This window comes from Snuella lapsa (assembly GCF_039539345.1).
GTDB classification, from domain to species: Bacteria; Bacteroidota; Bacteroidia; order Flavobacteriales; family Flavobacteriaceae; genus Snuella; species Snuella lapsa.
The window spans coordinates 1-115343 of sequence record NZ_BAABCY010000078.1; the positions used below are offsets into that span (position 1 = coordinate 1).

Below are 115343 nucleotides of genomic sequence, written 5' to 3' on the forward strand. Positions count from 1 at the left end.
AGAAAACTTAGACTTGGGAAAGATAATTATTATCTAAATCAATTCCCTAATTTTTTAAATGAAATTGCCCTGCCCGTTTTAAGGGCGTTTGTTATTCATTAGTTGTTACAATGTAAATTCAAACTGATTATTAGGGCTTACACCTTGATTTTTAAGGTTTTTATAGGTAGGCCGTACCTCTTATTGTCTTTGGTTTTCTTTGTCATGCCTGCGTAGGCAGGCATCCACTTTTGGCTATGTATATAATAAAACCAAGTTTAGTACAATGATTGGAATCGTTGGTCAGGACTATATTATGGTTTCTTACTTTTTCCCATTGCCGTAAAAAGTAAGCAAAAAGGTCTAGGCTTACGATAAAACCCAGATAAAATGCTACGGTATCCGCCCCCACGGATGAAAATGCCTCCCCCTCATCACTTCGGGATCAAACAGGATTTTCATTCTTATGCCACCCTGCTACCTTGATTTTTAAGGTTTTTATCGATAGGCCGAAAATATACTTTTTTAACGGGAAGAATTTGTAATCGATTTTGTTTGCTCGTTTGAAGCGTTGGGGTTTTAGGTGGATGCCTGCCTACGCAGGCATGACAGAGGAATGCAACATCTTACTTTTGGATGAGGGATGCTTCGCTTCACTGCGTTGCGCTCTGGAGGACAAGGGGTCTTGGAGTTAAAGGTTAAAAGTTGATGTGCGTTAATGGTTGTAGGTTTTTGCGTATATTTGATTGTGTTTGTGTGATAGCGCAAGGTATTGATAACATTTCCTAAGCGGTTGTATATATGTAAGCTGTTTGGGTATATTAAAACAATCGAATATGAGTTTCCTTAAAGCTGAATGGCGAAAACTTGCAATTGCTAATTATATTATTGAAAAGGATTTGCTTGCCGACTTCGTTCCCTTTGGCACCGAACTGGATTTATGGAATGGCAAGTGCTTTGTGAGTTTGGTTGGATTTATGTTTAAAAACACAAAGTTATTGGGGATTAAAGTTCCTTATCATGTGGATTTTGAAGAGGTGAACTTAAGGTTTTATGTTAAGCGGCTAGAAAATAATGCGTGGAAACGAGGTGTTGTTTTCATTAAAGAAATTGTGCCTAAAAGGGCATTAACTTTTGTCGCAAATACGGTTTATAACGAGAATTATGAAACTTTGCCAATGGCGCATAATTGGAGTGAAATAGGAAATTCAAAAAAGATTGAATACGGTTGGAAAAAGTCTAGTTTAGAACACACTTTTAAAGTAATAGCAAGTAAAGAAAGTTATGGGATAGTTCCAGAAAGCGAAACAGAATTCATTACGGAACATTACTGGGGATATGCTAAAGTGAATGATGTGAAGTCAAACGAATATGAGGTAATACACCCGAAATGGAGGGTTTACAAGGTAAAAGATTTTGAGATCGATGTCGATTTTGGGGCTGTTTATGGTAAACAATTTGAGATGCTTAATTCTATGTCCCCACATTCGGTTATGCTTGCCGAAGGTTCGGAAATAACTGTTGAGAATAAAAGAACAATAAGAACCGTAGCACAATATCACGTATAGTTTGTTATCGCTAGTTGTGTTGGTAAAATATATGTTTAAGCTGTATAAAACTAAGGTTTGTTTTCTGTCTATTTATATACCAACTTATTTTTCTATAAACTAGTGGGGTGTTAAATGTTTTTATGAAATGTCTATTAACAGAAAGTTGCAAATTCAACCGAAATCGAAGATTCACGAACTCCTATTTTCAAAAATAAAAACGCGTGAGTACATGATAATTGGGGCATCGCATCTAACCACTTAAATACAATAAATATTAACAGATGAAAAACTTGACATACATATTATTTGTTCTTCATGTCTTAAGTTCTTGTTCTCATTGGGGTGAAAGAAGAGAGTTGAAGCAATTTTATTCTCAAGATTTTACAAAATTTCAAGAGAGGGACGAATTGGTAGTTGTAGATTTGGATTCGATGGCAAACTTTTCAGAATTAAGAGAAAGCATGGGGCAAATGACTTGTGCGGGAAAAGTAGCAGGGTTGAGATTCGAATCAAATGACACACTATATCACGTTACTGGGTTTGCTGACTGTCCGACTTCAAGTGAAACTGGGTGCTACTTTAGACGGAATTTACTATTTGTTAGGAATGATTCTCTAATAATTGAATTTGGGAAAAACAAAGTAAAAAAGCCAATAGGTTATTTAAAAACTGAACTTGAAAATATAACAAGAAAAACTTATAACTTTCAATACAGGGAAAATAACGTTAAACCTGCTTTGATTCATTTCTATGCGGATGATAAATATCCAATTGCAACTACTAAAAAGGTTCTAAGAGAAATAGCATATCAGTTTTCTTTGTTAAACATAAAAGATAGCCCTGACTACTTTAAATATAATATCCTTTTTGAGGGCTTTGATATCACAAGTATTCCGCCACCGCCACCTGAGTTGAGTGCATTTGAGGACTGAAAAACTATTTAGAAATGGATTGTTAAGATGGATATTAAGATTAGTGAGATAAGTGCTCAGGAAACCCACAAGCTTAGACATGAGGTCATGTGGCCACATAAACCGCGAGCGTATGTTGTGTTGGGTAATGATGAGGAGGGAAAGCATTTTGGGCTATTTAAAGACTCAAATCTTATTTCTGTTGTGTCATTGTTTTTGGATGGCAAGGATGCCCAATTCAGAAAATTTGCAACTAAAACGTCGGAACAGGGCAATGGGTATGGAACACTTTTGCTTAATCATTTAATGACCGTTGTTTCTAATGATAAAAGAATTAAGAAATTATGGTGCAATGCCCGAGCTGATAAGATTGCATTTTATGAGAGATTTGGGATGATCCAAACAAATAAGCGGTTTGCTAAAGGTGGTGTTAAGTATATAATAATGGAAAGAACATTTTAATTTGGGTGTTTTAAATTGCAATTACTGAATGAAGCATAATAAAGAGATTGTGTTTTTTGCTTAGACTTGTATTTATTTGTAATTTGCTTTGTAAGGAATATTTTGGCGCAATAGTTGTGTCTTATGAAAAGAAATAAAAAAATAAAGATACTATGAGTAGTTTGGTTACGGTTAAAAGATCACACCTAGAGTCAGAGCTTTTGGCTCTTAAGGGGCGGTTGGAAGCAGAGGGAATTCAATGCTTTTTAAAGAATGAGTTTACAACGCAAGTAATGAATTACATGCCTACTTTTGAAGTCGAATTGCAAGTGTCCGATTCCGATCTGGAAAAAGTTAAGGAAGTAATGGGGGCATTGGAAACAGATTAGGGGTCTCTGCTACTGTTTTACAGGGAAAGTTAAAGTTCTCTGGTTTATATCCTGAAAGGATTACATTTTCGCGCTATTTTCTATAAAATAAAGAAGTTAAAGTTGTTAAATCTCAGACGACGCCCTATTTTTAGGGATCTGTTTTTATTAATAACTTCTAACCGTCAAATAATATGCGATCAAACGTATTAATTTATCTTTTTGTTATTGTATTTTTTATAAGTTGTAAACCATCAACACAAATTCAAACAGGGACAGCCGATATTATCCCGAATCCAGATCAGCTCGTAAAGGGGGAAGGGACTTTTGAGATTAATAAGCATACTACGGTGACCGTTGAGGATGAAGCTCAAGCGACTATTGCCAAACAGTTTTTTAAAAAATTCAAGACGGTTTCAGGGTGGGAGCCAGAAGTAGTGGTAGGCGACAAAGGGGATATTAAATTAATTACTGATGGTACTTTGCAGGAGGAAGCCTATACTTTGGAGGTCATGCCAAAAACCATAACCATTAAGGCTTCATCGGGTGCTGGTTTTTTCTATGCATTGCAGTCGTTAAAGCAACTGTTGCCAGTTTCGTTTTACGGCAATACATTACAACCAAATGTAGTTTGGGGCATTCCATCGGTACGCATCAAGGATCAGCCAGCCTTTGGGTGGCGAGGTTATATGTTGGATGTGTCCCGTCATTTTTTTGATAAAGAAAAAGTTAAAGAGGTACTTGATTTTATGGCTGAGTCTAAACTGAATCGTTTTCACTGGCACTTGGCCGATGACCAAGGGTGGCGGTTGGAGATTAAGAGTTATCCTAAGCTTACCGAGGTTGGAGCCTGGCGAGTAGATTACAATACTACCGACGAAAACATATCGTTCTGGTTTGGCAGGCCCAAACAAAAACCAGGAGAAAAAGCAACTTACGGCGGGTTTTATACGCAGGAAGATGTTAAGGAGATCATAGCTTATGCCAAAGAGCGTTTTATAGAGGTTATTCCCGAGATTGACATGCCGGGTCACGCACAGGCTACCATTGCTGCCTATCCTGAAATAGGCTGTGTTAATGCGGAGCCATTTGTAGCTACTGGAGGTGTCGTGAAAAATAACACCTATAATCCCGGGAAAGAGGAAACCTTTGTGTTTGCTCAAAAAATGCTAGATGAAGTTATGAACTTGTTTCCCTACAAATACGTTCATATAGGAGGTGATGAGTGTAATAAAGAACAATGGCGAAAGGATCCTGATGCTCAACGTCGCATGCGAGAGGAAGGGCTAAAAGATGAGCATGAGCTGCAAAGCTATTTTATAAAGCGCATTGAGAAAATTATAAATGCTAAAGGTAAGGTTATGATCGGTTGGGACGAGATCCTTGAAGGCGGATTGGCTCCTAATGCCACAGTCATGAGCTGGCGCGGAGAATCTGGAGGGATCCAGTCGGCAAAAATGGGACATGAGGTTATTATGACCCCAAACAAATACTGTTATATAGATCTTAAACAAGGGCAAGACGACTTGGAGCCTAATTTGGGGTATAGTCAATTGTTATTGTCTAAAGCGTATAGTTATAAGGTGGTGCCGGACGAACTCACTGAAGAGGAAGGAAAGCTTATTAAAGGCGTACAGGCCAATATGTGGACCGAATCCATTAGCGACTGGGGAAAGTTGACTTATATGACCTTTCCGCGATTGTATGCTGTGGCAGAAACCGGATGGACAGCTTATGAAAATAAGAATTGGGATGATTTTACCAGGCGTTTAACAACACAGTTTAAAAGACTGGACGTGCAAAAGGTGCGTTATGCAGTTAGTGCGTTTAGTCCTTGGATCGAGCATACTGCAAAGGACAAGGAGATAGCCATAAGCATGAAAACCGAAGTGAATGGTTTGGATATCCGCTATACATTGGATGGTTCCGAGCCTACTCTGGCTTCTAAGCTCTATGAAGGGCCTTTTAGTATTCATGAAACAAGGACAATAAACGCCAGAGCTTTTTTAAAAGATACGCCTGTGGGTTCCCGTTCCGAGTTAAGCTTTCCGGTGCATAAGGCTGTTGGTTTGCATGCTACAGTGACCGGGTTAGAGAAACTTACGGATCTTAATTATGCCAGACTTTCTAACAGCGATACTAATTGGGTAAGTTTTACCAACGGGTTGGATGCTACTTTAGAGTTCGGTAAGCCAACACAAGTAAAAGGGGTTAAGGTCAATGCGCTAAGGTGGACCATAAGTGGTGTTTATGGGCCGGAGACGATTGAAGTCTATGGCTCGGAGGATGGTAAAGCATTTATAAAATTGGGCGTGCAAGATCAAATGACCGAAAGCCATACACAAGGACGAAATAAACTACACTATACTATTGATTTTAATCCGGTTGAAGTAAGATTTCTTAAGATTAAAGGCAAGGAGGTTAATCCCATACCTGAAGGGCATCATGCAGCCGGACGTAGGGCGACCATTAAAATTGATGAAGTGCAGGTATATTGACTTCTATGTCCGCATACATTGACAAATAGTGGCAGAAATGCTATAATTTAAAACTCACTAAGGACTTTATTTTGTTTTTCTGATATAAACGATTAAGTTTGGTGATCTTATTTCCGAAAAGAATAGAGTTATTATCATCACTGAATACCAATCAAAACGATTAAAGTAACATGAAGAAGATCAAAATTCCGTTATTTGTTGTTTTCGGAGGTTTATTGCTTTTAAGCTTTCAGATCATCAACAACAAATTACATTTTTTACAATCGCCAGGAGCGGTTATTGAGGATTATGAAGAGCCTGATTATGAATTAGGTGCAGGTCATGTCGATTCCCTGATTCCTTATCCTGCCTTAAAGAAAGGGGAACGTACACCTTTCGACCTATGGCGTTATGGGGGTAAAGGCAAGAGTTCTTTCACCACGCCAGACTTACCTATGTCCTGGGACGAATGGGTAGCTTTCCATAAAAAACAAAAGCCAGAATTGATGGCTGATGTGAGAAAGTATATGAATTCGCGGTTCGACTTTAATGGTGAGGCTCACGAAGGTAAAGTCATGTCGGGAGGAAGAAAGCCTATTATGAAAGGCCCCATAACAAGATTGCCTAAAGGAATTGCTTCCTATGAAGCCTTGTCTAAATATTCTCCTGATGAGATTAGAAACAAGGATCTTTTTCCTTTCAAACCTCTCGCACATCCCTTACAAACAACAGCGCATATGCTTTTTCCAGATAGCTGGAATAAGGTACACCCAGAGCATGCAAGAATAGATGTAGACCACGATTTTCCAGATGAATACTTGCCAGAATTTCCACCGCCAATGTTTTTGTCCAATCATAAAGAATTGGGAGATGTTACTAAAGGAAGAGAAGTGACACTTGCCAATTACTATGAAATTTTTAATGGGTTATTAACGCCCGAACAAATGGAAGGCTTAAATGAACTATTAACGCCTACACCAACAACATGGTTTAACCATACCTCGCATAGAGTGACCTTAGAACCAAGTGTGGGGGTGTCGTGTTTTGCTTGTCACGTTAATGGACATACCAATGGTGCGATTGAGTTAGGGCCGGACAGCCGACCTAATTTAGCGCGTTTACGTATGGATACGCCAACCATGCGTGGTAATTTTAATGCAATGCAGTTAGGCTCCAAACGTTCTATTAGAAGTATGGATCACTTTGCAGAGGTAGAGGAATATTTTGATGGCGATCCGGGTATGCAACAACATATCGGGCAAAGAGGATTACAGAGAGCAATATCTAATCGTATGGGTGATTTTAATTCTATGCTCGATTTTCCACCTGCACCAAAGTTAGATGCTATGAGTAATCTAATTCCAAGTAAATCGACCAAGCAGGAATTAATGGGAGAACGTCTGTTTAAGGGGAAGGCCAAATGTGCGACCTGTCATTACGGACCTGCCTTTGTTGACGATTACTTACATGATTTGAAAGTAGAGCGTTTTTATAAGGGAAGACCAGAAGGCCCTATTAAAACATTTTCTTTACGTGGTATAAAGGATTCACCGCCGTATTTGCATGATGGTAGACTTCCAACACTGGATGACGCTGTAGAATTCTTTAATTTGATCTTGGAATTAAAATTAAGTAAAGAAGAAAAGGATGCCCTTACGGCATATATGATGTGTTTGTAAGAACCATGAAGAAACTAGATGTAAAGAGGTAGTCTATGTAGTCTTTATGTCACATTGAGCGCAGTCGAAATGTTTTTAAATCATTCGTTTAAATTATAGGTTTCGACTCCGTTCAACCTGACAACTAAGGAAAACTTTTTAGACTATCTCTTTAATTTTTTATAAAGATGGTAACATGTTTACGAGTTATTAAGCCCGGGCAGTTATCGATTTAAAGAATACATAACCAAAGCCTAGAAATAGCATTAAATGAAACGGGAACAGTCCAAAATCCCCTTCGTTACCAACAACAAAGGCGCTATACATGCCAAATCCAAAATAGAGCATTAAAAGGCCTTCAAAAATAACATTCGCCGACAGGTTTTTATTCAGGTATTTGTTTTGCTTCCAATTGTCTTTTATAGATTTGATGTTGAATTTTGGGGTGCGAATGAATTCACTTTTTTTGCCTAGGTGCCCTTCTAGAACGGCAATGGAATTGTGTAATGAAAAGCCCATAGCTATAGAGAAAAAAACAATGAACATTCCTATATAGTTTACAAAGTTCTTTACGCCGCCACCATATATCTTTTTATACATGATCCAATAGCAAACAAAGAAGATTAGGGTGCTTACCACAAAAAAGCTCATCACATAAAAATAAACTTTAAGATGTAGGTGCGTGTTTTTTATATACAACATGGGGATACTTAGTACGGCTACGATAAGTATGTTTAAAAACATGGTGCTATTTAATAAATGCAGGAGGCCATGTACTTTTGTTTTGGTTGGTATATGCTTGTTCTTTAAAATGCGCCAGAGCATTTTTCTAAAGTTTTCTGCGCCTCCTTTGTTCCATCTAAATTGCTGGGATCGGGCAGCACTTATAACTACCGGGAGCTCGGCGGGCGTTTCCACATCTTCTAGGTATTTAAATTTCCAGTTCTTGAGTTGGGCGCGATAGCTTAGATCCAGATCTTCGGTAAGGGTATCGCCTTCCCAGTTGCCAGCATCAATGATACAGGTTTTTCGCCATACACCAGCTGTTCCGTTAAAGTTAATAAAATGCCCTTTGCTGTTTCTGCCTACTTGCTCCAGAGTAAAATGTGCATCCAGGGCAAAGGCCTGGATTTTAGTAAGTAGGGAGTAGTCCCTGTTAAGGTGTCCCCAACGGGTTTGTACTACACCAATTTGCGGATCTTTAAAATAAGGGATGGTGCGCCTTAACCAATTTTCTTTAGGAAGGAAATCGGCATCGAAAATGGCAATAAATTCGCCTTTGGCCTTTTCTAGGCCTGCTTTAAGAGCACCTGCTTTAAACCCGATGCGATCTGTTCTGGTAACTTGTTTAATGTCCAGTCCGGTTTTTTGCAGGTTTTCAATATGCTTTCGTGTGGTTTCCAAGGTCTCGTCGGTAGAATCGTCCAACACCTGGATTTCTAGTTTATTTTTAGGATAGTCTATTTGGGCAATATTGTCCAACAGGCGTTCCATAACATACATTTCGTTATATACGGGTAATTGAATGGTAACATAAGGTGTTTCATCTGGATTGGACAGATCGTATAGCGGGGGAGTGTTTTTCTTTTTTTTAGAGGCTAAATAATTAAACAATAAGTTAAGTTGTGCCAAGGCATAAATAAAAATTAGCAAAAGTGCTATGGTGTAAATTACAATGGTAATGGTTTCCAGAATCATCTTTTAACACTGTATTTAAAGATCCAACCTAATATTTTAAAACCTGCAAGCACAGCACCTTTTACAGTTCCCGAAACTTTGGAAACACCTATGCGGTTTCTGTAATTGACCGGTATTTCGGTATATGTTAATTTTTGTCGCAAAACTTTGAGTTGCATTTCAATTGTCCACCCATAAGTTTTGTCTTCCATGTGTAATTGGAGTAGTTTTTTGTATTTGATAGCCCTAAAAGGCCCCAAATCTGTAAAGTTGGCGCCAAAAAATAGTTTCATTAGGGTTGTTGCTAGCCAGTTGCCAAAAATTTGAGGTAGGGTCATGGCGCCTTTTTCTCTTAAATGCTTTACACGTGCACCCACAACAAAGTCGGCATTGTTGTTGGTTATGGGAGCTACTATTTTGGTAAGTTCTTCGGGGTAATCGCTGTAGTCACCATCCAGAAAGACAACAATCTCTGGTTTTTCTTTTAGGGTAGCTATATATTCCATCCCTTTTAAACAGGCATAACCATAACCTTTACGGGTTTCGGTTAATACGGTCGCTCCCATTTTTTTTGCATTCGCTTCGGTATTGTCTGATGAGTTGTTATTTACTACAATAATTTCATCTACTATATCGGGGATATCGTTAATAACATGCGGGATGGAATCAGCTTCATTATAAGCTGGGATAATAACTTTTATGAGGGTCATTGTAGATTTAGTAAATTATTTTCTTTTCTAAAGGCTTTTAAATCTGTCCATTCTTTTATTTTTATGCCGTTTGCAAACTTATGTGCCATTATAAGTTTATTGTTTTTGTAATAAAAGCAAAAGCCTTCCTTTTTGTCGTTTTTAAATTGGCATTTACAGTCTGTTTTTCCTGTGTCTTTATAAAATATCCACCACTTTTCTTTTAGGCCTTCTGCGTAATGCCCTTCACTTGTTTTTGAGCCGTTTTGGGTGTAAAAGTACCAATATTTTACAGGTTTGTTAGAACGGAAGTGCCCTTCTTTTTTTAAATTTCCATTAGGATAATAAAATTTCCAATACCCCGTTTTTTGATCGTTCTCTATCCAGCCTTCTGCTTTTAAAGTTTTGTCTTCAAAGTAGGTTTTTAGGTAGCGTTTTTGTGCATGTGAGTGTAAGGCAATGCATAAGAATAGGCTGTATGTTAGGAGGGTCTGTTTCAATCTGGTTTTATTTCTTTAAAAGATCGATAAGGTCAACATTGTTGCCTAAAAGGATATCTGTAGGATTGATGCGTCCCTGCTCGGGGCCGTTTTCTAATTTTAATACCCCTCTGGGGCAAACGGCACTGCAGATACCGCAGCCCACACAGCTAGCCCTGATAATATTTTCGCCCTTTTGGGCATAAGCGCGTACATCGATACCCTGTTCGCAATAGGTTGAGCAATTACCACAAGAGATGCATTGTCCACCATTGGTTGTAATACGGAATCTGGATTTGAAGCGTTGTACTATACCCATATAGGCGGCTAGAGGACAGCCAAAGCGACACCAAACACGGTTGCCAAAAATAGGATAGAATCCAGTACCGATAACCCCTGCAAAGATAGCTCCTATTAAAAAGCCGTAAATGTCCTGAATGGTTTGTGTTTGTATACCAATAACTGCAGCAGTGCCTGAAAAGTAAGAGTATAGGGTAAAGCCAGTCATGACCAGTGCAAATACCAATACCCCGTAAACAAGATAACGTTCCAGTTGCCAAGCTTTAAGCGATTTGTCGGATAGTTGTCTGTAAGGGTCGCCCAGTGTTTCTGCCAGACCACCGCAGCCACATACCCAGGAACAGTACCAGCGTTTTCCAAAAAAGTATGTCATTATTGGTACAATGACCAAACTTAAAATAATGCCCCAGATTAAAATAAATAAACCAAGTCCGCCACTGGCAATCAAATCGTTTAAATTCCAACTAAAAAAGAAATCGTAGTCCAATGGGAAGGCGTTTTTAAAATCGTACCAGGGCTTTTCGAAGCGTACCAGTATTTCTGGGATTAAAAAGGCAAATACTATTTGAAAAAATAAAACGGATGTGGTGCGCAGTATTTGATAGTTGTTATGTCTGTACTTAATATACATTCTCACGGCCATAACAAGCATGACCACACAATATAAAAAGCCGTATAAAAACCATTGACTAGCGGGATGACCACTAAGGGCTTCACTTATAGGATCTACAATATAGGTCCAGTTTACTATGTAATCTGGTCTGAAGTAAAGAAGGATATAAAAGGCAACCAGAAAGATAAACACGCTCCAGCCAATCCATCCGCGATTGGTTGCGGGTTTATGATAAATGCCGTCATTTTTAATACCTGGGGCTCCCAAAGTTATAAGTTGGGGGATTATAAACAATAGTGCTCCAATAATACCGAGGCCAAAGGTAAGCCACCAGAACAGCCATTTATGTTCTTTAACCATGCTTATTCCGGCTTCTTTAGCAATGGTATAGGTAAGACTATGGGGCTTATCCCATATTACTTTATCCCATTGGTTGTTTTGTTTATGCGATGCATTAGCGGTTTTTATAGCTGTGGTAATGGCATTGGAAAACTTAAAAGGCGAAGTATATGTTTTATCTAGTACGTTATTTTTGATGTTGTTAATAAATAACTCACTTTTAATACCTTTATTGGTAACGACAGTATTAAATAATTCGGTCGACACTTTGTATTCTCCTAAGAAGATAAGCGCAATAAATAGGGTTAATCCGGTTAGAAAAATGCCTAGTCCTATATTTTGAATTACTTTCACTCGTTTAGGTTTTAATTGGTTATTAGATTATATATTGAAAATACGTTGCCAGTTTTTCTTTTTTAATTGGATATTGGTTTGGTTTTCTTTGTTAAAAGTTGCAACAATTTCTTTTTCATGGAGTTTGTAAAATTCGGGGTCAAAATTAGCGTCTGCCAGATGTTCTATGACATAATCGATTGATTTCTTTTTAGTTAAAACGCTTTCAAAAAAGTTGTGGCGCATTCTTATTCCTAATGTGTTAATGCCTATAAATTGCCGTGTATCTTTATCGAAATTGATATGGATGCATTTTTTGCCATCGCTGTGTTCCCAATAAAAACGGCTTTCGTTTTGTTTGGGATGCGCCCAAACCCATCCGTATGTTTGGTATTCGATGTTAAAAAACTTAGCGGAGTTAAACCAATGGCTTGGTTTGTAGGGTGTTTTTTTGTCACAAATGGTTTGTGCTACGGTTTCACCCATCATACGTCCGGTATACCAAACAGCCTCAATTGGTTTTCTTTCTTTTATAGGGACTTGTTGTTCGGCACAATCGCCTATGGCATAGATGTCTTGGATATTGGTTTCTAAAAATCGGTTTACAATAACGCCTCTGTTTATTTGAATCCCGGTGTCCTTTAAAAAATCAATATTTGGAGATACGCCTGCTGTAAGGCCCACAAGGTTGCATTGTATTTCTTCGCCTGTTTCGGCAATTACAACGGATGCTACATTACCATTTTTATCGGATTTAATTTCTTTTAAATTGACACCTAAACGCAGATCGATATTATGTTCTTTAATTTCCCGGTTTATCATATTGCTTTCTCCTTCTGGTAATACACTATTCCAAAAGCTGGATTCCCGAACTAAAAAAGTAACAGGAATGTGTCTGGAATGGAGCATTTCGGCCAGTTCTATACCTATTAATCCGCCACCAACAATAACTGCACGTTTACAAACCTTGTTATTGGGGGCGTACTTTTCCAAGTTGTCGAGATCTTGTTTATGGTATAGCCCCATAACGCCATTTAGATCCTGACCAGGCCATCCAAATTTGTTAGGTTTACTGCCGGTAGCTATAATAAGCTTATCGAAGTTAAAGGTGTTCCCATCTGAAAGGAGTAGTGTTTTAGAGGAGGTTTCAATAGTTTTTACACGTCCTTTTTTTAAGCTGATGTCGTTTTTTTTCCAAAACCAGTTTTCGTAAGGTTGTGTGTGTTCAAATGTCATATGCCCCATGTAAACATACATAAGCGCTGTACGTGAGAAGAAATAATCCGTTTCGTCAGATATAATGGTGATTTTCTTGTTAGAACGTTTCCTTATATGTCTAGCGGCAGTGACACCTGAAATACCATTTCCAATAATTACAATGTGCTCCATACTTTTGGCAGTTACGTTGTACTAGGTCGAAGTTAATGATAAAAACTTAACTTGATGTGGTTAATTTAGAACAACTATAAATTGGAATAAGGGTGTAAGGTTGTGCAAGTTATTTAGACATTGAAATTTATACTAAAAGTGTAAGTTAGCTTACATTTAATTAGGTTTAGGCGTCTTTATTTTGTAAAAAAATGAATAGTAATTATGGAAAAACAACTAATGTTTATACTTGTATTTTTGACGGCATTTTTTGGGATGTCCCAGAATGGGGATGCTTTTTTTACTGAAGCTGATGCCTTTTTTAAAGCTAATGTGGTAAACGGAAAAGTTGCTTATGCAGCTATAAAGGATAATAGTGGGCAATTAAATAGGCTATTGCGCTTGGCAGAGACCTTTACGGTTTCTGATAAAGATGAAAGCATCTGTAAAGCGTTTTGGGTCAATGCTTATAATATATCTGTTATAAAAGGTATTGTAGATAACTACCCGATAAAATCGCCTTTGGATAAGGCAGGATTCTTTGATAGGGATACTTATAAGCTGGCAGGTGAAGCGCTTACTTTAAATGCTGTAGAGCATGAAAATCTAATAGCAGTATATAAGGATGCGCGTTTTCATTTTGTGTTGGTATGTGGTGCTTTGGGATGCCCTCCGTTAATTAGTGAAGCTTATATGCCTGCTACGGTGGATGCTCAAATGGATCTACAGACCAAAAAGGCATTGAATGGTTCATTTTTAAAAGTTAATAGCAAAAGGAAACGTGTAGAGGTGTCTCAAATAATGGCATGGTATAAAAAAGATTTCACAGCTAATGGGGCTACCGAAATAGATTTTATTAATAGGTATAGAACGGAAGGGATACCTAATAATTATAAGCTAACTTATTTTACCTATAATTGGAATTTAAACGAACAATAACTCTAAATAATTAATAATGAAAAAGAAATTAATACTACTTGTTTTAATTGGTGTTGTACAGATGGGTATGTCGCAAGAAAACAATGAAGGCAACCAAAAAAGTAACATACAAACTTATACACCTTCCAAGTTGTTAAGTAAAGGACAGTGGGATATAAAATGGTTTAATAACTTGTATACGGAAACTAAAGGTGTTAACAATGGTGTTAAAAGTGACAAGGACAGGGAGAGCTATTTTACGTCTTCTTTTGATGTGTTTACAGGAGTTTCGCAATCTAAAACACTCAATGTAGGGCTCTTGTTTGATGTCAGGTCTAATGTGGTTGGAGACCGAAAGGCGCTTGATGTTTTTAAGTTTGACAGCGATACCATGACGGCACGATCGGGATTGACATCGGTGGCTCCGGCTGTTAAATTTAATCCGCTAAAAGGGGTAAGTAATTTTACGGTTCAAACGGCTTTTCATATTCCCTTGCTAGCTAATGAAAGTGAAAATGGCGTGTACTTGGATCAAACAGCTTATACGTTTCAGAATAGATTTTTTTATGACTATACGTTTGCCAGTGGTGATTGGCAGTTGTTTACGGAGTTGAATACGGAATATAATTTTGGGGACGATGCGAGTTTTGCAAATAATACCGTTGTATTGGTGCCTGGAATATTTGTTAGTTATTTTCCTTCTAATGTTTTTACGTTATTGGGCTTTGTCCAGCATCAACAACGCTTTGGTGATTTTACACAAGATTACACGGCTTTAGGTTTTGGGGGGAAATACCAGTTAACACGGGTTTTAAATTTGGAAGTGTTGTATAGTAATTTTATAAGGGGAGCCAACACGGGATTGGGCCAGTCATTTAATTTAGGCTTACGCGCGTTGTTTTAAAGATTAATAGTAAATTAGGAGTTTAAAAGAGATGTTATGAATGCTTTTAAGCTCTTGATTGTATTTTTATTGTTGTCCTTTCAGTCGTGCAAGGGACAAACCGAAAAGATTAAAGGCATTAGCTTTGTAGCTTCGCGAGAGTCTATAACCCATACTCATACCAATCCGCTTGTTGCCATTAATGCTAATTATGCAGCTATAATGCCCTTCGGATTTATACGTGACTTATCGCATCCAGAAATTTTGTTTAATACAAATCGACAGTGGTTTGGGGAAACAGAGGCGGGTGTTAAGCAATACAGTAAGGTTTTGTCGGATCAAAAAATAAAGGTCATGTTAAAGCCTCAAATTTGGGTTTGGCATGGTTTGTTTACTGGGAATATAGCAATGAAGGGTGAGGAGCATTGGAAACAATTGGAAGATTCCTATTCCAAATTCATTTTGAGTTATGCCGAACTTGCTAAGCAGATAAACGCAGATATTTTTTGTATAGGTACCGAACTGGAACAGTTTATAATGAACCGACCAGACTATTGGAAACATTTAATAGTAGAAATAAAGAAGCGCTATGATGGTAAGTTGACCTATGCAGCCAACTGGGATGAATTTAAGCGTGTGCCTTTTTGGGATGCTATGGATTATATAGGTGTTGATGCGTACTTTCCCGTAAGTGATAGTAGAACGCCATCATTGGAGGCTTGTTTGGAGGGGTGGAAACAGCATAAAAGTGAAATAAGTAACCTCTCGAGAAAATATGGGAAACTTGTGTTGTTCACGGAATTTGGTTATAGGAGTGTTGACTATGCCGCTAAAGAACCCTGGAATAGTGATAGGGGTATGACCCAGGTGAACCTTGTTGGACAACGCAATGCGACGCAAGCTTTGTTTGAAGCATTTTGGGAAGAAGATTGGTTTGCAGGTGGCTTTGTTTGGAAGTGGCACCATAATCACGAAACGGCAGGGGGAGACAATAACACGCAATTTACGCCTCAAAACAAACCGGTTGAAGCCTTAATAAAATCCTACTTTTCCAAGTCATGAGAATTGCACTGATCTTGCTTTTTACAGGTCTGTTTTTTGGGAGTGTGAGAGCCCAGAACAATATAATTTCTGAACTCCAGATTCGGGGTAATGGAAAATTAAAGACTGGATTTATAAGGAACATATCGGATACTAAGGCGGGAGTGGTTTTGGACTCGACGGTTATTGAAAAGGATATAAGGCGTCTCAAATTTTTACCAGCTGTTTCGCATGCTTACTTCGAGGTCTTTAAAGAAACGGATACGACTTATAAGGTTGTGTATCACATTATAGAGCATTTTACCCTTATTCCGTCGTTAAATGTATATACGACGAACGATGATGAATTTGCCTATCGTATCGGGCTGCACGAATTTAATTTGTTAGGTAGAAACATTGGTTTTGGCGGTTTTTACCAGAAAGACATTTACGGTTCGTTTGCTGTAAACTTAAGGGCACCTTATTTGTTCTCAAAATCGTTGGGGCTCACTGTTAATTATCAGGATCTAACAACCTTGGAACCCGTTTTTTTTGATGGCACAACAGCCGATTACAAATACAATAACGAATCCCTGGAAGTGTTGGGGCTCTACACCATTAATTTAAAGAATAGAATAGAAGGTGGAATCAATTACTTTATGGAGGATTACAAGTATGTGTCGGGCGCTACCAGCAGTCAGGTGCCTCAGACCTTAAACGTTCATAAATGGTTGTTGAAAATGATCTATGACTATAATGGGCTGGATTATTTCTATTACAGTATTTCTGGAGTCAGAAACTTGCTTACCTTTCAGTATGTAACATCAACGAATGATATGCTTCCTGATTTTTTTATTGCCTGGAATGATCTTTTTTATTTTAAACGTTTGGGTAAGCATGGTAATTGGGGTAACAGGTTACGTGTGGGCTTATCCAGTAATGATAAAACGCCTTTTGCGCCGTTTTCGGTGGATAATAATGTGAACATTAGGGGGGTAGGCAATACGATCGATAGGGGAACAGGCTCTATTGTGTTCAATACGGAATACAGGCATACCTTGTACGAAAAAGGTTGGTTTGTCCTTCAGGGAAATGCGTTTATAGACTCGGGAACCTGGCGTAACCCGGGAGGAAAGCTCAGCGATTTTACCGATTCGGATAACATAAAGGTGTATTCAGGCTTCGGGCTTCGCTTTATTCATAAAAAAATATACAACGCTATTTTTAGAATCGATTACGGACATGGACTGACTGAAGACGCTACCAACGGGTTGGTGTTTGGTATTGGGCAGTATTTTTAGGAGTAATAAAAAGAATATCCATCATTAATAATAGTTTTGTGTTCTTTCAGAACGTGGCGTAGTGGAGTGAAGAATCTTTCAGTTATTGAAGAGATTCCTCCAAAGACTGTGTTGAGTTTTATAGGAATGGTACGTTTACGCAGGTTGATTTATATTGAGGTGCGGCCAAAGGAATATGATTTCTTACTTTTTTCCATTGCCGAACCCTTCGTCTGGGCTCAGGATGGGTAACAAAAAGGTCTAGGCTTACGATAAAAACCTAAAAAATGCTACGGTATCCCCCTCCACGGATAAAAATACCTCCTCCTCATTGCTTCGGGGTCAAACAAGATTTTCATCCTCATCCCGCCCTGCTACCTTGATTTTTAAGGTTTTTATAGGTAGGCCGCTTGTTTGAGGTTCTTCGCTTCACTTCGCTACGCTCTGGAGGACAAGGGGTCTTGGAGTTAAAGGTTAAAAGCGAAAAGTTAAAAGTTGATGCGCGTTATTGGTTGTTGGGATGTTAAGGGTGGTATCGTAGCCTCTTACTTTTTTCCATTGCCGAAAAAAGTAACAAAAAGGTCTAGGCTTACGATAAAAATCTAATAAAATACTACGGTATCCCCACCCACGGATGAAAATACCTCCTCCTCATTGCTTCGGGGTCAAACAAGATTTTTGACGCAACGTTTCGAATAAAGAAGCATCTATAGAAAAAGTGAACTTATGAAATTGAAAATTTTTATTGGAATAGTATTTATGACTTTTGCTTGTGATAACAATCATGATAGCGTTCAGTCTGAAATTAATGGAGAATATGTTGGAACTTTTGAACGTGATGGAAATACTTCTAATGTTACATTAGATTTTAACAATGGAATTTACTCTGGCGAGAGCGAAGTTGTAAAATTTCCTGCAATTTGTAATGGAAATTATTCTATTTCAAACAACTCAATTCAGTTTCAAAATGAGTGTATTTGGACAGCCGAATTTGATTGGACTCTGATTTTAAGTGATGAATGGCGTTATGGTTTAAGTGGAAACACTCTGATTCTGTCCAAGACTAATGGAGGTAAGTATACGCTAACAAAACAATAAAAATGCACTACAACCATTAAATGTTGCACGAGCCCATAATTTTATTAAAATATGATATAAAAACGCCTTTGTAAGGGCGTTTGTTTTGTTGTTAGCTTTACGTATTTAAGTTTTTTGAGAAAGGTGACAATGTTAAATAATGATTTGAAAAGCAGATTAAGTGTTTGTAGGTTTTTACATGTGTTTTATTGTGTATATTGGCGTGTTTTTGTGGGGTAGATTTAACAGTGGGTTTATTAAGTAGTTATGGTTTATTTATGAAGCGAATAACGACAATATTAATATTTTTAATGAGCATCAATGTTGCCAATGCACAATTTGATGAAAATCATGCCATTTATTCCACCGGTGAATTGAATTTAGGCAATTATATTGGATTTGATCTAAACTTTAATTATATCCATAAGGAAAAATATGCTTTCAAAATTGGATATACAGGAAATATTAGAAAACCCAAATCACAACCAGAGGATTTTTCTTCTGGTTTGATTGGAGTATTGCTTTTAGGGTTAGCAAATCCTTATGACCAATTTGAAAGTTATCAATTGGGTTTAGGAAGGGTATACAATCTCAATACAAGTGGAACTATAAGGATAAACGTATCAATAGGCTTAGGATATACAACAATAAGAGAGCCAGAAAATTGGGAATTGATTGATAAAGCTTTTTTGACGGAAAATTATACCTGGAATTATAGGAAGCACAATACTGTAAGTCTAATAATAAATCCTAAAATTGAGTTTCCATTTACAAGGTTTTATGGGTTTACTATCTCACCTATGGTACAAATAAATAAAGATAGAACATATTTTGGAATTGGATTTGGACAAATGATGGGATTACTTAGAAAAAGAAAAACCAATCAGTTGTAGGTTTTTGCGTATATTTGGTTGTGTTTATACACCTATTTTAGGAGAGTAAATACAATATTGCGTTTATATTTAGTTGTAGAACATTTAAGAAAACAATGGTGACAAACCAATTTCTAACATTTGTGTTTCGGAAAAAGCCGATAGAAGATAAATATGACGAAATATCAAAACAGCTCGAAATTAAACACACTGAATGGGAAAAATATTGGGAAAACTACGATATGGAATTGAATGATGCATCTGAACCTGAATTTGATGATGTGATTTCTATTAAATGGTGGAAAAGAATTGATATTAACATCCTGAAAACATTAAAAACAACATTACTGATTTTGATTTTCACTGTTGTTGGCTGTGGTTACGAACAAAAATTGAATGGAAATTATTCAACTTGTCTTAACGGACTCTATGCTGAATTGTATATTGAAAATGATTCAATGCAATCAGCAACTAGTTTGAGTTGGATTTCGAATAAAAGAAAGTTTAAAATAAAAAATGACACTCTTTATCATTTATATTTTGGAGAGTTTTCAGATTCTGTAAAAGCAAAAATAAATTACATTGATATAGATGAATTCGAACTTTATTATCCAAAAGATAGTGTAACTCATACATTTAAAAGAATAAAAAAAGAAATTGACAAAAAAGCAACATACGATGAGTTTTGGAATGGATTTTATAAGCGAAGAATAAACGTTGACTGTTTTACTGAATCTGAAAAGTATACTAAACTCAAAAACTATTTTGGTGAGGAAAATATTCTAATAGACTATGGAGGTAAATTATTTAATGAAGTGCAAATTACTCATATTCCAACCGGAACAGTAAAGTTCGGAACCAAACATAAAACACAACTGAAAAACGCAATTTTTGCTTTAGAAAAATTAAAGTTAGAAATTAAACCTTCTGATTTAAAATAAAAAACGTTGTGTAATGGTTACACCCGTGTATAGCACATTGCAATTTGCTATTTTCGTTTTATAGATGAAAATACCTCCCCCTCATTGCTTCGGGGTCAAACAAGATTTTCATCCTTATGCCAACCCTGCTACCTTGATTTTTAAGGTTTTTATAGATAGACCGCTTGTTTGAGATTCTCCGTTTCACTGCGTTGCGCTCTGGAGGACAAGGGATCTTGGAGTTAAAGGTTAAAAGCGAAAAGTTAAAAGTTGATGCACGTTATTGGTTGTAGGTTGTTGGGATGTTAAGGGTGGTATCTTAGCCTCTTACTTTTTCCCATTGCCGAACCCTTCGTCTGGGCTCAGGATGGGTAACAAAAAGGTCTAGGCTTACGATAAAAATCTAAAAAATGCTACGGTATCCCCACCCACAGATGAAAATATCTCCCCTCATAGCTTTGGGGGCAAACAAGATTTTCATCCTTATGCCAACTCTGCTACCTTGATTTTTAAGATTTGTATCGGTAGGCCACTATACTTGGTAAGTTATTATAAATACAGAACAAAAAGTACTATATTTGAGAGAAAACACTTAAACTTATTTATGCTCGCTTACTAGTTACCACTTATTTGAGGAAAAATGAAAATAGGGATAATATAAACAATCTGTATTTTAGTTTCAATAGACATTCTAGTTCAGGAAACTGAAATGAATTCACAAGATTTGAAACATGCGGAACAATTACAAGAATAATGCAATGAAGAAAATTTTATTCTTTTTCGTTTTGGTATTGATCGTTAGTTGTGCTGAAAGAAAGAGTATGGCAGCAGAAAAAGTAGCAGCATATTACAAAGGTTTTAAAAAAGGAGATTATAAGCTGATAAGCGCAGTTATATCTGATACGCTTACAATTATCGAAGGCGATTACACTATGGTATTCACGCCCGAAACCTTCTACAGGCAATTTAAATGGGATTCTGTGTTTAAGCCTGTTTATAAATTAGTTTCATTGGAAAATAGGGATGAACATATTGTTGCGACGGTCTCGGTAAAATCTTTAAAATTTGAATTTTTGAAAAATAATCCATTGACTTGTATACATAAATTTAGTTTTAAATCGGGGAAAATAGTTAAGATAAAGAACCAGGAATGTATTGATGCGAATTGGGAAATATGGCAGAAGAAAAGGGATTCTCTAGTAGCCTGGATTAAGTTAAATCATCCAGAACTGGATGGGTTTGTTCATGATTTAAGTACTAAAGGTGCTATAGATTATTTAACCGCAATTGAATTGTATAAAAAGCAACAAGGTAATCGCGTGGAATAAATAACTGTGACTCATAAAAGCAACCATTGCATAAGACCTTAATACTATAGAAACAAAGTGGTAATGCACTTGGAGAATATTTTACTATTATTGTTAGCTATAAAGCGTAATCATTTTAATATGAAGTTAATAATTAGAATTGGTTTTATAGTGGTATTAATTTTTAACTGTGTATTGACCAATGCGCAAACAAAAATAATTGCACATCGTGGTTTTTCCGGCATTGCTCCAGAAAACACACTTGTTGCTTTTAAAAAGGCCATTGAATGTAAGGCCGATTACTTTGAGTTGGATGTTCATAAAACCAAGAACGATTCAATTGTTGTTATCCACGATTCGACTGTTGATAGAACGTGTTCCAATGGAGCAAAAGGTGAAATTGCTCAAATGAATTATAGTGAACTGGCGTATATTAATGTTGGGTATCCTAAGAAATTTGGTTATAAATATGAACATGAAAAGATTCCAACCTTAAGGGAAGCTCTTGCATTGGCCAAGGGGAAAATTAAGGTGTGTATTGAGATTAAGGATTATGGGATAGAGCAAAAGGTAATTGATGTTGTAAATGATCTTGGGATGAAAGATGAAGTAATATTATTTTCTTTTTATTACCCTGTATTGGCCAAGATAAGGCAGCTGGACAAGGATATTCCTATACTTTTTCTGATAAATAAAGCGGATAAAATGACCATAGATTATGCAAAGATTATTGACTCGAATGCTATTGGAGTTGGTTATGAAACCACTGTTACTGAAGCGTATCTCAATTTTGCTCATATGCACGGGATAGAGGTGTGGAAGTGGACAGTTAATGAAAAGGATGAGATGAAACAGTTAATTGATTTGGGATTGGATGGGTTAATCACTGATTTTCCGGATAAAGCATTAAAAAAAATGAAGCGGCACAAAAAATAGCACAGTTATAATAAATAAGTGTTTTTAAGTGATTGCAACCTATTAGAAACGAATTGTATAATTAAATTTTGGTTTTTAATATTGGAAGAAAAAGAATTAAAAATAGGTTATGTCAAAGAACGTTTGTTTCTTGATAATTTTAGGAAAGTAATGGGATAATGTTTAAATAAATGAGAATACTTCTAACAGGTGCTACAGGGTATATAGGTAAGCGGATGCTCCCTTTGTTGGTGAATAAGGGCTACCATGTGGTATGTTGTGTTAGGGATAGTTCTAGATTTAATCCGCCGCAGTCGTTACGCAAAAGTATTACGGTTATTGAGGTGGATATGTTAGATGCGCCTTCCTTGACGAAGATTCCAGACGATATTGATGTTGCTTATTACTTGATTCATTCCATGGCGTCGTCAAACGACTATAGGTCATTAGAACATGTGTCGGCTGTAAATTTTCGCGAAAGGTTATCGCAAACAGCGGTTAAACAGGTTATTTATTTGAGTGGTATTGTTAACGAATCGAATTTATCCAAGCATTTGCTGTCCAGGAAAACTGTTGAAGAGGAACTTGAAAAGGGAGCTTATAGTTTGACTTGCCTGAGGGCAGGGATTATTATTGGTTCTGGAAGTGCATCTTTTGAAATTATGAGGGATCTGGTAGAAAAGCTACCGGTTATGATCGCTCCTAAATGGTTGCAGACCAGGTGCCAACCCATAGGGATTGCCGATGTGCAGCGGTTTTTAATTGCTGTTATTCAGGATAAAAGAACCTATGGTCAAAACTTTGATATTGGTTGTAATGACGTGCTTTCGTATAAGGACATGCTGCTCGAACTGGCTGCAATTAGGCATTTAAAGCGTAGCATATATATTGTGCCAGTCATGACCCCAAGGTTGTCGTCTTATTGGCTTTATTTTGTAACATCAACATCGTATAAACTGGCCAGATCGCTCGTAGATAGTATGAAAGTAGAGGTGGTATGCCGAAATGCTACAATTAATAAAATACTTAATATAAATCCGATATCGTATCGCCAGGCTCTTCTTAATGCGTTCGATAAAATTGAGAATAATGAGATTGCCTCCAGCTGGAAAGACTCCTATTCCAGTAGTGGTTTGCAAATAAATATCTCCGAATTTATTAAGGTGCCCACTTTTGGTTGTTTTAAGGATCAAAGAAAAAGAACTTTTAATGATCGTGAATCGACTATTGAAAAAATATGGGCTTTGGGAGGCGAAACGGGTTGGTATTACGGAAATGCACTTTGGCGGTTTAGAGGGTTTTTAGATAAATTGTTTGGAGGTGTAGGGCTGAGGAGAGGGCGTACTAACCAACATGCAATTTCGGTAGGGGATGCGCTGGATTTTTGGCGGGTTATTTATGCCGATAAACAAGAGGGTAGGCTATTGCTATTTGCGGAAATGAAATTGCCTGGTGAAGCATGGCTTGAATTTAAGATAGTGCATAACGAATTAATTCAGACAGCGACCTTTAGGCCGTTAGGGTTGGCTGGAAGATTGTATTGGTATGCCGTGTATCCGTTCCATGGTTTGATATTTAGAGGGCTGATTAATAAACTAAGCACCTTAATTTAATCAAAAAGAATTCTTCAGCGCTCAGCGTCGGGGTTTCCGTTGAAATTGTCATTCGTTTTAACGGGAATCTAAATACAGAATTTCCGTTTTTGGCCTCGTGAGGTCAAAATGAAACGAGCGAAACCTGTACTTAGCATCTCTACAAGCTCGATACAGGCTCTGTCGAAGTATACCCCTATGGCTCTGCCTCGGGGGTAGTTTGTTTCAAGAAATTCTTTATTTTTATACAATGATTAATTTAAATGATTACTTGTCGAATATCCCATTTTATGAATATATTGGAAGGTATGGTGTTCCATGGGAAATAACAACCAGATTGAAAGATATTGTTATGGAAATTATACCAAAGTTGGAAGCGGATTTTGAAGTTAAAAATGGGGTGGCAATACATCGGTCGGCCAAGGTGGAAAGAGGTGTTACGTTCAAGGGGCCTGTTATCGTCATGGATAACTGTCACATTGGAGCTCATGCCTATTTTAGGGAAGGCGTAATTTTAGGAGCTTCTGTTAAGATTGGTCCCTCATCGGAAATTAAAAGTAGTTTAATATGTTCAAAATCGGCTATTGCACATTTAAACTATATTGGGAATAGTATGGTTGGTAGCTATGTGAATTTTGAAGCAGGTTCTATTGCAGCAAATCATTATAACGAGCGAGAGGACAAACAAATTAAACTGATGCTTGAAGGCAATATAATAGAAACTGGGGTTCGCAAATTTGGATCGTTGGTTGGGGATGGCTCAAAAATAGGAGCTAATGCGGTTTTGTCTCCTGGAACGGTCTTAAAAAAAGGAACAGTGGTAAGGAGGCTGGAACTTATTGAGCAATGTAAATAATTAAATAAATTAGGCAAATGAAAAGTAAGCAACTAGTGGAAGAATGGTTTGATAAATGGCGTTCGGGTGATTTTATTATGTTGCCAGTTTCAGAAAATTTTAAGCATACCAGCCCTTTTGGAGTCATTGAAGGTAAAACTGCATATCTTGATTTGGTTAAAGAAAATAAAGATAAGTTTTTGGGTTATACTTTTGAAATCCACGATGGTATTTATGGTGTTAATAAGGCATGTGTACGGTATACAGCGAGACAAGGGCATGAGTTTAGCCTTGATGTTAGTGAGTGGTATTATATAAATAACGACCTTATTGAAGCCATTGTTTCTTACTACCATATAGGGGACATACGTGAGGAACGTAAGCTTAAAGGTTCTTAAGATATCGATATTTGATATGGGGTTGTTGCGAACGAAGCAATTGTTTTAGTGAAATTAAATCGGTAAAGTTCTTTAAATCTGAGCAACTCTTGCGTTTCTATAAAAAAGTGTGCAACGAAGTGTTTACTTTATTCTAGCATTGCTACTACTCTTGCCGGTGCTGCCGATGCTCCCACAATTTTAAGTGGGAAGACGGCTATTTTAAAGCCCGTTAATGGGAGTGCGTCCAGATTGACAAGTTGTTCCATATGGCAGTATTCTTTGTTCCTGCCCACTAAGTGTGCTTCCCAAAATAATTCGGAATTACCTGTTTCCTTGGCCTTTTTTAGCATATAGGGGAGTGGAAGGTCCCAGCCCCAGGCATCGATACCCATCACCTTAATGCCTTGGTCGATAAGCCATTCGGTGGCCTCTGCACTCATACCTGTACCTGTTTTGTGGAAGTCTTTGGTTCCGTTAAACTTATCCCTTCCTGTTTTAATGAGTACGATCATACCAGGCCGTATGCTTAGTTTGTTTGTTTCCAAAAATTTAATGATGTCCGATACTGTAATTGGGTCGAAATCTGCTTTGTGGGTCATGTCTATCACGATACCATCACCAAAACACCAGTCCAATGGCACCTCGTCAATGGTTTTTGCCTTTTTCCCGTTACAAGTTGGGGCATAGTGCCAAGGGGCATCGATATGTGTGGTAGCATGAACGCCCATTTTTTGAATGGTATCATCTGCCCAGCCTACAAAACCTTCGGGAAACAATTTAAAAGGCAAGCCTAATGCACGTATTAACCACTTTGCTTTGTGGTGGGGCTTGTGCTTTATTTTCACTTTCATAAACCAAGGGTCGGTTTTGTTATATTGGATGGGTTTTGATAAATCGATAATCTGCATTGGTAAATTGTTATAGGGTTAAAGGCTAGTGAATGTTTTTTTGATTATACATTAATCGACTCCATGGACTTTCATTTTTAGGGTATAAACAGAAGTGCGAGCAGTAATGAAAAGGGTATTTCTTTTTTTGCCTCCAAAACATACATTTGAAGGGCTTTCGGGGACTTCGATAGTTTCTATTAGCTTTCCCTTTGGGTTGTATACCCATATTTTACCACTTGTTAAGTAAATATTACCTTGGTGGTCTATGGTCATACCATCGCTGCCGTGTGGAGCAAAAAGGGTTTTGTTGGTAAGGCGACCGTCGCTTTGAATGTTGTATTGCCATATTTTGCCAGCTTCAATGTCGGCGACATACAGTGTTTTTCCATCTGGTGTGCCAATAATGCCATTGGGTTTTTTGTAGTCGTCTATAACCCGGATGATGTTTCCTTCTCGATCTAAATAATAAACGCCTTGGGTATCCTGAACTTGTTTATGGTCGTTGCTCCAATATTTTCGATGGTAATAGGGATCGGTGAAATAAATGCCTTGATTAGGTGTGATCCAAAGGTCGTTAGGGGCATTTAGGTGTAAGCCGTTAAATCCTTCATGCAGTAGAGTGCGTTCCTTGTTCATGTTAAACGAAACCAATTGGTTGTTCTCATCGGCGCAGGCAATAAGTTGACCTTTTGCATTAAAGTACATACCGTTAGATCTGCCTGTTCCTTCTAAGAAAAGGGATGTTTTGTTGTTTTGGTCCCAGATATGTATGCGGTCGTTAGGTTGATCGGTAAAATATACACGGCCGTCTTTGGCTATAGCCGGTCCCTCGGTAAAAAGAAAACCTGTTGCTGCTTTTTCGACCGTAGCATTTTTTGCAATGATTTTGCTTTTTTCCTGTTTGGAAACAGAAATTATTGTTGTAGAAACTAAGATGAGAGCGGTTAATGTATATGTTTTCATAAAAAAGTATGAAAAAGTAAAGAGGAGTTAATTATGTTGGTGGAATTTATGATAGTGTTCCTTGATTAGGTCTTTGCCAAAATCGCCATTAAAATCACGCCATACCGTGTGGATGTGGTTGGCGCTATTTTGTGTGTTGTCAAATTCAATTAAAAAGGTTTTTCCTTGTATTCTATAATAATGGGGCTTCTCGAGTGCAGTGCCTCCAGCCCAACCAAACTTAATGGCATTTGTTTCTTCTAGTTTTAGGGTATTCATTCTTTTTATGGCCAATTCTGTAGGCATGCTTGCTATGTATTCATTAATAAGTTGTAACAATAGCAGTTGTTGTGAGTTGCTTAAATCATGCATGTTGATCCCTACAGGTTCTAATGGTGTAATTTTTGAGGTATTGGATGTGACAATGTCTGGAAGTGCTTCTTCTTTAAAAATGGCCTTTTGCAATTGTTCATCCGACATGGAGTTAATGAGTTCTAGTCCCAGGTCTTCTTCTTTATGCAGTGTGCGCTCTCCTTTTCTTTTGCCTTTTTTGATAGTGGCAGGATTTGCTCCAAAAAATCGTGGTGTAAATGATATTTTGTTATCAAAGCAGGTAAAGTTAAGGGACAGGTGGTGGCCTTCAAAAGACCAGGCCCAAATAGTATCTTTTAAGGGGTTGCCGTAAAAGGCAGTATAATATTTTTTGGCATCACGAAAGGCATAATCGCCACTTAATTCTGCTAATACATTTTCTAGATCGATAATCTTCATGGTTTTTTTGTAACCTATTTCGCTTAAGTAAGTCTGCAATAAAATAAGTAATAAAGTATTTTGTTCAGGAGTTAATTCACTAAGAGGAACACCTTCTCTGGGCCACATGCTGGGTGGGAAAAAATGCCAAGATGTTTTAGTAGGGGCGTTAAAGTCAAGGATGATTTTGTTTTGTTGTTCTTCGCTCAACGCATTTATAAAGTCTGCTGCGGGATTTGAATCGTTGGCTTGAAGGGCATAAAATGAAAAAGGGAGGGCAAGGACAAGGATAACAAGGTATAATCTTTGCATTTTGTTGAGTTTTAAATGGCATGTTAGTTACCATTTCCAACTTAATTATTTTGTTTAAGCAAAAAAAGCGCAGTGTTTTATTTACTTTTTTTAAATCAAAAATGGTGTAAAAGTGCATTAAAGATAGTGCTATTTTTTGTCAATGACTATAGTATAGCAAAAAGAAACCCCGCCAGAGAACCTGACGGGGTTAAAAAATTTATTATTCAAGACTACTATTCTCCTAAGAACGGATATCTGTAATCTGTTGGTGTTACAAAGGTTTCTTTTATCATACGAGGTGACACCCAACGTAATAAGTTTTGGGCACTCCCAGCTTTATCGTTTGTTCCAGATGCTCTGGCACCACCAAAAGGTTGTTGTCCTACAACAGCTCCGGTTGGTTTGTCGTTAATGTAAAAGTTACCTGCGCAATTTTGTAAGGCTTTAGTAGCCTCGGTAATCGCATATCTGTCGGTTGCCAAAATAGCTCCTGTTAATGCATATTCACTGGTTTCGTCAACTAGCTTTAAAGTTTCGGAATAGGCATCGTCTTCATATACGTATATGGTAATTACGGGTCCAAATAACTCTGTACACATAGTTGTGTATTTTGGGTTGCTTGTTAAGATAACGGTTGGTTCAATAAAGTACCCTTTGCTTTTGTCGTATCCGCCTCCAATAATAATTTCGGCATCGGCATCGGCTTTAGCTTGGTCTATATATTTAGCAAGTTTATCGAAAGAACCTTCATGGATTACAGCTGTAAAGAAGTTGCTCATGTCTTCTGGAGATCCCATTTTAATGGAATTAACATCTTCGATAACATAGTTTTTTACATCTTCCCATAAGCTGGTTGGAATGTAGGCTCTGGATGCTGCGCTACATTTTTGACCTTGGAATTCGAAAGCTCCACGAACAATGGCAGTGGCCACTTGCTTTGCATTGGCCGTTTTGTGTGCAACGATGAAATCTTTACCTCCTGTCTCACCTACGATTCTTGGGTAGGTTTTGTAGTTATGGATGTTGTTTCCAATTTGTTTCCAAAGTTCTTTAAATACAAAAGTAGATCCGGTAAAGTGTAATCCAGAGAAATCGGGACTGCTAAGAACGGTTTCAGAAATCATTACGGGATCTCCAAAAACAACATTAATAACGCCTGCAGGAACACCTGCTTCTTTAAATACGTCCATAATCACTTTGGCAGAATATATTTGACTGTCACTAGGTTTCCAAACCACAACGTTGCCCATTAGAGCCATACATGCAGGTAAGTTACCAGCAATGGCAGTAAAGTTAAAAGGGGTTACGGCATAGGTGAATCCCTCAAGAGGTCTATACTCTATGCGGTTCCAGGCATCGCTTGTGCTTTCAGGTTGTTCATGATAAATATCGGTCATGAACTGTACGTTAAAGCGTAGGAAGTCAACCAATTCGCAAGCTGAGTCGATTTCTGCCTGGTGGATGGTTTTTGACTGAGCGATCATGGTAGCTGCATTTATTTTTGCTCTGTATGGACCTGCAACTAGCTCGGCTGCCTTTAAAAAGATAGCGGCACGTTGCTCCCATGGTGTTTGTGCCCATGCCTTTCTGGCTTCGAGGGCTGTGCTAATAGCAGCTTCAACAAGCGATTTGTCTGCCAAATGGTAGGTACCTACAATATGTTTATGATCGTGAGGTGGAGACATGGTACGGGTGTTGCCAGTGGTTACATCTTCACCATTAATGTACATTGGGACGTCGACTGAGCTATTAAACATGGTTTTATATGCTTCAAGAACCGCTTCGCGTTCTGGAGATCCTGGTACATATCCTTTAACAGGTTCGTTAATAGCTACGGGTACATTAAAAAATCCTTTTCCCATTATTTTATGTTTTTATAGAGTTATTAGTAAATAGGCTGCAAATTTACAAATTTAATGAGGATCGAACCTGTAATGTTTTCTTAAAAAATAGGGGAGGATTTAGTCAAAATAGTATGATGTTTCTTTATTTTTTGTAAGTTGGCAGTCTATTTTTGGACTATAAAATATATGTGTACAGTAACAATAATACCCAAAGGCAGCCATGATTTTGTGTTAACATCTAACCGTGATGAGGCACCGGATAGAATATCACTAGCACCAGAGATTTATAATATTGGCAATGCAAAGGCATTGTACCCAAAGGATGTTGTGTCTAATGGTACCTGGATCGGTTTGAGTGAAAGAAACCGCCTCGTATGTGTACTTAATGGAGGGTTTGAATATCATGAACGAAAAGCAAGTTATAGATTAAGTCGTGGTATCGTTGCTAAGGACATAATGGTTGCTGGGGACTTAAAGATGGCTGTTGATACTTATGATTTAAATGGAGTTGAGCCTTTTACCATGGTTATAGTGGATTGGGATACTGTCTTGAAATTCTATGAATTGGTTTGGGACGGCGAAATAAAGCACTTTAAGGATTTGCCTTTAGAGCCAGCAATTTGGTCTTCTTCTACATTGTATACAGCATTTATGAAAGCAGAGCGCTTGCATTGGTTTGAAACTTTCAAACAAAACAATAGCATGGATGCCTCCTCGCTTATGGAATTTCATAAAACAGCTGGGCAGGGTAATTTAGATTATGGTGTTGTAATGGATAGGGGGATTGTAAAAACTACGAGTATTACGCAAGTAGTAAAGCAAAAGGGGCGTGTTGAAATGCTTTATGAAGGTCTGGAAAATAATCTGGTGGTTACTAAAGAACTCAATCTTTCTGAAGTTGTTAATGACTAGTACTGGAATTATTTTAACGCTGGCATATCCGGAAACCATTGTGATGGTTTCGGAAGAATGGTTTTCTCCGTACTTGCGTTTTTTTGGTATTGGTAAAAAAGATTATGTGCGTGCAGGCCATGCTGCATTGGTCTTAATAGATAAATCTACGGGTGTTTTAGAGTATCACGATTTTGGGCGTTATATAACACCAGAACCTCATGGGCGTGTGAGGGGGCGTGATACGGATAATGAGCTGCACTTTCCCTTAGTGGCCAATATTAAGGACGATACAATTACTAATTTAGGGGATATTTTGGAATTTTTGGGCACGCATCCTAAGTTTACCCATGGCGAAGGAAAATTGGTCGCTTCGGTTTGTGATGCTGTAGATTATAAAAAAGCAAGAGCGCATATAAATAGGATGCAGGACAAACATTTTATAAGGTATGCGGCTTTTATTAAAGAAGCTTGTAATTGTGCGCGTTTTGTGACAGATACCTTGATTGCATCGGTTAGGGATAAAGCTATTAAGAAGAAATTGCAAAACTCTAAGTTATTTACGCCAAGCACTGTAGGTAATGTGTTGCTTGCTAATACAGGAGAGCAGGTCTTTGCGGTTTCTGAGAGTGGTGCGATTTCAGAGTTTACGGGCTCTCAAAAAAGTGAAAACCTGCGTTGTTTTTTAGACAGGCTGAAGGATCATAAGCCGAGTTTTGAAGGGACATTGTTCCCGCGTTTGGTGGAGGGGTTGCACGAAAAGGCGCAGTGGCTTTCTGGGATAGCTGCTGGCGCCTGGTTTGAGTTGTATCCAACCCATCAAGATGCGGTATATTATTTTAAGCGTATTTCGCCGTATGGTAATATAGATGTGTATGATAAGTATGTTGTAAATGATACACGTTTTGATTACTACCAAGCATTTGAGTTTGTACATTATTCAAACTGTAAGTTCTTTCATGTGAAACAACAGGAGACTGTTTATAAGTTTTATAGAAAAACAGACGATCTAGTTTAATGCAAATGGAGCACTAAGTTTAAATGTTGGTATGGTTACCTTAAATCTTTGGGTGGTGGTGAAGTTTACCATGTTGTAATGACCGTGCATGGCTCCAAATGGAGAGGTTAGTAGGCATCCCGAAGTATAGGTGTGTGATTCTCCAGGTTTAATAACCGGTTTCTTACCTACAACGCCCTCGCCGGAAACAATTTCTTTATTGTTTAAGGCATCTAATATATGCCATTTCCGGGTGTTGAGTTGTACGGAATCTTTACTTTGGTTTTCAATGGTAATTTTATAGCCAAAAGCGTAATGCATTTTATAATCTTTATAAAATGAGCCTTCAAAATTGGTTTCTACCGAAATTTTTATGCCTTTTGTTACTTGTTGAACCATGTTAACTATTGAAAAATCAATGTTTTTGCGCTACAAAAATAATAAATAAAGCATTGCTAACTGTAAAATTTACTATGTACGAACGAAAAAAGTAGTCGAATTGTCTTTTTTAAGGTTTTCTTAATTAAAGTACATAGTAGTTGTTAATTGGAAATGTTTACAGAACTACCAGATCCCAAACCAATGATTTTATCGTAGCGCGCACCAAGGTCGCGGTAGTAAACAATAACTTTGTAATCGTTTTCTGTTTGGTAAAAGTCGCCGCTTATGGCACCTTCGTCAATGGAACCATTTTCATTAACTACAATATATTTGTAATTGTAAAATCCTTGCTTTAAAAGCATTTGGTTTACTAGTATATCGTTATCTGGATCGTAATGGAGCTTTGTGCTTTCGTCTATGGCATAGTTGTTAAAATTGCCATAAACATGTACGGATTTGTTTAGGAACGATTCGTTTGCTTCCAATGCAAAGTGCATCCACACATAGTCGGCTTCAATATCTGGGTTGTCGGTTCCAATACTGGTGATGAGGTAATTGCCGTTAATGTCTGGATTATAGGTGTAAGGTTTATGAGCTCTAGGCGTGTTTATAAACAGGTAGTTGTGATAAATGTCTTTTAAGTCTATAGACTGTATTCCGGTATTGGCAGCTCTTACGTCTTTGTTTTCGAAAAACAAATATTCGTTGCCACCCCAAAAACTGGATTCTGTATCGTACTTGTAAATTAGTTTGTTTCCAATGGTGTATTGGGGCTTCAGGCTAGAGATAGCTGTGTTTAAGTTGTTGTTTTGGATCACTAAAGTTTTTACTGTTTGTTTGGGGTTGTTAAAGTGCATCGTATTGGATGCAATGGTGATATCTACCCGTTGTTTTTGTTCAATGAACTGAATGTCGCGTGTGCGTTTGATACTAACACCTACCAAAGCCTTGTCTTCGTAAATCATAAACTTTCTTGAGAACATAAGCTCATCATCATTGTTAAAAATGGAAAGCATGTAATTGCCCGAAACTTTTAAACGTTTGGTTTGGGCATTGGGAATGGTAAGTTGGTAGTGCGAGTACACTTGGTACGTGTTAAAGGAGTTTTCGTAATTCCTGATACGTTGATTGTCGAAACCATCCATAAATTCGGGTTTGGCCAAAGCAGAGGGGGTCCAGTCGAAATCGTAATGCTCAATTTTGTAATAATAATCACTTTCGTCGCCGTTTAGAGCATCGAATTCCAAAACCAGATAATCGCCAAGTTTTAATAAGGGTAATTGACTTTCTGGTGTGTCTCCTCTAAAATTAATGGTTTTTATATAAGCAGGAGGGTTGACCTCTTTTACTTGGCAAAAAAACAATATTGGAACAAAGAAAAAGGTTAAAAAAATAGAGGACTTAAATATCATGATTTGTTACGGGTATTTTTGTAAATATAAGCAAAATTAATACCTAACGTAAAAGTTCTTGTTAAGTACATAAAATTATACATAATTTATTATGAAAACTGCATTATAAATTTGTACTTTTGCAGCGATTTTTAGACAACTAATTTCAATAAAAAAAATATGTCAAACGACATTCGCATTAAAAAAGGTCTAGACATTAAACTTAAAGGTGAAGCTGAACAATCCTTGGAAAAGGCCACAGTAAGTAACTTTTATACTTTAAGACCTGAAGATTTCCACGGCGTTATACCTAAATTAATTTCTAAAGTTGGAACTAAAGTGAAAGCAGGTGAGCCTGTGTTTTATGATAAATCCAATGAAGCTGTAAAGTTTGTGTCTCCGGTTTCTGGAGAGATTTTAGAAATCACTCGTGGTGAAAAAAGAAAGATATTAGCCATTAAAATTCAGGCTGATAAAGAACAAACGTACCAAGATAATGGTGTGTTTAATGTGGATAGTGAAACACCAGAGGCTACTAAAAACCATTTGTTAGCTTCGGGATGTTGGCCATTTATTAAACAGCGCCCGTATGATGTTATTGCAAATCCAGACAAGTCGCCAAAAGCTATTTTTATCTCTGGATACGCTAGTGCTCCTTTGGCAGCCGATTACGATTTTACTTTAAAAGGTAAGGAAGCTGAGTTGCAGGCAGCTGTTACAGCTTTAGGAAAACTTACCGAAGGCAAGGTACATGTTTCAATAGGCAAAGCCAGTACAGATTCGCCATTGGCAGGTTTGACGGGAGTTACTCTTCATAAAGTTTCAGGGCCTCATCCTTCGGGGAATGTAGGGACACAGATTAATAAAATTGATCCTGTAAACAAAGGTGAAGTTGTATGGACGGTTAGTCCTCAGGATTTAGTAATAATAGGTGAACTTTTGTTAACAGGGAAGTTTAATGCTGAGCGTATAGTCGCTTTGGTTGGATCTTTAGTTGAAAAGCCTAGATATTTTGTGACAAAGCTTGGAAGTGAAGTCGCTACTATGATTTACGACAAAGGTTTGGCTGAAGGTGCCCATGCCAGAATTATCTCTGGAAATGTATTGAGTGGAAAACGCGTTCGTCCTGATGGGTATTTAGATTATTACAGCAATGTTATTTCTATACTGCCAGAAGGAGACGATTACGAGCTTTTTGGTTGGAACAAACCTGTATTCAATAAGATATCTACGTCAAGAGCCTTAACTTTTTCTTGGTTAAACCCAAATAAAGAGTACGATTTAAATACCAATACAAATGGAGAACATCGTGCTTTTGTTACAACAGGAACCTATGAAGAAGTATTTCCTCTAGATATTTATCCTATGCAAATATTAAAAGCGTGTATGTATAAGGATTTAGATGAAATGGAAGCTTTGGGAATGTATGAAGTTGCTCCTGAGGATTTCGCTTTAACAGAATTTGTTTGTGTGTCTAAACAACCGCATCAAAAAATTATTAGAGAAGGTCTTGACTTAATGCTTAAAGAGATAGGATAATGAGTTTAAAAAATAAATTACATATATTAAAAAGAAAGTATAGAAGCTCTAAAATGGCTCCTGCCTTTAATGCGCTTCATACCTTTTTGTATTTGCCGGACGAGACGACCCACGGAGGTACTCATATTAAAGCGGCCGATGATTTAAAACGTACTATGAATACGGTTATTATGGCCATGGTGCCGTGTTTGATTTTTGGTATGTTTAATGCAGGTTACCAACACAACATAGCTTTTGGAGAAATTCAAGCTGTGACTGCAGGATTTTTTAGCCCAGAATTTTGGACTTTAGATAACTTTTTAATTGGTTTTTGGAAGATATTACCATTGGTTATCGTGTCTTATGGTGTAGGTTTGGGTATTGAGTTCTTGTTTGCGATTATTAAGAAGCACGAGGTTGAAGAAGGGTATCTGGTAACAGGTATGTTAGTGCCACTTATTGTACCTGTAGATATTCCATTATGGATGTTGGCAGTAGCAGTAGCTTTTGGTGTCGTAATAGGAAAAGAAGTGTTTGGTGGTACTGGGATGAATATTTTAAACCCTGCCCTAACCATAAGAGCCTTTTTGTTTTTTGCTTACCCAACTTGGATGAGTGGTGATAAAGTATGGGTTGAAGGTGCGGTAAAAAGAACGCAAGAGATTGCAGCCGGAGCTAATTTGGATGCCATTTCAGGAGAAACTATTTTGGGAAGCTTGGCGCAAGGAAAAGCAGCTGGTTATAGTGTAATGGATATGTTCTTGGGCTTCATTCCTGGATCGGTAGGGGAAACGTCTACCTTGTTAATTTTATTAGGAGGGTTGTTCTTGGTTTTTGCTAAAATTGGAAGTTGGAGAATTATGTTGTCGTCTGTATTGGGAGCAATTGTAATGGGCTTAATCTTTAATCAGGTTGTAGCCAGTGGATGGATAACAGAATCAAGTAAGTTTTACGGTTTAATGAGCACTACTTGGTGGCATCATTTATTAATTGGAGGCTTTGCTTTTGGTACGGTGTTTATGGCTACCGATCCTGTTACAGCTTCACAAACCAATAAAGGTAAGTGGATATATGGTTTCTTGGTAGGATTTATTTCTATAATGATTCGTGTCTTCAACCCAGCATATCCTGAAGGTGTGATGTTGGCGATTCTGTTAATGAACGTATTTGCACCAACGATCGACCATTATGTGGTTCAAGGCAATGTCAAGAAGAGAAAGAAACGTCTTAAAGTAAAAACGGCTTAACGATGGAAAAGAGAACGGATAAAAATTCATATACAATTATATTCGCCATAGGAATGGTGCTTTTGGTAGGTGCATTATTAGCTTTTGCTGCCGAATCATTAAAGCCAAGAATTAACGAAAATAAGCGTTTAGAGAAGCAACAAAATATTTTGTATGCAATGGGTATTAATGAAAATGATGGCAGTAGTGCAACATTCATTTCAACCGATAAAGCACCGGAAGCCTTTGCAAAATATATAACAAAGCAATTGATTATAGAGAACGGAAAGGTTTCGGAAGACGACCAAGCGTATTTAATAGATGTTAAAAAAGAGCAGGCCAATGCCAAAGCTGGTAAAACAAGGAGACTGCCTTTGTTTATTGGAGAAAAGGATGGGGCTACCTATTATATAGCGCCTATTAGAGGTAAAGGGCTTTGGGATGCTATTTGGGGTTATGTTGCTATGGATGCCAATATGGTAGTTCAAGGCGCTTATTTTGACCATAAGGGAGAAACCCCTGGTTTAGGGGCAAATATTAAAGAGCGTTTCTTTATGGACGATTTTATTGGTGAGCATTTATTGGATGCCTCGGGTAATTTTAAGGGTATTACTGTAGCAAAGGGTAACGCCGATCCAAAGAACGACGATAAAACTGATAATGAAATAGATGCTATTGCCGGAGCGACTATTACGGGTGATGGTGTAACAGCAATGATTAAAAGTGATTTAAAGCTTTATAAGTCATATTTCGAAACTTTAAAAAACTAGCATTTTATGGGACTTTTATCAAAAAAAGACAGCAAGTTAATATTAGATCCATTAGCAGATAATAACCCAATTACCATTCAGGTATTAGGTATTTGTTCGGCCTTGGCAATTACGGCTGAATTAAAAGCATCGATTGTGATGTCCATTTCTGTATTGTTTGTATTAGGATTGGGTAATGTCGTTATCTCATTAATGCGAAACATTATACCTTCTAAGATCAGGATTATTGTACAGCTTGTAGTGGTTGCTACCTTGGTTATTATAGTAGATTTGGTGCTAAAGGCATTCTCGTATGAATTAAGTAAAACCTTATCGGTATTCGTAGGCTTAATTATTACCAACTGTATTATCATGGGACGTTTTGAAGCTTTTGCTTTGGGGAATGGTCCTTGGCGTTCGTTTCTAGATGGTGTAGGTAATGCAGCAGGTTACGGTATTATTTTGGTTATTGTTGGTTTTTTTAGGGAGTTATTGGGTTCGGGAACCTTATTAGGTTTCAAGGTGCTTGGTGATCCTATCGAAAAAACAGGTCTGTATGCTATAGGTTATGAAAATAATGGGTTTATGTTATTGTCTCCTATGGCATTAATCGTGGTTGGTATTATCATTTGGGTACAACGAACTAAAAATAAAGCATTAGTAGAAGATCATTAATCAGTATGCAGTTTACAGTTGCAGTATGCAGAAGTTACTGTTAACTGGGACTGAGACTGAAAACTATAAAAGAATATGGAACATATAGAATTATTTTTCAAATCAATATTTATAGATAACATGGTATTTGCCACGTTCCTTGGAATGTGTTCTTACCTTGCAGTATCTAAAAAAGTAAGCACAGCAGTTGGTTTAGGTGCGGCTGTTATTTTTGTATTGGCTATTACGGTGCCTTTAAACTGGTTACTGGATCAGTACTTATTACAACCAGGAGCGCTAAAATGGTTGGGTGCTGAATATGTAGACTACGACCTAAGCTTCTTGTCTTTTATTATGTTTATTGCTACCATTGCTACTATGGTACAATTGGTAGAGATAGTGGTAGAGAAGTTTTCACCATCTTTATATAACTCACTTGGTATTTTCTTGCCACTTATTGCCGTAAACTGTGCGATCTTAGGAGGATCGTTATTTATGCAGTCTCGTGAGATTCCTACATTAGGTTTGGCGACCGTTTATGGAGTAGGCTCGGGTATTGGTTGGTTTTTAGCCATCTTGGCAATTGCAGCTATTCGTGAAAAGATTAGGTACTCAAACGTGCCACCTGCATTAAGAGGTTTAGGGATTACATTTATTATCACAGGTTTAATGGCGATTGGGTTTATGAGTTTTGGAGGTATGTTAACCGGAGGTGACGAAGAAGCTAAGAGTGAAACAAAAACAGCTGTTGTAGTTGATGAAAAGGAGGAAGAAGCAATAGCTTCTAATGTGTCAGCAACAGAAGGAGAAGAAGAGAAAGTGTTAGCTAACAACATAAAAGTAAATGAGTAATATGATTTTAGCCGCAAGTACATTAGGAACAATAATCGCAACAGTAATCGCTTTTTTAATCATTACGCTTTTATTGGTAGCATTACTATTAGTTGTTAAACAAAAATTGTCGCCATCTGGTCCCGTTAAGATTACCATTAATGGTGAACGAGAAATTGAGGTGGGATCTGGAGATAGTTTATTATCTACTTTGGGAGGCCAAAAAATATTTTTGCCATCAGCATGTGGTGGAGGTGGAACATGTATTCAATGTGAATGTCATGTTTTATCAGGGGGTGGTGAAGCACTTCCAACAGAAACGCCACACTTTACGCGTAAAGAATTACAGCACGGAGCACGTTTAGCATGTCAGGTAAAAGTAAAGCAGGACATGAACATTACCATTCCAGAGGAAGTGTTTGGTATTAAAAAATGGGAAGCGACTGTTGTGCGTAACTATAATGTAGCTTCTTTTATTAAGGAGTTTGTTGTTGAGATACCTGAAGACATGAATTATAAAGCAGGTGGGTATATTCAAATTGAAATTCCACAATGCGAAATTAAGTATTCTGATATTGATATAACAGCACATCCAGAGGAGCATGAAACACCAGATAAATTCCAAGCGGAATGGGATAAGTTTGGTCTTTGGCCCTTAGTGATGAAAAATGATGAAACTGTGGAGCGTGCTTATTCCATGGCTTCATATCCTGCTGAAGGGCGCGAGATCATGTTAAATGTTCGTATTGCTACGCCACCATGGGATCGTGCTAAGAATGGTTGGATGGATGTAAATCCTGGGATTGCATCGTCTTACATTTTCTCTAGAAAACCAGGAGATAAAGTAGTGATATCTGGTCCTTATGGTGAGTTCTTTATTAATGAGTCTGAATCTGAAATGCTTTATGTAGGTGGTGGGGCTGGTATGGCACCGATGCGTTCGCATTTATATCACTTGTTTAAAACATTAAAGACAGGACGTAAAGTTACGTATTGGTACGGTGGACGTTCTAAACGTGAGTTGTTCTATTTAGATCACTTTTACGAATTAGAAAGAGAGTTCCCTAACTTTAGATTCTTCTTGGCATTATCTGAGCCTTTACCAGAAGACAACTGGAAGGTTAAGGAAGATATTGATGCGCCAGGTGATGGGTTTGTAGGTTTTATTCACAACTGTGTGATTGATAATTACCTTAGCAAGCACGATGCGCCAGAAGATATTGAATTGTATTTCTGTGGGCCACCGTTAATGAACAAAGCAGTTCAGAAAATGGGAGAAGATTTTGGTATCCCAGATGAGCATATTAGATTTGATGACTTTGGAGGATAGGTGGTATTCTGTTTAAGAATACTTTCTAAATCTAAAGTGCAATCTAGAAATTTTAATAAAACAGCCCCCAATGCATATGCATTGGGGGCTGTTTATTGTTAAGGCTACATTTATTATTGCATTTGTGGAGGTAACGCAGCAGGAACAGTATTATTTACTGGTGGGATACTTTTAAGATAAGCAAATATAGCTTTTAAGTCTTCGTCGGGAAGATTGCGATAAGACTCCCATGGCATAGGGGGTAATAAAGGCCTGCTGCCTTCAATGCCCTTATAGAGTCCTTTTTTTATGGCGGTTAAAAACTGATCTTCGCTCCATGTGCCAATGCCACTATCGTCTGGTGTTAGGTTGGCAGCAAATGAAGTGCCCCAAGGCCCTTTAACAGCAGTTAGCCCCATTGTAAACAAAATATACGATTGTGCTGTTTTGGGATCATATTCTGCTAATTCTTCATCCGCTGGATGTCCAGAGAGTAATAAATCGGTATTAAGTGCTATGCCATGTTCTGTGAATTTTTTTGGTGTATGGCAATCATGGCACCCTATGGCGTTTACCAATTGCTCTCCCCGTTTTATTGGGTCGGGAGTAACTTCTTCAATAGTTTCGTAGTTTTCGGCTTCCTTTTTTTCTTTGTTGGTCGAATTACATGCATACATAGTAATGCATAGCACAGCAAAGGTTGCTGCGACAAAATAGTTGGTTTTCATAAGTTAGTGTTTAAATATCTTACTTATAAAGATAATAATTCTTTTGTTATGTGGTGCTAAAATATTGTTGTAGAGTGTTTTGTCTTTTTGAATGGGTTTTAAAAAGTTTGGTGTAATCCATTACATTTGAGATGCCATCAAGCTTGCATAGGTAAGCAATAACAGCACATAGCCCTTTAAAAAGTAAATCTTTATCTTCTGGATGTGTGGGACGTGTGCCCCTGTAATGAAGGGGTAAGGAGTAACCACAAGCTTTGAGGAAAATAGCTTCTATGTGTAGCAGTTCTTGCGGGGTATAACCATTGAATTTACGCCCCAAGTTTTGGTTTACTATGCCTACATAGTTAAGTTTTAGGCTACCGTGCCTATCCGATAAGTATTTCCAAGATTCGGTATTGTCCAAAATATTGCCTACAGCACATTGTTTACAACATTCTGGATTTAATTTGTTGCTATGAAATGCTACATATAGTTTTTGTACTGCTTGTTCTAAACGGATTGAAGTTTTCATAAGTGTATGATTTATGCGATAATCTTGATTTTAAATGCTCCAAGGTTTGCCTCGATACGAAAACAATTTCCATGATAAATATCTATTGTACTCATTTTGAGGTGGTTTACTTAAAGATACAAAAAAAAGTGGTAGATTTATAGTTGTAATGAAGTTATTGGGATTGTATTGTTTGTTACATATAAGTGTAAGACCTTAAGGGTGGATTTTAATAGGGAGGATTTATAAAGAGGCAGATCTCGTTTATTTAAATATTTGTTATAAAGTTAACTAACAAATAGAGTACGTTGTATTAGACTGCAAAAATAGTATTAGGAAAGGTTAGATTTTCACAGGAATTAAGTAAACATAAATTATATCTTGGAACTTTTTTGACGAAGATTTAATGAAAAGGACATTTGAAGCGTCTTTTTTATTTGTAAAACATAGCTTAATGTAAAGTATATTATAGGGTTTTGCTGTTAAAAACTGTATTGAGCATAACGTAGTATACCGCAATATTGATTTTTATGAAGTATAGGTTAATAACAGTTACTATTTTCACGTTCATACTCTTTGGAGTCCTTTTTATTCCATTGTTAGGTGAAATTGAGAATACGTTTTTTCTTTTTCTAGGACGCTTTCATCCTTTAATTCTACATATTCCCATAGGAACTTTAATAGTATTGTTCTTAATGGAAATGATAAGTGCGCTTCGTCCGAAATTGAATTTGGATGCTGCATGCGATATTTTGCTTTGGTTTACGGCTTTAAGTATAATACCAACGGTTATTATTGGTTTCTTGTTAGCTTATGGAGGAAACTATAACGGTGCTGAGTTAGGAAAACACCAATGGCTTGGTTGGTTTACGGCATTAGTATGTGTTTGGTTACTAGTGCTACGCCACAAAAGGCCATCGGTACAAAAGGATCAGGTAAGTAAGCTGTATAGAGTTGTTCTATTAGTTAACGTTGTTTTGCTGTCCTTAGCAGGGCACTATGGAGGTTCGTTAACACATGGGGCCAATTATTTAACTAAGTATATGCCATCTGGACTTAAGACTGTTCTTGGGGTTACTCCCGAAAACTATGGGGCTTACATGGCATTAAATAATCCAGGAGATTCTACTTCGGTTCAAGCTGTACATTACCAGACCAAGGTAAGGCCTGTCATGGAAAAATATTGTTTTGAATGTCATGGTGAAGATAAGCAAAAAGGAGGCATTCGTTTGGATGTTTTACATTGGGACATGATTAATGGGCCAGATGCCGAAGGATGGCATTCTGCATTGGACATGATAAATTCTGGTGAAATGCCGCCAGAGGAAGAGCCCCAATTGCAAGATGATGAACGCCGGGCAGTAGTGGATTGGATGACCAAGAACCTTGAACAGGCCGCAATTGCCAAGCAGGATGCGGATAAAGGTGTTATGCGTAGGCTAACAAAAAAGCAGTACACCCATTCGTTAAATGAACTACTAGGCGTTTCAGTTAATTTTGGGGATGTGTTGCCAGATGATGGAAAATCTAAGATGGGCTTTAGTAATAATGGCAACATTTTACAAACTTCGTCATTGCATGTAGACTATTATCAAAAAATAGCAAGAGAAGCCTTAGATAAAGCTATCGTTTTTGGTGATAAACCAGAGATTCAAAAATATAAAGTAACTTTTGGAAAAGATATAGGAGACGGTAAGACGGGAACAGAATACTGGGGCTATCAAACAGCTGCGATTAAGAAGAAAGATTTGAATATAGAAATCTTAAATGATCGGGGCGTTCCTTTTGTAGCCGATACAACAAAACAAGAGACCGACCCTATAATTGCTCTTAAAAACAAAATAGGGATTGGTATGAGAGGATCTGCTAGTAATCGTTATGCTGTAGTAGATGAAGGTATCATTTTAAGCTCAGCCTTACCGGCCAAAGAAGTAGCTCCTAAGTCATGGCAAGGGCCGTCCCCTAATTTAAAGATGTTAGTTAAGGAAGATTTTCCAAGGACAGGAGATTTTGTTTTTAGGGTAGAGGCTTCCAGAGGGTATAGCTCATGGTTAACTGAAGATGAGCGCTTAATAGATTTAAGAAAGGATACGCCCGCACCTCAATCGTCTGAAGCTATACTTATAACGGCACAAGATGTAACACCAACAAATAATTTAGTATTAAGGAACAAACGTTTATTGATGCCCGAAGATGTTGCTGCCATATCTCAGGCTAATTTTGAATACAAGGTGCCTAAGTCGGGTGTATACCAAGTAGACTTGGTGCATCCTTATGCATCAGATGATGCCATGCCTTCCTATAATATGAATCTTTTGGGAGGTAAAAAAAATGGGATGGTTAGTAAGCGTCTTTACATGAAGGAGGAGCTAAAGGATGCTGCTCAAATTACAACACCTGTCACATTGATTTATTTGTCTGAAGGAGACCATAAAGGATATATTGGAGGGAAATTTTTTGTTGGATTTAGTCGTATTGTGCTAACGCCATTATCTGAAGAGGAGCTTTCTGAAGCAGCATTCGAGAATGAAGCAAAAAAGAATGAGCAGAAATATAAATCGGTAAATCCGTCCATACAGGTGTTTGCTGGTTCCAGAACCGATGATGGGATGGACTACAAAACATTTGGCGAAAGCAGAGAGGTTACGGCTCCTTTTGGTGAATCCCAAATGTTTGAGTTTGAAGGAAGGTTAGAAAACTTACCAATTCCTCTGGCAAGTTCGCAAGTAAGTGGAGATTTGGCAAATATTCTGACTCTGGGACTTTGGAACAACCATTTGGTCAAGGAAAGTCGTTTTAACGGCCCTCCGTTACTGATTAAATCGGTCGAATTTGAAGCGCCTTATTATCCTGTTTGGCCTCCAAAAAGCCATACAGAAATTTTCTTTGATTCACCAAACAAGGCTAATGAGGCCTTATATACAGAAGAAGTCCTAACGCGTTTTATGGAGCGCGCTTTTAGACGGGAGCTCAACGAAGGGGAGCTGGAACGTTACATGGATTTCTGGAAAGAAATTAAGGATGATTTTGATCGTTATGAAGATGGTATAAAAGAGGTTTTGGTTGCAGTATTATGTTCTCCAAATTTTATTTACATCTATGAACCCGAGAAACCAGAAAAGAAAAAGTCTGATGACCAATTTATCCTGGCTTCCCGTTTGTCCTATTTTCTTTGGAATTCGCCTCCAGATGAGACCTTAAAGGCATTGGCTACGGAAGGTGATTTGTATGATGAATTACCTGAACAAGTAGAACGCATGGTGCAAGACCCGAGAATAACCAGAATGGTACAGTCATTTACTTATGAGTGGTTGCGTTTAGACAGGCATAAAAGTATGGATACAGATGTTCATGAATATGCCGATTATACTAGGTTTGTTAAGGAAGACATGGCTAAAGAAACTTACGAGTTTATTAACTATATATTAAAGAATAACTTGAGTATCTTAAATTTTATAGACTCAGATTTTGCTATGTTGAATCAAAACCTTGCCGAGTTTTATGGTATTGAGGGAGTGCAAGGAAATGAATTTCGTCCAGTAAGTTTAACCGAAGAAATGCATAGAGGTGGATTGCTCTCTCAGGGAGCATTTTTAAATGGGCATTCCGATGGTGTTCAGGCGCATCCTATAAAACGTGCTGTTTGGTTAAAAGAAAAAATATTGGGTGATACCCCACCGCCACCGCCACCAAATGTACCCGAGCTAGATCCGGAGACACCTGGTTTTGAGGATTTGACTCTGAAAGAGCAATTGTTCTTACACAGAAATAAGACCTCGTGTTTGGATTGCCACCGAAAGATTGATCCTTATGGTGTTGTTTTTGAAAATTATGATGCCGTTGGAAGATACCGCTTAGAAGCTTCAAATGGAAAGTCAATTGATTCTAAGTCGAAGTTGCCGGACGGGACAGAAGTAGAAGGTATTCAGGGTATTAAAGATTATATCTTGAGGTTAAAAAAAGAAGATTTTACCAGATCGTTAATAGAACATCTTTACGCTTATGCTTTAGGAAGGGATGTTAGTTTTGCAGACCAGGAAACGATTGATGGTATGGTAGAAGAAGTCATAGACGATGAATATCGTTTTCAATCGGTCGTAACTCAAATTGTTTTGAGTCCGTCATTTTATAAAAAGGAACCTAATTGGTTCCAAAAAATAGTTGGATTATGAGTAAAAAACCTTGGCATTTAGATCGTAGAACCTTTTTAAAAGGGTTCGGGGTAGCATGCATGCTTCCTTATTTTGAAAGTATGGCTATGAGTAGTATTTCAAAATTTATTACTCCCACGCAGCCAAAACGCTTGTGTTTTCTTTATTTTCCTAATGGCGTAGGTATACCACCGATAGAAAGCCATTATCATAAAGACTGGAGCTGGTTTCCACATGGTGAAGGAACTGATTATAAGCTCACAAAAACATTGTCGCCTTTGGCTCCTTATCGCAGCGATATGTCAATTTTAGGAGGATTGAGCCACCCAAACAGTCGTCAATTGTTGGGGCACATAGCAGGAGACACCTGGCTAACAGGAGGTGATTTAAGGGGAGAGTATAGAAATAATATATCTATCGATCAGGTAGCTGCTAAAAAGTTAGGGCAATATACACGCTTTCCTTCATTGTCATTATCTACTGATGGCGGTGTAGGCTATAAGTCAAGGGTATCGACCTTATCGTTTAATTCATCGGGACGACCCATTCCATCAGAGCACAGACAGCGTGAGATCTTTGAGCGGTATTTTTCGCCAAACGGTACGACGTCTACTAACGAAAGAAGGAAAAGTTTGCACCAAGGTAAAAAGGTTGTCGATTTAGTTTTAGAAGATAGTAAAAACCTACAACGACGTTTGGGTGCTAATGATAAAGCAAAGTTAGATGAATATTTAACATCGTTAAATCAAGTTGAAGAGCAGATAAAAAGAAATGAACGTTGGTTAGATGTTCCTATGAAGGATTTTGACGCTAGTCTAATTAATTTGGATGTTGACCCAGTTTCAGCGCCTCAGGATTATGTGCGATCCATGCTAGATTTAATCGTTCTTGGCTTTCAAACAGATTCAACAAGGGTTATTAGCTATATGATGGCAAGGGAAGATGGTATGGGCTTTGGAGATAATTTTCCGAAAATAGCGTTAGGTTTAAAAGGACATCATGGAATTTCTCACGATAAAGCCAGAGGGCACTGGGAAGAATGGGGACGTTATGACCAATGGTTAACGAAGCAGTTAGCTTATTTTATTAATAAAATGAAGAACACAACAGACGAACACGGTTCGCTATTGGATAATACACTTATTCTGTATGGTAGTGCTTGTAGTTCGACACATAATGCTAGAAATTATCCGCTTGTCCTGGCAGGCGGCACTAACTTAGGGGTTAAACACGGTAGCTATACCAAATTTGAGGAAAAACATACAGTTATGTCTAACCTCTTTGTAAGCATGCTCAATAAAGTAGATGTGCCTACAGAACAATTTGCTGATAGTACTGGACCGCTAGGTTCTATTCTTTAAGGTCAAAGCATAATAGAAATATTACTAACAATTCCAACAGTAAATAAATAGTTATTTATCTACTGTTTTTTAATTATTACAATGAAGGAAAACACATCTCAATCAAAAACACCTGTATTACCATTTGTATTAGTAACATTCTTATTTTTTGCATGGGGTGTTCCCGGTAGCATGACAGAACCACTTATCTCAGCATTTAAGGATATTTTTAAAGGTATGAGTAACTTACAGGCTTCACTTGTACAAGCAGCCTTTTATGGAGCGTATTTTATTTGGGCCATTCCTGCAGCTTTTTTAATTAAAAAAACAAGTTACAAAACAACTATAATGGTTGGTATTATACTCTATGCTATTGGAGCGTATTTGTTTATTCCCGCAAGTGAAGCCCAAGTATATAATTATTTTTTAATAGCCCTTTTTACTTTGGCAACGGGTATCTCATTTTTAGAAACATCTGCAAACCCATATATTATAGCTATGGGAGATGAAAAAACGGCTGTACAGAGATTAAACCTTGCACAATCATTTTTCCCATTTGGATCATGGATCGGAACCATTATAGCAGGACAAGCCATTTTAAGTAACTTAAAAAGTGCAGAGGACAAAGTTGGCATGACAGTAGAAGAATTGGCCGTTTTACAAACCGATGAGTTGGCCATTTTAGCGTCACCTTACGGATATATTGCCATTATTGCAGCTGTTTTCTTTGTTGTTTTTGCGGTAACTAAAATGCCCGCTTATAAGGATGATGACAATGAAAACTTCTTTGCCGTATTTGGTAAGAACCTAAAAAAACGGCGTTATATTTTTTCGGTAGGAGCGCTGTTTTGTGCTATGGCTGCTCAATTTGGAACGTTTGCATTTATTATCCCCTATTTAAAAGCGCATTATTCTGAAGCTGGTGAATTGGTTGATGGTGGACGTGCAGGAGCTTTACTAGCCTATGGCGTTTTCCTTTTTATGGTGATGCGATTTGTATGTACCTGGTTGATGAAATTTATCAAACCAAGTAAGCTGCTTGCTATCATGTCTGCACTTGCTGTCTTTTTTACTGTTTGTGCCATTTTGTTACCAGGAAACATTGGAGGCGTAAGCCTGATTTTAGTTTGTGGATGCGTCTCATTATTATTCCCCACAATTTATGGTATAGGATTACAGGGGCTATCATCTGTCGAAACAAAAGTAGGTGCCTCAGGTCTTATAATGACCATTATTGCTGTAGGGATTATGAACCCAGTACAGGGCTACGTTATTGATAAAACGTCTATAAGCATATCTTACATCTGTACACTAATACCGTTTATCCTCTTAGTAATCTATGGTTTGAAAATTGAGAAGTTTTCGAACAAAATATAATTAATCCTCTTGAATACAAAAAAGAGCTTGAGCTGTTCTATGAAAAACTTTATCTCCAATAACTAATGGATGTGATAAGGTGCGCATGGTGCCGCTTTCACCCATATCGTTTAAACTGATAAAAGCATTTTTATCCCAGTTAGTGGCAGACAGATCAAAGGTGTAGGTCATGCCGTTTTCTAATGTAAAATATAAGGTCGAATTTACCGCTAAAGGATTGGCATTAAAACACCTGAACCAACCATTTAAGGTGCCTCTACGGTCTTCAGCGACATCAATACCTCTGGAATTTGTAGTTCCGGATCGAATAAGTTTTCGCCAAACAGGATGCTTGTCATTGTCGATATCTACTGGAACTTCTACATATTCAACCACATTAGTGTTAAGATTAACCCGTGCTGCTGAATAATGAGGGCCTTTTATGGTTTGTCCCGAAACTATTCTTTTTTCTAGATGGTCTGGGTGTGTTTGCAGGGTCATAAAATAATAATAATCCCCTTTCATAAAGTTACTATAGAAATTAGGGACAACCTCTATGTTTTGATCATTTAAATTAACATTACTTTGCTTAATGTATTGCTTTTTTTCTTCACTATACTCTGAAACTATTACATTATCGGATAAACTTATTTCCTTGATTTTCTTGCCGGTATCCGTATCTAAAACATAAAGTTTTCCTTCATAGATCCATACAGTATATTTTTCGTTCCAAGTACTGTTGTAGAAAAAATCACGGGCTGGTAATTCTGCTTCCCAAATAGTTTCACTATTTTCAATATTAACCAATGAGTATCCATATGGCTTTTCAGGCACCTGATGCGCTGAACCTATACGAGCAACCATAACACCGTATTTTCCATCCTTTGTTTTTCCCATAATAGGGGTAGAATAGTGACCGACAGCTGCTTTGGATTTCCATAATACTTCGCCCGTATCTTTATCTAAAGCTACCAAATAGTGCCAGTTAGGATTGCGTCCTTCAGTAGCTTCTTCAACAGGTTCTGGTTCTACATTAATTAGAATGTTTTTGTATAGAATAGGTTCATATTGCTTATTAAAAGGAAAAATAATATCACCAAGTTTTGAAATAGGAGTCCAACTTCTTTCCCAAATTACATTACCTTCTAAATCAAAGCAAACCACTTTTCCACTGGCATTGATAAACCATACTTTTTTACCGTCGCTTACTGGTGTTGGAGAACTTGAGTTGCTAAAACCATACATGTAAAGAGATTCAGTTTCTCCTGTTATTTTTTTTTGCCATAATTTTTCTCCAGTTTTCGCATTGTAGCAGAGTGCCAAAATATCGGAGCCTCTTTTTGTAATTGTATCATAAACAGGCTTCATTATAGATAAAAAAAGTAAATCACCAACTTTAATAATTCCATTTTGACCTGTTTCTTCTAAAGGAGCTTTCCATAAAATATTTTCATCCTTGCGAACACTCCATTTGGTGACTTCTTTTTCTTTTTGAGTAGACCACCACTTATAATTTGCACCAGCAGGTTGACTGGTTGGATTATCATTTGTCTGTACATGATTAGCACAAGTAAAAAAAGAGCAGCAAAGACCTACTAAAACAATTTTTATAGTAAAATGTGAAAACATAATTATTCTTTTATGGATTTTATTGTCTATGGTTAAGTACAAAGTTATATTATAGTGTCTGTTACACAAATTAATTAAAGGGTATTATGAAATTGATTGGTATTAAAAACAATTTAATTTTTGAAATGCTTCTTGGTCGCAGAAATTAATTTGTCAATTATAATACACAATAAATTACCCAAAGTAGAGTAACTTAAAATTTTTTCTAGTCTATTAACCATTAAACTATTCAAAATTTTATTGAAATAGATATTAGTAGTAATTTTGCTTTATGAGTAAACCACTTACAGAGCAAGAATTACATAATTTAGCCATGAACCATGTTGGAAAGGATTTAGAACAACGTGGTTTTGAGTTTATTGCGGTTAACAGTCGGTTAAGAAAACATCCTCAGTTTGTATGCATCGATAAGAACAATCAATATTATTTTGTGATAGTTAGGGCTGTTATTTTGCCCGATAATCCCAATAATTATGATGTTGTATGGATGGAATCCTTTAAGAAACATGCGCGTGAAAAGAACGCCAAAGTTTTGTATGCTGGTGTAGGTCTGGGTAATGCTTCAGACGAAAGTCTTCCTATTTATCTGGACGAAGATTATTTAATGGAATATAATGGTATTCAGGTCTTGGATACCAATTTAAATTAAGTGACTTATGCGTATTAGATCGTTAGTAGGAGTTTTAATTGTTTTGTTGCTAGGTTCATGCAGTAAACCAGATACTGTCAAGACATATCTTGAAGGGGCTGTTTTCGGAACTTCGTACCATATAACCTATTTTTCTAAACAGAATTTTCAAAAACAATTTGATAGTTTGTTTTATGTGATTAATAAATCGCTATCTACCTATCAAACCAATTCGGATATTTCCAAGTTGAACAGAAATGAGGCAACTGTAATAGATATGTATTTTGTTGAAGTATTTGATGCCTCAAAAGCCATTTACAAAGCGACAGAAGGTTTTTTTGACCCAACTATCGGTGCTGTAGTTAATGCTTGGGATTTTGGACCAGAAGGAAAGATTGAACAGCTGGATAGTCTTAAAATAGATAGCTTGATGCTTTCCGTTGGGCTTGATAAAGTAAAGCGTATAGATTATTCTATAGAAAAGTTACCTGGCACTTTCTTGGATTTCAATGCCATTGCCAAGGGATATGGTGTCGATGTAATTGGACAGTTTTTAGAAAGCAGACGTGTAACTGATTATATTGTTGAAATAGGGGGAGAAATAAGGGCTAGTGGTATGAATATAGAAAAACAATTGCCCTGGAAAGTGGGAGTAGAAATGCCAAACTTTAATGGAGAACAATCTATTTTAAAAGCAATTTCTTTAAAAGATGAGAGTATGGCAACTTCTGGAACTTACAGGAAATTTAAAACGGACGCCAATGGTAATCGTTACGCGCATATTATTGACCCTAAAACGGGGTACCCAAGTAAAACAAACTTATTAAGTGTTTCGGTAATAGCCAAAGATTGCATGACGGCTGATGCTTATGCCACGGCTTTTAAGGCAATGGGTATAGAGAAGGTGAAATTTTTTTTAAAATTACACCCAGAGTTAAAGGCATTTTTGATTTACGAGAACGATAAGAGCGCATTTGAAACATTAGCTTTAAATGACTTTCCTGAAAATTAATTATTTTTAAAAAACTAAAAATGCCCGTTAAGATGAAACAATCCCTGCTATTATTTGTTGTTATTTGCTTGATTATCTCTTGTAAACAAAACAAGGAAGAAGCTTCCAATGCCACTTCCCTTACTGTAGCTGAAAAGATTGCAAAAGCGCATGGCTTTAAGCAATGGAAACAGGTAAGTAAGATGGAGTTCACTTTTAATATCGATAAAGATAGCAGTCACTTTGAACGTGCGTGGACATGGTATCCGAAAACGCAGGATGTACAATTAATAATAGCTAAGGATACTATTAGGTACAATCGAAATACAGTAGACTCTTTAAGTATACAGGCAGATAAAAGCTTTATAAATGACAAATTTTGGTTGTTCATCCCTTTTCAATTGGTTTGGGATACACGAACAAATATTTCTACTCCTGTTGTAGAAGATGCGCCAATAAGCAAGACCTCAATGCATAAAATTACCCTAACATACCCTAATGACGGTGGCTATACACCAGGTGATGCTTACGATCTGTATTTTCAGGATGATTACATTATTAAGGAATGGGTGTTTAGAAAAGGGAATAAAGAGAAGCCCTCACTTGTTAGTACTTTTGAAAAGTACAAGGATTTTAATGGTATAAAACTAGCATTAGAACATAAAAAAGCAGAAGGAAGCTGGAATCTTAATTTTACAAATGTTAGCGTTGTTTTAGAGTAAGTCTGCTTTTAACTATCCCTTAAAATCATGTTTTACATGTGTACCGTCACAATAAGGTTTGTTATTAGAACCTCCACAACGGCAAAAGGCAGTTGTTTTATTCTTAATTTCGGAAGTCCCATCTTTATGTGTAACTTTAAGAGTCCCGTACACCAATAAAGGACCGTTTTCCAAAACCTCTACTTTGGTTTCCATAGTTTCGGATTGCATATCATTTTTAGCATTCATATAATAGCTCAACGCACCCGACGGGCATTGTTTAACTTGGTTTACTATGTTTTCTGTGTTAGCGCCATCAATTTTTATCCAAGGCCTGTTTCGGGGCTGAAAAACACCGGGTAAGCCTTTGGCACAGATGCCAGAATGAATGCATTTTTCAGTTTCCCAAACAACTGTTACTTCACCATTTGTATACTCTCTTTTTTTACTCATAACGCAATTTTTACTCGATGGTCAAGATTGAAATAATTTGAATTTACTACGAAATCAAGACATTATTTCCAATAAAAGCCTCGCAAGCTTGCCTCGAGGTGATTTAACTAAATATACAAAAAAAATAGCATTACGTATTAAGAGTCTTGATGCGGTCAATTTCTTAATGCAGAATCCTTATTTTTGTTAGAAACAGTTAAAAGAATATATTTTGTTTAGTTATAAATTAGGTTTGGAGTATGCCAAGGAATTAGATCAAAATGATGTGTTGGCAACTTATAGGAAACAGTTTTGTATCCCTACGAACGAGCATGGTGAACCTTTGATCTATATGACCGGTAATTCACTTGGATTACAGCCAAAAATAACCAAAACATATGTAGAAAAGGAATTAAACGATTGGGCTACTTTAGGAGTGGAAGGTCATACACAGGGGGAAACACCTTGGTTGCCATATCATGAACTTCTTACCAAAAATATGGCTAAGGTGGTAGGGGCTAAACCTATTGAAGTGGTAGTAATGAATACACTAACCACAAATCTGCATTTAATGATGGTATCTTTCTATCGACCAACAACATCACGGTATAAAATACTGATAGAAAGCGATGCGTTCCCATCCGATAGGTATGCCGTAGAATCGCAATTGCGACATCATGGGTTTGATGAAAAAGAAGGTGTGATTCTATGGCAATCACGTGAAGGTGAGGCGCTTTTGTGTTATGAAGATCTGGAAACTATTATGGCGGCACATGGGGATGAAATAGCTTTAATCATGATAGGAGGTGTTAACTATTACACTGGACAGTATTTTGATTTAAAACGGATTGCCCAATTGGGTCACAAATATGGTTGCATGGTTGGTTTCGATTGTGCACATGGAGCTGGTAATGTAAATTTGAATCTACATGATTCTGGTGCTGATTTTGCAGTTTGGTGCACCTACAAATATTTAAATTCGGGACCAGGTAGTTTAGCCGGATGTTTTGTACATGAACGGCATGCTTATAATAAAGAACTTAACCGCTTTACGGGGTGGTGGAGTCATAACAAGCAGACGCGATTTAATATGCGCGACGATTTCGACCAGCTTCCAGGAGCCGAAGGGTGGCAGTTAAGTAACCCTCCAATTCTCTCTATGGCAGCCATAAGAGCCTCCCTTGACATGTTTGGAGGGGTAGGAATGCATGCCCTTACAGAAAAGTCGAAACAGTTAACCGGGTATTTCGAATTTTTATTACAACAGTTGGGAGATCATACAATTAACATAATTACTCCTAAAAACCCAGAAGAACGTGGCTGTCAATTATCCATTCAAGTTATGAATGCCGACAAAAGATTGCATACTAAATTAACCAAAGCAGGTGTATTGAGCGATTGGCGTGAACCCGATGTTATTAGGTGTGCCCCGGTACCTTTATACAATAGCTTTATGGATGTTTACTTGTTGGTGGAAAAATTGAAAGTAATTTTAAATGACAAATAAGGAGAACATACAAATTATAGGAGCCGGACTTTGTGGTGCCCTCTTGGCATTGCGACTGGGGCAGCGCGGCTACAATGTTGAGGTTTTTGAAAAACGTCCCGATTTGCGTAGAGTACATATTAATGCAGGGCGCTCTATTAATTTGGCTTTTTCAAACCGAGGGATTAAGGCTATGAAGTTAGTAGGGATCCAAGACAAGGTAGAGCCACTTTGCATTCCGATGTATGGGCGTATGTTACATGATGTTGAGGGCAACACCATATTGTCACCATACAGTGGACGGGAAGATGAATACATAAATTCTATTTCTAGAAACGCTTTGAATGCCCTATTGCTAGATGAAGCAGAAGCGTTGGATAATGTTACTTTTCATTTTAACCATAAATGTACTTCGGTCGATTTTGAAAAAGGGATTTCCCAGTTTTATAAATACCAAGATCAAACAGAATTCGCCAAAAAAGCCGATGTTATAATTGGGACAGATGGTGCTGGTTCTGTATTGCGAAAAAGTTATTTTTTGGCAAAGAAGTTTCTGTTTAGCTTTTCTCAGGATTATTTAACATATGGTTATAAAGAGTTAAGTATTTTACCAGATAATAATGGCGATTATAAGGTCTACAAAAATGCTTTGCATATATGGGGGCGCGATGCGTTTATGCTTATCGCATTGCCCAATTTGGATGGAAGTTTTACGGTTACCCTGTTTTTAAGTTATGATGAAGGAACGTATAACTTTAATAATTTAACTACCAAAGCACGTGTGCAGGAATTCTTTAATACTTATTTTAAGGATGCTTTAGAGCTGATGCCAAACTTGGTCGATGAATTTTTTAAAAATCCAACATCACCCTTAGGGACAGTTAAATGTGCACCGTGGCATTACAAGGGGAAAACATTGCTTATGGGAGATGCAGCGCATGCCATAGTACCCTTTTATGGGCAAGGGATGAATGCATCTTTTGAAGATGTTGTAGAATTCGATAAGGTTTTAGATGCAGGTCACAATTCTTGGGAAGCCATTTTTAAAGCCTTTGAGAGGATGCGTAAAAAGGATACGGATGCTATTGCCGATTTGGCTATTGATAATTTTCATGAAATGAAAGGACATGTTAATAAGGCTATTTTCAGAGAAAAGCGTAACTTAGAGATGGCATTCGAAAAGCAATTTCCTAACGAGTATGCTTCAAAATATGCCTTGGTAACTTTTAATGAAGATATGGGGTATTGTGAGGCTATGCTAAGGGGGCGTGCACAGGATAAGGCTATTTTAAATATGCTGGCTGATAAGGAAATTACCCTTGATGATGATTTAAGGGAGACTTTAAATAAAGTAAAAGCAGAAACTGAGCATATTTTAGAAGAGGACAGCATTGCAAAAAAGATGCGTCACTAAAAATACGAGGAATGGATAAAGATGATATAGTAACACCAAGAGGCGCATATCCGCATACAAAACGGGTAGGCGATTTTATTTTTGTTTCGGGCACCAGTTCGCGACAACCAGATAATACTATTGCCGGTGTTGATGTTATAGATACTATGGGAACTAAATACTTGAATATAGAAGTGCAAACACGGGAAGTTCTTAAAAATATAGAAAGGAATTTGGCTAATGAAGGCGCGACGTTAAGTGATGTGGTGGATGTTACGTCTTTTTTGGTGAATATGAACGATTTTGCTGTTTATAATAAAGTGTACGCCGAGTTTTTTGATGTAGAGACTGGTCCGACCAGAACCACTGTTGCAGTACATCAATTGCCACATCCCGATTTGATTGTGGAGATTAAAGTAGTAGCTTATAAGAAATTTAATGTTAGTTAAATGTCTCCTTGGGAGATAAATTTAGAAGTTTGGTAATGGAAACGATACAGAACTATATAAACGGAAGTTTTCATGATCCTATAAATGGTGATTGGTTGGACAACTATTGTCCTGTTGATGGTTCCGTGACAGGAAAGCTTCCGAATTCTTCAGCCGAAGATGTAGAAAATGCCTATATCGCTGCCAGATCGGCCTTCCCTTCCTGGTCTCAAACACCGTTAGATGAGCGTAGTCGTATCTTAATAAGGATTTCAGAATTATTAGAGTCTAAGTTACAGGATTTAGCCGAAGCAGAAAGTGTGGATAACGGTAAACCCGTTACGTTGGCTAAAACCATCGACATCCCCAGGGCAGCCGATAATTTTCGCTTTTTTGGTAATGCTACTACACAGTTTGCGAGTGAGAGTCATGAGAGTGTTGGATTTGAAGCTATAAATTATACCTTACGTCAACCGATAGGCGTTGTGGGATGTATTTCTCCATGGAACCTCCCACTTTATTTGTTTACCTGGAAAATAGCACCCGCCATTGCTGCTGGTAATTGTGTGGTGGCCAAACCGAGTGAGGTAACGCCCATGACGGCGTATCTTTTGGGGGCTATATGTGCCGAAGCCGGTCTTCCCCGAGGTGTACTAAATATTGTACACGGTTCAGGAACTATTACGGGGCAGGCAATTGTGGAGCATCCCGATATTACTGCTATTTCGTTTACAGGCGGTACAGAAACAGGTGCACATATAGCAAAATTGGCAGCACCCAAGTTTAAAAAATTATCTCTAGAACTTGGTGGTAAAAATCCAAATATCATTTTTGCTGATTGTGATTACAGAAATATGCTGGAAACAACCGTTCGTTCGTCTTTCGCCAATCAGGGGCAGATCTGTCTTTGTGGTAGTCGTATTTTTGTAGAAGCCTCTGTTTATGATAAGTTTAAAGCTGATTTTATAATGCGAGTCAAGACATTAAAGGTTGGGGATCCGAGAGATAAGAATACCGATATTGGTGCTTTAGTGTCACAAGCGCACATGGACAAGGTTAAGGAATATATAGCTATTGCCAAAGATGAAGGCCATGTGATCTTATGTGGGGGAAACCAAGTTGTGGTTAATGGACTTGAAAATGGGTATTATTTAGAACCAACTGTAATCGAAGTAACTAATGATGCCTGTCGTATTAACCAAGAAGAAATATTTGGTCCTGTGGTAACACTTATGCCTTTTAACAGGGAAGAAGAGGCGCTGCAAATGGCCAATAGTGTTAAGTATGGTTTGTCGGCTACTGTGTGGACAAACAATTTAAATCGAGCCATGCGCTTGAGTAATCAACTGCAAACAGGGATTGTTTGGGTGAACACCTGGATGTTACGCGATTTGCGAACACCTTTTGGGGGAATGAAGGCAAGTGGTATAGGTCGTGAAGGTGGTTTTGAGGCTTTACGATTTTTTACAGAATCCAAAAATGTATGTATAAAGTATTAATGTTGAACTTGATTCAACATCTTATGATAAATTTGAATTAACCCTTAAAGAGATCCTGAAACAAGTTCAGGATAAATTATATGGATTTAAAATTGACAGGTAAATATGCTTTGGTATGTGGCAGTACACAAGGTATTGGAAAAGCAACCGCAATAGTACTGGCAGCCGAAGGCGCCAAGGTAACCCTGGTAGCCAGAGATAGGACTAAATTACAGAAAGTGCTGGCGGAATTGCCCGGTAGTGAAGCACATGATTTTATAGTTGCCGATTTTTTGCACCCAAGAGACCTGCAGGAGAAGGTGTTGAGATATATGGATAAACATCACGGGTTTCATATTTTAATTAATAATACGGGAGGGCCTCGTAGTGGCGATATACTAACGGCCACCTTAGAAGAGTTCGAGAAAGCTTTTGTGCAACACTTAAAATGCAACCATGTATTGGCCCAGTCTACCGTACCTTTTATGAGATCCGAAGGTTTTGGTAGGATCGTTAATGTGATCTCAACATCGGTAAAAGAGCCTATTCCTGGATTGGGTGTAAGCAATACCATAAGGGGAGCGGTAGGGAATTGGAGTAAAACGCTTGCAACGGAACTTGGAGCTTTTGGTATTACTGTAAATAATGTGTTACCAGGTTTTACGGATACCGAGCGTCTTAATGAAATTATTAAAATTAAAGCAAATCAGGCAGGAACTTCTATGGAAGCTATGGCAGAAATCATGAAAAACTATGCGCCGGCCAAACGCTTTGCCAGACCCGAGGAAACGGCCAATGTGATTGCTTTTTTGGCTAGTGAAGCTGCCAGTTATGTAAACGGAATTAATGTTCCCGTTGATGGTGGACGCACAAAATCTTTGTAACTTTATATTTTAATTTGCGTGAAGGATTGCAACGACATCCTTTTTGTGTTTGACAAAAAGATATAGTGGAAAGCCTGACCCGAAGGGGCACGCCCAAAATGTAGCGTTATGAGCCAATTAGTTTCTCCTTTAAATTTTAAGGACTGGATAGAGGAAAATCGCCATCTTTTAAAACCTCCTGTGGGGAATAAGGTGGTTTGGAAGGATGCCGATTTTATTGTCATGGTGGTTGGCGGGCCTAATAGCAGAAAGGATTATCATTATAACGAAACACCTGAGTTTTTTTATCAGATTGAAGGCGATATCGTCTTAAAAATAATAGATAAGGGGACTCCTAAAGATGTACATATTAAGGAAGGGGATATTTATGTGTTACCACCCAAAGTACCCCATTCGCCACAGCGAGGAGCCAATACGGTTGGTTTGGTAATTGAGTACAAACGCCCTGAAGGTATGCGCGATGCCTTGTTGTGGTTTTGTGAAAATTGTGTTACTAAATTATATGAAGAAGATTTTACCCTTGGGAATATAGAGACCGATATGCCTAAGATTTTCGATAAATATTACAAAGACCTTAATAAGCGTACCTGTCCGAATTGTGGTGAAGTAATGCAGCCACCCCAAAAGGTTAAAATAGAATAGTTAATAGGATGTCTTCTTTGCAGAATAAGAAAAAGAAACTGCGAATCAATGGGCATTCGCATTTGTTACCGTATCCAGAAGAAATTCCTGAATTTATGAAGGAAAAAGGAATTTTTTGGGTGGATAAGGATCGTAAGTTTATGCTCCAAAAGGACTGGAGCCGTCCGGTAACCGATTCGAGTTTCTTTTTGCATGAAAAGTTAGAGTGGATGCAGCGTTACCAAATAGATCATGCGGTGGTTTTAAATCTTTCGCAACTATACGGTAATGGTTTGCGTGTTGAAGAGATGAAGCAGGCTCTGCGGTTTCAGAATGACTTTAATGCCCGCATTCAGCACGATCATCCCGATAAGTTTACCTGTGGCTTTGTAGTGCATCCAGGGTTTGTAAGGAGTGCTTGTTGGGAAATAGAGCGCTGTGTAGAGGAGTTGGGGTTGCAATTGCTTTGTTTGCCGACGCATTTTATGGATACTATTGGTACTTGGCGCTGTATTTTTGATGAAGAAAATGAGCCTATTTTTGAATTGGCGAGCAACAATAATTTGGCAGTTGAAATTCACCCGTATGATGGCGAGAAGTTCATAAAATTGGAAAATACCTCCTGGCGATTCCATCTCATTTGGATGTTGGCACAATGTGCCGATGCATATCATTTTTTAACCTTAAATGGGTATCAGGAAAAATTTCCCAATATGCGTATTTGTTTTGCGCACGGCGGGCAGCTGGCCCAGATTAATTTGGGGCGTCGAATCCAGGGATTTGACGGGCGACCCGATCTGTTTGAAGGCAAATACCATCCTAGAAAAGCGGTAGGACACAGAAATATCTTTTTTGATACCTTAGTACATGATACAGGGTCGTTAGAGCTACTCATTAAGAATCAAAGTGCCAGTCAGGTATTAATGGGGCTGGACGATCCGTATCCGTTAGGGGAAATGGAAAGTATAAAGCAATCGTCTTACCCAGGAAAAATATTGGATCTGGCCATGGAACGTGATATCATTACCGAAACCGAACGTGATGCCATTTGGGAAGACAATGTTATACAATGGCTTTGTGGTGATGATGAGGCAGCTAAGCAAAAGCTTATAGATAGAATTAGTGGGCTTTAAATACAGTTTAGTTATTTTAAAAGCTGGATAGCTAGCATTTTAATCTCGGCATCATCATCGTGAAGTGCAATGTGGGATAAGGTGCTTTGGGTGGTTAGTTTAGAAACAGCCAGTTTTCTTACTTCTGTGTTATTATCATGAAGGGCAACATGAGAGAGGGTACTTTGAATTGCTAGTTTTTTTATGGCCAATATTCTAACCTCGGCATCATCATCGTGAAGGGCTATATGGGATAGGGAGCTTTGTGTGGTTAGTTTAGAAACAGCCAGTTTTCTTACTTCCGTATTATTGTCATGAAGGGCTATATGAGTCAGGGTGCTTTGATTTTTTATAGTTTCTTGTTCTGTAATGGATGTTGTTTCGGTAACAGAGGTTATCTTTCGTTGTGTTGCCTTTCTAAAATTACAGGATATTATTGTTAAGGTAATAATAGTCAGGATAAGTATTCTATTCATGTTTATTTTGCTTACAAGGGTTAATTTATTTTTATTAAAATATTCAAGTGTACAGATTGTTTAATCTTCAATCCTATACGTTTCTTTAACGACAATGGGCAAGCCAGTATTGGTAATGCCTTCGAGAGTTATATTTACATTCGTATTATTGACTTCACTGTTGAAATAGGATAGTTCTGCTGTGCCATTTTCGTCGGGGTGAATATAAGGATTCCAGTATAGAGTATTTCGTATATCGGTATCTATATCTGTTTTGCTTTCAGTTTCATAGTTTGGAGCATAAAAGGTTCTGGCTTCATAGAAACCTTGTACTAATTTGGTAATTGAGTGAAAATTCTTTTTCAGTCTATTATTTGTGCTACCCTCTTTGATATAAACAAGGATGGCACCATTGCCTCCCCGGGAACCAAAAATAGCGGCCCTGGCAGAATTAATAGATTCTATTTTGGCAACATCGTCGGGGTGTACAAATTGAAGATCTCCCATTTCGGAAACGACATCGTCAATTAAGATTAATGCCGGGCCGTTGCTACGGTTAAATCTGATTGAATTATCTGAGGCAATAATACCCGGTATGGAAAATTGGATAAGTTGGAAGATATTTGAAAAGCTGAGGCCTTTTTCATTAGGAATGTAGGTTCGGTCTGCAAATCCATACTTACTTCGCTCTTGCTGTTTCTTTTTGGTTGTCAGAACCACTTCGTCCAGGATATTATCTATTGGAACACCATAGTTAATATGTTTTTTATAAATGTTTTCCTTAATGGTTTTGGTTTTTAAAGAGCCGGAAAGGATTGGTGTGTAATTAGTTTTTGTAGGGCTGTTATGAACGGAGTCTAAACGGAATAGTCCCCATTTTTTGCCTTTTTCATTTTGTGAGTTGAGCATCATGACCGAAGAACCATTAAATACAATGTCATTAAATTCAAAACGACCTATGCTATCTGTTACGTCATCTAAGAGTATGGATTTGCCTTTATTCATTAAGACCATACTAACAGTGCTATTTCCCATTGGCTTTTCACCAAATAGCGTGCGCACAGATCCGGATATATTAATTCCTTTTTCGACTTTGTACGCCGGTGGTTTTTTGGATACCGGAAATTGCTTCCACAAAAAATTACGCCAACCATGGGTAAGTAACAACAAGTCGAGGTGCTCCAGTCTTTTGGGGTTGGAGTTGTTGAAGTAATAGCCGGGATTATAGACCTCGCCTTTAATGTCTGATGTCATGAGAAAATAGGAGCAAATGTTCATGTTACCATCATTATTGGTGCCATTGGCATCAACCGAAGCTAAAGAAAATCTAGCGGGTACGGGTTGTCCATCTTTGGTTTTAACTTTAAGGCTGAGTGTTACTTTTTCTTTTGGGCTGTATTGGCTTTTGTCCAGGTTTAGGGCAATATCAATTCCTTCTGGTTTGTTATTGTACACCAAACGTTCACAATGGGGTCGTGCGTGTTGATCGTAAAGGGTTATTTGGGCTATTCCTTCGGGAATTTCTTCTTCGGGAAACAAAAACGAAAGGCTCGTTTGAGCTAAAGGTTGTGCGCCTTCAAAGTAGGTAACACCCTTTGCTTTACAGGTAATGGTTACAGGGGCGTTGGAATCCCTTTGTAATGTGCTTTCATTTGTTTTGATGGTAATGATGCGCTTTCCTTTTACCATTCTGGAACTTAAAACATATCCCTGATGTTGTATAGGTGGTAGTTTCGCCTCTAGGGAACCTCCCTGGTCATCCAGAATTTCGGCTGTATATTGCTCGTCTTTTTTTGGAGTGAGCATAAATTTTCCCATGCCGTCGTGGACACTTTTAAATAGGGTTATCTCATTTTTTTGAGCATCTAAAACCCTGCCTTTTACGGCAACAGGGAGTCCCGTACTATCGGTGGCTTTAAAAGCGACTACACTCGAAACATCTGCTACCAGAGAACCGCCTTCAGGAAATAACTGGATGCTATGGTGTTTAATACCTGAAGTAATGTTGTTACTTATAGTTGTTTTTGAGTTTGAAGTAGCTGCATTATTATTAGCAACTGGGGTTACATCCTCCTTTTGTGTGATATCGATGATCTCAATAGTCTTATTAAAAATAAAACGGTCGTCAAAATTACGCATCCAGTTGGTATAGGCTCTTAATTGGTACTGACCGGCCGAGATCCCCAGGGAATCGGCAAGTTTAAAATCGCCGTGACCGAGGCCGTTTTCCAGTCGGGTTATATTGCGCGCTATTATTTTTGAATCAGGAGAGACTAGCTCAACATAGAGTGCGTTACTATGGTCGAATAGCACATTAGTATAGGCATATACTAAATAGGCCTTGTACCAAAGGGATTCGCCAATAGTATAACATGACCTGTCGGTATGAACGTAAACCTTTTCAATGTCTGGTATTGCAGAAGTATCTTCCGTTTGGGAATTTGCAGTATTTTGGGCACTTATGCGATATTGAATGAGAATGAGGAACAGACTTGATAATACGATTCTGTGCATATTGTTTTTGGGTTGATATTATATTGTTACGTTTTTGAATTTGTAATATGAGGTAGGTAGCATTTACATATTATGTTCCTTTAAAATACCGTTGAGTTCGTAAGTGAAGTTATGCATTGCAAAATTGTCATTTATAACATTTCCCTTTTTATCGATCACAACATATCTTGGAATACCATTGAACTTAAATAATTGACGTAAATAATTATATTTATCTAGCGGTAGCCTGTAGATGTTTTTAAGTTCTTGTTCTTTTACAAAATCGGTATATCTCCCAAGTGGTGATGACCTTTCGTCTGTTATAAAAACAAATTCGAAATCTTTATTTCCTTCGTACTTTTTACGGGTCTCTTTCATACGTTTAATGCCTGCAACGCATGGGCCGCATGAGGTAGCCCAAAAGTCTACAAATATAATTTTGCCTTTAAAAGGATCTATAATTTTCTTGAAAATATCTGATGCCTCTCCATCGGGTAAGGTGTAAGTGCTAGAGTTATTGTCAGGAAAAACCTTGTTGTAAATTCTATCACCTTCTTCTATCAAAAATGGGTGCTGTATTTGCGTTTTTAACTCATCCCAATATGTTGTTGCAGATGCTTTGTCAAATCTTTTAAGGTCGAAGTTCAGCGATCTTATTTTGGCAACTTCGTATACTAAATTATTTTGCAAAACAAGATCATGAGACAATATAGAATCTTTTGTTTTCCATTGTTCTAATGCGCTAACATGAGCTTTGTTTTTGTAAAGTGGTTTGATGTACTTCTCGCTATATAGTTTAATCTCTTCCTTATATTTCTCGTGTATTGCTGTTAGTATTTCCTTATTTTCTTCTAAGAATTTAGGTGTTGATTTTTTAGGGTCATTAACAATTACTTCATAAACTTCTTTTTCCGCTTGGGATAAGATGATCCCTTCTTCTTTAAAAAAATCTAAAATATTTTTCTTTGGTTTTGGGCGGATACTATTGGTTCTTTTATAAGATGCTGAGAAAGGTTCGCAATATTCAAAACGGTTAATGAAAGTTCCAAACTCATCAACAACCAAAAGACTTTGATCGTTTAAAGGTATGCTTTGTAAAAAATCATAATATTCATTTTTTACAGATGATTTTAAAGTATTGTTAGTGGTGTCTTTTCGCGCTTCATACTTTCTGTACATCTCAAAATCAAATAAGGCGGTAGCACTTTCCAATAGGATGGTGTTTTTTAAAAGAGAAGCAGCTTTGGACGTAATTGTTTCAACATGGGTTGTTTTAGCTTCAAAGTGTTTTTGAGGAGTTGTTGCCTGAGTATTAATGTAATTGTTTAATTGATCTAAATTCTCTTTTAGAATGGTTAGTTGTTCGTCTTTAAATTCTGTTGGCTTTAGTGTAGTTACTTTATTCATAAAATTATTATAATCTCTTCTTTTAAAATTAAAGCCCAGTAATTCAGTGTTAACATTAGCCAAGGCACCTTCATATTCAATACTTTTGAATTTATTTTGAATCGTGTTTAATCTATCTGTTTCCAAAAGCTCAAATATGTCTAGTGTTACAGCTAAAGTCTGTCCAGGTTCTATATAGAAAGGAATCCATTTGTTTTCAATAACAAATTTTGAATACAAGGGGGTCGTTAGGGGTAAATCGGCTTCAAACCGACCGTCTGAATGAATTTTCAAAACAATGGGAAAATCTTCTCTGGTTAAATCATTACCTAAATAGATGATGCCTGTTTTAAATCCCAGACTGGTATCATAACCTTTAAGGTATCCAATTAATTTGCCGTTGGCTCGGTTGAAAAAATGAGGGGAATTAAAGTCTTCAATGGGTTTGGTTGTTACCTTTTTCAATTCATTATGAATCCAATTCGATACTTCTTTAGGTGTTTCTGAAATTCCTTTTTTATTAGATAAGTAGCGTTTGCCATTAGCAGAGGTAACATATTCCTGAAAGTTATCAATTCTGGCATCAGGATAGTCCTTGTTAGCTTTATACAAATCACCCATTTTACCATTAAAACCAACTTGTAAATAATGTTCGGACCAGTTTTTAAAGTAGAACATCCAATAGCTTTTGTTGTTTCTTACAACGAAACGGTATTCATTATTACCATTGGATTTAAAAAGGACTGTTTCTATTATACTATAATTTTCATTCCTAAAAATAAACTGTCCATCGGAGACATCAAACTCTAAATTATTGTTGATGTCTGTGGTATACCATGCCTTTTTTATAGCCTCTTCAACTTCTGCAAATGTAGTACGCTTACTGTCCTTTGGTTTGTCTTGGGATACATAAATAAGTTTTGGCATGTTTCCTCTTTTCAATTGGATAGAATCTTTATTTATGACCTCCATTTCTCCTTTAAGATTATTTCCAAAAACATCTTTCGCAACAAAGCGATAGGACTTATCTTTTATTTTCTCTATTTCTTGGTACATAAAAGCACGGTAACCATACTCAATAAAATCCGGATGGATTAATACGCCATTATATTCTCCTTTTCCTGAATTGCTATACCATTCGCCACAGATGTTTTCAGGCAAGGATACCTTAGTCATTACAGGATTTTGGGTAAATCCAAGGTTTGCAAAAAGTGTAAAAAGTAATAGAGTGATTTTTTTTTGTGTCTGTTTCATTTTTTGATTGCTGTTTATTGATGATTTATAAGATATCTATAAAAAATGTCCCGGTATTAGGGCTACATACATATAATACAGTTGAAATTGATTGTAGTACTATTCGGATGTGTTGTTTTTTTAATATTTAAATGATTACAGTGTGTTTGTAGGTTAAGTATTAAAAGTGTTACACGCCATCCAACTTTTTATTTGGTTGCTATAGCTTCTGCCGCTTGTAATTGTCATAACAAATGAAGGTGAAAGTCACATTTTAAAGAACCATTTTTTTGTAAACTGCATATAGCACTTGTGAAACGCAAAAAGAAGTACACAAGGACAATTATTCTCTTATCTTTGTAACAATTATTTTACTCTTATGCATTTTATACCTGAAGCTTTAGACAATTATGTGGTAAACCATTCTGAGAATGAGCCCGAATTGTTACAACAACTTACCAGGGAGACCTACCAGAAGATTCTACAACCTCGTATGTTGAGCGGGCATTATCAGGGGCGTTTGCTGAGTATGATCTCTAAACTGGTTAACCCCAAGAATATACTAGAAATAGGTACCTATACAGGTTATTCGGCACTATGTCTGGCCGAGGGAATGCAGGATTCGGGGGTGTTACATACTATAGATGTAAATGAAGAATTGGTAGACTTTCAACGAAAGTATTTTGATAAATCGGATTATGGTCAACGCATTTTTCAGCATTTGGGAGATGCTTTACAGATTATACCAGAACTGGATGCTACATTCGATCTCGTCTTTATTGACGCCGATAAAGAGAATTATTCTAACTACTTTAATATGATTATAGACAAGCTTAATGTGGGTGGGATTATATTATCAGATAATGTCCTTTGGAGCGGTAAGGTTATTGAAGAGCTAAAAGCAGATGATACGTCTACAAAAGCCTTACTTGAGTACAATACCTTATTAAAGGAAGATACACGAGTAGAAACGGTGATGCTACCCATTCGTGATGGGTTGACCATTAGTAGGAAGTTGTAAAAAAACGAATTGATTAAAAACAAAAAATCCCGTAAACAGTAATGTTTCGGGATTTTTATGTGGTACCTCCAGGAATCGAACCAGGGACACAAGGATTTTCAGTCCTTTGCTCTACCAACTGAGCTAAGGTACCAGTTGCTAATTGCGGTTGCAAATATAAATTCATTTTTGCTTTCCGCCAAAACAAAATTACAAAAAAATACGTTTTTAATGGCGATTGTTTTGTAAGGTGCTAAAATGTAGGTTTTTAGTGTTTGAAAATAAGTTTAATCAAAAAGAATTCCTCGACGCTCAACGTCGGGGTTTCCGTTGAAATTGTCATTCCCGTTAAAAGGGAATCTAAATACAGAATTTCGGTTTTTGCCCTTGTGAGGTCAAAATGAAACAAGCTAAACCTGTACTGCAGTCGAAGTATACCCCTATGGCTCTGCCTCGGGGATAGTTCGTTTCAAGAAATTCTTTATTACTAGTAATTATTGTTAACGAGCACCAATTAAAAAGGGTCTTTTTGTAAGTAATACCAAATAATAAACTAAGCAAATGATACGTTTTGTAAATTTACAGCTTTTATAGGCTATGAATTTAGTAATTGATGTAGGGAATTCTTTTGTAAAACTTGCTATTTTTAATGATAATGACCTTATAGATAAGGTAATCGTCGCTGTTGAAGCTATTTTAGATCAGGTTGATGCCCTAAGATTAAAGTACAAAATAGAGAAAGCGATAATTTCATCTGTTGGAAAATTAAATGAGGATGTATCAGATTGTATTAGCAAAAGTTTTAATGTATTGATGTTGGGGGCAACAACGAAATTACCTTTTTTAAATTTATACAAAACGCCCAATACTTTGGGAATTGATAGAATAGCGTTGGTTAGTGCTGCAGTTAGTCAATTTCCTAACAAGAATACCTTAATTATCGATGCAGGTACTTGTGTTACTTACGATTTTATAACAGCAGATGCAAAGTATTTAGGAGGTGCTATCTCACCTGGCATTCGTATGCGCTACCAGTCCTTAAACGATTTAACAGCCAATCTACCTCTGTTAGAAACCGAAATGCCAGAAAATATTATTGGTAACACAACCAATAGTGCGATACATTCGGGTGTTGTTAACGGTATTTTAAGAGAAATAGATGGCCTTATAGGTGAATATCGCTTAAAATATTCAGATTTAACAGTTATTTTAACAGGGGGCGACGCTAATTTCTTGTCTAAACAATTAAAAAGTAGCATATTTGCCAACTCGAATTTCCTTTTACAGGGATTGAACTATATTTTAAAATTTAATTCAAACTAATGATAAAAAAACTTGTATTAGTTTTTATTGCAGTTTTAGCAATTCAAAGTTATGGTCAAGAGGGTACAGCCTCACCTTATTCGTTTTATGGTATAGGAAGCCTTAAGTTTAAAGGTACTGTAGAGAATAGAAGTATGGGGGGATTGAGTATTTATAACGATAGTATTCATATAAATTTACGAAACCCTGCTTCGTATGCTGGCGAGAATTTAATGCTTTTAAATAATGAATCACGTCCGGTTAAGTTTGCTGTAGGGGGAAGTTATTCCAGTTTAAATTTAAAAAGTGATTCAGGGAGTGATAAGGCAAATGCTACGACTTTCGACTATTTAGCCTTGTCAATCCCAATGGGGAAGTTTGGTTTTGGTTTTGGTCTATTGCCGTATACCTCTGTAGGCTATAAGTTAGAGTCTGTGGAGAATGATGCTATTACAAATAGATTTAGAGGAGAGGGCGGTGTTAATAAAGCGTATTTAGGACTTGGTTATATGTTAGCTAAAGGTTTAAGTATAGGTGTCGATGCGAACTATAACTTTGGGAACATGCAAAACAGTACCATAGAATTTGCTTACGATTCTGATGGTCAATTGGTACAATACCAATCTAGAGAAAGTAACAGATCAGATTTAAGCGGGTTGAGTTTTAATTTAGGAGTGTCTTATAAAACAATGCTAAGTAAAAAATTAGAGTTGGTTACTGGTGTTACTTATACGCCAGAAAGCAATTTAACTTCTCTGAACACAAGATCGTTTTCAACCATTGTTATTAATTCGAGCACCGGTCAGGAGATTCCGGTAAATACAATTGATGTGGATTTAGAGGCTATGGGCTTACAAGAAACCGAGCTGATAATGCCTTCTAAATTTTCGTTTGGGGCAGGAATTGGCCAGCCAAGAAAATGGTTTGTGGGTATAGAATCTGAATATCAAAAAACAAGTAATTTTTCGAACCCGTTGTATAGCAGTAGTACGACCCGATATGAAGATGCCTCGAAAATCTCTTTAGGAGGTTTTTATATTCCTCAATACAATGCCTTTAGCGGGTATTTTAAACGTGTAGTATACAGGGCCGGATTATACCATGAAAAAACGGGGCTGAATATAGATAATGAGTCAATTAACGAGTTTGGCATTACTTTTGGAGCAGGTTTACCAGTTGGGGGACTTTTCTCGAATGCCAATCTAGGTGTAGAAGTGGGTAAACGAGGAACTACTAACAGTAATTTAATACAAGAGAATTTTATAAACTTGCATATAAGTTTATCGCTAAACGACCGATGGTTTCAAAAACGAAAATATGAGTAACCAAGCATAAAACTAAAATTATGAATACGAAAATTACATTATTATTAACACTGCTATTTATAGGGGGGAATTTAGGTTTTGCGCAACAGGATGAGGAGTGCATGAGTAAACTATCTATATTCCATGAGTATTGGAAAGCAAAAAATTATGAGGCTGCATATCAACCTTGGATGGATGTAAGAACCAAATGTCCAAGATTTAACATTGCTATTTATAGTGATGGCGAAGATATTTTAGAGCATAAAATCGAGAAGTCTACTGGGGCAGATAAAGTTGCTTACATAAATGATCTTCTGAAGCTTTGGGAACAACGAGCTGAAAATTTTGCGAGCAAAACGCCAAAAGGTGAATATGCTGCAAAAGGATGCCAGTTAATGTACGAGTATAGAAAAGAACTGGGCAAATCGAAAGAAGAATTATATCAGTGTTTTGATGCTGCTTACAATTTAGATAAAGGAACCTTTACAAACCCTAAAAGCTTGTATACTTATTTCTCTTTGATGGTGGATTTGTATGATGCAGGAAAGAAACCGGCCAAAGACTTGTTCAACAAGTATGATGATGTGGTAGAAAAGGTAGAGGAAGAAGTGAAAAACTATTCTGGAAGCCTTAATAAAATAATTGAAAAGGAAGAAGCTGGAACCGAACTAACCAAAAAAGAAGGAAAGTATAAAAAATATTACGAGAGCTATTTAAAGGCTTACGATCAAATTTCTGGAAGTATCGATAGCAAATTGGGTAACCGTGCTAATTGTGAAAACTTAATTCCGTTGTATCAAAAAGATTTTGAGGAGAATAAAGCCAATGCGGTTTGGTTGCAAAGAGCAGCAGGAAAGATGTCTGAAAAAGAATGTACAGACGATCCATTATTCTTTAAGTTGGTTAATGCCTATCATGAGTTGAGCCCTTCTGCCAATTCAGCTTATTACTTAGGAATCTTAAAAGATAAAGAAGGAAAACAAAATGAAGCGATTGCATTTTACCAACAAGCAATTGATTTAGAAACTGATTCGTTTAAGAAGTCGAAGCTTTTTAATAGAATAGGTTTAAAACTTAAAGCCAAAGGTCAGTATGCCAAGGCTAGAAATTACTTTAGAGAGGCATTAAAGGCAAACCCATCTAACGGACGTCCGTATTTGTCAATTGCAGCCATGTATGCAGCAAGCGCTAAAGATTGTGGTGATACGAACTTTAATAAAAGAGCCGTTTACTGGTTGGCAGCAGACGAAGCAGCCAAAGCAGGACGTGTAGATCCTACCCTTAAAAAGGCAGCAGCACAGTCGCAAGCAAGTTACAAAGCTAAAGCGCCAACAAAAGCAGAGATTTTTACCGAAGGCAATAGTGGAGAAACAATTAAAATTGGATGTTGGATTGGTGCTTCGGTTACAGTCCCTAAAATATAAATGAAACCACATTATATACATAGCATATTGAACATAGTCACAGTCATTACTGTGACTATGTTTTTTTCGTGTAATAATAATTTGAGTGATGTTAGCGGACTCGATATTTCAGAAAACGAACCTATAGGTGTTTCTTACAACACCAATACGGTTTATACAGACTCTGGAAAAGTAAAGGCCATTCTTATAAGCCCTAAAATATTGAACTATTCTAATCGGGATTTTCCTTTTTATGAATTCCCTGAAGGTGTTGTTTTAGATCTTTTTGATGACAATAATAAAAAAAGTGTGGTAGTGGCCGATTATGCAATTAATTATCTTAAGGCCGATTTGATCGATTTGCAGGGGAATGTTGTTATAGCTACCCAAGACAATGATACCTTGTATGCCGAACAGTTGTATTACTATCAAAAGAAAGAGTGGTTGTTTACCAATAAACCAGTAACATTTAGAACAGGCTTATATGTAATTAACGGTAATGGTTTTGATTCTAACTCAAAGTTAACTAATGCCGAAGTTTTGGAAATTAATGGGTTTGTTACACTGGACGAGTAGTTGAATAATTTATTTTCATACACTATAAATTTTTAAAAACATCTTTGTTAAAACCGAAAGGTGAATTTTAAACAATCTCTTTAAATTTACGTATCTTTACAGCATATAAAATGGAGTGTTAGCTCCTTTTTATTGAACGGTAAATATTATATAGATGAAGTATTCTAAGATTTTTCAGTATGCATATCTTGCCTTTGCAGCATTGTTCCTTTATGATGGCTTTACAAAGCTGAATGATGGCACACATGGAGCATATGTCTCCTTTGGATTGGCAGCTTTGGCTCTTTTTATGTACTTTTTTAGAAGGAAATTCCAAAAAAAATTCCAAAACAGAGACAAGTCTAAATAAATGAGCTTGGATATAGTTATCATTATTGTATCCTTGTTGCTTTCTGCCTTTTTTTCTGGAATGGAGATTGCCTATGTGTCTTCAAATAAAATCCATATAGAGATAGAGAAAAAGCAAGAAGGTATATTGGCAAAGGCATTGGCTAAACTAACGGCTAAGCCTTCAAAGTTTATTACCACTATGCTTATAGGTAATAATATAGCCTTAGTGATTTATGGGTTTTTTATGGGTGATTTACTGGTCAGCTGGTTTCAGTCCACGTTGCCCACACAATCGGGCTTTGTTAACTATATGCTTACCGATTTAAGCTTGCTGTCTCAAACAGTTATTTCAACAGTAGTCATTTTAATCACAGCCGAATTTTTGCCTAAGGTGTTTTTTCAAATATACTCCAACACGCTAATAAAGGCTCTGGCCATTCCTGCGTATGTGTTTTATGTGCTGTTTACTTTCATATCCGATTTTGTGATTTGGATTTCAGACAACGTGCTCCGTCTGTTTTTTAAAACAGAAGGTGATCAAATTCAAATGGCTTTTACAAAAGTAGAGTTGGGTAATTATATTAGTGAGCAAATGGAATCTGTTGAAGGACATGATGAGGTAGATAGTGAAATTCAGATTTTCCAAAATGCACTGGAGTTCTCCGAAGTAAAAGCACGTGAAGTCATGGTGCCCAGAACCGAAATTATAGCTGTCGATATAAAAGACTCTATAAAATCTTTAAACACATTGTTTACAGAATCGGGATGTTCTAAAATTTTGGTATATAAAGATACCATAGACGATATTTTGGGTTATGTGCATTCCTTCGAATTGTTTAAAAAACCAAAAACTATCAAAGAGATTATGCTTCCGGTAGAGTTTGTGCCCGAAACGGTACTCATAAAAGATGTACTTAGTGTACTAACAAAAAAGCGTAAGAGCATAGCGGTGGTTTTAGATGAGTATGGAGGTACTTCGGGTATTATGACGGTAGAGGATATTGTAGAAGAACTGTTTGGTGAGATTGAAGATGAACATGATACAGTTGTATTAACTGAGGAGCGAATCGATGAAGAAACCTATGTTTTTTCAGCTCGGTTAGAGGTGGATTACATTAACGAAACATATAAAATTAACCTGCCTGAGAGTGAGAACTACGAAACCCTTGGTGGATTGATTGTAAACCACACAGAAGAAATTCCACAACAAAACAAGGTTGTAAAAATAGGAGCATTTCAATTTACAATCTCAGAAGTATCAAATACTAAAATTGATCTGGTAGAACTTAAGCTGGTTGATGAAGGCTAATGTCGATAAGATTATTCTAATTAAAGCACCTTTCTGCTTTTATTATTAAATAGAAAATGGTATTTTCGCGCACGATATTTTTGTCGGTAATGTGTTTTTAAAGCAATAATCAGGCTTTAATTTAGTAAAAAAATAATTTAATAAGCTAAATCCTATTTATTTAGGGTTTGATAAAAAAATTAATAACAAATGGCAGTTTTAAATAAAATTAGACAACGTTCCTTATTTCTAATATTAATTATAGCGTTGGCTTTATTCTCTTTTGTATTAGCAGATTTATTTAAAAACAGTGACGCATTAAGTGCAAAGTCGCAAAATATTGTTGGTACCGTTGCAGGTAAAGATATTACGCGCGAAGACTTTTTACAAAAAGTAGAAGCAGCACAACAACAGGCAGGGCCAACGGCTACAAACACACAGGTTATGAACCGTGTTTGGGAGCAAGAAGTTAGACAGGCAATTATGCAATCACAATTTGACGAGTTGGGACTTTCTGTAGAAAAGGATCAAATGAGAGACCTGTTAAAAACAGCTTTAAGTACCAATCCTAATTTTCAAAACGAAGCAGGTTTGTTTGATGAAGCCAAGATGAACGAACATATTGCTACTTTAAAAGAAACCTCGCCAGGGGTATACCAGCAATGGATAAATTATGAAAACTCATTGGCTTCTGGAGCCTTACAGCAAAATTATTTTAACTTAGTTAAAGCTGGTTTGGCAGGTACACTTGCCGAAGGCGCGTTAGAACATCAATTGGAAGGTAATAACGTAGATGTTAAATTTGTGCAAATACCTTATTCATCTATTGCTGATAGTACAGTTACCGTATCAAAGTCGGATATTTCTAACTACATCAATAAAAACAAGAAACAGTTTAAAGTTGAAGCTTCAAGAGATATTAAGTATGTAGAGTTTAAGGAAGAAGCTACCGTAGCAGATGAGGAAGCTATCAAAGCAGATCTTCAAAATTTATTGAACAATAGGGAAGAGTACAATAAGACCACCAAAGCTACAGAAACAATAACAGGATTTTTAAATACAGAGGACAATGAAGCTTTTGTAAATTCAAATTCAGATATTAAGTTTGATAATCGTTTTGTGTTTAAATCAGGTTTACCTAGCACCGTAGCAGATAGTGTCTATAACTTGGAAGTAGGAGCTGTTTATGGACCATATAAGGATAATGGCTATTTTAAAATATCTAAAATGGTAGCCGTTAAGCAAATTCCAGATTCAGCCAAAGTAAGACACATTTTAATTCCTTTCATAGGTGCACGTAGTGCGGCTGCAGATGTAACACAAACAGAAGCGCAAGCTAAAGCAACTGCCGATAGTCTTTTAACAGTTCTTAAATCTAACCGATCTAAATTCCCGGAATTGGTAGAGGAATTCTCTTCAGATCAAGGTAGTGTGGCAAACGGTGGACGTTACGATTGGCATCCATACAACAGAATGGTACAAGAGTTTAATGACTTTGAGTTTGAAGGTAAGGTTGGAGATTTGGGTGTTGTAAAAACAATTTTTGGTTTCCACATTATAGAAATTGAAGGTCAAAACGATAAAAAGAAAGCAGTGCAAGTAGCAACCATTGCAAGAAAAATAGAACCTTCTGAAGCAACGATAGATAAGGTGTTTAGGGATGCTTCGAGTTTTGAGGTGGCAGTTGCAGAAAAAGATTATCAAGATGTTGCTACAGAAAGTAAGTATACGGTACGTCCTGTTAATGGTATTAAGGCATTGGATGAAAATATTCCAGGTATTGGAAACCAAAGACCAATTGTGCGTTGGGCGTTCGAATCTGATAGTGAAGTAGGAGCAGTAAAACGTTTTAATATCAATGGAGGCTATGCTATTGTACAATTAGTAGCTAAGCACGAAGCTGGATTAATGTCGGTAGAAGATGCAACAGCAACAGTATTACCAATCATTCGTAAAGAAAAGAAAGCTACACTTATTAAAGATCGTATATCCGCAACAACACTGGAAGATGTAGCATCTGCTGAAAGTGTAAGCGTAAGAACGGCATCGGCTATAAACATGAAAAACCCTACCATATCTGGAGCAGGAAGAGAGCCATTTATTGTAGGAACTGCTTTTGGACTAGGCGAAGGAGAAACATCTGGATTGTTGGAAGGTGCCAATGGTGTGTACATGATTCAGGTTACCAAAGTTACACCAGCAGTAGAGCTTGATAATTATCAGGCTGCAGCCAATAGAGTTGAACAGCAAAAGGTAAACGTTGTAAATACAAAACTATACAATGCGTTAAAAGAAGCCTCTGAAATTGAAGACAACAGAGCAAGGACGCAAATACAGTAATAGTTGTTTTTATTTCAAAAGAAATAATGAGCCTCTTAATTGAGGCTTTTTTTATGGTTTGAAATCAATTAAGGATCATCTCGTTGTAGCCTAAGAGTGTGTCAAAGCCCTTATTTTTAAAATAGTCATGAGGACGTGTGTTGGAAGTAACCAGAATGAAGTCGCCTCCCCAAGCACCAAGACTTTTTACGCTCCCTTCAAAATCCTTAAAGAAGCGTTCTTTTATAGGAGGAGTCTTTATAAGTTTAGAGATAATGGTTTCGTGTGCTGTTATGAGGTCTTCGAATTCTTCAAGTGAACGACATGAAATTAGTTGTGTGGTAATCGCATGGATTTCTGAAACTGCCGTAAGGGCGTTTCCTTTGTTTGCGTTGTAATGCCTAATCCCCTCACGGCTATTTTGTTTTTTATTCAAGTATACAAAGTATAAATGGTTTTTAAAAGGAGGATTAAAGTCAACCGTATTAACTAAGGGGGTGTTATTGCTTAGCTTGTACGTTATGGGCGTATTGTTTTGGGCACAGGCAATATCATAACCACTGCCACCAAATGTGTTTTCCAATAATGTATAAGCATTAACTTTAGCCCATTGGGCGATATTGTTTATTAGGGTTGATGAGGTGCCAAGTCCCCAGTTTTTAGGGAAGTTTAGTATGGTTTTAACCATAAAACCCGATTCGTGTTTTAGAAAATCAGGATTTAGAGCCTTAGCCGTATTTAAAATCTGTAACAACGTATGGCTCGTGTCATTAAGTATAGTAGAGTGTAGAGGTTTGTATGTAAAAGTATCCTCAAACCAAACTGTGCCATCTGCATCAATGCTTTTCCAAATAAGCTTCGGTTCATTTAGAGGAGTAATATTCAGCCATTGTCCGAATTTGGTAGGAACAGCAAGCGATAAAGCCCCGTCAAGAACAGTATATTCGCCTGTAAGCAGTAGTTTTCCATTGCTGTAATAGTTATCCATCCTTTATTTTTTTGCTCTTAACGCCTTTAAGGCTTCAACAACGGCACTATGTGATACTGTGTGGTTTTCGAAATGTTTTGTAAGACTAGTTTTTTCCTCTTCATTGGCTTCAAACTGATTTAGGATGTTCATTAAATGCATTTTCATATGGCCTTGCTGAATGCCTGTAGTTGTAAGAGATCGCAATGCAGCAAAATTTTGAGCCAGTCCTGCTACGGCTACCACTTGCATGAGTTCTTTAGCCGATGGATGGTGTAATAATTCCAATGCTAATTTTACTAACGGGTGTAATCCCGTAAGACCACCAACAGTGCCTAGAGCTAATGGAATTTCGATCCAAAACGTAAATATGCCGTCTTCAATTTTTGCATGTGTTAAACTGGAGTATTTTCCTTTTCTCGACGCATAGGCATGAACACAGGCTTCAATAGCTCTAAAATCATTTCCCGTAGCTAAAACTACGGCGTCAATGCCATTCATAATGCCTTTGTTATGGGTTACAGCACGATACGGTTCTATTTCCGCAATATTAACAGCTTGAACAAATTTTTGAGCAAATGCCTCCCCCGAAATGTTGCCATCTTTTAAATCTTCTACCTTACAGCTTACTTCAGCACGAACCAGGCATTCTGGAACATAATTAGACAAAATACTCATTACTATTTGAATATTTTTTTCCTCCTCCAAAAAACTGTCGAAAAGCAAGGCTTCTTTCTTAAAGGTCTTCGCAAACTGCTCCAAGCAAGAGTTAATAAAATTGGCGCCCATAGCATCCAGCGTTTCAAACGATGCATGTAGCTGGTAGTATCCTGGGATGTCTTGGGTTTTGTTACGTAATGCAATGTCCATAATGCCGCCACCGCGAGACACCATATTTTTGGTAATGGCTTTGGTGTCAGCAATAAGCTTAGGTTTTATTTGCTTGAAGAAGCTTTCCAGTCTGTTGGGATCGCCGTGGTATATAAAATGTACCTGTCCTATTTTGGTAGTAGACAGTACGGTTGTTTTAAAGCCACCCCTGTCTAACCAAAACTTAGCGGCCTTACTAGCAGCAGCAACTACCGAGCTTTCTTCAATTACCATTGGAATCGTGTACAACTTTCCGTTAATTGAAAAATTAGGAGCCACACCAAGTGGAAGGTAATAATTGCTTATGGTGTTTTCTATAAACTCATCGTGCAATTGTTGTATCTTCTCGTCGGTATTCCAATATTGTTTTAAAACACGTTTAGCAGCCTCAGAGTTCGAAAAATAGGTGTCAACAATCCAATCAATTTTCTTTGATTTGGATAGTTTTGAAAAGCCAGAAATGGATTTGCTCATAAAATGTTTTATTTTCAAAACAAAGATACTATATCTTGATATGAATATTTAATATTTCCTTTTGGGTATTTCGTTATTTAAGTGTTAATAATTAGGGTTTTTTATAGAATTTTTAGTAAACTTGACCCCGTTTTGAGAAATAAGCATTTTTTAATTTGAAATATCAAGAAATCTAAATGAAACGAGCATTAATAAATTTTAAAAATAGCATCAAAAAAGGGTATGTTTAAAATTTTTAATGAGAGAGCGAAGTGTTTGTGTACGTTCTCAATTTTATAATTAGTGTATAATCAAATAATTAACTAAAATTTAAACGTGTGAAATATCAAAAACTTTCACTTTTTGTTTGTCTCTTTTTTACTATAATTTTATTTGCTCAAGAAAAGGAAATCACCCTAGAATCAATTTGGAATGGCACCTTTAGAACGGAAGGAATGGATGTGTTACATTCCATGGCTAATGGTCAGCAATATTCTGTTCTTAATTTTGATAGAGTAACAAGAACTACATCCATAGATATTTACAACTATAAAACCTTAAAGAAGGTAAAAACGTTGGTTAGTTCAGGCGATATAGACGAACTAAAATATTTTACAAACTATACATTTAGTAATGATGAAAGTAAGGTTGTTTTAGCAACTAACGAAGAATCTATATACAGGCGGTCATCACTTGCCAACTACTATGTTTATAATGTTAAGGATAGGTCGGTGATAGCGATTTCAGACAAAAAAATACAAGAACCAACCTTCTCTCCAGACGGAACGAAAGTAGCTTATGGTTTAAACAATAATCTATTTGTTAAAGATTTGCAATCGGGCAAAACCACACAGATTACATTTGATGGAGAAAAAAATAAAATCATTAACGGGATAGCCGATTGGGTTTATGAAGAGGAATTTGCCATTGTGCGCACTTTCGAATGGAATATAAACAGTAATAAATTAGCTTTTTTGCGTTTTGATGAAACCGATGTTCCCGAATTTTCAATGGATATTTACGGTGAAGGATTGTACCCTAAGCAGCAGGTTTTTAAGTACCCTAAAGCAGGAGAAGCAAATGCTGTTGTGTCCCTCCATGTATATGACCTGGACACCAATAAGGCGCATGCGGTAAAGGTAGATAAACAATACAGTGATTTTTATATACCACGTATTAAATGGTCTAATAAGCCAGATGTTTTAAGCGCTCAATTTATGAACAGGCATCAAAACATATTGGATTTATGGATGGTAAATGTGACAACCAATACATCGCGTATTGTGGTTGCCGAAAAAGACCCAGCCTATGTTGATGTTACAGATAACCTCACATTTTTAAAAGACAATAGTTTTATTTGGACGAGTGAAAAAGACGGTTATAACCATATTTACCATTACTCCGAAGAGGGCGAACTAATAAACCAAGTCACTAAAGGAAATTGGGAAGTAACCAATTACTATGGATATGATGAGACAAACGGCAGAGTGTTTTATCAATCCGTAGAGAATGGATCTATTAATAGAGATGTCTATGCCGTAAAATTAAACGGACGGGATAAAACGAGGCTTACTAAAAGTGAAGGAACCAATAATGCAGCCTTTAGCGCCGATTTTTCATACTTTATCAATACGTTTTCTAGTGCAACAACACCGCCAGAGTATACACTAAACAGTGCAGCATCTGGTGATTTAATAAAAAGTATAAAAGATAATGACGTCCTGTCACAACAACTTTCAGAATATAAAACCTCCAAAAAAGAGTTTAGCACGATCCATGTTAATGGAAATGATCTGAACATGTGGATGATTAAACCATCTAATTTTGATACAACTAAGCAATACCCATTATTAATGTACCAATATTCAGGGCCTGGCTCGCAATCGGTAGCCAATAGGTGGAATGGAGCAAACGACTACTGGTACCAGCATTTAGCACAACAGGGTTATATTGTTGTATGTGTTGATGGAAGGGGGACCGGTTATAAAGGTGCTGCCTTTAAAAAAGTAACGCAGCTTCAATTAGGGAAGTATGAATTGGAAGATCAAATAGAAGCAGCCAAACAATTAGGGAATTTACCTTATATTGATGCCAGTCGTATAGGTATATGGGGGTGGAGCTTTGGAGGCTTTATGAGTAGTAATGCCCTATTTAAAGGGAATGACGTATTTAAAATGGCCATTGCCGTAGCACCTGTAACAAGTTGGCGGTTTTACGATTCTATTTATACCGAACGTTACATGACGACGCCACAAGAAAATACGGGAGGCTATGATGACAATTCACCTTTAAGTCATGTCGATAAACTAAAAGGAGATTTTTTGTTGGTGCACGGATCTGCTGACGATAATGTACATTTGCAAAATACCATGCGTTTAGTAGAAGCCCTGATTCAAGCAGATAAACCATTTGAATGGGCAGTATACCCAGATGATAATCATGGGATATATGGTGGCAATACGCGTTTGCATTTGTATAAAAAAATGACACGTTTTATCCATGAGAAACTTGGGGATAAACGTCAAGTTGAAGAAAGTAAGAAAGACAAAACAATAGAGATTAAAGGATAGAAACTAACTAATAATAGATTTATGACAAATTCGGCTACAATTAAACAAAAAGAACTATTTGGACATCCTGTAGGGTTGTATATTTTATTTTTAACCGAAATGTGGGAGCGCTTTTCGTATTATGGAATGCGGGCTATATTGGTGTTATATCTTGTCGCTGAAACTGCTGCTAATAATCCGGGCTTAGGATGGGCAAATGATAGTGCGATAGCACTTTATGGATGGTACACTATGTTTGTTTACGTAGCATCAATTCCCGGAGGGATTATTGCAGACAAGCTTTTAGGTCAGCGTAAATCGGTTTTCGTAGGTGGAATGTTGCTTGTTGCGGGACATAGTGTTTTGGCTATCGAGCAGATGTGGGCGTTTTATACAGGTTTGATCCTTATTGTAATGGGGGTAGGTATGCTTAAGCCTAATATTTCAACTATGGTTGGAGGTTTATATCCTAAAAATGAACAAAATAAGAGAGATATGGGGTTCTATATCTTTTATATGGGAATTAATTTAGGAGCTGCTACTGCCGCTATTATAGTGGGTTATGTAGGGCAAAATATAGGATGGCATTATGGTTTTGGCTTGGCGGGAATAGGTATGGCAATTGGGCAGCTAACATATTGGTTAGGGCAAAAACATATCAAACATGTGGGTAATTTGGTAGAAGATAATAGATCAGAAGAAGAGAAAAAGGAAAGCAAAAACCTATTCTTGTCTATTTTCAATCATACCAACTCAATCGTAGGTTTTACCCTAATGACTGTTTTAGGGCTTGTGGTTTGGTTTGGTTTAGGATCGTGGTCTTACGGAGTGTTAATCATTGCATTGGCTTTTGCTGTTGGTGTGGCTATTGTAGTTTATAATGACGGGAATAAAGTTGAAAAGGATCGTATCTTGGTTACTTATATATCTTTCTTGATCATTATCATATTTTGGGGGTCTTTTGAGCAAGCTGGTGGTTTGTTGAATATTTATGCGGACCAAAAAACAGATTTGAGGCTAGGAAGTTTTGATGTTCCAGCAAGTTGGTTTCAATCGGTTAACGCCATCTTCATCTTGATTTTTGCGACTATTGTTGGAAGTTTTTGGGTGTGGTGGAAAAATCGTAAAAAAGAATCCTCTTCTTTGTTCAAGATGGCCATAGGTGTTATTATTATGGGTTGGGGATTTTTCTTTATGTCCATAGCTAGTAATGAAGTAGGGTACGATGCAACAGGAGAAGTCATTCAAAAATCAGGAATGCAGTGGTTAGTTTTAGCGTATTTATTTCATACATTGGGAGAATTATGTGCATCGCCAGTAGCTTTGTCTTTTATAACAAAATTGGCGCCAGAACGTTGGATGGCGTTTATGATGGGAGCTTATTTTGCAGCTACAGGTTTAGGAAATAAAGTTGCAGGCCTTTTAGGAGAATCTGCTTCAGAGTTTGGAGAGTTTGCAATATTTACTGGTATTGCTGTTTTTTGTACAATTTTTGGAATCTTAGTTATACTAGTTTTGAAGCCTTTAAAACGATTAACACATGGGGCTGAAGAGCTTGAAGGGGGCAATAATAATGATGAAACTGAAGGTTTTGAATTGGCAGATACTAATGCTTAGTACAGGTTTAAAAAGAATAGATTAAATCAATATAAAGTTATAAATTATATAAGTTCGATGGAAGTAACAAAGTTTAAATTTGAAGGCTCAGAAATGAATCAAAAACTATTGATGGGTCACCCTAGTGGTTTGTTTGTTTTGTTTTTTACCGAGATGTGGGAACGTTTTTCCTATTATGGAATGAGAGCCTTATTGGTTTTGTTTTTAACATCTGCCTTAATTGATGGAGGCTGGGCTTGGTCAAGAGAAGATGCTTTAGGTCTTTATGGAACTTATACCATGCTTGTTTATTTTTCGCCAATACTTGGTGGTTTTATTGCAGATAAATATTTAGGTTATAGGATGGCGGTAGCTATTGGTGCATTAATAATGACCTTAGGGCATGCATCTATGGCTTTAGACACTCCTTGGAGCTTATATTTGGGAATTGCGTTTTTGGTGGCAGGTAATGGCTTGTTTAAGCCCAATATTACATCGATTATTAATGGAGTTTACTTAAACGCTCAGGATAAAAAAGATGGTGCTTTTACCATTTTTTATATGGGGGTCAATGCAGGCGCATTTTTAGGAATTATGCTATGTGGGTATATTGGAGAAACTATTGGTTGGCATTGGGGCTTTGGTTTGGCTGGTATTTTTATGTTTTTGGGAATGTTACAGTTTTGGTTTGCCCAAGGCATCTTTGGCAATGTGGGCTTGGCGCCTTCAAAAACAACGGATTTGTCTGATGCAGTAGAAAATATAACCAACCAAACAAAAGAAGAAGTGCCAACTAAAGTACAGCGTGATAGGTACATTGTTGTTGGGATTTTGGCAATATTTACCATATTTTTTTGGGCAGCTTTTGAACAAGCTGGAGGTTCAATGACCATTTTTGCAAAAGATTATACCAATAGAGTTTTGGAGGGCAGTTCAGCTTTTATTTTTAGACTGTCTAATACATTGCTTACGGTTGTTCCTTTAATGATTATTACTTATGTGTTACTAAAGTTGTTTAGAATTACTTTTAAAAAATATGCTTTATCAAATGCATTTTTAGGTTTTAGTTTTCTTATTATTTGGGGAATCGTTTTATGGATGTTATATACACAATTTAATGAAGAGTCTACCGAGATTCCTGCATCTTGGTTTGGAATATTGAATTCATTTTACATTATTGCTTTTGCTCCATTATTCTCTAAAATCTGGGAGAGCAAATTTAATCCTCCAGCAACAGTGAAATTTGGGATAGGCTTAATTTTATTGGGGCTTGGATTCGGAATATTAGCTTATGGATCTACAAACATTCTTCCAGGGGCAAAAACGGCATCGGTAAGTATTGTGTGGCTTATTTTGGCTTATTTGTTCCATACCTTAGGAGAACTTAGTTTATCGCCTGTAGGATTATCTTATGTGTCTAAATTAGTGCCAGCTACTAAAATCGGAATGATGTTTGGACTTTGGTATATTGCCATTGGACTTGGTAATAAAGCAGCTGGGTCAATGGGAGGGATGATCGATTCGATTACGGCCGAATACTCAATGACGACCTTCTTTTTAATTTTTACATTGGTGCCCATTATAGCAGGGCTTATTGTTATTGGTTTAACACCATTTGTGAAAAAGCTAATGCATGGCGTGCGTTAATCGATAAAATCGTTAAAATAAACTCAAAAAGCCCCTGTTTAGGGGCTTTTTTTGTAAGTTAGGAGCGAACTTTGCAACATAAGAGTGTAATAAAGTTAGTTTAAAATATAACATGAAAAAAGTCTTACTTGCGCTGTTGTTAATCGCTTTTGTATCAATTACAAGTTTTTCCCAAGAATTAACTTGGCATACGGATATGAAAAAAGCGTCCGATATAGCTATAAAAGAGAATAAACCCGTATTAATGTTCTTTACGGGGTCCGATTGGTGTGGGTGGTGTAAAAAACTCCAAAAAGAAGTTTTTCAAACGCAAGACTTTGAAATTTGGGCTAAGAACAATGTGGTTTTAATGGAATTGGATTTTCCAAGACGAGCAGATCAAGAGCAATCGGTTAAGGTTCAAAATTACCAACTGCAGAAAATTTTTAATGTAAGGGGGTATCCGACTGTCTTTTTTGTTAATCCAGAAAAGAAACCAGATGGAAAAATGAATTTGAATAGTTTAGGAAAAACTGGATTTGTGCGAGGTGGCGCGCAACAATGGTTAGCAGTAGCAAATAATATTATAAAAAAATAGCAATGATGAAACGAATAGGATGTACACTTATTTTGACTTTGTTGACTTCGGTTACAGTCATATCGCAGGAAATTAATTGGGTAACACTTCAGGAAGCTGTAGTATTACAGAAGAAAAACCCTAAAAAAATAATGATAGATATGTACACCAATTGGTGTGGCCCCTGTAAGATGCTAGATAAAAATACGTTTCAAAATAAAGACGTAGCCGATTATGTAAACAAGCATTATTATGCTGTAAAGTTTAACGCAGAAGGAAATGAAGAGGTTGATTTTAAAGACAGAACGTTTAAAAACCCAGGATATAATCCCGATAATGCCAACAGGCGAAACTCACCGCATGAGCTGTCCCGTTACTTTCAGATTACGGCATATCCAACTATTGTATTTTTAGATGAGAAAGGCGATATGATAGCTCCTATAAAAGGGTATAAAAAGCCGCAAGATTTAGAGTTGTACTTAAAGCTGTTTAAAGCAGATGCCCATAAAGACATGGATACTCAGGAGAAGTTTAATGCTTATTACAAAGCATTTAAACCTGAGTTTCAGGGGTAATACCTAATAGTTTATAATAAAAGCTCCCTTTTTACTGGTATTGTGAAAAGGGAGCTTCCGTTTTTTACATATACTTTCCCAGTAGGTTGTGTACGATTTATAATTACTGCCATCTGCAATAATGTGTTTAGGGTTTAAGGAGTCGATTAAACGGTTCAAATTTAATTGCGGAGATTGTCGTAACAACACATAATCTGGTTTGAAGGATTTTATATTGTAAATACCTAAACTGTCGATAACCAATAATGTTTTGTTGTTCAGGATATAAACAGGTTGCAGACTGTCAGTTTCAAATTCACTAATATGATTTCCTGTTGTGTAGTCTGTAATAGGTTTTATGGAAGATGAAGGTGCGTTCTTAAGATCATGAGCAATAATGGTTTTGCTTTTTAGTGTGTTTGCTAGTAAGGTTTGTCGGTTTTTATGGAATATAACAAGTTGATGCTTCGGTTTGTTGTATGTGGTATAAATATAGGATAATTGAAAGCAAGCAATAGCGGTTAATACCCAAACAAAACGCTTATACGTTCTTTTGTAAAAACTGTTTATTAATGTAATTAGTAAAAAGTAGGCACAGATCAGGAATAGAAAATTAAATGCAATTGACTTAATTAAAAAAGCTTCTTGTTGCGATAAAAGCTTAACAAAACGATTCATTAACTCTATCAAGTTGCCAAATAGAGAAGCATAAAATTGAGGAAGTAGGTTTAATAAAGCCAGGGCAATGAGAAGTATGCCCAAACCAAGTATAATACCTAATAAAGGAACAATAACTAAGTTTGATACAAAGAATAGACTTGGAAACTGGTGAAAGTAAAATAAACTAAGCGGCAAGATGCCTAACTGAGCCGATAGAGTTATGCTTAAAGTATGCCATAATGTGTCAATGGGCCTGTACCGTGGTTGCCAAAGTTTATATAGGAGCGGGTCGATACTTACAATGGCAAAAACAGCTAAATAACTTAGCTGGAAACCTACATCAAACAAGAACAAGGGCTTTATAAGTAGGATGATGAACATGCTTATTGCTAGTGTATTAAATATATTGGTAGGCCTTTTAAGGTTTATGGCAATAGCAACAATGCTAAACATGGTTACAGCTCTGGTTACAGAAGCAGATAGCCCTGCTATAGTAGCAAAACACCATAATATGCTAACAAGGATGATAGTCTTCACTAATTTACCGTGTTTAAAGCTTTCCAATGGTTTTAAGAGGTAGCTGAGAATTAACAAAATAATGCCTACATGCAAACCAGAAACAGCTAAAATATGTATAGCCCCAGCATTAACATAGTTGGAGTAAATGGAGTCGCTAATATCTTGGCGTTGCCCTAAAAGGAAGGCATTGATAATTGCCAGTACATCTGGTTTAAAGTGATATGCTTTAAGCTTTGAATTAATATGATCCCTAATGTAGTTAGCCATTCCTAATAATGTATGCGGTTTGGAACTGATAGGTAAAAGCCGTTTTTTATTGGTAACGATTTGGTGGTAGATGGATTTCTTTTTTAAAAAAGATTTATAGTTAAATTGGTGTGGGTTTAGAGGTTCAGGAATGGCTTTAAAGAGGGTTTTGCAAATAAGAATATCGTCTACTTTGAGTTGACTGAAGGTAGAGTCTTTTTCAACATTTAAAAGCGATCTGCCATTTACCTTGGAGGAGTCAATCGTTAAAATATCTACAATATATTTTTCATGGTAATTTGTTGGTTTAAGGGTTTCTCGAACCTTAAAGGTGATGGTTTTAAGTGAATCCTCTTTAGCTCTAATGTATTTTGAGTAGTGGTTGGCGTTAAATTGAGGATTGTTAAGGTTTACTATTAGTGTACCTATTGCCACCATAAGCAAAAAGCAGGTGAGACCAAAGCTGATGGTTTTGGTAAACCGATTTTTGGTAAAAAAATATATAATGGTGAGTATTCCCAATAACGTGAGGGAAATCAATAAACTTATTGCAATGGGAGGGGTGTATGCATAGCCAATAAGGATGCCTGTAATGAGGCAACATGTTAACTTAATTATTGTGAAGTTAAGTAAATTCATACATCTGCAAGATAAAAAATATCTTACAAAACTCTGCGTGCTTCAACAAATGATGTTTTCCAGTAATTTTCAGTTAAGGACGAAACAATAACGCCTTTTCGAGTTGTAGCATGAATAAACTTAATGATTTTGTTGGTTGAAGTTATTACCAAACCCACATGGTTAATGGTATTTCTTCTGTTTTGGGTTTTAAAGAATAACAAGTCTCCGTTTTTAACCTTGTTTAAAGGAACTTTATGGCCTTTTTTAGCCATGTCACGTGAAATTCTCGGAAGCAGAATGTTGAAAGTCCTAAAAGATTCAAATACCAGTCCAGAACAATCCATACCATTCTCTGTGGTGCCTCCCCATTTATACCGTACCCCTTCAAATTGTTTAGCATAGCTAATAATGGTTTCAGCTTTTGAGGTAGCTGTGTTTATTTTTGAAGGATCTAAAGAGTCAGTTTTGTTGTTGGTAGATGTTTGGTCTATAGCCGAAGGCTCAATAATTATCTTTGATGCAGTTTTCTTTGAGTGTTTTGATTGTTTGCTGGATTTACAGCTACCTGTAAATAAAGTAATAAACGCTATGAAAATAAGCCTCTTCATTAAATTTAAACAGGTGTATTAAGCGCATTAAAAATTAATTCAGCAGCTTTTTTACTGGCACCTTTACCTCCTAACACTTTTTCCAATTCGTAATAGTCTAAAAATATTTTAGAACGCACAGTTGGATCTAAAATACGATCCATTTCTTTCTTCAGTCTTTTTTTGTTAAAATCATTTTGGATAAGTTCAGTAACAACTTCTTTATCCATGATTAAATTAACCAATGATATAAATTTTAAAGTAATGATTCTTTTGGCAATGTGATAAGAAAGCCAGCTACCTTTGTAACAGACAACTTGGGGTACTTTAAATAAAGCCGTTTCTAGTGTGGCAGTTCCCGAAGTTACAATTGCTGCATATGAAATACTTAAAAGGTCGTAGGTTTTATTTGTAACAAAACCAATATTAGATTTAGATATAAAGGTTTTGTAAAATTCGAAATCTTGACTAGGTGCACCTGCTATTACAAATTGGTAATCTTTGTAGTCATCTGCCAGGCTTAGCATTAGCGAGAGTGTTTTCGTAATTTCCTGTTTCCTGCTACCGGGTAAAAGGGCGATAACGGGCTTGTCGTTAAGTAAATGCTTTGTTCTAAATTCGAATTCATCAATTTGAACCCTATCTGAAATGGCATCTATTAATGGGTGGCCTACAAAGTTAACATCGTATTGGAACTGTTCTTTATAAAATGCCTTCTCAAAAGGGAGTATAACATACATGGCATCAATATCTCTTTTAATGGCATGTACACGATTGGCTCTCGAAGCCCAAACTTGTGGAGAAATATAATAGTTGGTTTTAAACCCTTTTGCCTTGGCCCATTTAGCTATGCGTAAGTTAAAACCCGAATTGTCTATGAATATAATAACGTCGGGATTAAACGATTCAATGTCATGCTTACACAAAGAAATATCCTTAAAAATCTTAGATAAATTTTTAATGACTTCTGCAAATCCCATAAAAGACCGCTCTTTGTAATGTTTTATCAAAGTGCCACCAACAGCTTGCATTAAGTCACCTCCCCAAAAGCGAAAGTTAGCATCAACATCTTGTTTTGATAATGCTTTCATTAAATTGGAACCATGTAAATCGCCCGATGCTTCGCCAGCTATAATGTAGTACTTCATTAAAATAACTTAAATAAGTTTAAAAACAAAGGTGAAAACAGCAATAAATACCGTAATTAGAAGAACGCCCCTAGCACGGTAATCCTGTTTCTTTTTTATAAATATAAAAAATACAATCAGATTTAAAATGGCGCCTAAGCTAATAAGTTTACCTAGGAATCCTTGAGCTGCTGCAGCTTTGATTACAGTTATAAAATCATCGTCATTCCCTAATACGGTTGCTGTCAATAGGAGTCCGATGGCATTAGCGATCAAACCAACAATAATTCCTATAAAGATGTCTCTTTTTTTAAGCATTTAGATTCCAGTTGTTTAAATTTTGAATATAATAATGAGCGGTTAAGTCGAATTGTGTCGGAACTACAGAAACATAGCCGTTTTCTAAGGCCCACTCGTCTGTGTCTTCTCCATGATCTAAGTTGACAAATTTTCCAGTAAGCCAGTAATAGTCTTTGCCCTGTGGATTTTTACGTTTGTCGAATTCTTCAACCCAATTGGCCTTAGCTTGTCTACATACTTTAATGCCTTTTATATTATGACCGGAAATATTAGGGATGTTAACATTTAAAATTATGCCTTCTGGCAAACCGTTTTTTAATACCTCTTCAGTTATTTTTTTTACATAAGGCTTACACGCTTCAAAATCGGCATGCCATTTATAGTCGAGTAATGAAAAGCCAATAGCAGGGATGCCTTCAATACCAGCTTCTATAGCAGCACTCATAGTTCCAGAATAAATAACATTTATAGACGAGTTGGAACCATGGTTAATGCCCGATACGCATAAGTCGGGTTTGCGATCCAGTATTTCCCGTATAGCCAATTTAACGCAATCGGCAGGCGTTCCAGAACAACTGTATTCGGGTTGCGAATTATTACCAAGTTTAACCTGTCTAACATATAGTGTAGAATCCAGTGTAATAGCATGTCCCATACCACTTTGTGGGCTGTCGGGAGCTACCACTACCACATCACCAATGGTATTCATAATGGTAATAAGCATTCGTATTCCTGGGGCATTGATGCCATCGTCGTTGGTAATTAATATAAGCGGTCTTTTTGTCATATATATCCTTAAAATACAGCGTTGCTAAAATACATAATTTCCTTTGTAAACACCCTATTTCTTTGGTTTAACAAAAAATTAGGTGGACAAATCTTTATTGGCATGGATTTTTCTTTATTTTAGTAGAAAAATAAATTGAAGGTTTTAGGGCGTGAAGTAATATTGAAAAGTTTTACGGCCTAAATATGATAAAGAAATTAAGAGATGAAGAAAATTATGAAAAGGAATTATAAGGTATTACTGTTGGTTTTTCTATTGGCATTTGCCTCATGTAGCTTTACGACCAAGACATTTAGCGACCCAGATAAAGATAAGTTGCTAATGCAAGTGATTACATTTGTTTTACAACAAGGACATTTTGATCCAATTGAGATTAACGATGGTTTTTCTGCCGACTTTTTTCAAGATTATATTGAGATTACCGATCCAGCTAAACGTTATTTTTATAAATCAGATATAGAAGAATTCGAAACGTTTAAATTAGATATTGATGACCAAATAAAGGTTGCGGATATTTCATTTTTTAACTTGGTAAATTCTAGATTATTACAACGTATAGAAGAAATAAAGGGAATATACAAAGAAGTGCTGTCAAAGCCTTTTGACTATTCTATTGATGAAACCTTCGATACCAATTATGAAAACAGCGATTTTGTTAAGAATAAAAAAGAAATGAAAGAACGTTGGAGAAAACAACTTAAGTTTTCTACTCTTTCGTATTATGACGATATATATAATCAAGAAACCCAAGCGAAGGAAAAAGATGCTTCCCATGTTATGAAAACAGAAGCTGAAATAGAAAAAGAAGCAAGGGAAGCTACATTAAAATCCATAGACGTTTACTTTAATGATAATATTGATGATTTACAAAGAGAAGACTGGTTTGCTGTTTATGTGAATACTATTGTGGAGGAGTTCGATCCGCATACCTATTACTTAGCACCAAGAGGTAAGGAAGATTTCGATATTCGAATGAAAGGAAAGCTTGAGGGGATTGGAGCAAGGCTGCAAAAACGAATGGATTATATAAAAGTAGTAGAATTGATTTCTGGCGGGCCTGCTTGGAGAGGTAGAGAGTTAGAAGTTGAAGATGTAATATTGAAGGTAAAGCAAGAAGATGAGGAATTTCCTGTAAACATCGTAGGGATGCGAATTAATGATGCTATTAAGTATATTAAAGGACCTAAAGGAACCAAGGTAACCTTAACAGTGAAAAAAGTTGATGGTACCATAAAAGATATTACCATTACCAGGGATGTGGTGGAAATTATGGAAACCTATGCAAAATCTTCGGTTGTTAAAAAGGAAGGAAAAACATTCGGGGTTATTAACTTGCCAGCATTTTATGTAGACTTTCAAGATTACAAGAAATTGAATGCAGCCAAAGATGTAAAGGAAGAGATTGAACGTTTAAAAGCCGAAGGAATGGAGGGCTTGGTGTTGGATTTACGTAATAATGGCGGTGGATCTTTGCCTGCTGTTGTAGATATGGCAGGTTTGTTTATTAAAGAAGGGCCAGTAGTGCAGGTGCGTAGTACCGGTAGTGCTAAAGAGGTCTTGAAAGACAGGGATAAATCCATAGCTTGGGATGGGCCTTTAGTTATTTTAGTTAATGAAATTTCTGCTTCAGCTTCAGAAATTATGGCAGCAGCTATGCAAGATTATAAGCGTGCTATAGTTATTGGAAGTAAGCAAACATATGGAAAAGGAACTGTACAAAATGTTATTAACCTCAATAATATGCTTCGAAATAATACTAGTGGAGATTTGGGAGCTTTGGCTTTAACCACTCAAAAGTATTACCGAATAAGTGGAGGATCTGTGCAGTTAGAAGGCGTTAAAAGTGATGTTAAAGTGCCAGGGCGATTTAGTTTTATAGAAGTAGGAGAGAAGGATAAAGATAATCCCCTGCCTTGGGATGAGATCGATGCAGCCGATTTTTCACCTTGGGAAAATTATTTCGATTATGAGAATACCATTAGTAAAAGTAAGGATAGAATGGGGCATAACGAACAGTTGAAACTTATTGAAGAAAATGCTAAATGGGTAAAAAGTAAAATAGATGAAACGGTTTTTTCTTTAAACTATAAAAAGTATAAATCCGATATAGAATTAAGTGAACAAGAAGCCAAGCGGTTTGATGCTATCGCAGATTATAAGACCAACTTAACGTTCGACTCAACAAGTTATGAAAAGTCTCTTTTTGAAAAGGATACTACCGATTTAAAGGAAAAACGAAACCGTTGGCACGAGAGCTTAAGTCGAGATGTGTACATAGAAGAAGCTTTAAATGTGTTGACAGATTTAAAAATGTCTTATGCGGTAAAAAAAGTAGCGACTATAAAAGAATAAGTCTGTAATGGTTCAAAAATCCAATTCGCTAAAACATTTAGCGCTCCAAAAGTTTAAAAAGAACTTTTGGGGCGTTTTTAGTTTCTGTTTTATTGTGTTGGTTGGTTTGGTTGCTATATTCGCTTATGTTATATCACCTGATAATTCGAGGTATGCTAATCAAATGCATTTGACTATTCACTCAAAACCACCGGGGTTTAAAGTTAGTATGCTTGTAATGCCATCGCAGTTGAATGTAAAACAAAGTGGTTTTAATAAGTTGTTTTTTGGTGATATTAATACTGCTACAGAAATCCCAATTTCAGAATTTACTATAAAGGAGAATATGCTGGCCTATACAGAGTATGCTTCAGATGGCTTGGAAGGACAACAGAAGATGATTGACTTGTCCGATTTTAAGGATTATAATACGACCGATCTTGTTAAAGAAAGAACCTTTTATTTTGGGACAGATAAGTATGGGAGGGATATGCTGAGTCGCGTGATGGTAGGGACGCGTATCTCTTTTTTTATAGGCTTTGTTGCGGTTTTTATATCGCTTGTAATTGGCGTGTTTATGGGGAGCGTAGCAGGTTATTTTGGAGGGAAAATCGATGCTCTTGTTATGTGGATTATAAATGTAACCTGGTCTATACCTACGCTGTTACTTGTTATAGCTATAACCTTGGCTTTAGGAAAAGGATTTTGGCAAGTCTTTATTGCTGTTGGTTTAACTATGTGGGTGGAGGTTGCTAGAGTGGTGCGTGGTCAAATAATAAGTGTTAAGGAAATGCAATATGTAACAGCGGCTAGGGCTTTGGGCTTTGGAGATTTTCGGATAATTACCAAGCATATTTTGCCAAATATCATGGCTCCCGTTATTGTTATATCGGCAGCTAATTTTGCAGCAGCCATCTTAATAGAAAGTGGGCTTAGTTTTTTGGGGATTGGAGCACAGCCGCCGATGGCTAGTTGGGGTGCAATGATAAAAGATCATTATAATTACATTATACTAGGGAAACCTTATTTGGCGCTAATACCAGGGTTTTGTATTATGGGCATTGTAATGGCTTTTATGCTGGTTGGAAATGCCTTGCGGGATGCTTTTGATGTGAAAAGCTAAAAAGCGGTTGGTGTTTTTTTAATTCGAACTCGAGTTTATATTGGTATTTAAATTGTCTATATAATGTAATACTTCTTCCTTTCCTGTGTTTTTAGAAGAAGATGTGATAAAATGATTAGGCATTTCTTCCCAAGTCTCTAAAAGAATATTCTTGTAAGCTTCAATGTGGTTGTTAATGGCATTGGGTTTTAGTTTGTCGGCTTTAGTGAATATGATGCTAAAAGGAATGCCATTTTCGCCTAGCCACTGCATAAATTCGAGATCAATGGGTTGAGGAGTGTGTCTAATATCTACCAAAACAAAAGCTGTTACCAATTGTTGTCGAAAACTAAAATATTGCGTTATGAACTTTTGAAAGGTCTTTTTGGAGCTTTTGGAAACCCGAGCGTACCCATAGCCAGGTAAATCGACTAAGTGCCAGTTCTTGTTGATCAAAAAATGATTAATAAGCTGTGTTTTTCCTGGTCTGCCCGATGTTTTTGCTAAACTTTTTCTGTTGGTTAGCATATTGATTAGCGACGATTTGCCAACATTACTACGGCCAATAAAGGCATATTCAGGTAATGTGCCCTTGGGGCATTTGGCAACATCGGAATTGCTCATTACAAATTCAGCAGATTTAATAAGCATTTATTTGTAGCTTTTGATTAAAGTTTATAAGCCTTTTTCTTTTAACCACGCATCCATAATAGTGTTGAATGTCTCAGGATGTTCCATCATGGCAGCATGCCCACATTTGTCTATCCAATACAAATCGGAATTGGGCAGTAGGCTATTAAATTCTTCTGCGACTTCAGGAGGAGTAACAGTGTCGTTTTTTCCCCAAATAATACATGTTGGTAAATGCATATTAGGCAAATCTTTAGCCATATTGTGTCTTATGGCACTTTTTGCAATAGCTAGTGTTTTTATGAGTTTGTTTCGATCATTAACAGTTGTGTAAACTTCGTCAACAATTTCCTTGGTGGCGACCTCAGGATCATAAAACACCTCTTGAGCCTTCTTTTTAATGACTTCGTAATCACTACGCTTGGTGTAACCGCCTCCCATGGCACTTTCATAAAGGCCAGAACTTCCGGTTATAATCAGAGCCTTGACTTTTTCAGGGAAGAGTTTGGTGTGGTATAGGCCTATGTGGCCGCCCAATGAATTGCCTAATAGAATAACATCTTTAAAACCTTTAAACTCAATAAAATCGTATAAGTATTTAGCGAAACTTTTTACATTGGTTTTAAGCAGTGACATAGAGTAGATAGGTAACTCTGGAATTATGATTTTATATCCTTTAGTGCTGAAAAAATTTAAAACAGAATCAAAATTGCTCAACCCACCCATAAGGCCATGTAGTACTATAATTGGCGTACCTTCTCCGGCTTCTACATAACTATAAATTCCTTCTTTTTTTAATCTGTCTGTCATTAATAAGTTGATCATTGCATTAAAAACAAATATAGTTATTTCATTGATATTTCAACTACTTTAATTCAATCTGTAAAAATATTTGCTTTAAAAAATAATGTTAATAAGTATGGTTTCTAATGAGAGTTGGTGTAACCTGTTGATAATTAACAGGTGTAGTGTTTGTAAGGGATGTAAAACGAGGTGGATGCGTATTTGGTCGAAAAATTATCAACAAAGTGGTAGAATGTGGTAAAATGTGGTAAATTTTTCAATATATTTGAAAAACTAACACAATAGCTTTAACCAATCGCATTGGATTCATTAATAGGGACATACGAATGTAAGGTAGATGCAAAAGGCAGACTTATGATGCCTGTTGCGCTTAAAAAGCAACTGTCTCCAGTGTTGGGGGAAGGTTTTGTGTTGCGTCGTTCGGTCTTTCAAAAATGTTTGGAATTGTACCCTATGGCGGAATGGCAGGTGCTAATGCAAAAAATCAACAAGTTAAATAAGTTTAAGAAAAAGAATAACGATTTTATTCGTCGCTTTACGGCGGGAGTTAAAATGGTTGAGGTGGATGTTAATGGGCGCTTGTTGATACCTAAGGATTTGACTGTCTTTGCAAATATTTCTAAGAATATAGTAGTTGCTTCGGCTATTAACATTGTTGAAATATGGGATAAGGACTTGTATGAGCAGGCTATTGACGATGCAGCTGATGACTTTGCGGAATTGGCAGAAGAAGTAATGGGACAAGATGACGATGATTATGGAATATCATAACCCGGTATTATTGAAAGAAACCGTTGATGGACTGGCTGTGAAGCCAGGAGGGACGTATGTTGATGTGACTTTTGGAGGAGGAGGGCATAGTAGGGAGATATTAAGTCGTTTGGGAGAAGGAGGGCGTTTGTTTGCTTTTGATCAAGATCAGGATGCTTTAAAAAATGCTATTGATGACAGTCGGTTTGTGCTGATTAATGAAAACTTTAGGTATCTAAAACGTTTTTTGAGGTTTTATGGCGTGAAGGAGGTGGATGGTGTTTTGGCAGATTTCGGTGTGTCATCGCATCAGTTTGATGTTGCAGAACGCGGTTTCTCAACACGGTTTGAGGCTAATTTGGATATGCGAATGAATCAGCAAAATGAGTTGTCGGCTTTTCATGTGGTCAATGAATATGAAGAAGAGCAGTTAAGGCAGGTGTTTTTGCAATATGGTGAGTTGAGGGCAGCGCCAGCAATGGCAAGGATGATTGTTGCGCATCGAGAGCAAGAGCCAATTGTAACCAGTGAGCAGTTAAAAGCGGTGTTGAAAAAGTTTTTGCCGCCACGATATGAAAACAAAGTGTTGGCGCAAATTTATCAAGCGATCCGTATTGAGGTGAATCAGGAGATTCAGGTTTTAAAAGAGTTTTTAGAACAAACGCCAGAGGTGCTGAAGGTAGGAGGAAGACTGAGTGTTATTTCGTATCACTCACTTGAAGATAGGTTGGTGAAGCGTTTTATTAGGAACGGTATGTTTGAAGGTGAGCCAGAGCGTGATGTCTTTGGGAATTTTGAGGTGCCGCTAAAAAAAGTAAATGGTTTAATTGTGCCATCTAAAGAGGAAATAGAGGTTAATAGCCGAGCCAGAAGTGCTAAGCTTAGAATAGCTGAAAAGATATAATTAACAATATGGCTGCAAAAAGAAGTGTATATAACATATTAAAAGGTACTTTTTTGGTTAGCGATGATGCGTTTAAAAATTGGCGCTTCATCATTTTTATTTCTGTTTTGGCATTGGTCATGATAGCGAGCTCGCACAGTGCAGATAAAAAGGTGTATGAGATTGCGCGACTCAATAATGAGGTGAAAGAGATGCGGTCGGCTTTTGTAGATGGACGTTCAAAGTTTATGCGTCTAAAAATGGAGTCGAATATTATTGAAGAGATGAAAGAAAAAGGGTTGGAACCTTCGGTGGTTCCGCCAAAAAAAATAATGGTTAAATCGCAAAATTAAAGACTTGGCTGTAAACGAGAAGGGCATATTGAATAGATCGTATTTTGTAGCAGGGTGTATGTTCATCTTTGGTATTGCTGTTGTGTTTAAGTTGTTGAGTATTCAATTTGTGCAAGGTGATAAATATAGGGAATTGGTAGAGAAGCGTGCCGTTAAAAATGTGGTTATTCCAGCAAATAGAGGTAATGTATATGCTGATGACGGTAGTTTGTTGGCTACCTCAATACCCAAATACAATATAGCTATTGATGCGGTGACCTCTTCAGTTAAAACTTTTGAGGCTAATATTAAGCCCTTATGTGATTCGTTGGCTAATTATTTGGGGAAAACATCAGCTTATTATCAAAAAGCAATACGTAAAGCACGTGCAAATGGGAATCAATACTATTTGTTGGTGAGGGATATAAGTTATAGCGATTATTTGCGTTTTCGCAATTTTCCATTACTGAGATTAGGAGCAAATAAAGGAGGACTGATTGTGGAACAAAAAGCGAAGCCTGAATTCCCAATGGGGAGCATAGCGAGGCGCACCATAGGATATGAGCGGTTTGATGAAGATGGGCATGTTGCAAGGGCTGGAATAAGCGGTGCTTTTGGGGAGAAATATTTAAGAGGTACAGACGGTAGGCGTTTGAAGCAGAAGATTGGTAAAGGGAAATGGAAGCCAATCACTGATTTTAATCAGGAAGAACCTAAAGATGGTTATGATGTCTATACCACCATTAATGTTAATATTCAGGATATTGCGCATCATGCGCTTTTAGAGCAGTTAGAGAAGTATAAGGCTGATCATGGATGTGTAGTGGTTATGGAAACTAAAACGGGAGAAATAAAGGCGATTTCAAATTTGGGGCGTACTAGTAAAGGTTTTTATTACGAGCGCTTAAACTATGCTGTTGGAGAGAGTCATGAGTCTGGGTCTACGTTCAAGCTTATGGCTGTAACTGCTGCCTTAGAGGATAAATTGATTGATACTAGTGACGTGGTGGATACCGAGAAGGGTGTTTTAAGTTTTTATGGAAAGAAAGTGCGTGATTCGCGTCGTGGCGGCTATGGGAAGATTTCGATTTCTGAAGCTTTTGAGGTGTCTTCAAATACCGGGATAGTTAAGGCTATTGATAAGGCATATGGTAAAAATCCTGAGAAGTTTGTGGATCGCTTGTATGCCATGCATCTTAATAAGGATCTGGATTTGCCTCTAATAGGTGAGCCTAAGCCGATTATTCCTGATCCGAGAGTGAAAAATGGGCGTTGGAGTGGTATAGCCCTGCAGTGGATGGCTTATGGATATGGTGTGTCGTTTACGCCATTGCAAACCTTAGCTTTTTATAATGCGATTGCCAATGATGGAGAATTAGTTAAACCTCAATTTTTAAAAGAAGTTAAGGAATTTGACAAAGTAATTGAGCCATCTAAGAAAGTGGTAATTGATAAGCAAATATGTTCTAAGGAAACGGTGAAAAAGGTTAAGCAACTATTGAAAAATGTGGTTGAAAAAAAGCATGGAACAGGACATCGTCTGTATTCTGAAAATTTTTCGATGGCAGGAAAGACAGGAACATGTCAAAAAGATTATGCGAAAAAGGACAAGATGAATTACATCTCTTCTTTCGCTGGCTTTTTTCCTGCAGATAAGCCCAAGTATTCTTGCATTGTGGTTATTCATGAGCCAGATAAAAGTGTCGGGTATTACGGAGCCGATGTTTCTGGTCCAGTGTTTGAAAAAATTGCGCAAAAAATATTTACAGATACGCCAATAGTTGATGAGGTGCAGTCGCTGGAAGTTAAAAATGCTTCAACGGAAAACGATCATGATAAATTTTATGAAGCGGTTAAATTATATAAAACCGTTATGCCTAATGTTGTAGGGATGCCAGCTATGGACGCATTGGCGCTTTTAGAGAATATGGATGTTAAGGTAAAAGTGAAGTTAGAAGGAAATGGTGTGGTTAGAAAGCAGTCTATAGATAAAGATGCAAAGTTAAAGTTTAATCAGTTAGTTGTATTAAAGGCATCATGATGGTGTTAAAAGACATATTATATAGAGTCCCTATAAACGCGGTGGTAGGTAGTACGGGAGTTGAAATTGATGCGATCGATTTTGATTCTCGTAATATCGCTGCCAATAATATGTTTGTTGCTATTCGTGGATACAAGGTCGATGGTCACGATTTTATAGAGTCGGCAATTAGCCAAGGGGCTAGTGTTGTAATTTGTGAAGTGATGCCAGAGAAGATGACCGAAGGTATTACATATGTTGAAGTTGAGAATGCAAATAAGGCTTTGGCAATTATGGCTTCTAATTTTTATGGCGCACCATCGGAAAACTTAAAACTTGTAGGGGTAACAGGAACCAATGGAAAAACAACAATAGCCAGTTTGTTGTATCAGTTGTTTAAAGAAGCAGGTTTTAAAGTGGGCTTGTTGTCTACTGTTAAAATAATGGTGGACGATACAGTTTACAAGGCTACGCATACTACGCCCGATTCGCTGACGATTAATAAGTACTTAAAGGAAATGAACGATGCCGGTGTTGAGTTTTGCTTTATGGAAGTGAGCTCGCATGGAATCCATCAAAGCAGGACAGAAGGTTTGTGTTTTGAAGGAGGGATATTTACCAACTTGTCCCATGATCACTTAGATTATCATAACACATTTGCAGAATACCGGGATGTGAAAAAGTCGTTTTTTGATGCATTGCCAGAAAAAGCCTTTGCCTTGGTTAATGTCGATGATAAAAACGGTTTGGTAATGCTTCAAAATACCAAGGCTAAGAAGTTTACTTATGCACTAAAGAACTATGCCGATTTTAGGGCTCAAATACTAGAAAATCAGTTTAGTGGCCTATTGTTGAAAATCAACGATAGTGAAGTCTGGACCAGGCTCATTGGAAATTTTAATGCGTATAACGTATTGGCTATTTATGCCACGGCAGAGTTGTTGGGGCTTGAAAAGGAAGAAATACTTCGTTTGTTGAGCTTGCTGGAAAGTGTAAGTGGACGCTTTCAGTATTTTATTTCAGACGAAAAGATAACGGCTATCGTGGATTATGCACACACGCCCGATGCGCTTAAAAATGTACTGGAGACCATTAACAGTATACGTACAAAAAATGAGACCTTAATAACCGTTGTTGGTTGTGGGGGTGATAGAGATAAGACAAAAAGACCAAAAATGGGACACATAGCTTCGGCATTAAGCACTAAAGTTGTGTTTACGAGTGATAACCCTAGAAGCGAAGAGCCTGAAGCTATTTTAAAAGAGGTCGAGGCTGGTGTTGAACCTCAAAACTTTAAAAAGATTTTAACTGTAGAGGATAGAAGGCAAGCTATTAAGGTGGCTTGTCAAATGGCCCAGTCTAATGATATCATTCTTATAGCGGGTAAAGGACATGAAACGTATCAGGAAATAAAAGGAAAACGCTTTGATTTTGATGATTACAAGATCGTTCAGGAATTTTTAAAACAATTAGAAAAGTAGTTTAAAGCCAATGTTGTATTACTTATTTGAGTATTTAGAAAAGCAATTTCAGTTTCCAGGGGCTTCCCTATTTGGTTTTTTAACCTTTAGAGCGGCTTTTGCAATGATTTTGTCTTTGCTTATTTCAACCATTTACGGGAAACGTATCATTCGTTTTTTACAAAAACAACAGGTGGGGGAAACCATTAGGGATCTTGGACTTAAAGGACAGGTGGAAAAAGCAGGGACACCTACCATGGGAGGGGTAATTATTATCCTTGCTACATTGATTCCTGTTTTTCTGTTGGCTAAATTGGAGAATGTATATATTATCCTTTTAATCGTTACAACCCTTTGGATGGGGACTATTGGTTTTATTGATGATTATATTAAGAAATTTAAAAATGATAAAGAAGGCTTAAAGGGGCGCTTTAAAGTACTTGGTCAGGTAGGATTAGGGGTTATTGTCGGTGCGACTTTGTTTTTTCATTCAGACGTAACCATAAAGGAAAAACTGCCATTGGCAGAGCAGCAACAAATATTGAGTGCAGATGCTAATGCAGCGCCCTCTAAGTTGTTTGGGGCAGAAATGCATTCTACAAAAACTACCATTCCTTTTGTAAAAGGGAACGAGTTTGATTACTCCGATATTATTACATGGATACATCCAGATTTAAGTAAGTATGCTTGGGTCATTTTTATTTTGGTGACCATACTTATTGTAACAGCTGTGTCCAATGGGGCTAATCTTACTGATGGTATTGACGGTTTGGCGGCGGGAACCTCGGCTATTATTGTACTTACCCTTGGGATTTTTGCATGGGTTTCCAGTAATATTATTTTTTCAGATTACTTGAATATTATGTACATCCCGCGAGTGGAAGAAATCACAATTTATATAGCGGCTTTTGCAGGAGCACTTATAGGTTTCTTGTGGTACAATACATTTCCAGCCCAGGTTTTTATGGGCGATACAGGGAGTCTGACAATTGGAGGTATTATTGCTGTTATAGCCATAGCGGTTAGAAAGGAATGGTTAATACCTGTATTGTGTGGCATTTTTGTGGCTGAGAATCTGTCGGTAGTACTTCAGGTAACTTGGTTTAAATATACCAGGAAAAAGTATGGGGAGGGGCGTCGCATATTTAAAATGGCACCACTGCATCACCATTTTCAGAAATCGGGATATCATGAAAGCAAGATAACAACCCGTTTTTGGATCATTGGGATTCTATTGGCTATTATATCGATTGTCACGTTGAAGATTAGATAGATGAAAAAGTTGGTTGTGCTTGGAGGAGGAGAAAGCGGTGTGGGAGCAGCACTTTTGGGAAAAGTAAAGAATTATGATGTTTTTGTCTCTGATAAAGGAGTAATTAAAGAAAAATATAAAGACGTTCTTATACATAATGAGATTGAATGGGAGGAGGGTATGCATTCTGAAGCAAAGATTCTGAGTGCCGATGTCGTTATGAAAAGCCCAGGGATACCAGATAAGGCTTCGTTGGTAAAGAAAATCAGGAAGCAAGGTGTTAAGGTTGTGTCCGAAATTGAGTTTGCTTCTGGGTATACTAATGCAACAATTGTTGGTATAACAGGTAGCAATGGTAAAACCACTACGGCAACTTTGACGCATCATATATTAAGCCAGGAGATAGAAGTGGGGCTAGCTGGTAATATTGGAGATAGCTTTTCGAAGCAAGTTCTCGAATATGATTATCCAAACTACGTGTTGGAGATTAGTAGTTTTCAGTTGGACGATATCATTGACTTTAAGCCAGGCATAGCCGTAATTACCAATATCACGCCCGATCATTTAGATCGATACGATTACAAATTTGAAAATTACATCGCGTCAAAGTTTAGAATTGCCGAAAATCAGACAAAAGATGATTTTTTAATCTATGATGCAGATGATGAAGTAATAGTTAATTGGTTAAAAAAGTACCCAGTTCAATCGACATTAGTACCATTTTCATTAACACAATTTGTGGAAAATGGTGTGTATTTAGATAAAGAAAATATAACAATAACAATAGATAACAATTATATAATTATGCCAACAACAAGCCTGACATTAGAAGGGAAGCACAATGTTAAAAATGCTATGGCAGCCTCGGCTGTAGCGCACTTATTAAAAATAAGAAAACAAACCATTCGAGAAAGTTTGGAAAACTTCCAAGCGGTTGAGCATAGGTTAGAGCACGTTTTAAAAATTAATAAAGTGCAGTATATAAACGATTCCAAGGCAACCAATGTAAATGCTACATACTATGCTCTGGAAAGTATGGATGCGCCTACCGTTTGGATTGTTGGCGGAGAAGATAAAGGAAACAATTATGAAGAATTATTTTCGTTTGTAAATGAAAAGGTGAAAGCTATTATTTGCTTAGGCGTAGATAACGAAAAGCTTATGCGAACCTTTGGTAACATGGTTGATGTTATTGTCGAGACTCAGTATATGAGTGAGGCAGTAAAGATAGCTTATAAAATTGCAGAGAGTGGAGATAATGTGTTATTGTCGCCCGCATGTGCAAGCTTTGATTTATTTGAAAATTATGAAGATCGCGGGCGCCAGTTTAAGGAAGCCGTGAGAAACTTATAGGTAAAATTAGGTATATGTGGTAGCGATATATTGTAAAAAAAGTGCAAGAAGTATTTAAAAACATAAAAGGAGATCGTTTAATTTGGGCAATAGCGGCGTTGTTGGCTATTTTCTCATTCTTACCTGTTTACAGTGCAGCTAGTGATTTGGCATACGATACAGGAGATGGCAATACCTTTGTGTTTTTTGTCAAGCACTTTATGCATCTTTTCTTGGGGTTTGTAATTATGTATGGAGTTCATAAAATACCCTATCGTTACTTTAGGGGGCTATCACTAATAATGATTCCCTTTGTTTTGGTGCTCTTGGTGGTTACAATGCTGCAAGGTACAGTTATGGGAGGTGCCAGTGCTAGTAGGTGGATTAGAATTCCGATTGTAGGTGTGTCTTTTCAAACATCTACTTTTGCCTTTGTGGTGCTTATGGTCTATGTAGCTCGGTATATGTCAAAGATTAAAGAAAAGACAATTACGTTTAAAGAGTCCATATTGCCCTTGTGGGGACCAGTATTTTTAGTGTTGGCTTTAATCTTGCCATCTAATTTTTCCACAGCAGCCATTATGTTTTCTATGGTAACTGTATTGGTGTTTTTGGGAGGGTATCCCGTGCGTTATCTGGGGGTTATATTTGGTTTTGGGATTGTGGCCTTGGTATTTTTTATAATGGTAGCAAAACTCACTACAGGACCTCTAAATGTAAAAGTTACTACTTGGGAGAATAGAATTAAGAATTATTCTAACGGAGAAGATACAGAGGCAGATTATCAAATAGAAAAGGCTAAGATAGCCATTGCATCAGGAGGAATTCAAGGAGTAGGGCCTGGAAAAAGTATTCAAAAGAACTTTTTACCGCAGTCATCGTCCGATTTCATTTTTGCAATTATTGTTGAGGAATACGGTCTGATAGGAGGTTTTGTCTTGGTGATCTTGTATATGTGGTTACTGTTTAGAATTGTTATTGTATCGCAAAAAGCCGATACGGTTTTCGGGAAATTATTGGTGCTGGGGGTGGGCTTGCCTATAGTCTTTCAGGCATTTATTAATATGGCAGTAGCTGTTGAGCTGTTTCCTGTAACAGGACAAACGTTACCTTTAATTAGTAGTGGAGGAACCTCTATTTGGATGACCTGTTTGGCAATTGGAATTATATTGAGTGTAAGTGTAAAACGGGAAGAGATTAAAGAACAGGAAAAAGAAAGCTTTGAAGACAATCCGTTAGAAATTTTAACGGAAACGATATAACATGAGTGACTAATCATAAAACCTGCAAGGTTTTTTAAAGCCTTGTGGGTTTTGAAAAAAGATTGAAAAAAGAAGTTGTTTTCCTAGTAGGGAAAGATTAAAAGAAATGAAAAGATATAAGATCATATTGTCTGGAGGCGGAACAGGGGGGCATATTTACCCTGCCATCGCTATTGCCAACGAATTAAAAAAGCGATTCCCCGAAGCGGAGTTTTTGTTTGTTGGTGCCAAGGATCGTATGGAGATGGAAAAAGTGCCTCAGGCAGGATACGCTATCAAAGGTTTGTGGATTTCAGGAATTCAGCGACGATTAACATTAAAGAACCTGATGTTTCCGTTTAAGCTAATAAGTAGTTTGTGGAATGCCCGAAAAATTGTCAAGACTTTTAAGCCCGATGTGGTAATAGGGACTGGAGGTTTTGCCAGTGGTCCCATGCTGCAAGTGGCAGCGTCCAATAATGTGCCGTGCTTAATACAAGAACAAAATTCATTCCCGGGAATAACCAATAAACTATTGGCTAGGAAAGTAGATAAAATATGTGTGGCTTACGATGCTCTGGATCGTTTTTTTCCAGAAGATAAAATTATAAAAACGGGAAATCCAGTAAGACAAGATTTATTAGATATTGATACGAAAGCAGTTGAAGCTAAAAATTTTTTCAACTTAAAGCATGGAAAGTATACGTTACTGGTGTTGGGAGGTAGTCTGGGGGCTAGACGTATCAATGAGCTTATAGAGAAAGAATTGGATTTTTTAGATACTAAAAATGTTCAAATAATATGGCAATGTGGCAAGTTGTATTATCAGCAATATAGAATTTATAACCATACCAAGGATGTGCAAGTCTATGAGTTCTTGAATAATATGGATTATGCTTATGCTGCAGCCGATATAGTTATATCAAGAGCCGGAGCAAGTTCGGTTTCCGAATTGTGTATTGTAGGTAAACCAGTAATTTTTATACCATCTCCTAATGTAGCCGAAGATCACCAGACTAAAAATGCAATGGCGATTGTAGAGCAGGATGCAGCAATGTTGATTCAGGAGAAAGATCTAGAAGTTGATTTTGAACATCGGTTTTCACAGCTTATAGCGTCTCCAGAAAAACAAAAACAGATGGGGAGCAATATAAAGAAAATGGCATTGGTAAATGCAACAATTGAAATAGCGGACGAAGTAGAAAAACTTCTCAATAAATAGTATATGAATTTAAGCAGTATACATAATATTTATTTTGTTGGTATAGGAGGTATAGGTATGAGTGCCTTGGCACGTTATTTCAAGGCCAATGACAAGCAGGTTGCAGGCTACGATAAAACGCAAACAGATATTACCAATAGTTTAGAAGAGTTGGGTGTTGCTGTACATTTTGAAGATGCTATTGAGAATATAGGAGATGCTTTCCTTGATAAAAGAACGACTTTAGTGGTGTATACGCCGGCGGTTCCCAGAGACCATAAAGAACTTGAATATTTTAATGGTCATGGATTTGTTGTTTTAAAGCGCTCTCAGGTTTTAGGAATAATTACCCAAAATACATTTTGTTTGGCTGTAGCGGGTACCCATGGAAAAACTACCACTACCAGTATTTTGGGGCATTTAATGTTTGAAAGTAATGTGGCATTGACAGCCTTCTTAGGAGGTGTTAGTGAAAATTATAATTCAAATTTAATTATCAAGGGTACCGAGGTTTCTGTGGTTGAGGCAGACGAGTTCGATCGATCGTTTTTAACGCTTTCGCCAGATATTGCTTGTATTACTTCTATGGATGCTGACCATTTGGATATTTATGGAGTAGCCGATGCGTTGAATGAATCGTTTGCTGCCTTTGCAAAAAAAATAAAACCTAATGGTAAATTATTTGTTAAAAGGGGGTTGCCTTTACAAGGTATTACCTATGGTATAGAAGATGACTCCGATTATTCGGTTCAAAATATTAAAATAAAAAATGGTGCATATGTTTTTGATGTAAAAACACCAAAAACCATACTTAAAGATTTAGAGTTTAACTTACCGGGTAGACATAACCTGTCTAATGCGTTAATAGCTTTGGCGATGGCTGTAGAATATGGTTGCCCTTACCAGCAGCTCGCTAAAGCTTTAGCATCCTATAAGGGTGTTAAAAGACGTTTTACTTATCATATAAAGACCAAAGATATGGTGTTTATAGATGACTATGCCCACCATCCAGAAGAAATCAATGCAGTACATCAGGCGGTGCGCGAAATGTATCCAGACAAAAGGGTGTTGGCTATTTTTCAGCCACATTTATATACCAGAACACGTGATTTTGTTAATGAATTTGCCAAAAGCTTGTCGCAATTTGATGAGGTAATGCTGCTTGATATTTATCCGGCAAGAGAATTACCTATTGAGGGAGTGACATCGGAGTGGTTAATGGGTAAAATTAATTGTACAAACAAACAAATGGTTAGCAAAGCGGAGTTGCTTGAAAAAATTCATGAAAGTAAGGCACAAGTTATGCTCACGATTGGAGCTGGTGATATAGGAGAACAAGTTAAATATATAAAAAAAGAATTTAGTGTCACAGAGTAATTGGACATACGTAAAAATGATTTTGCTACTGTTGCTGGTAGGCTTTTTATATGCTTTTGCTTCAGGAAGGAATGCGGTAAGGAAAGTGTCTAAACCTGTGGTTACTTTTATTGGTGAAAACAATCTTTTTATAACTATTGAGACTGTTAGTAAATTGTTAATACAAAATCAAGAAGGCCTTAAAAATGTAGCTAAAGAAACTTTAGCTTTGAATAAGCTGGAGAATGCCCTGAATTCTAACCCAATGATTAAAACTGCCGAAGTGTATGTTACTGTTAATGGTACACTTAATGCTGATATTGAACAAAGAAACCCAATTGCTAGAGTAAGCACTAATGCATCTTACTATATCGATGATGAAGGTTTCTTTATGCCATTGTCAACAAATTATTCAGCTAGAGTGCCACTTGTTACAGGTTTTGTTGAAAAGAATAACTTAAAAAATGTTTATAAAGTTGCAAACAAAATTAGAAATGATGCTTTCTTAAAAAAGAATGTTTTTGAGATTCATCAGAGTATAGATAAGACTATTTATTTAAAACTCAGACAATGTAAGTTTCTAGTGCAATTAGGAGATGTAATGAATTTAGATAAAAAAATAAATAACCTAAAAGCGTTTTATCAAAAAAGCTTAAAAGAGAAAACGCTTGATGATTATAAAAAAGTCAATTTGCAATTTGATAACCAAGTAGTGTGTACCAAAGCGTAAATCTATGGAGCATAATATAGCAGTTGGATTAGATATAGGAACCACAAAAATTGTGGCAATGATTGGCCGTAAAAACGATTACGGAAAATTAGAAATTTTGGGTATTGGTAAATCCAAAAGTTTGGGCGTGCACCGTGGTGTCGTAAATAATATTACGCAAACCATTCAGTCTATCCAGCAAGCTGTACAGGAGGCAGAAGTAGCAGCCGATATGAAAATAGAAGGTGTTACAGTTGGTATTGCAGGGCAGCATATACGCAGCTTACAACATAGTGATTACATTACCAGACCAAATTCTGAGCATGTTATCGATGATGACGATATAGACCGACTTATCAATCAAGTCCACAAATTGGTAATGCTTCCTGGCGAAGAAATTATCCATGTGTTACCTCAAGAATATAAAGTTGATGGTCAGGCCGAAATAAAGGAACCTATTGGAATGTACGGAGGACGTTTGGAAGCGAATTTTCATGTGGTTGTAGGTCAAGTGTCATCCATACGTAACATAGGTCGTTGTGTGCAAAGTGCTGGACTAAACCTGGAAGGTATTACTCTAGAGCCATTAGCATCAGCAAATGCTGTTTTAAGTCAAGAAGAAAAAGAAGCAGGTGTAGCACTTATCGATATAGGAGGAGGAACTACCGATCTGGCAATATTTAGAGACGGTATTATTCGTCATACAGCCGTTATCCCGTTTGGGGGCAATGTTATAACTGAAGACATAAAAGAAGGCTGCTCCATTATTGAGAAGCAAGCAGAACTATTAAAAATTAAGTTTGGATCTGCTTGGCCCGGTGAAAATAAGGATAACGAGATCGTGTCCATTCCAGGTTTAAGAGGTAGAGAACCAAAAGAAATAACTTTAAAAAACCTTTCAAGAATCATTCATGCCCGTGTAGTTGAAATAATAGAACAGGTTTATGTTGAGATTAAAAATTACGGACACGAAGAGCAAAAGAAAAAATTAATAGCCGGTATTGTATTAACAGGTGGAGGAGCACAGTTAAAACACTTAAAGCAGTTGGTAGAGTATATTACCGGTATGGATACCCGAATTGGGTATCCTAATGAGCATTTGGCGGGTGATAGCGATGCGGACATAACAAGTCCTCTATATGCTACAGCTGTAGGTTTGGTGTTAGACGGCTTGAAGCGTCAAGAAAGAAAACGTGTAGAAGCCGAATCTGAAAAAGCTAAAGCCCATGAAACGGAAGTGCCCGAAGAGGAAACTATTGAGAAACCAGTAAAAGAGCGTCGCTCTTTTTTAGATAAGTTAACCGAACGTGTCAAGGATTTTCTTGATAACGCAGAATAAAAAATCCATTGAAAAGAAAAGTAAAAATTAAAGTATTAATACCAGTAAAACAGAATTTATGAGCAGCAAAAAAGAATTCGAAAGCATAACATTTGATTTGCCCAAGAACCAATCAAATGTCATTAAGGTTATTGGTGTTGGTGGCGGTGGTAGCAATGCCATTAACCATATGTTCCAACAAGGTATAAAAGGTGTAGATTTTTATATCTGTAATACAGACGCGCAAGCACTTCAAAATAGCGGTGTGCCTAATAAAATTCAATTAGGACTTAACCTTACAGAAGGATTGGGAGCCGGCGCAAATCCTGATATAGGAGAGCAATCTGCTGTAGAAAGCTTTGAGGATATTTCCCAAATGCTGGACAGCAATACCAAAATGGCTTTTATTACCGCAGGTATGGGGGGTGGTACAGGTACAGGTGCAGCACCTATTATTGCTAAAATGGCTAAGGATTTAGATATTTTAACAGTGGGGATTGTAACCATGCCTTTCCAATTTGAAGGTAAGATGCGGTTAGAGCAAGCCCAAAAAGGTATTGAAAACCTGCGTAGTGTAGTCGATTCTTTAATTGTAATCAATAACAACAAACTTCGTGAAGTTTATGGTAACCTTGGCTTTAAAGCAGGGTTCTCTAAAGCAGACGAAGTGCTATCTACTGCTGCTCGTGGTATAGCCGAAGTTATTACCCATCACTATACACAAAACATCGATTTACGTGATGCTAAAACTGTATTAAGCAATAGTGGCACTGCTATTATGGGATCTGCCTTGGCTTCTGGCCAAAATCGTGCGCAAGAAGCAATACGAAAAGCATTAGACTCGCCGTTGTTAAACGATAATAAAATTACAGGAGCTAAAAATGTATTACTGCTTATCGTTTCTGGAGCTCAGGAAATTACCATTGATGAAATTGGTGAGATTAACGATCATATCCAAAATGAAGCAGGGCACGGTGCCAATATTATTATGGGGGTTGGTGAAGATGAATCACTAGAAGAATCTATTGCAGTTACCATTATAGCTACTGGTTTTAATGTAGAACAACAAGACGAAATTTCTAATACAGAAACAAAAAAGGTAATTCATTCACTAACTGAAGATAAAGAATTGAGTAATGCCGATAAAGATCCGGTTATTATAGCACCAGTTATCGAGCTAGAGAAGAAAAAAGACCCTCCAATCGTTAGACATACTTTAGATGTCGATTCTGAAGATTTAGAATTTGGTACACCAGAGAATAGTGTAATCAATAAAAAATCTTCCGTAAAACATTTGGAAGACGACGGTATGGTACCCACATCTGAAGCTATTAAGAATATAAACGTGGTTTATGATGAAGTTAAGGCCAATTATCAAGAAGAAGAAGACTTTGTGATAAAGCCGGTAACAAAAATGGCAAATGTAGAAAAAGTTGATGTTGAAGAAGAACAACAGATTACCTTAACTTTTGATATGCCAATAAGTTCCACTAATAAGGGAAATGTCGAAAAAGAAGATACAACAGATAGCTTAAATACAATTAACGATAGCATAAAGAAAATCCCCGTAAAGGATTATATAGAGCTTATTACCGTTACAGAAGCCAGTGAACAAGGAGAAGTGCGTTATGCTTTAGATGACTATATTGAATTAGAATCTACAACAACTAGAAAACAGATTAAACAAAAGGAAACTTTAGACGATCTAGAGCCTAGCGATATTGTGTTCGAAAAGAAACAAGTAGAGCCACAAGAGACACAGGAAATACCAGCAGATGAGGTAGATCCAATGAACAGTCCTATTTCTGACATGCTTAAAGAACGTGCTGCAGAACGCAGAAGAAAGATGAAGGATTTCAATTATAAGTTCAATAATGCAAAAATTGATGATATCGAAAAAATACCAGCCTACAAGCGACAAGGTGTTAATTTAGAAGATGCAAAACATTCTTCTGAAACCGATATGTCAAGAACTAGCATTGGCGTTGATGATAACGACGATATTCAATTAAGGAGCAACAATTCTTTTTTACACGATAATGTTGATTAAAAGAATATAATATACACTGACCTTACTTAGTTATGATTCCCGATAAGTTTCCCTCAGCTTATCGGGTTTTGTTTTTGTCTAAACAAATAGATGCAGAGTTTATTTTAGTATTTCTAGGTTAGAAGAAATGGTATTAAAGTATTTTTTGCAATATTCTTTATGTAAGCAACAATCTATTTTTTATATTCGCAGCTACTTTATAACGTATAATAATGAGTTTACAACAAGACATAATGACGGCACTAAAAGAAGCTATGAAGGCTAAAGATCAAACAGCCTTAACAGCTTTAAGAGCTGTAAAATCAGCCATATTATTAGCGCAGACAGAAAGTGGGGCTCAGGCAGAGTTAACAGAAGAGCAAGAACTTAAAATACTTCAAAAACAAGTAAAACAGCGTAAAGATAGCGCAGCGGTTTACATAGACCAAGGGCGCGAAGATTTAGCAGCTCCAGAACTAGCTGAAGCAGAAGTAATAAGTCAGTTTTTGCCTGAGGCTTTAAGCGAAGAGGCTATAAAAGAAGTTGTTGTAAAAGTAATTGCCGATATTGGTGCCCAAGGTATGAAAGATATGGGTAAGGTCATGGGAATTGTTAGTAAAGAGTTAGCAGGAAAAGCAGACGGTAAAACCATTTCCAATATAGTTAAAGAGCAATTAGCTTAAAAATATAAACGTAATGGCTGCGTAGTTCAACTGGATAGAATATCAGATTTCGGCTCTGAGGGTTGGGGGTTCGAATCCCTCCGCGGTCACGAATGAATCACAAAAAAAGTGAATCATGAAGCGAGTTTCAAAATGAAACTCGCTTCTTTTTTTGAAAATTGTGAAGTGATTCTTTTTGTGATTTTCAACGCGGAGCGTTGTAGGGATCAACACTAGTTAATCCCTCCGCGGTCACTGGGAAAATCCAATTAGTTAGTAATAACTGGTTGGATTTTGTTTTTGTAAAAGTCTAATGCTTATCTTGTAATGCCATTACTAATTTAGAAATGGTATAATTTTAATTGTAAATGAATCGTTAAGATTATATGGCTTTTGTTTTAATAGCTAAACAATATAGTTTAGGAAGTAAAATAATTCTTGGAATTGTATTTGCTGTATTGGCGTATATGTTTTTAAGATATGCTATTAAGTTGGTAGAAATGGCTTACGTGATAAAATACAAAAAGCCATTATATGTTCACTTTTATTTGTACTTACGACGTTTGTCTAATGATCAGTTAGCCATTTTAAAGAAGCAATTTTCATTTTATAATAAATTAACTAAAAAGGAAAAAAAGTATTTTGAGCACCGTTTGGTGTCCTTTATAAATGATAAGGATTTTATAGGTAGGGATGGGCTGACCATAACCGAAGAAATGAAAGTGCTCATTGGAGCTACGGCAGTTATGCTAACTTTTGGTTTTCGAGATTATTATATAGGACTTATTTCCAAGATTGTAATTTACCCAAAGAAGTTTTATTCCCATACTAACAAAGCCTATCATAAAGGAGAGTTTAACCCTAAGCTAAAGGCCCTTGTTTTATCTTGGGAAGATTTTAAGCAAGGATTTAAAAATGGAGAAGACAATTTAAATTTAGGAATTCATGAGCTTACACATGCCATTCATATAAATAGTATGAAAGAACGAGATGTGAGTTCTACAATATTTAGTGATTCTTTTAAAGAATTATCGATGCTTATAAATGCAAATGAAGCATTACGGGACGCTATAAAGATGTCGGCCTATTTTAGAAACTACGCCTATACAAATCAGTTTGAGTTTTTAGCAGTAGCTATTGAAAATTTTATTGAAACTCCTCATGAGTTTAAAGCTCAATTCCCTGAAATTTATATGAAAGTTAAACAAATGCTTAATTTTAATGTAGCTAATTATTAGCATTAATAAAAATATAAGTTTGTGCCTTATAAATTAAGCAAACAAGGTCTCTGCAGAAAAACAGACTTCATATGCAAAAATCTTTTAGGATTTAACCAAAAGAGACAGCTTTTGTTACTTGAACAAGATTCGTTAAGGGACTAACAATCGTTACAGCATCATTATTATGTGAAACTAATGTTTAACATGATTTTTATCATACTTTTTAATTGTTTATAAGCTTAATTTTATTTTGAAATTAAAACCGATAGACATGAAAAGAAGTATGCCAGTTTCCGAAATAATGAGTAAAAATGTTATTGCATTACGTCGGTCAGAAGATTTAACAAGAGCAGAAATGCTTTTTAAAAGACACAAAATAAGACATATTCCTGTAGTGGTTGGCGAATGTGTCATTGGAATGTTGAGCTACACCGATCTGTTGAGAATAAGTTTTGCCGATGCTACCGAAGATGAACATAATGTAGATACAGTAGTATATAATATGTTCACAATTGAGCAGGTAATGACTAAAAATGTAACCAGTATTTCCAGTGATACAACCATCAAGCAGGCGGCTGAAATATTAGCAGAAAATGAATTTCATGCACTACCTGTTGTGGATGATGCTGTTTTGGTTGGTATTGTGACAACAACCGATTTAATAAAATATTTACTAGATCAACTTTAGGAGTTGGCTATTAGCTTTAAATCTTTTATAGTTTCTAATTGATTAGTACTTTTAAAAACATAGCTTCCAGCAACTAAAACATCAGCACCGGCATCAACGAGCGCTTTGGCATTCTTGTTGGTTACACCTCCGTCGATTTCAATGCGGGTAGAGGCATTTTTGCGGGTAATGAGCTCTTTAAGTTGCTTGACTTTACTATAGGTGTTTTCAATAAAACTTTGGCCGCCAAAACCAGGATTGACACTCATAATGCAAACTAAGTCAATATCGTTAATCGTGTCTTCTAAAACATTAATATTAGTATGCGGATTTAGTGCGACTCCAGCCTTCATGCCTTCGGCTTTAATAGCTTGAAGCGTACGGTGTAAATGCGTACAAGCTTCATAGTGTACTGTAAGTATATTGCTCCCTAAATTTGCAAAAGTTTTTATATATCTGTCAGGGTCTACAATCATAAGATGAACATCTATGGTTTTTTTTGCGTGCTTAGAAATTGCTTCTAAAACAGGCATTCCAAACGAAATATTAGGAACAAACACGCCATCCATTATGTCTATATGGAACCAATCGGCATCACTTTCGTTTACCATTTCTATGTCACGTTGAAGATTTGCAAAATCGGCTGCTAGTACAGAAGGAGCTATTAATTTGGAATTCATTTTTGTTTTTATTGAAGTTTTTTGCAAAGATAGATAATAAGTTAATAGGCGTTAGCTAATGAATAAAAAGAATTTTGTGAAATCATTAAAAAACAAACCCCCGGTAATCAGCCGGGGGTTCTTTCATCAATCAAAAAACGAACAGTTATGTTTAACTGTTTGTTGCCTTAATTTAGTCGTAATTTATTGAAATTACTAACCTAAATATGTTTTTAATATTTTACTTCTTGAAGTGTGTTTAAGTCTTCTAATGGCCTTTTCTTTAATCTGGCGAACACGTTCACGGGTTAGGTCGAAAGTTTCTCCAATTTCTTCAAGCGTCATTGGGTGTTGATTACCTAAACCAAAGTATAAACGAATAACATCTGCTTCTCGCGGTGTTAACGTTTCAAGGGCACGCTCAATTTCTGTTCGTAAAGATTCGTGCAATAATTCTTTATCTGGATTTGGAGACTCACCACTGTTAAGGACATCATATAAATTAGAGTCTTCACCTTCAACCAAAGGAGCATCCATACTTACATGGCGACCAGAGTTTTTCATGGATTCCTTAACATCGTTAATGGTCATGTCTAATTCTTTAGCTATTTCTTCAGCACTAGGTGGGCGCTCGTGACTTTGCTCAAGAAAAGCAAAGGTTTTGTTTATTTTATTAATGGATCCAATTTTGTTTAGGGGCAAACGTACAATACGGGATTGCTCAGCTAAAGCTTGAAGAATGGACTGACGAATCCACCAAACGGCATATGATATAAATTTAAAACCACGGGTTTCGTCAAAACGCTGCGCAGCTTTAATTAAGCCTAAATTGCCTTCATTAATTAGATCGGGTAATGTTAAACCCTGGTTTTGATATTGTTTGGCAACGGATACAACGAAACGTAAATTAGCTTTTGTTAATTTTTCTAAAGCAACTTGATCGCCTGCTTTAATACGTTGTGCCAATTCCACCTCTTCATCTGCCGTAATTAGGTCAACTTTGCCTATTTCCTGAAGATATTTGTCTAACGAAGCAGTCTCTCTATTGGTAACCTGCTTTGTAATTTTAAGTTGTCTCATTTAATTTTAATGTTCTCCCGTAAATTATGGGGTAAATAATGCTTTCTTTGGTTATACGTATATAAGAGGGTAAATGTTACAAAGTGGGTGATAATTTTGTGAAGGTTATGATTTATTTAACATTTTTATAAAGGATTGAATTGAATAAACATGTTTTAGCATGTTACATGAATTAAGCAATGTGATGTTTTATTGGTTATCTTAGAAGTGTTGGATTGGACTGTACCTGGATATAAATTGAAGAGGACTGCTGTAAAATTTGTTAAAAGCAAAAGCCTACCGTTATAAATGGTAGGCTTTTTGGTTTATCAAGTACAGAACAATAGAATTAATCTTCTTTTTTATTTCTGTTGTCGCGACGGTTATCACGGTTTCGGTTGTCCCTACCACGATTGTCTCGTCCGCCACGATTGTTGTCTCTTGGAGGTCTTGGTTGCCAACCTTCTGGCTTTGGTAAAATCGCTTTACGGGATACTTTCTCTTTGCGTGTTTTTGGATCAATGCCAAAATACTTCACGTCAAAAACATCTCCCATGTTCACAACATCACTTACATTTTCAGTGCGTTCCCAAGCAAGTTCGCTAACATGTAATAAGACTTCGTTTCCAGGTGCTTCTGTGTATTCAACAACAGCACCAAAGTCAAGCATTTTAATAACTTTTACTTCATAAACGCTACCAACTTCAGGTTTAAATTTCAGAGATTCGATCTTAGCTAGAACAGCATCAATACCTTCTTGATCGGTGCCCAAAATTTCAACAATACCCTCTTCGGTTACAGGATCTTCATTAATAACAATAGTAGTATTGGTCTCTTTTTGTAACTCCTGAATTACTTTTCCTCCAGGGCCAATAAAGGCTCCAATAAGTTCATTAGGTAATATTGACGTTACCATTTTAGGAGCATGCGATTTTACCTCAGCATTTGGCACTGAAATAGTATCTGTTATTTTTTCTAAGATATGTAAGCGGCCATCACGCGCTTGTTTTAAAGCATTTACCAGAATTTCATAAGACAATCCTTTTACTTTAATGTCCATTTGACAAGCAGTGATGCCATCGGCAGTACCGGTCACTTTAAAGTCCATATCGCCTAAGTGATCTTCGTCACCTAAAATATCAGAAAGAACAGCGTATTTTCCTGTTTCAATTTCAGTGATTAACCCCATGGCAATACCCGAAACAGGTTTCTTTAATTGTATACCAGCATCCATCATAGCCATGGTTCCAGCACATACGGTTGCCATTGAAGACGAACCATTAGACTCTAAAATTTCTGATACAACGCGAACCGTATATGGACAGTCTTCAGGAACCATACCTTTTAAGGCACGTTGAGCTAAATTACCATGACCTACTTCGCGACGTGATGTGCCACGAATTGGTCTTGCTTCCCCTGTTGAAAAAGGAGGGAAGTTATAGTGCAGATAGAAACGCTCTTCTCCTTCATAAGAGGGCATATCTATTTGGTTTGCTTCTCTA

100 protein-coding genes and 2 tRNA genes (1 of these 102 running past the window's edge) are annotated in these 115343 nt (G+C 36.9%); 71 read left to right on the forward strand and 31 right to left on the reverse strand.

The features are described 5' to 3' along the window. Nucleotides 1-815: 815 nt before the first annotated feature. From ABD792_RS14375 to ABD792_RS14400, 6 genes are all read left to right on the forward strand, one after another. Entirely contained in the window at nt 816-1547 is a 732-nt protein-coding gene (locus ABD792_RS14375; protein ID WP_345006964.1) for a YqjF family protein, read from the forward strand. A gap of 263 nt (nt 1548-1810) precedes the next feature. Next, nucleotides 1811-2461 (forward strand): hypothetical protein, encoded by a 651-nt coding sequence (locus ABD792_RS14380; RefSeq protein WP_345006965.1) that lies wholly within the window; start codon nt 1811-1813, stop codon nt 2459-2461. Nucleotides 2462-2488: 27 nt separating this feature from the next. Then, nucleotides 2489-2902 carry a GNAT family N-acetyltransferase gene (locus ABD792_RS14385; protein ID WP_345006967.1) on the forward strand — a complete coding sequence of 138 codons (414 nt, stop codon included), beginning with the start codon at nt 2489-2491 and terminating at the stop codon, nt 2900-2902. Nucleotides 2903-3054: 152 nt separating this feature from the next. Then, complete coding sequence (locus ABD792_RS14390) at nt 3055-3270, forward strand: putative signal transducing protein (RefSeq protein WP_345006969.1); 216 nt, start codon at nt 3055-3057, stop codon at nt 3268-3270. Nucleotides 3271-3443: 173 nt separating this feature from the next. After that, nucleotides 3444-5747 carry a beta-N-acetylhexosaminidase gene (locus ABD792_RS14395; RefSeq protein ID WP_345006970.1) on the forward strand — a complete coding sequence of 768 codons (2304 nt, stop codon included), beginning with the start codon at nt 3444-3446 and terminating at the stop codon, nt 5745-5747. A 170-nt stretch (nt 5748-5917) separates the two neighbouring features. Continuing rightward, nucleotides 5918-7405: a cytochrome C gene (locus ABD792_RS14400; RefSeq protein WP_345006971.1), complete on the forward strand. Its 1488-nt coding sequence runs from the start codon at nt 5918-5920 to the stop codon at nt 7403-7405. A gap of 189 nt (nt 7406-7594) precedes the next feature. On the opposite strand, the gene ABD792_RS14405 is transcribed toward ABD792_RS14400, so the two are convergent. The 5 genes from ABD792_RS14405 to ABD792_RS14425 are packed head-to-tail and all read right to left on the reverse strand — an operon-like array spanning nt 7595 to nt 13203. Then, on the reverse strand, nt 7595-9082 hold the full coding sequence (locus ABD792_RS14405; protein ID WP_345006972.1) for a cellulose synthase family protein: 1488 nt from the start codon (nt 9080-9082) through the stop codon (nt 7595-7597). Continuing rightward, nucleotides 9079-9771 (reverse strand): glycosyltransferase family 2 protein, encoded by a 693-nt coding sequence (locus ABD792_RS14410; RefSeq protein ID WP_345006973.1) that lies wholly within the window; start codon nt 9769-9771, stop codon nt 9079-9081. Before ABD792_RS14410 ends, ABD792_RS14405 begins: the two co-directional genes overlap by 4 nt. After that, entirely contained in the window at nt 9768-10250 is a 483-nt protein-coding gene (locus tag ABD792_RS14415; RefSeq protein ID WP_345006975.1) for a toxin-antitoxin system YwqK family antitoxin, read from the reverse strand. Before ABD792_RS14415 ends, ABD792_RS14410 begins: the two co-directional genes overlap by 4 nt. 7 nt (nt 10251-10257) lie before the next feature. Then, nucleotides 10258-11835 carry a 4Fe-4S binding protein gene (locus tag ABD792_RS14420; RefSeq protein ID WP_345006976.1) on the reverse strand — a complete coding sequence of 526 codons (1578 nt, stop codon included), beginning with the start codon at nt 11833-11835 and terminating at the stop codon, nt 10258-10260. A 27-nt stretch (nt 11836-11862) separates the two neighbouring features. Continuing rightward, complete coding sequence (locus ABD792_RS14425; protein WP_345006977.1) at nt 11863-13203, reverse strand: NAD(P)/FAD-dependent oxidoreductase; 1341 nt, start codon at nt 13201-13203, stop codon at nt 11863-11865. Between the two features lie 204 nt (nt 13204-13407). On the opposite strand from ABD792_RS14425, the gene ABD792_RS14430 reads away from it, so the two are divergent. From ABD792_RS14430 to ABD792_RS14485, 12 genes are all read left to right on the forward strand, one after another. Next, nucleotides 13408-14121 (forward strand): DUF547 domain-containing protein, encoded by a 714-nt coding sequence (locus ABD792_RS14430; RefSeq protein ID WP_345006978.1) that lies wholly within the window; start codon nt 13408-13410, stop codon nt 14119-14121. 16 nt (nt 14122-14137) lie between these two features. Beyond that, nucleotides 14138-15004, forward strand: a complete 867-nt coding sequence (locus tag ABD792_RS14435) for a hypothetical protein (protein ID WP_345006979.1) — start codon at nt 14138-14140, stop codon at nt 15002-15004. A 36-nt stretch (nt 15005-15040) separates the two neighbouring features. Further along, complete coding sequence (locus tag ABD792_RS14440) at nt 15041-16045, forward strand: glycoside hydrolase family 113 (protein ID WP_345006980.1); 1005 nt, start codon at nt 15041-15043, stop codon at nt 16043-16045. Continuing rightward, a complete protein-coding gene (locus tag ABD792_RS14445; RefSeq protein WP_345006981.1) occupies nt 16042-17304 on the forward strand; it encodes a BamA/TamA family outer membrane protein in 1263 nt (420 codons plus the stop codon). Before ABD792_RS14440 ends, ABD792_RS14445 begins: the two co-directional genes overlap by 4 nt. A gap of 738 nt (nt 17305-18042) precedes the next feature. Then, the gene (locus ABD792_RS14450; protein WP_345006982.1) at nt 18043-18381 is read left to right on the forward strand and encodes a hypothetical protein; all 339 of its coding nucleotides are present in this window, start codon (nt 18043-18045) and stop codon (nt 18379-18381) included. A 227-nt stretch (nt 18382-18608) separates the two neighbouring features. After that, a complete protein-coding gene (locus ABD792_RS14455) occupies nt 18609-19253 on the forward strand; it encodes a hypothetical protein (RefSeq protein WP_345006983.1) in 645 nt (214 codons plus the stop codon). A 95-nt stretch (nt 19254-19348) separates the two neighbouring features. Continuing rightward, nucleotides 19349-20173, forward strand: a complete 825-nt coding sequence (locus ABD792_RS14460) for a peptide chain release factor family protein (RefSeq protein ID WP_345006984.1) — start codon at nt 19349-19351, stop codon at nt 20171-20173. Between the two features lie 737 nt (nt 20174-20910). Beyond that, nucleotides 20911-21480, forward strand: coding sequence for a hypothetical protein (locus ABD792_RS14465; RefSeq protein WP_345006985.1), 570 nt, complete (start codon nt 20911-20913; stop codon nt 21478-21480). 120 nt (nt 21481-21600) lie between these two features. Then, nucleotides 21601-22395 (forward strand): glycerophosphodiester phosphodiesterase, encoded by a 795-nt coding sequence (locus ABD792_RS14470; RefSeq protein WP_345006986.1) that lies wholly within the window; start codon nt 21601-21603, stop codon nt 22393-22395. 170 nt (nt 22396-22565) lie between these two features. Next, nucleotides 22566-23987 (forward strand): SDR family oxidoreductase, encoded by a 1422-nt coding sequence (locus tag ABD792_RS14475; protein ID WP_345006987.1) that lies wholly within the window; start codon nt 22566-22568, stop codon nt 23985-23987. Between the two features lie 229 nt (nt 23988-24216). Next, complete coding sequence (locus ABD792_RS14480) at nt 24217-24822, forward strand: DapH/DapD/GlmU-related protein (RefSeq protein ID WP_345006988.1); 606 nt, start codon at nt 24217-24219, stop codon at nt 24820-24822. A 17-nt stretch (nt 24823-24839) separates the two neighbouring features. Then, nucleotides 24840-25199, forward strand: coding sequence for a nuclear transport factor 2 family protein (locus ABD792_RS14485; RefSeq protein WP_345006990.1), 360 nt, complete (start codon nt 24840-24842; stop codon nt 25197-25199). Between the two features lie 128 nt (nt 25200-25327). On the opposite strand, the gene ABD792_RS14490 is transcribed toward ABD792_RS14485, so the two are convergent. The 4 genes from ABD792_RS14490 to pruA form a co-directional block, all read right to left on the reverse strand. Continuing rightward, a complete protein-coding gene (locus ABD792_RS14490) occupies nt 25328-26089 on the reverse strand; it encodes a cyclase family protein (protein WP_345006991.1) in 762 nt (253 codons plus the stop codon). A gap of 51 nt (nt 26090-26140) precedes the next feature. After that, on the reverse strand, nt 26141-27034 hold the full coding sequence (locus tag ABD792_RS14495; RefSeq protein WP_345006992.1) for an SMP-30/gluconolactonase/LRE family protein: 894 nt from the start codon (nt 27032-27034) through the stop codon (nt 26141-26143). A 27-nt stretch (nt 27035-27061) separates the two neighbouring features. Then, the gene (locus ABD792_RS14500; RefSeq protein ID WP_345006993.1) at nt 27062-28075 is read right to left on the reverse strand and encodes a DUF3500 domain-containing protein; all 1014 of its coding nucleotides are present in this window, start codon (nt 28073-28075) and stop codon (nt 27062-27064) included. A 215-nt stretch (nt 28076-28290) separates the two neighbouring features. Further along, nucleotides 28291-29919, reverse strand: coding sequence for an L-glutamate gamma-semialdehyde dehydrogenase (gene pruA, locus ABD792_RS14505; RefSeq protein WP_345006994.1), 1629 nt, complete (start codon nt 29917-29919; stop codon nt 28291-28293). Nucleotides 29920-30087: 168 nt separating this feature from the next. Here pruA and ABD792_RS14510 point away from each other — a divergent pair, with 168 nt between their 5' ends. Beyond that, nucleotides 30088-30813 carry an NRDE family protein gene (locus ABD792_RS14510; protein ID WP_345006995.1) on the forward strand — a complete coding sequence of 242 codons (726 nt, stop codon included), beginning with the start codon at nt 30088-30090 and terminating at the stop codon, nt 30811-30813. After that, the gene (locus tag ABD792_RS14515; RefSeq protein WP_345006996.1) at nt 30806-31810 is read left to right on the forward strand and encodes a DUF6695 family protein; all 1005 of its coding nucleotides are present in this window, start codon (nt 30806-30808) and stop codon (nt 31808-31810) included. Before ABD792_RS14510 ends, ABD792_RS14515 begins: the two co-directional genes overlap by 8 nt. On the opposite strand, the gene apaG is transcribed toward ABD792_RS14515, so the two are convergent. Further along, on the reverse strand, nt 31802-32188 hold the full coding sequence (gene apaG / locus ABD792_RS14520) for a Co2+/Mg2+ efflux protein ApaG (RefSeq protein WP_199111930.1): 387 nt from the start codon (nt 32186-32188) through the stop codon (nt 31802-31804). The genes ABD792_RS14515 and apaG overlap by 9 nt on opposite strands. Before the next feature lie 143 nt (nt 32189-32331). Beyond that, a complete protein-coding gene (locus ABD792_RS14525; protein WP_345006998.1) occupies nt 32332-33582 on the reverse strand; it encodes a type IX secretion system plug protein in 1251 nt (416 codons plus the stop codon). A 159-nt stretch (nt 33583-33741) separates the two neighbouring features. Here ABD792_RS14525 and ABD792_RS14530 point away from each other — a divergent pair, with 159 nt between their 5' ends. From ABD792_RS14530 to nqrF, 6 genes are all read left to right on the forward strand, one after another. Beyond that, a complete protein-coding gene (locus tag ABD792_RS14530; RefSeq protein WP_345006999.1) occupies nt 33742-35100 on the forward strand; it encodes a Na(+)-translocating NADH-quinone reductase subunit A in 1359 nt (452 codons plus the stop codon). Then, the gene (locus ABD792_RS14535) at nt 35100-36326 is read left to right on the forward strand and encodes an NADH:ubiquinone reductase (Na(+)-transporting) subunit B (RefSeq protein ID WP_345007001.1); all 1227 of its coding nucleotides are present in this window, start codon (nt 35100-35102) and stop codon (nt 36324-36326) included. Before ABD792_RS14530 ends, ABD792_RS14535 begins: the two co-directional genes overlap by 1 nt. A 2-nt stretch (nt 36327-36328) precedes the next feature. Then, the gene (locus ABD792_RS14540; protein ID WP_345007002.1) at nt 36329-37075 is read left to right on the forward strand and encodes a Na(+)-translocating NADH-quinone reductase subunit C; all 747 of its coding nucleotides are present in this window, start codon (nt 36329-36331) and stop codon (nt 37073-37075) included. Between the two features lie 6 nt (nt 37076-37081). Continuing rightward, entirely contained in the window at nt 37082-37729 is a 648-nt protein-coding gene (locus ABD792_RS14545) for an NADH:ubiquinone reductase (Na(+)-transporting) subunit D (protein WP_345007003.1), read from the forward strand. A gap of 75 nt (nt 37730-37804) precedes the next feature. After that, a complete protein-coding gene (nqrE, locus tag ABD792_RS14550; protein WP_345007004.1) occupies nt 37805-38560 on the forward strand; it encodes an NADH:ubiquinone reductase (Na(+)-transporting) subunit E in 756 nt (251 codons plus the stop codon). Nucleotide 38561: 1 nt separating this feature from the next. Further along, nucleotides 38562-39869, forward strand: a complete 1308-nt coding sequence (gene nqrF, locus ABD792_RS14555; RefSeq protein WP_345007116.1) for an NADH:ubiquinone reductase (Na(+)-transporting) subunit F — start codon at nt 38562-38564, stop codon at nt 39867-39869. A gap of 113 nt (nt 39870-39982) precedes the next feature. Here nqrF and ABD792_RS14560 read toward each other — a convergent pair whose 3' ends face one another. Both ABD792_RS14560 and ABD792_RS14565 read right to left on the reverse strand, forming a co-directional pair. Next, nucleotides 39983-40576, reverse strand: a complete 594-nt coding sequence (locus ABD792_RS14560) for a c-type cytochrome (protein ID WP_345007005.1) — start codon at nt 40574-40576, stop codon at nt 39983-39985. A 46-nt stretch (nt 40577-40622) separates the two neighbouring features. Beyond that, nucleotides 40623-41087 (reverse strand): Na(+)-translocating NADH-quinone reductase subunit F, encoded by a 465-nt coding sequence (locus tag ABD792_RS14565; protein ID WP_345007007.1) that lies wholly within the window; start codon nt 41085-41087, stop codon nt 40623-40625. Between the two features lie 509 nt (nt 41088-41596). Here ABD792_RS14565 and ABD792_RS14570 point away from each other — a divergent pair. The 3 genes from ABD792_RS14570 (at nt 41597) to fucP (ending at nt 47934) form a co-directional block, all read left to right on the forward strand. Continuing rightward, entirely contained in the window at nt 41597-45238 is a 3642-nt protein-coding gene (locus tag ABD792_RS14570; protein ID WP_345007008.1) for a DUF1592 domain-containing protein, read from the forward strand. Beyond that, the gene (locus tag ABD792_RS14575; protein ID WP_345007009.1) at nt 45235-46578 is read left to right on the forward strand and encodes a DUF1552 domain-containing protein; all 1344 of its coding nucleotides are present in this window, start codon (nt 45235-45237) and stop codon (nt 46576-46578) included. Before ABD792_RS14570 ends, ABD792_RS14575 begins: the two co-directional genes overlap by 4 nt. Nucleotides 46579-46659: 81 nt before the next feature. Next, a complete protein-coding gene (gene fucP / locus ABD792_RS14580; RefSeq protein ID WP_345007010.1) occupies nt 46660-47934 on the forward strand; it encodes an L-fucose:H+ symporter permease in 1275 nt (424 codons plus the stop codon). On the opposite strand, the gene ABD792_RS14585 is transcribed toward fucP, so the two are convergent. Next, nucleotides 47935-49542 carry an outer membrane protein assembly factor BamB family protein gene (locus tag ABD792_RS14585; RefSeq protein ID WP_345007011.1) on the reverse strand — a complete coding sequence of 536 codons (1608 nt, stop codon included), beginning with the start codon at nt 49540-49542 and terminating at the stop codon, nt 47935-47937. It lies immediately after the preceding gene. 271 nt (nt 49543-49813) lie between these two features. Here ABD792_RS14585 and ABD792_RS14590 point away from each other — a divergent pair, with 271 nt between their 5' ends. From ABD792_RS14590 to ABD792_RS14600, 3 genes are read left to right on the forward strand one after another with little or no spacing between them, the layout of a single operon-like run. Next, on the forward strand, nt 49814-50191 hold the full coding sequence (locus ABD792_RS14590) for a Na(+)-translocating NADH-quinone reductase subunit F (protein ID WP_345007012.1): 378 nt from the start codon (nt 49814-49816) through the stop codon (nt 50189-50191). Nucleotides 50192-50198: 7 nt separating this feature from the next. Continuing rightward, nucleotides 50199-51182, forward strand: a complete 984-nt coding sequence (locus ABD792_RS14595; protein WP_345007013.1) for an FAD:protein FMN transferase — start codon at nt 50199-50201, stop codon at nt 51180-51182. A gap of 32 nt (nt 51183-51214) precedes the next feature. Next, on the forward strand, nt 51215-51883 hold the full coding sequence (locus tag ABD792_RS14600) for a hypothetical protein (RefSeq protein WP_345007014.1): 669 nt from the start codon (nt 51215-51217) through the stop codon (nt 51881-51883). Nucleotides 51884-51895: 12 nt separating this feature from the next. Here the strand turns inward: ABD792_RS14600 and ABD792_RS14605 are convergent, their stop codons facing one another. Then, nucleotides 51896-52315, reverse strand: a complete 420-nt coding sequence (locus tag ABD792_RS14605) for a (4Fe-4S)-binding protein (protein WP_345007015.1) — start codon at nt 52313-52315, stop codon at nt 51896-51898. A 211-nt stretch (nt 52316-52526) separates the two neighbouring features. Here ABD792_RS14605 and kynU point away from each other — a divergent pair, with 211 nt between their 5' ends. The 7 genes from kynU (at nt 52527) to ABD792_RS14640 (ending at nt 59717) form a co-directional block, all read left to right on the forward strand. After that, nucleotides 52527-53801, forward strand: coding sequence for a kynureninase (gene kynU, locus ABD792_RS14610; RefSeq protein WP_345007016.1), 1275 nt, complete (start codon nt 52527-52529; stop codon nt 53799-53801). Next, nucleotides 53791-55194: an FAD-dependent oxidoreductase gene (locus ABD792_RS14615; RefSeq protein WP_345007017.1), complete on the forward strand. Its 1404-nt coding sequence runs from the start codon at nt 53791-53793 to the stop codon at nt 55192-55194. Before kynU ends, ABD792_RS14615 begins: the two co-directional genes overlap by 11 nt. Before the next feature lie 11 nt (nt 55195-55205). After that, nucleotides 55206-55622 carry a RidA family protein gene (locus ABD792_RS14620; protein WP_345007018.1) on the forward strand — a complete coding sequence of 139 codons (417 nt, stop codon included), beginning with the start codon at nt 55206-55208 and terminating at the stop codon, nt 55620-55622. A 35-nt stretch (nt 55623-55657) separates the two neighbouring features. Then, nucleotides 55658-57100 carry an aldehyde dehydrogenase gene (locus ABD792_RS14625; protein ID WP_345007019.1) on the forward strand — a complete coding sequence of 481 codons (1443 nt, stop codon included), beginning with the start codon at nt 55658-55660 and terminating at the stop codon, nt 57098-57100. Nucleotides 57101-57180: 80 nt separating this feature from the next. Next, nucleotides 57181-57963: an SDR family oxidoreductase gene (locus tag ABD792_RS14630; protein ID WP_345007020.1), complete on the forward strand. Its 783-nt coding sequence runs from the start codon at nt 57181-57183 to the stop codon at nt 57961-57963. A 108-nt stretch (nt 57964-58071) separates the two neighbouring features. Beyond that, nucleotides 58072-58605 (forward strand): 3-hydroxyanthranilate 3,4-dioxygenase, encoded by a 534-nt coding sequence (locus ABD792_RS14635; protein ID WP_345007021.1) that lies wholly within the window; start codon nt 58072-58074, stop codon nt 58603-58605. Nucleotides 58606-58700: 95 nt separating this feature from the next. Then, nucleotides 58701-59717 carry an amidohydrolase family protein gene (locus tag ABD792_RS14640; RefSeq protein WP_345007117.1) on the forward strand — a complete coding sequence of 339 codons (1017 nt, stop codon included), beginning with the start codon at nt 58701-58703 and terminating at the stop codon, nt 59715-59717. A gap of 11 nt (nt 59718-59728) precedes the next feature. Here the strand turns inward: ABD792_RS14640 and ABD792_RS14645 are convergent, their stop codons facing one another. From ABD792_RS14645 to ABD792_RS14655, 3 genes are all read right to left on the reverse strand, one after another. Beyond that, complete coding sequence (locus ABD792_RS14645; RefSeq protein WP_345007022.1) at nt 59729-60172, reverse strand: HEAT repeat domain-containing protein; 444 nt, start codon at nt 60170-60172, stop codon at nt 59729-59731. A gap of 60 nt (nt 60173-60232) precedes the next feature. After that, nucleotides 60233-62665: a hypothetical protein gene (locus ABD792_RS14650; protein WP_345007023.1), complete on the reverse strand. Its 2433-nt coding sequence runs from the start codon at nt 62663-62665 to the stop codon at nt 60233-60235. A gap of 63 nt (nt 62666-62728) precedes the next feature. Further along, nucleotides 62729-65284 carry a TlpA family protein disulfide reductase gene (locus ABD792_RS14655; RefSeq protein ID WP_345007024.1) on the reverse strand — a complete coding sequence of 852 codons (2556 nt, stop codon included), beginning with the start codon at nt 65282-65284 and terminating at the stop codon, nt 62729-62731. A 358-nt stretch (nt 65285-65642) separates the two neighbouring features. Between ABD792_RS14655 and ABD792_RS14660 the strand changes: the two genes are divergently transcribed. Further along, nucleotides 65643-66284 carry an O-methyltransferase gene (locus ABD792_RS14660; protein ID WP_345007025.1) on the forward strand — a complete coding sequence of 214 codons (642 nt, stop codon included), beginning with the start codon at nt 65643-65645 and terminating at the stop codon, nt 66282-66284. Between the two features lie 60 nt (nt 66285-66344). On the opposite strand, the gene ABD792_RS14665 is transcribed toward ABD792_RS14660, so the two are convergent. Further along, a tRNA-Phe gene (locus ABD792_RS14665) sits at nt 66345-66417 on the reverse strand. 443 nt (nt 66418-66860) lie between these two features. Here ABD792_RS14665 and ABD792_RS14670 point away from each other — a divergent pair. The 7 genes from ABD792_RS14670 to ABD792_RS14700 all read left to right on the forward strand — a co-directional run bounded on the left by ABD792_RS14670 (nt 66861) and on the right by ABD792_RS14700 (nt 74806). Next, a complete protein-coding gene (locus ABD792_RS14670) occupies nt 66861-67586 on the forward strand; it encodes a type III pantothenate kinase (protein ID WP_345007026.1) in 726 nt (241 codons plus the stop codon). Next, nucleotides 67586-68890, forward strand: a complete 1305-nt coding sequence (gene bamG, locus ABD792_RS14675) for a BamG family beta-barrel-assembly machinery protein (protein WP_345007027.1) — start codon at nt 67586-67588, stop codon at nt 68888-68890. Before ABD792_RS14670 ends, bamG begins: the two co-directional genes overlap by 1 nt. A gap of 20 nt (nt 68891-68910) precedes the next feature. Continuing rightward, nucleotides 68911-70293 carry a tetratricopeptide repeat protein gene (locus ABD792_RS14680; RefSeq protein WP_345007029.1) on the forward strand — a complete coding sequence of 461 codons (1383 nt, stop codon included), beginning with the start codon at nt 68911-68913 and terminating at the stop codon, nt 70291-70293. Further along, nucleotides 70294-70848, forward strand: coding sequence for an LPS export ABC transporter periplasmic protein LptC (gene lptC, locus ABD792_RS14685; protein ID WP_345007030.1), 555 nt, complete (start codon nt 70294-70296; stop codon nt 70846-70848). It abuts the gene before it with no gap. A 154-nt stretch (nt 70849-71002) separates the two neighbouring features. Next, entirely contained in the window at nt 71003-71197 is a 195-nt protein-coding gene (locus tag ABD792_RS14690) for a hypothetical protein (RefSeq protein ID WP_345007031.1), read from the forward strand. Further along, nucleotides 71198-72487: a hemolysin family protein gene (locus tag ABD792_RS14695; RefSeq protein ID WP_345007032.1), complete on the forward strand. Its 1290-nt coding sequence runs from the start codon at nt 71198-71200 to the stop codon at nt 72485-72487. Nucleotides 72488-72676: 189 nt separating this feature from the next. After that, nucleotides 72677-74806 carry a peptidylprolyl isomerase gene (locus ABD792_RS14700; RefSeq protein ID WP_345007033.1) on the forward strand — a complete coding sequence of 710 codons (2130 nt, stop codon included), beginning with the start codon at nt 72677-72679 and terminating at the stop codon, nt 74804-74806. Between the two features lie 64 nt (nt 74807-74870). Here ABD792_RS14700 and ABD792_RS14705 read toward each other — a convergent pair whose 3' ends face one another. Beyond that, entirely contained in the window at nt 74871-75773 is a 903-nt protein-coding gene (locus tag ABD792_RS14705) for a GYDIA family GHMP kinase (RefSeq protein ID WP_345007034.1), read from the reverse strand. Nucleotides 75774-75776: 3 nt separating this feature from the next. Beyond that, nucleotides 75777-77108, reverse strand: coding sequence for a hydroxymethylglutaryl-CoA reductase, degradative (locus tag ABD792_RS14710; RefSeq protein WP_345007118.1), 1332 nt, complete (start codon nt 77106-77108; stop codon nt 75777-75779). A 305-nt stretch (nt 77109-77413) separates the two neighbouring features. On the opposite strand from ABD792_RS14710, the gene ABD792_RS14715 reads away from it, so the two are divergent. The 5 genes from ABD792_RS14715 (at nt 77414) to ABD792_RS14735 (ending at nt 83998) form a co-directional block, all read left to right on the forward strand. Next, on the forward strand, nt 77414-79645 hold the full coding sequence (locus ABD792_RS14715; protein WP_345007035.1) for a S9 family peptidase: 2232 nt from the start codon (nt 77414-77416) through the stop codon (nt 79643-79645). Nucleotides 79646-79666: 21 nt separating this feature from the next. Continuing rightward, entirely contained in the window at nt 79667-81241 is a 1575-nt protein-coding gene (locus ABD792_RS14720; protein ID WP_345007037.1) for a peptide MFS transporter, read from the forward strand. Between the two features lie 57 nt (nt 81242-81298). Further along, nucleotides 81299-82867: a peptide MFS transporter gene (locus tag ABD792_RS14725; protein WP_345007038.1), complete on the forward strand. Its 1569-nt coding sequence runs from the start codon at nt 81299-81301 to the stop codon at nt 82865-82867. Nucleotides 82868-82979: 112 nt separating this feature from the next. Continuing rightward, nucleotides 82980-83444, forward strand: a complete 465-nt coding sequence (locus ABD792_RS14730; RefSeq protein WP_345007040.1) for a thioredoxin family protein — start codon at nt 82980-82982, stop codon at nt 83442-83444. Nucleotides 83445-83446: 2 nt separating this feature from the next. Continuing rightward, nucleotides 83447-83998 carry a thioredoxin family protein gene (locus ABD792_RS14735; RefSeq protein ID WP_345007042.1) on the forward strand — a complete coding sequence of 184 codons (552 nt, stop codon included), beginning with the start codon at nt 83447-83449 and terminating at the stop codon, nt 83996-83998. 3 nt (nt 83999-84001) lie between these two features. On the opposite strand, the gene ABD792_RS14740 is transcribed toward ABD792_RS14735, so the two are convergent. The 5 genes from ABD792_RS14740 to surE are packed head-to-tail and all read right to left on the reverse strand — an operon-like array spanning nt 84002 to nt 88824. Then, a complete protein-coding gene (locus ABD792_RS14740; RefSeq protein ID WP_345007043.1) occupies nt 84002-86041 on the reverse strand; it encodes a ComEC/Rec2 family competence protein in 2040 nt (679 codons plus the stop codon). Between the two features lie 23 nt (nt 86042-86064). Then, nucleotides 86065-86631 carry a C40 family peptidase gene (locus tag ABD792_RS14745; protein ID WP_345007046.1) on the reverse strand — a complete coding sequence of 189 codons (567 nt, stop codon included), beginning with the start codon at nt 86629-86631 and terminating at the stop codon, nt 86065-86067. 5 nt (nt 86632-86636) lie between these two features. Beyond that, complete coding sequence (lpxB, locus tag ABD792_RS14750; protein WP_345007047.1) at nt 86637-87758, reverse strand: lipid-A-disaccharide synthase; 1122 nt, start codon at nt 87756-87758, stop codon at nt 86637-86639. 9 nt (nt 87759-87767) lie between these two features. Next, entirely contained in the window at nt 87768-88055 is a 288-nt protein-coding gene (locus ABD792_RS14755; protein WP_345007048.1) for a hypothetical protein, read from the reverse strand. Beyond that, the gene (gene surE, locus ABD792_RS14760) at nt 88048-88824 is read right to left on the reverse strand and encodes a 5'/3'-nucleotidase SurE (protein WP_345007049.1); all 777 of its coding nucleotides are present in this window, start codon (nt 88822-88824) and stop codon (nt 88048-88050) included. Before surE ends, ABD792_RS14755 begins: the two co-directional genes overlap by 8 nt. Before the next feature lie 216 nt (nt 88825-89040). Between surE and ABD792_RS14765 the strand changes: the two genes are divergently transcribed. Next, a complete protein-coding gene (locus tag ABD792_RS14765; RefSeq protein WP_345007119.1) occupies nt 89041-91176 on the forward strand; it encodes a carboxy terminal-processing peptidase in 2136 nt (711 codons plus the stop codon). Nucleotides 91177-91183: 7 nt separating this feature from the next. Next, complete coding sequence (locus ABD792_RS14770) at nt 91184-92278, forward strand: ABC transporter permease (protein WP_345007050.1); 1095 nt, start codon at nt 91184-91186, stop codon at nt 92276-92278. 18 nt (nt 92279-92296) lie between these two features. On the opposite strand, the gene yihA is transcribed toward ABD792_RS14770, so the two are convergent. Then, nucleotides 92297-92908, reverse strand: coding sequence for a ribosome biogenesis GTP-binding protein YihA/YsxC (yihA, locus tag ABD792_RS14775; protein WP_345007052.1), 612 nt, complete (start codon nt 92906-92908; stop codon nt 92297-92299). Nucleotides 92909-92932: 24 nt separating this feature from the next. Then, complete coding sequence (locus ABD792_RS14780) at nt 92933-93697, reverse strand: alpha/beta fold hydrolase (protein WP_345007053.1); 765 nt, start codon at nt 93695-93697, stop codon at nt 92933-92935. 294 nt (nt 93698-93991) lie between these two features. On the opposite strand from ABD792_RS14780, the gene mraZ reads away from it, so the two are divergent. The 17 genes from mraZ (at nt 93992) to ABD792_RS14865 (ending at nt 112144) form a co-directional block, all read left to right on the forward strand. Next, complete coding sequence (gene mraZ, locus ABD792_RS14785) at nt 93992-94462, forward strand: division/cell wall cluster transcriptional repressor MraZ (protein ID WP_345007054.1); 471 nt, start codon at nt 93992-93994, stop codon at nt 94460-94462. After that, entirely contained in the window at nt 94437-95345 is a 909-nt protein-coding gene (gene rsmH / locus ABD792_RS14790; protein ID WP_345007055.1) for a 16S rRNA (cytosine(1402)-N(4))-methyltransferase RsmH, read from the forward strand. Before mraZ ends, rsmH begins: the two co-directional genes overlap by 26 nt. Nucleotides 95346-95353: 8 nt before the next feature. Then, nucleotides 95354-95677 carry an FtsL-like putative cell division protein gene (locus ABD792_RS14795; protein ID WP_345007056.1) on the forward strand — a complete coding sequence of 108 codons (324 nt, stop codon included), beginning with the start codon at nt 95354-95356 and terminating at the stop codon, nt 95675-95677. 58 nt (nt 95678-95735) lie between these two features. Beyond that, nucleotides 95736-97697 (forward strand): penicillin-binding protein, encoded by a 1962-nt coding sequence (locus ABD792_RS14800; protein WP_345007120.1) that lies wholly within the window; start codon nt 95736-95738, stop codon nt 97695-97697. Continuing rightward, on the forward strand, nt 97694-99157 hold the full coding sequence (locus tag ABD792_RS14805; protein ID WP_345007057.1) for a UDP-N-acetylmuramoyl-L-alanyl-D-glutamate--2,6-diaminopimelate ligase: 1464 nt from the start codon (nt 97694-97696) through the stop codon (nt 99155-99157). Before ABD792_RS14800 ends, ABD792_RS14805 begins: the two co-directional genes overlap by 4 nt. A gap of 10 nt (nt 99158-99167) precedes the next feature. Next, nucleotides 99168-100409, forward strand: coding sequence for a phospho-N-acetylmuramoyl-pentapeptide-transferase (gene mraY / locus ABD792_RS14810; RefSeq protein ID WP_345007058.1), 1242 nt, complete (start codon nt 99168-99170; stop codon nt 100407-100409). Beyond that, nucleotides 100410-101741: a UDP-N-acetylmuramoyl-L-alanine--D-glutamate ligase gene (gene murD, locus ABD792_RS14815; RefSeq protein ID WP_345007060.1), complete on the forward strand. Its 1332-nt coding sequence runs from the start codon at nt 100410-100412 to the stop codon at nt 101739-101741. A 41-nt stretch (nt 101742-101782) separates the two neighbouring features. Then, nucleotides 101783-102982, forward strand: a complete 1200-nt coding sequence (locus ABD792_RS14820) for an FtsW/RodA/SpoVE family cell cycle protein (protein WP_345007061.1) — start codon at nt 101783-101785, stop codon at nt 102980-102982. A 106-nt stretch (nt 102983-103088) separates the two neighbouring features. Further along, nucleotides 103089-104183 carry an undecaprenyldiphospho-muramoylpentapeptide beta-N-acetylglucosaminyltransferase gene (gene murG, locus ABD792_RS14825; protein ID WP_345007062.1) on the forward strand — a complete coding sequence of 365 codons (1095 nt, stop codon included), beginning with the start codon at nt 103089-103091 and terminating at the stop codon, nt 104181-104183. Between the two features lie 3 nt (nt 104184-104186). Next, nucleotides 104187-105539 carry a UDP-N-acetylmuramate--L-alanine ligase gene (gene murC / locus ABD792_RS14830; protein ID WP_345007063.1) on the forward strand — a complete coding sequence of 451 codons (1353 nt, stop codon included), beginning with the start codon at nt 104187-104189 and terminating at the stop codon, nt 105537-105539. After that, nucleotides 105526-106248: a cell division protein FtsQ/DivIB gene (locus ABD792_RS14835; protein ID WP_345007064.1), complete on the forward strand. Its 723-nt coding sequence runs from the start codon at nt 105526-105528 to the stop codon at nt 106246-106248. The genes murC and ABD792_RS14835 overlap by 14 nt, the downstream gene beginning before the upstream one ends. A gap of 4 nt (nt 106249-106252) precedes the next feature. Continuing rightward, nucleotides 106253-107566: a cell division protein FtsA gene (ftsA, locus tag ABD792_RS14840; protein ID WP_345007065.1), complete on the forward strand. Its 1314-nt coding sequence runs from the start codon at nt 106253-106255 to the stop codon at nt 107564-107566. A 58-nt stretch (nt 107567-107624) separates the two neighbouring features. Continuing rightward, a complete protein-coding gene (ftsZ, locus tag ABD792_RS14845; protein WP_345007066.1) occupies nt 107625-109595 on the forward strand; it encodes a cell division protein FtsZ in 1971 nt (656 codons plus the stop codon). Nucleotides 109596-109807: 212 nt separating this feature from the next. Then, nucleotides 109808-110257, forward strand: a complete 450-nt coding sequence (locus ABD792_RS14850) for a GatB/YqeY domain-containing protein (protein WP_345007067.1) — start codon at nt 109808-109810, stop codon at nt 110255-110257. Nucleotides 110258-110272: 15 nt separating this feature from the next. Beyond that, nucleotides 110273-110346 (forward strand) — tRNA-Arg (locus ABD792_RS14855). Between the two features lie 276 nt (nt 110347-110622). Continuing rightward, a complete protein-coding gene (locus ABD792_RS14860; RefSeq protein WP_345007068.1) occupies nt 110623-111474 on the forward strand; it encodes a zinc-dependent peptidase in 852 nt (283 codons plus the stop codon). A gap of 253 nt (nt 111475-111727) precedes the next feature. Further along, a complete protein-coding gene (locus tag ABD792_RS14865; protein ID WP_345007121.1) occupies nt 111728-112144 on the forward strand; it encodes a CBS domain-containing protein in 417 nt (138 codons plus the stop codon). Here the strand turns inward: ABD792_RS14865 and rpe are convergent. From rpe to ABD792_RS14880, 3 genes are all read right to left on the reverse strand, one after another. Beyond that, the gene (gene rpe, locus ABD792_RS14870; protein WP_345007069.1) at nt 112141-112803 is read right to left on the reverse strand and encodes a ribulose-phosphate 3-epimerase; all 663 of its coding nucleotides are present in this window, start codon (nt 112801-112803) and stop codon (nt 112141-112143) included. The two genes, ABD792_RS14865 and rpe, sit on opposite strands and share 4 nt — an antisense overlap. A 195-nt stretch (nt 112804-112998) precedes the next feature. Next, nucleotides 112999-113862, reverse strand: coding sequence for a sigma-70 family RNA polymerase sigma factor (locus ABD792_RS14875; RefSeq protein ID WP_027137161.1), 864 nt, complete (start codon nt 113860-113862; stop codon nt 112999-113001). Between the two features lie 328 nt (nt 113863-114190). After that, nucleotides 114191-115343, reverse strand: the 3' portion of a protein-coding gene (locus ABD792_RS14880) for a polyribonucleotide nucleotidyltransferase (protein ID WP_345007070.1). Its footprint extends 1085 nt past the window's final position; only the last 1153 of its 2238 coding nucleotides appear in the window; its start codon lies beyond the right edge, outside the window; the stop codon is at nt 114191-114193.

Bases quoted from the DNA above. Each gene is read 5' to 3' on its own strand.
- ABD792_RS14375 (WP_345006964.1), top strand. From the start codon at position 816: ATGAGTTTCCTTAAAGCTGAATGGCGAAAACTTGCAATTGCTAATTAT.
- ABD792_RS14380 (WP_345006965.1), top strand. From the start codon at position 1,811: ATGAAAAACTTGACATACATATTATTTGTTCTTCATGTCTTAAGTTCT.
- ABD792_RS14385 (WP_345006967.1), top strand. From the start codon at position 2,489: ATGGATATTAAGATTAGTGAGATAAGTGCTCAGGAAACCCACAAGCTT.
- ABD792_RS14390 (WP_345006969.1), top strand. From the start codon at position 3,055: ATGAGTAGTTTGGTTACGGTTAAAAGATCACACCTAGAGTCAGAGCTT.
- ABD792_RS14395 (WP_345006970.1), top strand. From the start codon at position 3,444: ATGCGATCAAACGTATTAATTTATCTTTTTGTTATTGTATTTTTTATA.
- ABD792_RS14400 (WP_345006971.1), top strand. From the start codon at position 5,918: ATGAAGAAGATCAAAATTCCGTTATTTGTTGTTTTCGGAGGTTTATTG.
- ABD792_RS14405 (WP_345006972.1), bottom strand. From the start codon at position 9,082: ATGATTCTGGAAACCATTACCATTGTAATTTACACCATAGCACTTTTG.
- ABD792_RS14410 (WP_345006973.1), bottom strand. From the start codon at position 9,771: ATGACCCTCATAAAAGTTATTATCCCAGCTTATAATGAAGCTGATTCC.
- ABD792_RS14425 (WP_345006977.1), bottom strand. From the start codon at position 13,203: ATGGAGCACATTGTAATTATTGGAAATGGTATTTCAGGTGTCACTGCC.
- ABD792_RS14430 (WP_345006978.1), top strand. From the start codon at position 13,408: ATGGAAAAACAACTAATGTTTATACTTGTATTTTTGACGGCATTTTTT.
- ABD792_RS14435 (WP_345006979.1), top strand. From the start codon at position 14,138: ATGAAAAAGAAATTAATACTACTTGTTTTAATTGGTGTTGTACAGATG.
- ABD792_RS14440 (WP_345006980.1), top strand. From the start codon at position 15,041: ATGAATGCTTTTAAGCTCTTGATTGTATTTTTATTGTTGTCCTTTCAG.
- ABD792_RS14445 (WP_345006981.1), top strand. From the start codon at position 16,042: ATGAGAATTGCACTGATCTTGCTTTTTACAGGTCTGTTTTTTGGGAGT.
- ABD792_RS14450 (WP_345006982.1), top strand. From the start codon at position 18,043: ATGACTTTTGCTTGTGATAACAATCATGATAGCGTTCAGTCTGAAATT.
- ABD792_RS14460 (WP_345006984.1), top strand. From the start codon at position 19,349: ATGGTGACAAACCAATTTCTAACATTTGTGTTTCGGAAAAAGCCGATA.
- ABD792_RS14465 (WP_345006985.1), top strand. From the start codon at position 20,911: ATGAAGAAAATTTTATTCTTTTTCGTTTTGGTATTGATCGTTAGTTGT.
- ABD792_RS14470 (WP_345006986.1), top strand. From the start codon at position 21,601: ATGAAGTTAATAATTAGAATTGGTTTTATAGTGGTATTAATTTTTAAC.
- ABD792_RS14475 (WP_345006987.1), top strand. From the start codon at position 22,566: ATGAGAATACTTCTAACAGGTGCTACAGGGTATATAGGTAAGCGGATG.
- ABD792_RS14480 (WP_345006988.1), top strand. From the start codon at position 24,217: ATGATTAATTTAAATGATTACTTGTCGAATATCCCATTTTATGAATAT.
- ABD792_RS14485 (WP_345006990.1), top strand. From the start codon at position 24,840: ATGAAAAGTAAGCAACTAGTGGAAGAATGGTTTGATAAATGGCGTTCG.
- ABD792_RS14490 (WP_345006991.1), bottom strand. From the start codon at position 26,089: ATGCAGATTATCGATTTATCAAAACCCATCCAATATAACAAAACCGAC.
- ABD792_RS14495 (WP_345006992.1), bottom strand. From the start codon at position 27,034: ATGAAAACATATACATTAACCGCTCTCATCTTAGTTTCTACAACAATA.
- ABD792_RS14500 (WP_345006993.1), bottom strand. From the start codon at position 28,075: ATGCAAAGATTATACCTTGTTATCCTTGTCCTTGCCCTCCCTTTTTCA.
- pruA (WP_345006994.1), bottom strand. From the start codon at position 29,919: ATGGGAAAAGGATTTTTTAATGTACCCGTAGCTATTAACGAACCTGTT.
- ABD792_RS14510 (WP_345006995.1), top strand. From the start codon at position 30,088: ATGTGTACAGTAACAATAATACCCAAAGGCAGCCATGATTTTGTGTTA.
- ABD792_RS14515 (WP_345006996.1), top strand. From the start codon at position 30,806: ATGACTAGTACTGGAATTATTTTAACGCTGGCATATCCGGAAACCATT.
- apaG (WP_199111930.1), bottom strand. From the start codon at position 32,188: ATGGTTCAACAAGTAACAAAAGGCATAAAAATTTCGGTAGAAACCAAT.
- ABD792_RS14525 (WP_345006998.1), bottom strand. From the start codon at position 33,582: ATGATATTTAAGTCCTCTATTTTTTTAACCTTTTTCTTTGTTCCAATA.
- ABD792_RS14530 (WP_345006999.1), top strand. From the start codon at position 33,742: ATGTCAAACGACATTCGCATTAAAAAAGGTCTAGACATTAAACTTAAA.
- ABD792_RS14535 (WP_345007001.1), top strand. From the start codon at position 35,100: ATGAGTTTAAAAAATAAATTACATATATTAAAAAGAAAGTATAGAAGC.
- ABD792_RS14540 (WP_345007002.1), top strand. From the start codon at position 36,329: ATGGAAAAGAGAACGGATAAAAATTCATATACAATTATATTCGCCATA.
- ABD792_RS14545 (WP_345007003.1), top strand. From the start codon at position 37,082: ATGGGACTTTTATCAAAAAAAGACAGCAAGTTAATATTAGATCCATTA.
- nqrE (WP_345007004.1), top strand. From the start codon at position 37,805: ATGGAACATATAGAATTATTTTTCAAATCAATATTTATAGATAACATG.
- nqrF (WP_345007116.1), top strand. From the start codon at position 38,562: ATGATTTTAGCCGCAAGTACATTAGGAACAATAATCGCAACAGTAATC.
- ABD792_RS14560 (WP_345007005.1), bottom strand. From the start codon at position 40,576: ATGAAAACCAACTATTTTGTCGCAGCAACCTTTGCTGTGCTATGCATT.
- ABD792_RS14565 (WP_345007007.1), bottom strand. From the start codon at position 41,087: ATGAAAACTTCAATCCGTTTAGAACAAGCAGTACAAAAACTATATGTA.
- ABD792_RS14570 (WP_345007008.1), top strand. From the start codon at position 41,597: ATGAAGTATAGGTTAATAACAGTTACTATTTTCACGTTCATACTCTTT.
- ABD792_RS14575 (WP_345007009.1), top strand. From the start codon at position 45,235: ATGAGTAAAAAACCTTGGCATTTAGATCGTAGAACCTTTTTAAAAGGG.
- fucP (WP_345007010.1), top strand. From the start codon at position 46,660: ATGAAGGAAAACACATCTCAATCAAAAACACCTGTATTACCATTTGTA.
- ABD792_RS14585 (WP_345007011.1), bottom strand. From the start codon at position 49,542: ATGTTTTCACATTTTACTATAAAAATTGTTTTAGTAGGTCTTTGCTGC.
- ABD792_RS14590 (WP_345007012.1), top strand. From the start codon at position 49,814: ATGAGTAAACCACTTACAGAGCAAGAATTACATAATTTAGCCATGAAC.
- ABD792_RS14595 (WP_345007013.1), top strand. From the start codon at position 50,199: ATGCGTATTAGATCGTTAGTAGGAGTTTTAATTGTTTTGTTGCTAGGT.
- ABD792_RS14600 (WP_345007014.1), top strand. From the start codon at position 51,215: ATGAAACAATCCCTGCTATTATTTGTTGTTATTTGCTTGATTATCTCT.
- ABD792_RS14605 (WP_345007015.1), bottom strand. From the start codon at position 52,315: ATGAGTAAAAAAAGAGAGTATACAAATGGTGAAGTAACAGTTGTTTGG.
- ABD792_RS14615 (WP_345007017.1), top strand. From the start codon at position 53,791: ATGACAAATAAGGAGAACATACAAATTATAGGAGCCGGACTTTGTGGT.
- ABD792_RS14620 (WP_345007018.1), top strand. From the start codon at position 55,206: ATGGATAAAGATGATATAGTAACACCAAGAGGCGCATATCCGCATACA.
- ABD792_RS14625 (WP_345007019.1), top strand. From the start codon at position 55,658: ATGGAAACGATACAGAACTATATAAACGGAAGTTTTCATGATCCTATA.
- ABD792_RS14630 (WP_345007020.1), top strand. From the start codon at position 57,181: ATGGATTTAAAATTGACAGGTAAATATGCTTTGGTATGTGGCAGTACA.
- ABD792_RS14635 (WP_345007021.1), top strand. From the start codon at position 58,072: ATGAGCCAATTAGTTTCTCCTTTAAATTTTAAGGACTGGATAGAGGAA.
- ABD792_RS14640 (WP_345007117.1), top strand. From the start codon at position 58,701: ATGAAGGAAAAAGGAATTTTTTGGGTGGATAAGGATCGTAAGTTTATG.
- ABD792_RS14645 (WP_345007022.1), bottom strand. From the start codon at position 60,172: ATGAATAGAATACTTATCCTGACTATTATTACCTTAACAATAATATCC.
- ABD792_RS14650 (WP_345007023.1), bottom strand. From the start codon at position 62,665: ATGCACAGAATCGTATTATCAAGTCTGTTCCTCATTCTCATTCAATAT.
- ABD792_RS14655 (WP_345007024.1), bottom strand. From the start codon at position 65,284: ATGAAACAGACACAAAAAAAAATCACTCTATTACTTTTTACACTTTTT.
- ABD792_RS14660 (WP_345007025.1), top strand. From the start codon at position 65,643: ATGCATTTTATACCTGAAGCTTTAGACAATTATGTGGTAAACCATTCT.
- ABD792_RS14670 (WP_345007026.1), top strand. From the start codon at position 66,861: ATGAATTTAGTAATTGATGTAGGGAATTCTTTTGTAAAACTTGCTATT.
- bamG (WP_345007027.1), top strand. From the start codon at position 67,586: ATGATAAAAAAACTTGTATTAGTTTTTATTGCAGTTTTAGCAATTCAA.
- ABD792_RS14680 (WP_345007029.1), top strand. From the start codon at position 68,911: ATGAATACGAAAATTACATTATTATTAACACTGCTATTTATAGGGGGG.
- lptC (WP_345007030.1), top strand. From the start codon at position 70,294: ATGAAACCACATTATATACATAGCATATTGAACATAGTCACAGTCATT.
- ABD792_RS14690 (WP_345007031.1), top strand. From the start codon at position 71,003: ATGAAGTATTCTAAGATTTTTCAGTATGCATATCTTGCCTTTGCAGCA.
- ABD792_RS14695 (WP_345007032.1), top strand. From the start codon at position 71,198: ATGAGCTTGGATATAGTTATCATTATTGTATCCTTGTTGCTTTCTGCC.
- ABD792_RS14700 (WP_345007033.1), top strand. From the start codon at position 72,677: ATGGCAGTTTTAAATAAAATTAGACAACGTTCCTTATTTCTAATATTA.
- ABD792_RS14705 (WP_345007034.1), bottom strand. From the start codon at position 75,773: ATGGATAACTATTACAGCAATGGAAAACTACTGCTTACAGGCGAATAT.
- ABD792_RS14720 (WP_345007037.1), top strand. From the start codon at position 79,667: ATGACAAATTCGGCTACAATTAAACAAAAAGAACTATTTGGACATCCT.
- ABD792_RS14725 (WP_345007038.1), top strand. From the start codon at position 81,299: ATGGAAGTAACAAAGTTTAAATTTGAAGGCTCAGAAATGAATCAAAAA.
- ABD792_RS14730 (WP_345007040.1), top strand. From the start codon at position 82,980: ATGAAAAAAGTCTTACTTGCGCTGTTGTTAATCGCTTTTGTATCAATT.
- ABD792_RS14735 (WP_345007042.1), top strand. From the start codon at position 83,447: ATGATGAAACGAATAGGATGTACACTTATTTTGACTTTGTTGACTTCG.
- ABD792_RS14740 (WP_345007043.1), bottom strand. From the start codon at position 86,041: ATGAATTTACTTAACTTCACAATAATTAAGTTAACATGTTGCCTCATT.
- ABD792_RS14745 (WP_345007046.1), bottom strand. From the start codon at position 86,631: ATGAAGAGGCTTATTTTCATAGCGTTTATTACTTTATTTACAGGTAGC.
- lpxB (WP_345007047.1), bottom strand. From the start codon at position 87,758: ATGAAGTACTACATTATAGCTGGCGAAGCATCGGGCGATTTACATGGT.
- ABD792_RS14755 (WP_345007048.1), bottom strand. From the start codon at position 88,055: ATGCTTAAAAAAAGAGACATCTTTATAGGAATTATTGTTGGTTTGATC.
- surE (WP_345007049.1), bottom strand. From the start codon at position 88,824: ATGACAAAAAGACCGCTTATATTAATTACCAACGACGATGGCATCAAT.
- ABD792_RS14765 (WP_345007119.1), top strand. From the start codon at position 89,041: ATGAAAAGGAATTATAAGGTATTACTGTTGGTTTTTCTATTGGCATTT.
- ABD792_RS14770 (WP_345007050.1), top strand. From the start codon at position 91,184: ATGGTTCAAAAATCCAATTCGCTAAAACATTTAGCGCTCCAAAAGTTT.
- yihA (WP_345007052.1), bottom strand. From the start codon at position 92,908: ATGCTTATTAAATCTGCTGAATTTGTAATGAGCAATTCCGATGTTGCC.
- ABD792_RS14780 (WP_345007053.1), bottom strand. From the start codon at position 93,697: ATGACAGACAGATTAAAAAAAGAAGGAATTTATAGTTATGTAGAAGCC.
- rsmH (WP_345007055.1), top strand. From the start codon at position 94,437: ATGACGATGATTATGGAATATCATAACCCGGTATTATTGAAAGAAACC.
- ABD792_RS14795 (WP_345007056.1), top strand. From the start codon at position 95,354: ATGGCTGCAAAAAGAAGTGTATATAACATATTAAAAGGTACTTTTTTG.
- ABD792_RS14800 (WP_345007120.1), top strand. From the start codon at position 95,736: ATGTTCATCTTTGGTATTGCTGTTGTGTTTAAGTTGTTGAGTATTCAA.
- ABD792_RS14805 (WP_345007057.1), top strand. From the start codon at position 97,694: ATGATGGTGTTAAAAGACATATTATATAGAGTCCCTATAAACGCGGTG.
- mraY (WP_345007058.1), top strand. From the start codon at position 99,168: ATGTTGTATTACTTATTTGAGTATTTAGAAAAGCAATTTCAGTTTCCA.
- murD (WP_345007060.1), top strand. From the start codon at position 100,410: ATGAAAAAGTTGGTTGTGCTTGGAGGAGGAGAAAGCGGTGTGGGAGCA.
- murG (WP_345007062.1), top strand. From the start codon at position 103,089: ATGAAAAGATATAAGATCATATTGTCTGGAGGCGGAACAGGGGGGCAT.
- murC (WP_345007063.1), top strand. From the start codon at position 104,187: ATGAATTTAAGCAGTATACATAATATTTATTTTGTTGGTATAGGAGGT.
- ftsA (WP_345007065.1), top strand. From the start codon at position 106,253: ATGGAGCATAATATAGCAGTTGGATTAGATATAGGAACCACAAAAATT.
- ftsZ (WP_345007066.1), top strand. From the start codon at position 107,625: ATGAGCAGCAAAAAAGAATTCGAAAGCATAACATTTGATTTGCCCAAG.
- ABD792_RS14850 (WP_345007067.1), top strand. From the start codon at position 109,808: ATGAGTTTACAACAAGACATAATGACGGCACTAAAAGAAGCTATGAAG.
- ABD792_RS14860 (WP_345007068.1), top strand. From the start codon at position 110,623: ATGGCTTTTGTTTTAATAGCTAAACAATATAGTTTAGGAAGTAAAATA.
- ABD792_RS14865 (WP_345007121.1), top strand. From the start codon at position 111,728: ATGAAAAGAAGTATGCCAGTTTCCGAAATAATGAGTAAAAATGTTATT.
- rpe (WP_345007069.1), bottom strand. From the start codon at position 112,803: ATGAATTCCAAATTAATAGCTCCTTCTGTACTAGCAGCCGATTTTGCA.
- ABD792_RS14875 (WP_027137161.1), bottom strand. From the start codon at position 113,862: ATGAGACAACTTAAAATTACAAAGCAGGTTACCAATAGAGAGACTGCT.